The 115343-nt window shown below is 62.1% G+C and carries 100 protein-coding genes, 1 tRNA gene and 1 pseudogene (2 of these 102 only partly in view); 72 read left to right on the top strand and 30 right to left on the bottom strand.

Annotated elements, in window-relative coordinates; all coding sequences use genetic code 11:
- Together proP and FNZ07_RS25680 are read right to left on the bottom strand one after the other, a co-directional pair.
- Positions 1–1179: the 5' portion of a glycine betaine/L-proline transporter ProP gene (gene proP / locus FNZ07_RS25685; RefSeq protein ID WP_091014425.1), read on the bottom strand. 285 nt of this gene lie to the left of the window's left edge; only the first 1179 of its 1464 coding nucleotides appear in the window; the start codon lies at positions 1177–1179; its stop codon lies beyond the left edge, outside the window.
- Positions 1180–1681: 502 nt separating this feature from the next.
- On the bottom strand, positions 1682–2002 hold the full coding sequence (locus FNZ07_RS25680; RefSeq protein WP_091014422.1) for a DUF962 domain-containing protein: 321 nt from the start codon (positions 2000–2002) through the stop codon (positions 1682–1684).
- Positions 2003–2134: 132 nt separating this feature from the next.
- Between FNZ07_RS25680 and FNZ07_RS25675 the strand changes: the two genes are divergently transcribed.
- On the top strand, positions 2135–2839 hold the full coding sequence (locus FNZ07_RS25675) for a Crp/Fnr family transcriptional regulator (protein WP_245811524.1): 705 nt from the start codon (positions 2135–2137) through the stop codon (positions 2837–2839).
- Between the two features lie 61 nt (positions 2840–2900).
- On the opposite strand, the gene FNZ07_RS25670 is transcribed toward FNZ07_RS25675, so the two are convergent.
- The 5 genes from FNZ07_RS25670 to FNZ07_RS25650 form a co-directional block, all read right to left on the bottom strand.
- Positions 2901–3965, bottom strand: a complete 1065-nt coding sequence (locus FNZ07_RS25670) for a lipase secretion chaperone (RefSeq protein WP_091014420.1) — start codon at positions 3963–3965, stop codon at positions 2901–2903.
- 2 nt (positions 3966–3967) lie between these two features.
- Positions 3968–5059, bottom strand: coding sequence for a triacylglycerol lipase (locus FNZ07_RS25665; RefSeq protein ID WP_091014418.1), 1092 nt, complete (start codon positions 5057–5059; stop codon positions 3968–3970).
- Positions 5060–5146: 87 nt separating this feature from the next.
- Positions 5147–6595 (bottom strand): coniferyl aldehyde dehydrogenase, encoded by a 1449-nt coding sequence (locus tag FNZ07_RS25660; protein ID WP_211367936.1) that lies wholly within the window; start codon positions 6593–6595, stop codon positions 5147–5149.
- A 30-nt stretch (positions 6596–6625) separates the two neighbouring features.
- Positions 6626–8551, bottom strand: a complete 1926-nt coding sequence (locus tag FNZ07_RS25655; RefSeq protein ID WP_091014416.1) for an acyl-CoA synthetase — start codon at positions 8549–8551, stop codon at positions 6626–6628.
- Positions 8552–8617: 66 nt separating this feature from the next.
- Complete coding sequence (locus FNZ07_RS25650; RefSeq protein WP_091014414.1) at positions 8618–10207, bottom strand: GMC family oxidoreductase; 1590 nt, start codon at positions 10205–10207, stop codon at positions 8618–8620.
- Positions 10208–10463: 256 nt separating this feature from the next.
- Here FNZ07_RS25650 and FNZ07_RS25645 point away from each other — a divergent pair, with 256 nt between their 5' ends.
- Positions 10464–11192, top strand: a complete 729-nt coding sequence (locus FNZ07_RS25645) for a TetR/AcrR family transcriptional regulator (protein WP_170275837.1) — start codon at positions 10464–10466, stop codon at positions 11190–11192.
- 27 nt (positions 11193–11219) lie between these two features.
- Here FNZ07_RS25645 and FNZ07_RS25640 read toward each other — a convergent pair whose 3' ends face one another.
- The gene (locus FNZ07_RS25640; RefSeq protein WP_091014410.1) at positions 11220–11498 is read right to left on the bottom strand and encodes an oxidative damage protection protein; all 279 of its coding nucleotides are present in this window, start codon (positions 11496–11498) and stop codon (positions 11220–11222) included.
- A 61-nt stretch (positions 11499–11559) separates the two neighbouring features.
- Positions 11560–12939: an amino-acid N-acetyltransferase gene (argA, locus tag FNZ07_RS25635; protein WP_091014407.1), complete on the bottom strand. Its 1380-nt coding sequence runs from the start codon at positions 12937–12939 to the stop codon at positions 11560–11562.
- A gap of 23 nt (positions 12940–12962) precedes the next feature.
- On the opposite strand from argA, the gene hrpA reads away from it, so the two are divergent.
- The 5 genes from hrpA (at position 12963) to FNZ07_RS25610 (ending at position 21135) form a co-directional block, all read left to right on the top strand.
- Positions 12963–17147 (top strand): ATP-dependent RNA helicase HrpA, encoded by a 4185-nt coding sequence (gene hrpA, locus FNZ07_RS25630; protein ID WP_091014404.1) that lies wholly within the window; start codon positions 12963–12965, stop codon positions 17145–17147.
- A gap of 96 nt (positions 17148–17243) precedes the next feature.
- On the top strand, positions 17244–18257 hold the full coding sequence (locus tag FNZ07_RS25625; RefSeq protein WP_091014402.1) for a YVTN family beta-propeller repeat protein: 1014 nt from the start codon (positions 17244–17246) through the stop codon (positions 18255–18257).
- Positions 18258–18310: 53 nt separating this feature from the next.
- Positions 18311–19309 (top strand): sterol desaturase family protein, encoded by a 999-nt coding sequence (locus tag FNZ07_RS25620; RefSeq protein ID WP_091014400.1) that lies wholly within the window; start codon positions 18311–18313, stop codon positions 19307–19309.
- Positions 19310–19444: 135 nt separating this feature from the next.
- Positions 19445–20272 (top strand): EI24 domain-containing protein, encoded by an 828-nt coding sequence (locus tag FNZ07_RS25615; RefSeq protein ID WP_091014398.1) that lies wholly within the window; start codon positions 19445–19447, stop codon positions 20270–20272.
- 20 nt (positions 20273–20292) lie between these two features.
- The gene (locus tag FNZ07_RS25610) at positions 20293–21135 is read left to right on the top strand and encodes a competence/damage-inducible protein A (RefSeq protein WP_091014396.1); all 843 of its coding nucleotides are present in this window, start codon (positions 20293–20295) and stop codon (positions 21133–21135) included.
- 140 nt (positions 21136–21275) lie between these two features.
- Here the strand turns inward: FNZ07_RS25610 and FNZ07_RS25605 are convergent, their stop codons facing one another.
- On the bottom strand, positions 21276–21740 hold the full coding sequence (locus FNZ07_RS25605) for a rhodanese-like domain-containing protein (protein ID WP_091014393.1): 465 nt from the start codon (positions 21738–21740) through the stop codon (positions 21276–21278).
- Positions 21741–22216: 476 nt separating this feature from the next.
- Between FNZ07_RS25605 and glnA the strand changes: the two genes are divergently transcribed.
- The 3 genes from glnA to ntrC all read left to right on the top strand — a co-directional run bounded on the left by glnA (position 22217) and on the right by ntrC (position 26509).
- Positions 22217–23632 (top strand): type I glutamate--ammonia ligase, encoded by a 1416-nt coding sequence (gene glnA / locus FNZ07_RS25600; protein ID WP_091014389.1) that lies wholly within the window; start codon positions 22217–22219, stop codon positions 23630–23632.
- A gap of 173 nt (positions 23633–23805) precedes the next feature.
- Positions 23806–24948 (top strand): nitrogen regulation protein NR(II), encoded by a 1143-nt coding sequence (gene glnL / locus FNZ07_RS25595; RefSeq protein WP_091014387.1) that lies wholly within the window; start codon positions 23806–23808, stop codon positions 24946–24948.
- 34 nt (positions 24949–24982) lie between these two features.
- Positions 24983–26509 (top strand): nitrogen regulation protein NR(I), encoded by a 1527-nt coding sequence (ntrC, locus tag FNZ07_RS25590; RefSeq protein ID WP_091014384.1) that lies wholly within the window; start codon positions 24983–24985, stop codon positions 26507–26509.
- Positions 26510–26603: 94 nt separating this feature from the next.
- On the opposite strand, the gene xth is transcribed toward ntrC, so the two are convergent.
- Entirely contained in the window at positions 26604–27380 is a 777-nt protein-coding gene (xth, locus tag FNZ07_RS25585; protein WP_091014381.1) for an exodeoxyribonuclease III, read from the bottom strand.
- A gap of 245 nt (positions 27381–27625) precedes the next feature.
- Here xth and FNZ07_RS25580 point away from each other — a divergent pair, with 245 nt between their 5' ends.
- From FNZ07_RS25580 to FNZ07_RS25545, 8 genes are all read left to right on the top strand, one after another.
- A complete protein-coding gene (locus FNZ07_RS25580; RefSeq protein WP_091014378.1) occupies positions 27626–27871 on the top strand; it encodes a type II toxin-antitoxin system Phd/YefM family antitoxin in 246 nt (81 codons plus the stop codon).
- On the top strand, positions 27861–28142 hold the full coding sequence (locus FNZ07_RS25575) for a type II toxin-antitoxin system RelE family toxin (protein ID WP_091014375.1): 282 nt from the start codon (positions 27861–27863) through the stop codon (positions 28140–28142). Before FNZ07_RS25580 ends, FNZ07_RS25575 begins: the two co-directional genes overlap by 11 nt.
- 153 nt (positions 28143–28295) lie before the next feature.
- Positions 28296–28372 (top strand) — tRNA-Met (locus FNZ07_RS25570).
- Between the two features lie 587 nt (positions 28373–28959).
- Positions 28960–30516, top strand: coding sequence for an NAD(P)-binding domain-containing protein (locus tag FNZ07_RS25565; RefSeq protein WP_091014372.1), 1557 nt, complete (start codon positions 28960–28962; stop codon positions 30514–30516).
- A gap of 18 nt (positions 30517–30534) precedes the next feature.
- A complete protein-coding gene (locus FNZ07_RS25560) occupies positions 30535–31614 on the top strand; it encodes an alpha-hydroxy acid oxidase (RefSeq protein WP_091014369.1) in 1080 nt (359 codons plus the stop codon).
- Positions 31599–32975, top strand: coding sequence for a cytochrome P450 (locus FNZ07_RS25555; RefSeq protein WP_091014366.1), 1377 nt, complete (start codon positions 31599–31601; stop codon positions 32973–32975). Before FNZ07_RS25560 ends, FNZ07_RS25555 begins: the two co-directional genes overlap by 16 nt.
- Positions 32976–33026: 51 nt before the next feature.
- On the top strand, positions 33027–34226 hold the full coding sequence (locus FNZ07_RS25550) for a cation:proton antiporter (protein WP_091014362.1): 1200 nt from the start codon (positions 33027–33029) through the stop codon (positions 34224–34226).
- 26 nt (positions 34227–34252) lie between these two features.
- Positions 34253–35077, top strand: a complete 825-nt coding sequence (locus FNZ07_RS25545) for an iron-containing redox enzyme family protein (protein ID WP_091014359.1) — start codon at positions 34253–34255, stop codon at positions 35075–35077.
- Between the two features lie 27 nt (positions 35078–35104).
- Here the strand turns inward: FNZ07_RS25545 and FNZ07_RS25540 are convergent, their stop codons facing one another.
- Positions 35105–35809: an aspartate/glutamate racemase family protein gene (locus FNZ07_RS25540; RefSeq protein WP_091014355.1), complete on the bottom strand. Its 705-nt coding sequence runs from the start codon at positions 35807–35809 to the stop codon at positions 35105–35107.
- 305 nt (positions 35810–36114) lie between these two features.
- Here FNZ07_RS25540 and FNZ07_RS25535 point away from each other — a divergent pair, with 305 nt between their 5' ends.
- The 14 genes from FNZ07_RS25535 to FNZ07_RS25470 all read left to right on the top strand — a co-directional run bounded on the left by FNZ07_RS25535 (position 36115) and on the right by FNZ07_RS25470 (position 52040).
- On the top strand, positions 36115–37026 hold the full coding sequence (locus FNZ07_RS25535) for a nitrilase family protein (protein WP_091014352.1): 912 nt from the start codon (positions 36115–36117) through the stop codon (positions 37024–37026).
- A 39-nt stretch (positions 37027–37065) separates the two neighbouring features.
- Positions 37066–38232: a substrate-binding protein gene (locus tag FNZ07_RS25530; RefSeq protein WP_091014350.1), complete on the top strand. Its 1167-nt coding sequence runs from the start codon at positions 37066–37068 to the stop codon at positions 38230–38232.
- A gap of 75 nt (positions 38233–38307) precedes the next feature.
- Positions 38308–39141 (top strand): branched-chain amino acid ABC transporter permease, encoded by an 834-nt coding sequence (locus FNZ07_RS25525; protein ID WP_091014347.1) that lies wholly within the window; start codon positions 38308–38310, stop codon positions 39139–39141.
- The gene (locus FNZ07_RS25520; protein ID WP_091014344.1) at positions 39134–40996 is read left to right on the top strand and encodes an ABC transporter permease subunit; all 1863 of its coding nucleotides are present in this window, start codon (positions 39134–39136) and stop codon (positions 40994–40996) included. Before FNZ07_RS25525 ends, FNZ07_RS25520 begins: the two co-directional genes overlap by 8 nt.
- The gene (locus tag FNZ07_RS25515; protein ID WP_091014341.1) at positions 40993–41700 is read left to right on the top strand and encodes a branched-chain amino acid ABC transporter ATP-binding protein; all 708 of its coding nucleotides are present in this window, start codon (positions 40993–40995) and stop codon (positions 41698–41700) included. Before FNZ07_RS25520 ends, FNZ07_RS25515 begins: the two co-directional genes overlap by 4 nt.
- A 31-nt stretch (positions 41701–41731) precedes the next feature.
- On the top strand, positions 41732–43033 hold the full coding sequence (locus FNZ07_RS25510) for an amidase (RefSeq protein ID WP_091014336.1): 1302 nt from the start codon (positions 41732–41734) through the stop codon (positions 43031–43033).
- 32 nt (positions 43034–43065) lie between these two features.
- On the top strand, positions 43066–44241 hold the full coding sequence (locus FNZ07_RS25505) for a transporter substrate-binding domain-containing protein (protein WP_091014333.1): 1176 nt from the start codon (positions 43066–43068) through the stop codon (positions 44239–44241).
- Positions 44238–44858 carry an ANTAR domain-containing response regulator gene (locus FNZ07_RS25500; protein WP_091014329.1) on the top strand — a complete coding sequence of 207 codons (621 nt, stop codon included), beginning with the start codon at positions 44238–44240 and terminating at the stop codon, positions 44856–44858. Before FNZ07_RS25505 ends, FNZ07_RS25500 begins: the two co-directional genes overlap by 4 nt.
- Before the next feature lie 70 nt (positions 44859–44928).
- Positions 44929–45435 carry a GNAT family N-acetyltransferase gene (locus tag FNZ07_RS25495; RefSeq protein ID WP_091014327.1) on the top strand — a complete coding sequence of 169 codons (507 nt, stop codon included), beginning with the start codon at positions 44929–44931 and terminating at the stop codon, positions 45433–45435.
- A 178-nt stretch (positions 45436–45613) separates the two neighbouring features.
- Positions 45614–46057 (top strand): hypothetical protein, encoded by a 444-nt coding sequence (locus tag FNZ07_RS25490; RefSeq protein ID WP_091014324.1) that lies wholly within the window; start codon positions 45614–45616, stop codon positions 46055–46057.
- 314 nt (positions 46058–46371) lie between these two features.
- Positions 46372–46653, top strand: coding sequence for a hypothetical protein (locus FNZ07_RS25485; protein WP_091014321.1), 282 nt, complete (start codon positions 46372–46374; stop codon positions 46651–46653).
- A 290-nt stretch (positions 46654–46943) separates the two neighbouring features.
- Positions 46944–49448 (top strand): FG-GAP-like repeat-containing protein, encoded by a 2505-nt coding sequence (locus tag FNZ07_RS25480; protein WP_170275836.1) that lies wholly within the window; start codon positions 46944–46946, stop codon positions 49446–49448.
- Between the two features lie 33 nt (positions 49449–49481).
- The gene (gene dinB / locus FNZ07_RS25475) at positions 49482–50687 is read left to right on the top strand and encodes a DNA polymerase IV (RefSeq protein ID WP_170275835.1); all 1206 of its coding nucleotides are present in this window, start codon (positions 49482–49484) and stop codon (positions 50685–50687) included.
- Positions 50688–50741: 54 nt separating this feature from the next.
- On the top strand, positions 50742–52040 hold the full coding sequence (locus tag FNZ07_RS25470; protein ID WP_091014315.1) for an amidohydrolase family protein: 1299 nt from the start codon (positions 50742–50744) through the stop codon (positions 52038–52040).
- A gap of 103 nt (positions 52041–52143) precedes the next feature.
- Here FNZ07_RS25470 and FNZ07_RS25465 read toward each other — a convergent pair whose 3' ends face one another.
- The gene (locus FNZ07_RS25465; RefSeq protein WP_091014312.1) at positions 52144–54246 is read right to left on the bottom strand and encodes a M3 family metallopeptidase; all 2103 of its coding nucleotides are present in this window, start codon (positions 54244–54246) and stop codon (positions 52144–52146) included.
- A gap of 476 nt (positions 54247–54722) precedes the next feature.
- Here FNZ07_RS25465 and FNZ07_RS25460 point away from each other — a divergent pair, with 476 nt between their 5' ends.
- Positions 54723–55856 (top strand): acyltransferase family protein, encoded by a 1134-nt coding sequence (locus tag FNZ07_RS25460; protein ID WP_091014774.1) that lies wholly within the window; start codon positions 54723–54725, stop codon positions 55854–55856.
- Positions 55857–55887: 31 nt separating this feature from the next.
- Here FNZ07_RS25460 and folD read toward each other — a convergent pair whose 3' ends face one another.
- The 3 genes from folD to fixL form a co-directional block, all read right to left on the bottom strand.
- A complete protein-coding gene (gene folD, locus FNZ07_RS25455; protein ID WP_091014308.1) occupies positions 55888–56745 on the bottom strand; it encodes a bifunctional methylenetetrahydrofolate dehydrogenase/methenyltetrahydrofolate cyclohydrolase FolD in 858 nt (285 codons plus the stop codon).
- A gap of 290 nt (positions 56746–57035) precedes the next feature.
- On the bottom strand, positions 57036–57680 hold the full coding sequence (gene fixJ, locus FNZ07_RS25450; protein WP_091014303.1) for an oxygen response regulator transcription factor FixJ: 645 nt from the start codon (positions 57678–57680) through the stop codon (positions 57036–57038).
- Positions 57677–60190 carry an oxygen sensor histidine kinase FixL gene (gene fixL, locus FNZ07_RS25445; RefSeq protein ID WP_091014300.1) on the bottom strand — a complete coding sequence of 838 codons (2514 nt, stop codon included), beginning with the start codon at positions 60188–60190 and terminating at the stop codon, positions 57677–57679. Before fixL ends, fixJ begins: the two co-directional genes overlap by 4 nt.
- Positions 60191–60468: 278 nt before the next feature.
- Between fixL and aceE the strand changes: the two genes are divergently transcribed.
- The 3 genes from aceE to lpdA all read left to right on the top strand — a co-directional run bounded on the left by aceE (position 60469) and on the right by lpdA (position 66798).
- Positions 60469–63162 carry a pyruvate dehydrogenase (acetyl-transferring), homodimeric type gene (gene aceE / locus FNZ07_RS25435; protein WP_091014297.1) on the top strand — a complete coding sequence of 898 codons (2694 nt, stop codon included), beginning with the start codon at positions 60469–60471 and terminating at the stop codon, positions 63160–63162.
- Positions 63163–63236: 74 nt separating this feature from the next.
- Positions 63237–64880: a dihydrolipoyllysine-residue acetyltransferase gene (aceF, locus tag FNZ07_RS25430; RefSeq protein ID WP_091014293.1), complete on the top strand. Its 1644-nt coding sequence runs from the start codon at positions 63237–63239 to the stop codon at positions 64878–64880.
- 127 nt (positions 64881–65007) lie between these two features.
- Complete coding sequence (gene lpdA, locus FNZ07_RS25425) at positions 65008–66798, top strand: dihydrolipoyl dehydrogenase (protein WP_091014290.1); 1791 nt, start codon at positions 65008–65010, stop codon at positions 66796–66798.
- Positions 66799–66970: 172 nt separating this feature from the next.
- On the opposite strand, the gene FNZ07_RS25420 is transcribed toward lpdA, so the two are convergent.
- A complete protein-coding gene (locus FNZ07_RS25420) occupies positions 66971–67543 on the bottom strand; it encodes a phasin family protein (RefSeq protein WP_091014287.1) in 573 nt (190 codons plus the stop codon).
- Positions 67544–68289: 746 nt separating this feature from the next.
- Here FNZ07_RS25420 and pbpG point away from each other — a divergent pair.
- Complete coding sequence (gene pbpG, locus FNZ07_RS25415) at positions 68290–69489, top strand: D-alanyl-D-alanine endopeptidase (protein ID WP_143098099.1); 1200 nt, start codon at positions 68290–68292, stop codon at positions 69487–69489.
- Positions 69490–69594: 105 nt separating this feature from the next.
- Here the strand turns inward: pbpG and FNZ07_RS25410 are convergent, their stop codons facing one another.
- Positions 69595–70416: an IclR family transcriptional regulator gene (locus tag FNZ07_RS25410; RefSeq protein ID WP_091014281.1), complete on the bottom strand. Its 822-nt coding sequence runs from the start codon at positions 70414–70416 to the stop codon at positions 69595–69597.
- Between the two features lie 189 nt (positions 70417–70605).
- Here FNZ07_RS25410 and FNZ07_RS25405 point away from each other — a divergent pair, with 189 nt between their 5' ends.
- Entirely contained in the window at positions 70606–71328 is a 723-nt protein-coding gene (locus FNZ07_RS25405; RefSeq protein WP_091014276.1) for a (Fe-S)-binding protein, read from the top strand.
- Between the two features lie 56 nt (positions 71329–71384).
- Entirely contained in the window at positions 71385–72797 is a 1413-nt protein-coding gene (locus tag FNZ07_RS25400) for a lactate utilization protein B (protein WP_091014270.1), read from the top strand.
- 16 nt (positions 72798–72813) lie between these two features.
- Here the strand turns inward: FNZ07_RS25400 and FNZ07_RS25395 are convergent, their stop codons facing one another.
- Positions 72814–73341 (bottom strand): hypothetical protein, encoded by a 528-nt coding sequence (locus tag FNZ07_RS25395; protein ID WP_091014267.1) that lies wholly within the window; start codon positions 73339–73341, stop codon positions 72814–72816.
- A gap of 263 nt (positions 73342–73604) precedes the next feature.
- Between FNZ07_RS25395 and FNZ07_RS25390 the strand changes: the two genes are divergently transcribed.
- The 10 genes and pseudogenes from FNZ07_RS25390 (at position 73605) to iscX (ending at position 80598) form a co-directional block, all read left to right on the top strand.
- Entirely contained in the window at positions 73605–73841 is a 237-nt protein-coding gene (locus FNZ07_RS25390) for a hypothetical protein (RefSeq protein ID WP_091014772.1), read from the top strand.
- A 131-nt stretch (positions 73842–73972) separates the two neighbouring features.
- Positions 73973–74472 (top strand): annotated as a pseudogene (locus tag FNZ07_RS25385) (low molecular weight protein-tyrosine-phosphatase).
- Positions 74473–74596: 124 nt separating this feature from the next.
- Entirely contained in the window at positions 74597–75127 is a 531-nt protein-coding gene (gene iscR, locus FNZ07_RS25380; protein ID WP_091014260.1) for a Fe-S cluster assembly transcriptional regulator IscR, read from the top strand.
- A 61-nt stretch (positions 75128–75188) separates the two neighbouring features.
- Positions 75189–76412, top strand: a complete 1224-nt coding sequence (locus tag FNZ07_RS25375; protein ID WP_091014257.1) for an IscS subfamily cysteine desulfurase — start codon at positions 75189–75191, stop codon at positions 76410–76412.
- A gap of 50 nt (positions 76413–76462) precedes the next feature.
- Positions 76463–76879 (top strand): Fe-S cluster assembly scaffold IscU, encoded by a 417-nt coding sequence (gene iscU, locus FNZ07_RS25370; RefSeq protein WP_091014254.1) that lies wholly within the window; start codon positions 76463–76465, stop codon positions 76877–76879.
- Between the two features lie 101 nt (positions 76880–76980).
- The gene (iscA, locus tag FNZ07_RS25365; protein ID WP_091014251.1) at positions 76981–77304 is read left to right on the top strand and encodes an iron-sulfur cluster assembly protein IscA; all 324 of its coding nucleotides are present in this window, start codon (positions 76981–76983) and stop codon (positions 77302–77304) included.
- 116 nt (positions 77305–77420) lie between these two features.
- Positions 77421–77948, top strand: a complete 528-nt coding sequence (gene hscB, locus FNZ07_RS25360; protein ID WP_091014248.1) for a Fe-S protein assembly co-chaperone HscB — start codon at positions 77421–77423, stop codon at positions 77946–77948.
- A gap of 73 nt (positions 77949–78021) precedes the next feature.
- The gene (gene hscA, locus FNZ07_RS25355) at positions 78022–79893 is read left to right on the top strand and encodes a Fe-S protein assembly chaperone HscA (RefSeq protein ID WP_091014244.1); all 1872 of its coding nucleotides are present in this window, start codon (positions 78022–78024) and stop codon (positions 79891–79893) included.
- Between the two features lie 150 nt (positions 79894–80043).
- Complete coding sequence (fdx, locus tag FNZ07_RS25350; RefSeq protein WP_091014239.1) at positions 80044–80385, top strand: ISC system 2Fe-2S type ferredoxin; 342 nt, start codon at positions 80044–80046, stop codon at positions 80383–80385.
- A 15-nt stretch (positions 80386–80400) separates the two neighbouring features.
- A complete protein-coding gene (iscX, locus tag FNZ07_RS25345) occupies positions 80401–80598 on the top strand; it encodes a Fe-S cluster assembly protein IscX (RefSeq protein ID WP_091014236.1) in 198 nt (65 codons plus the stop codon).
- A 74-nt stretch (positions 80599–80672) separates the two neighbouring features.
- On the opposite strand, the gene FNZ07_RS25340 is transcribed toward iscX, so the two are convergent.
- The 7 genes from FNZ07_RS25340 to FNZ07_RS25310 all read right to left on the bottom strand — a co-directional run bounded on the left by FNZ07_RS25340 (position 80673) and on the right by FNZ07_RS25310 (position 88301).
- Positions 80673–81053, bottom strand: coding sequence for a type II toxin-antitoxin system VapC family toxin (locus FNZ07_RS25340; protein WP_091014232.1), 381 nt, complete (start codon positions 81051–81053; stop codon positions 80673–80675).
- Entirely contained in the window at positions 81050–81256 is a 207-nt protein-coding gene (locus FNZ07_RS25335; RefSeq protein WP_091014770.1) for a DUF2191 domain-containing protein, read from the bottom strand. Before FNZ07_RS25335 ends, FNZ07_RS25340 begins: the two co-directional genes overlap by 4 nt.
- Positions 81257–81514: 258 nt before the next feature.
- Complete coding sequence (locus tag FNZ07_RS25330) at positions 81515–82201, bottom strand: glycine zipper 2TM domain-containing protein (RefSeq protein ID WP_091014229.1); 687 nt, start codon at positions 82199–82201, stop codon at positions 81515–81517.
- A 306-nt stretch (positions 82202–82507) separates the two neighbouring features.
- Positions 82508–84034 (bottom strand): lysine--tRNA ligase, encoded by a 1527-nt coding sequence (gene lysS / locus FNZ07_RS25325; protein ID WP_091014225.1) that lies wholly within the window; start codon positions 84032–84034, stop codon positions 82508–82510.
- A 149-nt stretch (positions 84035–84183) separates the two neighbouring features.
- Positions 84184–85288 (bottom strand): peptide chain release factor 2 gene (gene prfB / locus FNZ07_RS25320; protein ID WP_143098098.1). Its coding sequence is split into 2 segments (ribosomal slippage): positions 84184–85206 and positions 85208–85288, totalling 1104 coding nucleotides; the frame shifts between segments, so codons are not numbered across the junction.
- Positions 85289–85447: 159 nt separating this feature from the next.
- Entirely contained in the window at positions 85448–87154 is a 1707-nt protein-coding gene (gene recJ, locus FNZ07_RS25315; RefSeq protein WP_091014220.1) for a single-stranded-DNA-specific exonuclease RecJ, read from the bottom strand.
- 28 nt (positions 87155–87182) lie between these two features.
- Positions 87183–88301, bottom strand: a complete 1119-nt coding sequence (locus FNZ07_RS25310; RefSeq protein WP_091014217.1) for a regulator — start codon at positions 88299–88301, stop codon at positions 87183–87185.
- 289 nt (positions 88302–88590) lie between these two features.
- Here FNZ07_RS25310 and FNZ07_RS25305 point away from each other — a divergent pair, with 289 nt between their 5' ends.
- From FNZ07_RS25305 to ftsB, 9 genes are all read left to right on the top strand, one after another.
- Positions 88591–89844: a lipoprotein-releasing ABC transporter permease subunit gene (locus tag FNZ07_RS25305; protein WP_091014215.1), complete on the top strand. Its 1254-nt coding sequence runs from the start codon at positions 88591–88593 to the stop codon at positions 89842–89844.
- Positions 89837–90583 (top strand): lipoprotein-releasing ABC transporter ATP-binding protein LolD, encoded by a 747-nt coding sequence (lolD, locus tag FNZ07_RS25300; RefSeq protein WP_091014212.1) that lies wholly within the window; start codon positions 89837–89839, stop codon positions 90581–90583. The genes FNZ07_RS25305 and lolD overlap by 8 nt, the downstream gene beginning before the upstream one ends.
- Before the next feature lie 20 nt (positions 90584–90603).
- Positions 90604–91392: a TatD family hydrolase gene (locus tag FNZ07_RS25295; RefSeq protein WP_091014209.1), complete on the top strand. Its 789-nt coding sequence runs from the start codon at positions 90604–90606 to the stop codon at positions 91390–91392.
- 143 nt (positions 91393–91535) lie between these two features.
- Positions 91536–94061, top strand: coding sequence for a DNA internalization-related competence protein ComEC/Rec2 (locus tag FNZ07_RS25290; protein ID WP_091014205.1), 2526 nt, complete (start codon positions 91536–91538; stop codon positions 94059–94061).
- 71 nt (positions 94062–94132) lie between these two features.
- A complete protein-coding gene (locus FNZ07_RS25285; protein ID WP_091014201.1) occupies positions 94133–94936 on the top strand; it encodes an alpha/beta fold hydrolase in 804 nt (267 codons plus the stop codon).
- 98 nt (positions 94937–95034) lie between these two features.
- A complete protein-coding gene (locus FNZ07_RS25280) occupies positions 95035–96708 on the top strand; it encodes a CTP synthase (RefSeq protein ID WP_091014198.1) in 1674 nt (557 codons plus the stop codon).
- On the top strand, positions 96705–97559 hold the full coding sequence (kdsA, locus tag FNZ07_RS25275) for a 3-deoxy-8-phosphooctulonate synthase (protein ID WP_091014194.1): 855 nt from the start codon (positions 96705–96707) through the stop codon (positions 97557–97559). Before FNZ07_RS25280 ends, kdsA begins: the two co-directional genes overlap by 4 nt.
- A 42-nt stretch (positions 97560–97601) precedes the next feature.
- Positions 97602–98885, top strand: a complete 1284-nt coding sequence (gene eno / locus FNZ07_RS25270) for a phosphopyruvate hydratase (protein ID WP_091014191.1) — start codon at positions 97602–97604, stop codon at positions 98883–98885.
- A gap of 89 nt (positions 98886–98974) precedes the next feature.
- Positions 98975–99418 carry a cell division protein FtsB gene (ftsB, locus tag FNZ07_RS25265; RefSeq protein WP_091014188.1) on the top strand — a complete coding sequence of 148 codons (444 nt, stop codon included), beginning with the start codon at positions 98975–98977 and terminating at the stop codon, positions 99416–99418.
- Positions 99419–99529: 111 nt separating this feature from the next.
- Here ftsB and FNZ07_RS25260 read toward each other — a convergent pair whose 3' ends face one another.
- From FNZ07_RS25260 to FNZ07_RS25250, 3 genes are all read right to left on the bottom strand, one after another.
- Positions 99530–99913, bottom strand: a complete 384-nt coding sequence (locus tag FNZ07_RS25260; RefSeq protein WP_091014185.1) for a hypothetical protein — start codon at positions 99911–99913, stop codon at positions 99530–99532.
- 132 nt (positions 99914–100045) lie between these two features.
- Entirely contained in the window at positions 100046–100996 is a 951-nt protein-coding gene (gene hslO, locus FNZ07_RS25255) for an Hsp33 family molecular chaperone HslO (RefSeq protein ID WP_091014182.1), read from the bottom strand.
- 65 nt (positions 100997–101061) lie between these two features.
- Positions 101062–101586: a gamma carbonic anhydrase family protein gene (locus FNZ07_RS25250; protein WP_091014179.1), complete on the bottom strand. Its 525-nt coding sequence runs from the start codon at positions 101584–101586 to the stop codon at positions 101062–101064.
- Between the two features lie 214 nt (positions 101587–101800).
- On the opposite strand from FNZ07_RS25250, the gene FNZ07_RS25245 reads away from it, so the two are divergent.
- The 10 genes from FNZ07_RS25245 to FNZ07_RS25200 all read left to right on the top strand — a co-directional run bounded on the left by FNZ07_RS25245 (position 101801) and on the right by FNZ07_RS25200 (position 110921).
- Positions 101801–102658 carry a ferritin-like domain-containing protein gene (locus tag FNZ07_RS25245; RefSeq protein WP_091014176.1) on the top strand — a complete coding sequence of 286 codons (858 nt, stop codon included), beginning with the start codon at positions 101801–101803 and terminating at the stop codon, positions 102656–102658.
- 79 nt (positions 102659–102737) lie between these two features.
- Positions 102738–103622, top strand: coding sequence for an alpha/beta fold hydrolase (locus FNZ07_RS25240; RefSeq protein ID WP_091014172.1), 885 nt, complete (start codon positions 102738–102740; stop codon positions 103620–103622).
- A 140-nt stretch (positions 103623–103762) separates the two neighbouring features.
- Positions 103763–104593 (top strand): 3',5'-nucleoside bisphosphate phosphatase, encoded by an 831-nt coding sequence (locus tag FNZ07_RS25235; RefSeq protein WP_091014169.1) that lies wholly within the window; start codon positions 103763–103765, stop codon positions 104591–104593.
- Positions 104594–104675: 82 nt separating this feature from the next.
- On the top strand, positions 104676–105311 hold the full coding sequence (locus FNZ07_RS25230; RefSeq protein WP_091014166.1) for an L-threonylcarbamoyladenylate synthase: 636 nt from the start codon (positions 104676–104678) through the stop codon (positions 105309–105311).
- A 106-nt stretch (positions 105312–105417) separates the two neighbouring features.
- Complete coding sequence (locus FNZ07_RS25225; protein WP_091014162.1) at positions 105418–106083, top strand: site-2 protease family protein; 666 nt, start codon at positions 105418–105420, stop codon at positions 106081–106083.
- 4 nt (positions 106084–106087) lie between these two features.
- A complete protein-coding gene (locus tag FNZ07_RS25220) occupies positions 106088–107290 on the top strand; it encodes a tryptophan--tRNA ligase (protein ID WP_091014160.1) in 1203 nt (400 codons plus the stop codon).
- A gap of 34 nt (positions 107291–107324) precedes the next feature.
- Entirely contained in the window at positions 107325–107924 is a 600-nt protein-coding gene (locus FNZ07_RS25215; protein ID WP_091014156.1) for a class I SAM-dependent methyltransferase, read from the top strand.
- A 42-nt stretch (positions 107925–107966) separates the two neighbouring features.
- Entirely contained in the window at positions 107967–108878 is a 912-nt protein-coding gene (gene dapA / locus FNZ07_RS25210; RefSeq protein WP_091014151.1) for a 4-hydroxy-tetrahydrodipicolinate synthase, read from the top strand.
- A gap of 122 nt (positions 108879–109000) precedes the next feature.
- Positions 109001–110140: an outer membrane protein assembly factor BamC gene (bamC, locus tag FNZ07_RS25205; RefSeq protein WP_091014148.1), complete on the top strand. Its 1140-nt coding sequence runs from the start codon at positions 109001–109003 to the stop codon at positions 110138–110140.
- A 7-nt stretch (positions 110141–110147) separates the two neighbouring features.
- Positions 110148–110921, top strand: a complete 774-nt coding sequence (locus FNZ07_RS25200; RefSeq protein ID WP_091014145.1) for an MBL fold metallo-hydrolase — start codon at positions 110148–110150, stop codon at positions 110919–110921.
- 103 nt (positions 110922–111024) lie between these two features.
- Here FNZ07_RS25200 and FNZ07_RS25195 read toward each other — a convergent pair whose 3' ends face one another.
- Positions 111025–111720 carry a Bax inhibitor-1/YccA family protein gene (locus tag FNZ07_RS25195; RefSeq protein ID WP_091014142.1) on the bottom strand — a complete coding sequence of 232 codons (696 nt, stop codon included), beginning with the start codon at positions 111718–111720 and terminating at the stop codon, positions 111025–111027.
- 275 nt (positions 111721–111995) lie between these two features.
- Here FNZ07_RS25195 and ndk point away from each other — a divergent pair, with 275 nt between their 5' ends.
- The 4 genes from ndk to ispG form a co-directional block, all read left to right on the top strand.
- A complete protein-coding gene (gene ndk / locus FNZ07_RS25190; RefSeq protein ID WP_091014139.1) occupies positions 111996–112421 on the top strand; it encodes a nucleoside-diphosphate kinase in 426 nt (141 codons plus the stop codon).
- A 113-nt stretch (positions 112422–112534) separates the two neighbouring features.
- Positions 112535–113683, top strand: a complete 1149-nt coding sequence (rlmN, locus tag FNZ07_RS25185; RefSeq protein ID WP_091014135.1) for a 23S rRNA (adenine(2503)-C(2))-methyltransferase RlmN — start codon at positions 112535–112537, stop codon at positions 113681–113683.
- Between the two features lie 185 nt (positions 113684–113868).
- Positions 113869–114978 carry a helix-turn-helix domain-containing protein gene (locus tag FNZ07_RS25180; RefSeq protein ID WP_091014132.1) on the top strand — a complete coding sequence of 370 codons (1110 nt, stop codon included), beginning with the start codon at positions 113869–113871 and terminating at the stop codon, positions 114976–114978.
- Positions 114979–115081: 103 nt separating this feature from the next.
- Positions 115082–115343, top strand: partial view of a flavodoxin-dependent (E)-4-hydroxy-3-methylbut-2-enyl-diphosphate synthase gene (gene ispG, locus FNZ07_RS25175; protein WP_091014124.1) — the 5' end (the start) only. The gene runs 1040 nt beyond the window's last position; the window shows 262 of its 1302 coding nt (coding positions 1–262); the start codon lies at positions 115082–115084; its stop codon lies beyond the right edge, outside the window.

Raw genomic sequence — 115343 nt, 5'->3', positions numbered from 1 at the left:
GATAGCGAGCGCGCCGTAGCGGATTCTGGTCGGGAACAGGGCCGGTAGTGCGGACGGCATCACGCCGGTGAAGCACGACAGCAGTGTGCCGAGCATCAGCAGACCGCCGAATACGGACAACGTGTCGCCGGTGCGGATCAGCAGCAGGGCAGGGATCGACAGCATAAAGAGGCCTACACAGCCGGACAGCAGAACAGGTTTGCGGCCGAAGCGGTCGGACAGGTGCCCGGCGTACAGTGTCATCGGCATCATCAGCAGCATGACGAGCAGTACGAGAAAGAGGCCGTGCGTTTCATCGAAATGCAACGTCGCCGACAGATAGCTCGGCAGATACGACAACGCCATGTAGTCGGTCACGTTGAAGATCAGCACGAGACCGACGCACAGCAGCAGCGGCTTCCATTGTTGTGCGAGCAACTGACGCAGCGTTTGTTGCGGCCGTGTGTGCTCCTGGTTTTCCTCTGCCTGCTTTTTGAACGCAGGCGTTTCTTCGAGCTTCAGGCGGATGTACAAACCGACCAGGCCGAGCGGACCCGCGATCATGAACGGCACCCGCCAGCCCCACGACAATAGCGCTTCATGCGAGAGCGTCGCCGTGAGCAGCGCGACCGTGCCTGCGCCGAGCACATAGCCGATCAACGTGCCGAACTCGAGGAAACTGCCCATGAAGCCGCGCCGTTTATCTGTCGAGAACTCGGCGATGAACGTGGCGGCACCGCCATACTCGCCGCCGGTCGAGAAACCCTGCACGAGCCGCGCGACGAGCAGCAACACCGGCGCAAGAATGCCGATCGATGCATACGACGGAATCAAACCGATTGCGAACGTGCCGCACGCCATCATGATCATCGTCATCGCGAGTACGCGTTGCCGGCCGATGCGGTCACCGAGCGGCCCGAACACCATGCCGCCGAGCGGTCGCACGAGGAAGGCGGCGGCGAACGTGCCGAAGGTTGCGATCAGCTGTGCGGATGGACTGCTGGACGGGAAGAAGACCTGGCCGAGCGTCACGGCGATGTAGCTGTACACGCCGAAGTCGAACCATTCCATCGCATTGCCGAGCGCCATTGCGCCGACTGCGCGCTTGAGCAGCGATTGATCGACGACGGTGATGTCATCGAGCGTGAGGCGCTCGTCTTGCTTGTGATGGCGCCAGAAGCCGTTGCTGGATGCGGTCAAGATTGAAACTCCCTTTCCAATGGCAGTGGACCGACGCGTGCGCCGGGCCACGGTTGCTGGGGGAGTGCAGTTTCGCGAGCAGACGATGGCGGGAAGCTACGTAAGCCACACGAAGTCGACGGAAAACGCCGACGCCTTCGCATCGCACAGTTCGTCGCGAAAGTGCACTCGTCTGAGGTGCTGACAGGGTTGCATCTGCGTGGCCTGGAAGGGGGGCAGATGCAGGAAGACGCGGGCAGAACCTGCTTGCGTCGCCGTAAGGCTGGAAACGAAAAAGGCCGTAAGCCTTCTTGTATGAAAACAGCTCAACTCGTTGCGGACTGCGCTACCCGAGGACTAACCTGCGAATGAACGCGTGCGGTGAATTGAGCGCGAATGAAGGTGAATTGCTGTTGGAACGGTGCACATGTTAACACGATGCAAGACGATCGTGCAAACGCGGGAAGCGGCGGGACGGCTGCGATGAGACCGCAAACCCTTGTCCCGCGGGGGATTCAGCGAATCAACGCCCGGCCGTGGAACGCGTAAGCGGTCGGCCGAGCAGGATGTCCCTGTACATCACCCAGTCGCCAAGCAGACTGTAGAAAGGATGATTGAACGTGGCGGGCCGGTTCTTTTCGAAGAAGAAATGGCCGACCCACGCGAACCCATAGCCGACCACGGGAATCAGCCAGAGCCAGCGGAATTGTCCGGTGATGATCGCGAACGCGGCGATACACAACACCAGCGTGCTGCCGATGAAATGAAGGCGTCGGCAGGTCAGGTTTTGATGCTCGCTCAGATAGAACGGATAGAACTCGCGGAAGCTATTGAATTTCGCCATACTTTCCTCCAGATTTTCCGGTCGTTTTAACTACCAGTGTCGATGAGTGCCAGCTTAAACACAATCGCTGCGCAGAACTGCAAGAAAGCTTGCAATCTAACCTGACATATCCGCAGAAGGAGGGCCGCTCCGGTGCAGCCGATCGATCAGAATTCCCCTGTGCCGATGCCCGTCGATCCCTGGTTTGTATCGCTCGACCCTGACGATCGACAAGCGCTTCTCGCAAAGACGGCGATACACTCCGTTGAGGCAGGAGAATTCCTCTTCCGGCAGGGCGATTCGCCTGATGGCTTTTACGGAATTGTCAGCGGTTTTGTTAAGGTCTCGGTTCTTCGCGAAGATGGAAAAGAGGCGATTCTCACCGTACTTGAACCGGGCAACTGGTTCGGTGAAGTATCGGCGATCGATGGCAAACCTCGGTCACACGACATGGTTGCCGTAGGGCGCGTCGAACTTCGTTATCTGACGAAGGAGCACTTCGATCGACTGTTGCATCGAAACAGTTTCTGCCGCGCGATTGCACTGCTTCAGGCGCGGCACATACGCGCGGTCTACTCCTTCCTTGAGGACGCTACGCTGCGCTCGACGCGAGCGAGGGTTGCCCGGCGCCTCGAATGGCTGGCGCACGGCGACACGACCATGGCTTCGGATTCGCGGCGAGGAATTACCGTGAGTCAGGAGGTGCTGGCGATGATGCTCGGCATTACGCGCCAGACACTGGCGCTCGAACTGAAGTCCATCGAGGCGTCCGGCGCTATTGCAATGAGCTACCGGCATATCACCATCGTTTCCATCGAGCAGTTGCGTCGCATTGGAAACGATAGCGTCGTACGCTAGGAATATGGCTTGCGCTGGCTAGCTGATAAAAGATTACTTCGTTTCGGATCACGCAACGGTACTAGTTCTTGACTACATCGCTATCCAGTGCGGCAGCTCGACGAGCATCGCTATCTTGCGGGAACGACTGCTGCCTGAGCTGAGCAAGCTGCGCATCCCGATCCTGCGGCAAAAGACCTTCAGCCAGAATCCGATCGCGCTGCTTCGCATAGGTCGCATAGGTCGTATTCCATGCCTGATCCGCCTGCGCTGTTTGCGCGACACGTTGTGCGACTGCTGGTCCGAGCGTTTGTGCAATCTGAGCCTGCATCTCTTGAGGCGATAACTGCTGCTTCTCGATCTGACTCAACGAGTCCATGTGTTGTTGCTGGAGTTTGAGTTTTTGGAGCGCTATCTGCTGGTCGGCCGGCAGTGTCTGATCGAGTGCGGCAAGCTGGCGCGTTTTGTCCGCATCGCTTAGCCTGGGATCGGTACTGATGCGCAGCCTGGCCAGATCAAAGCGTTGCTGTTGCTCGTCGTCTCCGAAGAAAACCGTCGCCCATTCGCCAAGATGCTGATCGGCGAGTTGGGTGCGCTGGTCCAGCGCGAGCTGGATCGCATCCAGGTCGAGATTCGTGACGAGAGGCACGGACGGTTGAGCTTGCGGTGCGTGCTGGATCTGGTCCAATGACGTCAGATACGCGCGGTACCGTCCCCACAGTTGTTCGGCCTCGCGTTGACCGGGCCGGTTCTCCAGCTGGACGGCGATCTGTGCATTGACCAGATGATCGAGCGCAGTCGGCGAAATTTCGTTCTGGGTAGTCAGGAAGTAATCGTAGAAGTCGCGCACACGCTTCGTTTTTCGCAAGCTTCCGCGATCATCGATGGGGAGCCGCGGTACGGTCGTTCCCTGAAGCGAAGCAGGCAGTTGAGGGCCGATGGTCGACGCATCGCTAATCGTCGCGAGCGAAAACGGTGAGGCGCCTGTCTTTGCCGGTGCGCGCGAACTGTCCGGTCCGACCGTCTCGACTTGACGTGAATGGAAGCCGTAGATCAGGGCGCCGCACAACGCGGCGGCCCCGATTACCCAGGTGGTCGCGGTGCGCCGGCTATTGACCGGCGACGTGCTGGATGACGGAGCGCCCATCGTCAGACGCCGGCGTTCTTCAGGCGGTTGGCGTGATCCCGGAAGACCGCGATGGGATCTTCAGCGTTACCGCCGCGAATTCCCAGGAGCTGGTTGATTTCGTCGAAATGATTCCAGTGATAGCGGGTGCTGAGTACCTTGCCGAACATTGAACTGCATACCGACACCAGGCCGTCGTTCATCCCGGCATTGCGATTGATCATGACGGTGCCAGTGGCTTGCAGAAGTGGTGTCGATATATCGAGTACCTCTGCAGGGTCCAGCAGCGTCACGCTGGTATCTTTGGTCAATGTGGTGCCGAACAGGTTGACCGTGGGCTGAATGGCGCTGCCGGCCCACGAATACAACAGATGCTTATTGCCATCCACGGTTTCCGTTTCGGCTCCACTCTTGCAACTGCCTGCGGGGCCGATCCCCGCTGTCGGGAAGCTCTTGTTGAATGCTTCGGTGCCATAGGTCGTCACCTGGGCAAATACGGGGCCTGCATCCTCAATTAACGTGTGATTGCTATTGGCGACATAGCCCAGCAGACTGGCGAGGCTCGTGATGATGGGCTCGGACAATCCCGTTGGATCTTTTTTGAACACCTCTTCCACGAAATCAAAAAATTCGGAGCCATGATGAGGAGTGGCGACCGTCGTCACGGATGCGACCAGTGCAGGGGCGACCGACGCCACATAGCGAGCTGTATAACCGCCCTGGCTATGACCGATCAGGTTGACTTTCTCGGCGCCCGTCAGGGCTAGTACGTTTTTGACATACGCCAGCAGTTGTTCACCACGGCCGTTCGGCCCCGTGTCGACCTGAAAGCTCGACAGATCGGCGACGTAGACGGTCGCGCCGTCGCGCTCGAGCGCAGCCTTGATTCCGTACCAGTAATCGATCACGCCGAAGAACTTGTCCGTGCCTGTCAGCCCATGTACGAGCACGATCGGATATTTCGTCTGCGTGTAGCCTCCACCGGAATCCGGAGCGGCAGCAGTTGTCGACCCGCCCGATCCTGGCACCGAGCCGGACAAGCCAGCATGAGCGGCGCTTCCGACCACGAGTGCGATCGCACTCGCGATGATTTTTGCAGAAACCGATTTGATCACTTTTGTCTCCGTTCGTTATCGTGGTGCGAGATGCGAAGAATCACTTACCCTAAGGTGCGCGGCTTTCCATTGTCGAAGACTGCTTCCTTATCCCTTCAGCTTGACCAGCAGATTCATCAGCTTCATCGTGCGCGAAGTATAGGGCGGCTGGAACATCATCTGTATCGACGAGAATCGCGCCTGGTAAAACACGGGCCGCAACTTCGAGAACGTGATGAACCCTTCGTGGCCGTGGTAATGCCCCATCCCGCTTGCGCCCACCCCACCGAACGGCATGTCGTGCTGGGCCACATGCAGAATGCCTTCATTGACCGACACGCCGCCGGACATCACCCGATCGATGTACAGATCCTGGACCTGCTTGTCGTGCGAGAACGGATAGATCGCCAGAGGCCGATCGCGTCCCGTGATGTAGCGGATCACTTCTTCGTGATCGCGATACGTCTTGATCGGCAGGATCGGACCAAAGATCTCGCGCTGCATCAGCACCATGTCGTCGGTGGGGTTCAGCACGATGTGCGGGGGAAACTTGCGCAGTTTGCTATCGGGTGTCTGGCCGGCCGCGAGATTGATGAGCGTCGCGCCCTTCGCTTTGGCGTCGTCGAGTGTGTCCTTGAGGCGCTGGAACGAACGCTCGTCGATGATCGACGTGTAGTCGCCGCCATTGATGTCGGGATAGCGCTCGCTCAACAACTGCTTTGCCGCGGCGACGAAGGCGTCGACCTGCGTTTCCGGCAGAAACAGATAATCGATGTTCGTACAGATCTGGCCGGCGTTAAGCAGCTTGAGCCACATCACGCGTTTCGCCGCGGTTTCGATCGGGTAATCCTCAGCGACGATGGCCGGCGATTTCCCGCCGAGTTCGAGCGTGACCGGCGTCAGATTGCGCGCCGCATTGGCCATCACGGAGCGGCCGGTTTGTCCCGAGCCGGTGAACAGCAGATGATCGAACGGCAACGAACTGAATGCCGGTCCGCGTCCGCCGGCATCTTCGAAGAACGTCAGCTTGTCGGGCGAAAAGTATTTCGGGCTGGTTGCCGCGAGCAGACGCGCGAGATGCGCCGAATTCTCCGACATCTTGACCATCGCGCGATTGCCGGCTGCGAAGATCGACGTCAGCGGTGCAAACGACAGATTGAGCGGGAAATTCCACGGCACGATGACGCCGATCACACCAAGCGGCTGCGGGATGACGCGGTTTTTCGCGAGCGGATACAACGTCGCATCTAACCGGCGCTTCGACGGTTTCATCCAGCGCTTCAGATGTTTGATCGCATCGCGAATGCCTTCGAGCACGACGAAGAATTCGCTGAACAGGGTCTCGAATTCGGAGCGGTTGCCGTAGTCGAGATTGATCGCTTCGATAAACGCAGCGCGATTTTCTTTGAGCATGCGCGCAAGCGATTTCAGGTCGGCCACGCGTTGCGCATACGGCGGATTGGGCTCGGCCAGATAGGCGGCACGTTGTCGCGCGAAGCATTGTTCGAATTCGACCGGAATCGCTATGCCAGGCATATCGCGTTCATTCATGTTCATTGTTTTCTCCCTTCGGAAACGCTGTCGCGTTCAATCGCCTCTAGCGAGGGTTGGTGTAACTGCAATTTCGAACGGCACGGTGAACTGTCCGAGGATGTCGCGTGCAGCGGCTTCATCGGACGCGTTGAACAACATTGCCCGGAGCACGTCGCCACGGGTTCTGTTTTCGAGCATGGTGAGTTCGAATGGGATGCCGGCTTGACGCAGGGCCGCCGCCAACGTTTCCGCGATCTCGCGCCGCTTGAGCGCCGGTTTGAAGATCTTGCCGACCGCGGTCAACGGCATGATGTCGATGATGCGAACCTGCTTCGGCAGTGCCGCGCGTTCGCCGATCTGGCTGGCGGCGAATTCGGTGAGTTCGGCTTCTGTTACCGTCGCGCCCGGTTTGAGTTGCACGTAGACCACCGGTAGCTCGCCAGCATACGCGTCCGGGCGCGCTACCGCGGCGGCGAATTGCACATCGGGATGGCGTAGCAGTGGACCTTCGATCGCAGCCGGATCGATGTTATGGCCACCGCGGATAATCAGTTCTTTCTTGCGTCCGGCGAGCCAGAAATAACCGTCGGCATCTTGTCGACCCAGATCGCCGGTATTGAGCCAGCGGCGCCTGTCGCCGAGATCGAGCCAGATGTCGCGATTGTGTTCTTCGGCGAGATAACCGGCAAATACGTTCGGTCCCGAGACTGCGAGCACACCGGTTTCGTCGACGGCGCAGTCGCGCAGATAGTGACCGTCGGCATCGAGTACGACGGCCTTCATCGACTGCGCCGGCAGGCACAGGCCGATCGAGCCAATGCGGCGTTCGCCATCTGCCGGATTCAGGCTGCTCACAGCCGAGGTTTCGGTCAGTCCGTAGCCTTCGAGAATCTTGATGCCCGACGCGGTTTCGAACCGGCGAAACACTTCAGTCGGCATTGAAGCCGCACCGCAGATGCCGTACTCAAGCGAACCCAGATCGTGCTTGCCGGTGGGCACCTGCAGGAGCGCCGCGTAAACGGTCGGTACGGCCATGAAGAAATTCACGCGATGTCGCTCGACGATCTCCCAGAAGCGGGGGATCACGCCTTCGCCGCGATAGCCTTGCGGCGTACCGAGGATCACCTGCGCGCCGACCGAGAACGGGAACAGGCCGGTACAACTCCCTGCGTTCACATGAAACAGCGGCAAGCCGCAGAAGATGCTTTTGCCGGGTTTGAGTCCGGGCAGCGTCTGCATGAGCATCCACGTGTTCGCGATCTCATTGCCGTGTCGACGCTTCGCGATTTTAGGCAGGCCGGTGGTGCCGCCGGTACAGAACAGCGACGCGACGTCGCTAGCTTCGATGATGCGTTCGCTGAGCAGACGATCGGCAGGTTGCTGATCGAGCGTCGCGTTGAAATCGTGTACGTCCACATGCGGGGCCAGGCCTTTGCGCAGTTCGGCGTAATCGAACGGCTGCTTTGCAGCGGGCACGCGATCGGTGAGATCGACCAGCATCACATGGCGCAGCGAATCGATCCCGGCCAGCGCAGGCTTCAGTTTTGGCCACAAATCGCTGCCGAGTGTCGGCGCGAGCGTGACCAGTACCGTCGCCCGCATGGCCGTCAGCAGCGAGACGATCGAAGCCGGTTCCAGTAGCGGATTGATCGCAGCCGCGATTCCAGCTGTTTCGGCGCCCCAGATCGTGAAGTGCGTTTCCGGGAGATTGGGCAGCAGGAAACAGACGACATCGTCCTTGCGCACACCGAGCGCATGGAAGCTATTGGCCGCCTGCGTGATCCGGCGCAGCAGGGCAGCGTAGTCCCACGTTTCCGGATTTTCGTGCATGTCGGCGCGCAGGAAAAACGACAACGCAGGAGCAGCCGGATCGATTGCCGCGCCGCGCTGGATCATCTCGTACGTGCTAACAGGTAGATTCGCGGGTGGCCATTGCGTCTCGCCGGTATGGCTGTGCTGCGAGGGTGCGACGTCCTTCATGTTCGGTTTCCTTGCTTCATGAGCCTGTCGCCGGACCACGCAGGTGGGCGATGAGGCACACACGTCCTAGCGATGTTCTTCGGCCAGCCATTCCGCTGCACGCTCGCCAATCATGATGGTCGGCGCATTGGTGTTGCCACTGACAATCTGCGGCATGATCGAAGCATCGGCAATGCGCAGCGCTTCGAGACCACGCACGCGCAACTGCGGATCAACCACGCTGGCCGCATCATTCCCCATGCGGCAACTACCGACGGGGTGATAAACGGTATCCGCACGTTCGCGAATCTGTGCACGCAACTCTTCGTCGCTGCGGGCTGCCGGGTAGAGGTCTTTCGGCTTAAAGGCGGCGAGCGTTGGAGCCTGCATGATCCTGCTCATCAGGCGCGCGCCTCTTACCATCGTCTCGAGGTCATCCGGATTCGACAGAAAGCCTGGATCGATCAATGGAGCGGCATGAATATCGGCGCTCGCAAGCTTGACGCTGCCGCGGCTTTTCGGCCGCAACTGACAGACGTGCCCCGTGATGCCGGTACCCAGATGCAACTTGCGCGCATGATCGTCGACGATCGCGATGAGGAAATGCATCTGAACGTCCGGGCGCGACAGCGACGGATCGCTTTTGAAGAAGCCGCCGGCTTCGGCGATATTGCTCGCGATCATGCCGCGATGCTCGCGGCGATAACGGCGAATTTCCTTCATCGTGCGCAACGGTTCGCTTGCGCACACACCCAGTAGCTCCGGGTTGCGCACACGATGACAGGTCACCACATCGAGGTGATCGTGCAGATTGGCGCCCACCTGCGCGGCATCGTGCAGGACCGGAATGCCGTGTGCCGCGAGATGTTCGCCCGGGCCGACACCGGAGCACATCAGCAGTTGCGGCGTGCCAAAGGCGCCGCTCGCGAGTACGACTTCGGCACGCGCACGCAAACTGCGGCGTGCCCCGTTCTGTTCTACCTCGACCCCGACACAACGCTTTCCTTCGAAGAGGAGCCGCATTGCCTGCGTGTGAGTCAGTACTTCCAGGTTCGGCAACGACGCGCTGTACAGATACGCGCGTGCGGCGTTCCAGCGTTCGCCGCTCTTGATCGTGCGCTGGTACATGCCGGCGCCTTCCTGGTCAGCGCCGTTGAAATCGGTGTTGTGCGGCAAACCGGCTTCGCGTGCCGCTTCGATGAACGCGAGCGAAAACGGATTGGGGTCGGGCGTATCGCTGACATGCAGCGGGCCGCCGCTGCCGTGCCACTCATCGTCGCCACGTGTGTTGTCTTCGGCGCGCCTGAAATAAGGCAGAACCTCGTTCCAGCTCCAGCCGGTGCAGCCTTGCCCGGCCCAGTCGTCGTAGTCGTCGTGCTGACCGCGGATGTACACCATCGCATTGATGGAGCTCGAGCCGCCGATGACGCGGCCGCGCGGTTGATAGCCACGACGGCCATTCAGGCCCGGTTGCGGCACGGTCTCATAGGCGTAATTGCGCGCATTGCGGCGTGGTCCGACGAGCGCAACAGCCGTCGGAACACGAATCAGAAAGCTGTTGTCGTCGGGCCCCGCTTCGAGCAGCGCAATGCGCGCCTGCGGGCGCAGGCGCGCCAGGCGTCCTGCGACTGCGCAGCCGCCCGAGCCGCCACCGACAACGATGAAATCGTATTCCAAGGATGCTCCTCTAGATATCTCGTGTCCCGAGATGTGCTTCGGCGCCACGCAACCGCGCCCTGGTGCGGCCTTTTCGTGCGTTTTAACGTAACAGCCTTGTTATTATTGACGGCAATCGTAACAGTGGTGTTTCGATTGAACAAGAATTTTGCAGTTGCCTAGGGGAAGACACTGAGTCGCCCGGCCACATGCCGCATAACATAACGCGGATGTTATGATTTGCGCCGTGTATTTGTTTGCTGAGGCGATGACCCCGATGTCGACTTCTCCACCCGATGCGGTGCGCCGCGCCAGGACAACGAAAAAGGCTGAACCCAAAGCACGCAGGCCAGGACGTCCGTCCGCAAGTGAGCCTTCAGGGCAGGAACTGCGTGAACTGGTAATCGATGCGGCGCGAAGCGTCTACGCCGAGCATGGCTTTCATCGCAGTTCCGTCGAACAGTTGCTGGTGGCCGCGAAGATTTCGCGCCCAACGTTCTACCGGTTGTTCGACGATAAACGTGAGGTGTTCGACGAACTGATTGCGAGACTCAAGGCGGGGTTGGCGGAATCGGTGACGCAGGCCATGGCGAGAGCCAGCTCGCTGCATGAACTGGTCGAGTACGGGCTCGATGCTTTCTTCGAGTGGCAGAGCGAAGACGCAGCGGTAATAGGCGCGCTATACCGCGAGATACACGATCTGAATTCGCCGGCTAGCGCGCATCGCGATCGCACGGTTGCCTACCTGAACGAAGCGTTCACGAAGCGAGCCGAAGCGCTGGGATATCCGAAAGTCGATCCACTGCTATACGACGCGTTGCTTCATGTCACCGAGTATGTCGCTGCGATGTCTTTCATGAACAACCCGACATCGAAAGCGCAGATTCGCAGAAGTCGTCAGGTTGCATCGAGGATCATGCTGGCGGCGCTGCTGTCCGGGGTGGACGATCGCCAGATTCCGCCGCTTCCTCTAGTCGGTGCGAAGAGGAAGCCGGCGGGGCGGTGAGCCGCGGCGCGGCCACCGCGATACGGCTTATTCGCTTTGCGACGGCGGCACGAACCCCGATGCCTGATCGGCACCTTCGCCGAAGAAGAACTTTTCGGTCTGCTTCATCAGATACTGGCGCGCGCGCGGATCGGCCATGTTCAGGCGGTTTTCGTTGATCAGCATGGTCTGCTGCTTGAGCCATGCCTGCCACGCTTCCTTCGAGATGCCCTCGTAAATCCGCTTGCCGAGTTCGCCCGGTAGCGGCGGGAAATCGAGGCCTTCGGCTTCCTTGCCGAGCTTCGCGCATTGAACCATACGAGCCATGCTGTGCTTCTCCTGTAATCGATGTGGGGTGGCAGTCGCGCCTGTGCCGCGTGTGCGGCGCTCAGAGCTGCTTCATCAGCACGAGTGACTTGCGCTGCCAGTTATATAGACGGCGGCGATCTTCGGGCAGGTCATCGACCGTTGCCTTCACAAAGCCGCGTTTGAGGAACCAGTGTTCGGTGCGGGTCGTCAGTACGAAGATGCGCGTGAGGCCGCGGGCCCGCGCGCGCTGTTCGATGCGCTTGAGCAGCCGCTCGCCGTCGCCGGAACCTTGCGCTTCCGGCGCGACCGTGAGGCACGCCATTTCGCCGATACGCTCCTGCGGGTACGGATAGAGCGCCGCGCAACCGAACAGTACCGCATCGTGCTCGATCACCGAGAAGTGGTCGATGTCGCGTTCGATCTGGTGGCGATCGCGCCGCACGAGCGTGCCGTCGGTTTCGAGCGGCTCGATCAGCGTCAGCAGGCCGCCGACGTCGTCCGGTGTCGCTTCGCGCAGGCTTTCCAGATTCTCGTACGAGATCATCGTGCCGACGCCGTCGTGCAGGAACAGTTCGAGCAGCAGGCTGCCGTCGAGTGCGTACGGAATGATGTGCGCCCGTGCAACGCCACCGCGACACGCGCGGATCGAGTGCTTCAGATAGAAGCCCGCGTCACCGGTGACTTCGCCGCTTTCATGCAGTTTGAAAGCGTCGTCGAGCGACAGTTCGCGGATCAGCTCGCTCTGGTCGTCCATCAGACCGGGCGTTTCGGTGAGAAACACGATCTTGTCGGCGCGCAGCGCGATGGCGGCGGCGGACGCGACGTCTTCCATCGACAGATTGAACGCCTCGCCGGTCGGCGAGAAACCAAGCGGCGAGAGCAGCACGAGCTTGCGGCTTGCCAGCGAATGGCGGATCGAATCCGCATCGATCTTACGCACGACACCGGTGTGCGCGAAATCGACGCCGTCGAGAATCCCGACCGGCCGAGCGGTGACGAAGTTGCCGGACACGACGCTGATGTGCGCGTGCGCCATCGGCGTGTTCGGCAAGCCCTGGCTAATCGCCGCTTCGATGTCGAGGCGCACTTCGCCGGCGGCTTCTTTCGCGGATTCGAGCGCGCGGGCATCGGTGATGCGCATGCCGTGCGAGAACTCGGATTCGACGCCGTGCAGGCTCATCTGCTCTTCGACCTGCGGGCGCGAGCCGTGTACCAGCACGATCTGGATGCCCATCGCCTGCAGCAGCGCGATGTCGGAGACGAGCGCACTGAGCAGGCCCTCGTGCACTACTTCGCCGCCGAACCCGACGACAAACGTCTTGTTCCGGAACTCGTGAATATAGGGGGCGACCGAACGCATCCAGTCGACAAATTGCGCATGCGGCAAGTCGGATTCCTGGGCCTGGGAGGCCGCCGGAATGCTCTCGGGCGCGGGGACGAGGTCGGGTTGAGAATTCATGCCCGGGATTATAATGCGCCCCCATGTCGAATGTATCCAAAAGTCCCGCTTCGCCGGATGCGAAAAATGCGTCGGGTGCCGGGCAAGACAAGCCGGCGCAGCCCCGCCCCGACACGGCGCCCGCGCGGCGCCCGCAGCAGCACGCGCCGAAGCCGCCGCGCCGTGGGCCATCTGGAGCGCCGGGAGCGTCTGGCCAGCCTGCTGAGTCTGGTAAATCCGCCGGCAGCAACAACCGTCCCGCTCCGCGCGCGCCGCGCATCGTCGAGCCGAACCCGATCCCACCGATCACCTTCCCCGAAGCGCTGCCGGTCTCCGGTCGACGCGACGAAATCGCGCGTGCGATTGCCGGGAATCAGGTCGTGATCGTCAGTGGCGAGACCGGTTCGGGCAAGACGACCCAGCTACCGAAGATCTGTCTCACGCTCGGCCGTGGCCTTGGCGCCGGCGGCTCCGGTCTGATCGGGCACACGCAGCCGCGGCGTATCGCGGCCTCCGCGACCGGTCGCCGGATCGCCGAGGAACTCGGCACGCCGTTTGGCGAAGTGGTCGGCTACAAGGTGCGTTTCACCGACAATCTCGCGCCGGGCGCGTCGGTCAAGCTGATGACCGACGGTATCCTGCTGGCCGAGACGCAAACCGATCCGCTGCTGCGCGCCTACGACACGCTGATCATCGACGAAGCGCACGAGCGCAGCCTGAACATCGATTTTCTGCTCGGCTATCTGAAGGAAATCCTGCCGAAGCGGCCCGATCTGAAGCTGATCGTCACGTCCGCGACGATCGACGCGGACCGTTTTGCGCGGCACTTCGGCAGCGAGGAGCGGCCGGCGCCGGTGATCGAAGTGAGCGGCCGGCTCTATCCGGTCGAGGTGCGCTACCGGCCGGTCGCCGAAGACAGCCCCGCGGTGAAGGCTGCCGAAGGCACGGCCGGCCGCGAGCGGGCACGCAGCGGGGCGGGCCGCGACCGCGATCTGATGGAAGCGATCGTCGATGCGGTCGACGAACTGTGCCGCGAAGGCCCGGGCGACGTGCTCGTGTTCCTGCCCGGCGAGCGCGAGATTCGCGACGCCGCGGAAGCGTTGCGCAAGCATCATCCGCCGCATACGGAAATTCTGCCGCTGTTCGCGCGGTTGTCGGCGGCGGAGCAGGAACGCGTGTTCCGCACCTCGAACGCGCGGCGTATCGTGCTCGCGACCAACGTCGCCGAAACCTCGCTGACGGTGCCGGGCATCCGCTACGTGGTCGATACGGGGCTGGCGCGCGTCAAGCGCTATTCGTACCGCAACAAGGTCGAGCAGTTGCAGGTCGAGTCGATCTCGCAGGCTGCGGCCAACCAGCGCGCAGGCCGCTGCGGCCGCGTGGCCGACGGCATCTGTATCCGTCTTTACGAAGAGAGCGATTTCCAGGGGCGGGTGCGCTTCACCGATCCGGAAATCCTGCGCTCGTCGCTGGCAGCGGTGATTCTGCGGATGAAGTCGCTGCATCTGACTGGAATCGAAACCTTCCCGTTTATCGAGCCACCGCCGGGCCGGGCGATCGCCGATGGTTACCAACTGCTGAACGAACTCGGTGCCGTCGACGACGACAACGCGCTGACGCCGCTCGGTCGCGAGCTGGGGCGCTTGCCGCTCGATCCGCGGGTCGGCCGGATGATCCTCGCCGCGCGCGACCAGCAGGCGTTGCGCGAGGTGTTGATCATCGCGAGTGCGCTGTCGGTGCAGGACCCGCGCGACCGGCCGATCGAAGCGCAGGAGCAGGCCGATCAGGCGCATCGGCGCTTCGCCGACGAGCGTTCGGAATTCCTGCAGTGGCTGAAAATCTGGGCGTGGTTCGAAGAAGCGATCGAGCACAAGAAGTCGAACCGGCAGCTTGCTGACGCGTGCCGGGCGAATTTCCTGTCGCATCTGCGTTTGCGCGAATGGCGCGATGTGCACTCGCAACTGCTGACGGTGGTGCGCGAACACGGCTGGCGTCTGAACGAAACCGAAGCGACCTTCGAGCAGATCCATCTCGCGCTGCTCACGGGCCTGCTCGGCAACATCGGCCTGAAAGCCGACGACGAACCGCACTACCTCGGCGCGCGCGGCATCAAGTTCTTCCTCTGGCCGGGTTCGGCGCTGGTGAAGAAAGCCGGGCGCTGGGTGATCGCGGCCGAACTCGTCGAGACGAGCCGGCTGTACGCACGCTGCATCGCGAAGATCGAGCCGGAGTGGATTGAGCGGGTCGGCGCGCATCTATTGAGGAAATCGCTCTCCGAGCCGCACTGGGAAAAGCGCGCAGCCCAGGTGTCGGCGTTCGAGCGGGCGGTGCTGTATGGCCTGACGGTGTATCACCGGCGGCGTGTGAGCTTCGGCAAACAGGACCCGGCGCGGGCGCGCGAGCTGTTTATCCGCGGCGCGCTGGTCGAAGGCGAATTCGACACGAAGCTTGCGTTCTTTGCGCACAACCGCAAGCTGTTCGCCGATATCGAGCAGCTCGAACACAAGTCGCGTCGCCAGGACGTGCTGGTCGACGACGAACTGATCTTCGGCTTCTACGATCAGGCGATTCCGCAGGGCATGCATACCGGTGCCGCGTTTGAGCGCTGGTATCGCGACGAAGTAAAGAAGAGCGGGCAGCCGGAAGATCGCTTGCGGCTGCTGTATCTGTCGCGCGACGACCTGATGCGGCACGAAGCCGCCGGCGTCACCACCGATCTGTTCCCGAAGCGGATGACGATGTCGGGCGTCGAGATGACGCTGTCGTATCACTTCGAGCCGGGCACACCGCGCGATGGTGTAACGCTCGCGTTGCCGCTGTATGCGCTGAACCAGGTCGATGCGCGGCGCTGCGAGTGGCTCGTGCCGGGCATGGTCAAGGAAAAGACCCAGTTGCTGCTGAAGTCGCTGCCGCAGAAGCTGCGCCGTCATTGCGTGCCGCTGCCGGAATACGCGGCGGGTTTTGTCGAGCGCACCGGCGGTCCGCGTTTTGGCGCGGGCGGTCTGCTCGAAACGTTGATCGCAGATATTCGCGAACAGACGCAGGTCGCCGTCCGGCAAGCGGATTTCAAGCTCGAAACGCTGGCGGCGCACCTGTTCATGAATTTCAAGGTCGTCGACGAGCACGGACGACAGCTTGCGATGGGGCGCAATCTTGCGCAGTTGCGCGCTGAACTCGGTGGTCAGGCGCAGCAGCATTTTCAGCAGATTGCGGCGGGGGCTGCGGGGGCGGCGCTTGCCGATGTGGCGGGTGGTGGTGCCAGTGTTGCTGCGAGTACGCGCGGTGCCGCAGCCGGAGCGGTACCGGCGACGCGTGGCAAACCCGCGTCCGCGGCGCCGCAAACCGGGCGACAAGAAGGCACGGCCTCTGGCACGGCGCTCTACGAAAACCTCACCACATGGAGTTTCGGCAAGCTGCCCGAACTGCTCGAAATTCGTCGCGGTGGGCAGACGCTGTTCGGCTATCCGGCGCTTGTCGATCGCGGCACGCATTGTGACGTCGAGGTATTCGATTCGCCCGATGAAGCCGCGCGCATTCATCGCGCGGGTCTGCGGCGGCTCTTTGCGCTGCAGTTGCGCGAACCGATCCGCTACCTGGAGAAGAACCTGCCGGGATTGCGCGAGATGGCGATGCAGTTCATGCCGCGCGGTTCCCAGGAAGAATTGCGCGATCAACTGATCGATGTCGCGCTCGATCGAGCGTGCCTGCAAGAGCCGCTACCCGACGACGACGCGAGTTTTCACGCGCGCCACGACGAAGGCAAAGGGCGCCTCACGTTGCTCGCTCAGGAGATTGCACGGCTGGTCGGACTGATTCTCGGCGACTACGCGGCGGCCGCGAAGAAACTCGTGCAGGCGAAGTCGTTTGGCGCGGCGTACGCGGATCTCAACAGCCAGCTCGATACGCTGATCGGCAAGCGCTTTGTCATCGATACGCCGTATCAGCAGCTCACGCATTTTCCGCGCTATCTGAAGGGCATCGCGCTGCGCATCGACAAGCTGAAAGCCGATTCGGCGCGCGACGCGCGGCAAGCGGCGGAATTCCAGCCGCTGTTGCAGCACTATCAGCGCGCGCTCGCGCAGCGCGGCGGTGTCGCCGATCCGCGTCTTGCGGAGTTTCGCTGGTTGCTCGAAGAACTGCGCATTTCGCTGTTCGCGCAGGAACTGCGTACGCCGATGCCGGTATCGGTGAAGCGGCTCGTCAAGGTGTGGGAATCGATGCAGCGTTGAGCGTAGCGGGGTTTGCGGCAAATTGCAGCAAACCCCGGCAACCGCGCTCTCTCGCAAACGTTCTACAATGATGACTGTTCTTCGAAGTCATTCTTCATGTCCATATTCTCTCTTCGCCGTTTGACCGGTACGTTCGCAGCGGGCGCGGCGATCGTCGCTGCAGCAGGCCTGTTTTCCCCGTTAGTTCACGCCAATAACGTGATCGTGCTCAATTCCGGCGAAGCCACGCTGAGCCTGATCGACGAGGCCACGCGTCAGGTGGTGTCCACCGTGCCGACCGGCAAGGAACCGCACCACCTGATGGCGACGCCCGACAACGCGTCGCTGATCGTCGCGAATTCGGTGTCCAACAACCTGTTGTTCGTCGATCCGAAAACCGGCAAGCCGCAACGCTGGATCGAAAACATCGAAGATCCCTATCAGATCGGTTTTTCACCCGACCGTAAATGGCTCGTTACGACGGGGCTGCGGCTCGATCGCCTCGACATCTATCATTTCGACGGGCGCGACCCGACGCTCGCGAAGCGTCTGCCGCTCGCGGTGATGCCAAGCCACATGGCGTTCACGAGCGACAGCAAAACGGTGTTCGTGACGTTGCAAGTCTCGGGCGAACTGGCCGCGATCGATCTGCCGACGCAGACCATCAAATGGAAAATGAAGCTCGGCAAGGTCCCCGCCGGCCTGTGGCTGACCCCCGGCGAAAAGTACCTGCTGGTCGGCATGACCGGCGCCGATTACGTCGCGGTGGTGGACTGGAAAAACCAGACGATCGTCAAGACGATTCCGACCGGCAAGGGCGCGCATAACTTCCGCTCGCTCGCGGACGGTCGGCACGTCGCGGTATCGAACCGCGTGGCGAGTACGATCAGCATCATCGACGAAGAGTCGTTGACCAATGTCGGCGACATCACCGGCCTGATGCCGGGGCCGGACGACATGGAACTCACCGCGGATAAACGCTATTTGTGGGTGACGTTCCGCTTCGCGAAGCACGTCGGCATCATCGACCTGAGCACGCGCAAGCTGATCCAGACCATCGCGGTGGGCCGCTCGCCGCACGGCATTTATTTCTACGACCGCGCGCCGGTCACGGCGCCCAACGGCGCTTGATGCAGGCACGGGCAAGCATGAACCGGCACGATCGGTAAGGCACGACAGGCACCATGTTCCCACTGATCTTCTCCGCACTCGACAGCCTCGTTTCGACGGTGCAGACCACGCTGTACGTCGATATCGTGCAGCCGCTGCTGTTTCGCTTCGATCTGATGGGCTACGACGAAGACACCTACGACAGCCTGTACTGGGTGATCGTCGGGGTGTTCGAGGTGCTGGCGATGTACGCGGTACTGCGGCCGCTCGAAGCGCTGCGTCCGGTCGAGAAATGGGAAAACCGCAAGGCGGTGCGCGTCGACGTGCTCTATACGTGGATCGCGAAGCTCGGCATCCTGAACCTGTTTTTCTTCTTCGCCTTGCAACCGCTGTTCGACCACGTGCAGGGCTGGCTGCGCCTGCATAACATCGCGAACTTCGAGATCGACAACCTGTGGCCCGGTGTCACGACGCAACCGCTCGTGACATTCGTGATCTATCTGCTCGTGCTCGATTTCGCCGGCTACTGGTATCACCGCGGGCAACATCGTGTCGGCATCTGGTGGGAACTGCACGCGGTGCATCACAGCCAGCGCCAGATGTCGCTATGGACCGACGACCGTAACCATCTGCTCGACGACCTGATGCAGGCGTGTTTCTTTGCGGTAATCGCGCTGGTAATCGGCGTTCCGCCGGCGCAGTTCGTCGTCCTCGTTGCTATCACCAACCTTGCTCAAAGCGTCCAGCACGCGAATATTCGTCTGTACTTCGGCCGGTTTGGCGAACGGTTGCTGGTCAGCCCGACGTTCCATCGCCGGCATCATGCGATCGGCTATGGGCACGAAGGCCTGAAGTACGGCTGCAACTTCGGCGTGCTGTTTCCGTGGTGGGACATGCTGTTTCGCAGCGTCTCGTGGAGCCGCGAGATGGAGCCGACGGGGATTCGCGATCAGCTCGACGGCCGGCGCTATGGCGATGGTTTCTGGGCGCAGCACGGGCTTGCCTTCGTGCGGATCGGCAAGCGGCTCACCGCGAAACGGCGCGGGTCCGGCAAGGATGCCGCGGCGGTTTGAGCCAGCGTATGCTGCCGCGCTCGCACGGCTTGCGTCGCCGTGCGGTTTACCGGCTGCGCAGCGAGTGGTTTATCCTGTCCCCTTGACACCTTCATTCAGTTCTTTTCACCGCTTCAATCACCGGCACCGGCTCGCATGAATGATCTGTTGCGCTCGTTCGGGCGCGCGCTGACCAGTGCGCTCCACCCGCGCATGCTCTGGATGACCTTTGTGCCGTTTGCGGCGGCAACGGTCGTGTGGGGCGTGATTCTCTGGTTCTTCTGGCAGACGCTGACCGGCGTTGCGCGCACATGGCTCGATAGCTGGTCGTTCACGACGACGCTGTACGGGCTTTTCAACTGGCTCGGGTTTTCGTCGCTGCATGCGGTGATCGCACCGTTCCTCGTCATCGCGCTCGCCATCCCGCTGATCGTCGTCTCCGTGCTTCTGCTGATCGCCACGCTGTCGATGCCGGCGGTGATCCGGCATCTGTCGCAGCGGCAGTTCGCGAACCTCGAGATGCGGCGCGGCGGCACATGGTACGGCAGCCTCGCGCATTCGCTGTTCACCACGCTGATCTGCCTCGTGCTGCTCGTGGTGACGCTGCCGCTCTGGCTCGTGCCGCCGTTCTTCGCGCTGATTCCGCCGTTGCTGTGGGGCTGGCTCACCTACCGCGTGATGACTTACGATGCGCTTGCGCTGCACGCAAGTGCGGACGAACGACGTGCGCTGATCCGGCGCTACCGGTTACCGTTGCTGCTGATCGGCGTCGCGAGCGGCTTGCTCGGCTCGCTGCCTACCTTGCTGTGGGCATCGTCGGTCTGGTTGATTGTGCTGTTTCCGGTGGTGACCGCAGTGACCATCTGGATCTATGCGTTCATCCTCGTGTTTTCCGCGCTCTGGTTCGGCTACTACTGCCTGCGCGCGCTGCAACGGATGCGCGCCGAAGAGCAGGGCGCCCGCACGACGGCGACCCCTTACTGACTTCTTATCGAGAGGCGGCCATGGCATTTGGCGTCATCATCATCGGCGATGAAATCCTGTCGGGTAGACGTACCGACAAGCATCTGCCGAAGGTCATCGAACTATTGAGCGCACGCGGACTGTCGCTCGAATGGGCCGACTATATCGGCGACGATCCGCAACGTATCGTCGATACGCTGCGTCGTACGTTTGCTTCCGGCGATATCGTGTTTTCGACCGGCGGTATCGGTGCGACGCCCGACGATCACACGCGCCAGTGCGCGGCAACCGCGCTCGGTGTGCCGCTCGAACTGCATCCGGAAGCTTCGGTGCTGATTCAGGAGCGGATTCGCGAGATGCATCCGGCGAACTCCCCGACGCCACTCGATCTCGACTCGCCGGACAACCGGCATCGCCTGAACATGGGCACGTTCCCGCGCGGCGCGTCGATCATTCCGAACGGCTACAACAAGATTCCGGGCTTCTCGGTCGGCGATCATCACTTCGTGCCGGGCTTTCCAGTGATGGCGTGGCCGATGATCGAATGGGTACTGGATACGAAGTACGCGCATCTGCATCACGCGATGCCGCATGCGGAGAAGTCGCTGCTGGTGTTCGAGATGCCCGAGTCGACGCTGACGCCGCTAATGGAGAAGATCGAGCGTGATTTTCCCGGCGTGCGGGTGTTCAGCTTGCCGAGCGTGGGCGATGCGGAGCGCGGTGGCGTCTACGCACGCCGACATATCGATCTGGGCGTGAAGGGCGAACCTGAAGCGGTGGCTGCGGCGTTCGTGAAGCTGCGCGAAGGCGTGCATCAACTCGGCGGCGACATCATTGAGCCGGCGGTGGCCGAGGCGCCGTCTTCGGCAGGCAAGCCGCGCTAGTCAACGTAACGACCGATGCGCTGCGCGGTCGAGCGGCCGGCTGGCCGGCGCCCGCATCATCGGCCTGTCACATCCGGCGCCGAGCATGAGGTGTGAACGCGGCTAAGCAGCCGCGTGTTTCGCCGACACAGTTCAGCGCGTCAAGCGCCGATCCACGGCAAGCCGCGAAAGCACCATCCCGCCACTGTCTTGCGATGCCCCTGGCCATCCTTGTCGCCCTCAAATCCTTCCAGCAGATCGAATGCACGCGTGAAGCCGGCCTCGGTCGCGGCGATCGCGGCGAGCTTCGAGCGCGCCGCGCTACGGCACAGCAGCAGGACGGGGGTATCGGGAGAGGCGACGAGGCGCAGTTGCTCGAGGAATTCCGGATTCGGCACGCCGCCTGGGTAGCGGGTCCATTCGACATGGGCGTACTGACCGTCGCCGATCACCGGGCGGCCGACCCAGTCGAGTTCGGCGCGTGTGCGCACATCGACGAGCCGGGCGCTGGTGTCGAGTTGAAGAAGCTCGAAGGCTTCGGCCGGGGACACGGCGCCCGCATACGGCAACTGGTTCTCGGTACGGCGCCTGTCGGCCTGGGCGTACAGCTGTTCGAGCGTGCTCATGACGGCAAATCTCCTTCGGACCAAAGGAGCATTCTAGCTCGCGGAAGGTTGCGGCATCAGTGGGTCGTCGGGTCGTGAAAACGCGGCTCGTTGTTTTGTCGTGGCGCCGAAGACGTTGCGGGGAAGCGGTCAGGTAAATGCGTTAAAGTGGTGCATATTTTCAGAAATGCACTAATGTGGTGTTCAATAGTGGCGCGCGCTTTGGGGATGCACCGCGATAGTGCTTCTTCGCTATCGTCGCCGCGATGGCACGCTGCACGGAGCCCTGCCGGTTCCCCGCAAACGCGCGTCGGCAAACGCGCTGCGCCGCTTTGGCGCATGTGTGGCATGGAAGCTGCTTTATTGGTGCCGATCGATTCAATCATGGGCCGTAACCTTGATTCGCTGCTGTCAGGATCAGGTGGACGTACCGGGATGGGTCAGCTAGATTTGGGCGGCGGCTCGATCCGCCGAATTCGTTAATCAGGAGATAGGTTATGAGTAAATCCGTGGCCGACGTCATGCAAATCGTCAAAGACGAAGACGTCAAGTTTGTCGACTTCCGTTTCACCGACACGCGCGGCAAAGAGCAACACGTTTCGGTGCCGGTGTCGGCATTCGACGAAGACAAATTCGAAAGTGGCCATGCGTTTGACGGTTCTTCGATTGCCGGCTGGAAGGGCATCGAGGCTTCGGACATGCTGCTGGTGCCGGACGCCGACACCGCGTTCATCGACCCGTTCTACGAAGAATCGACGCTCGTGCTGACCTGCGACGTCGTCGAACCGGCAGACGGCAAGGGCTACGAACGCGATCCGCGCTCGCTCGCGAAGCGCGCCGAAGCCTACCTGAAGAGCTCGGGTCTCGGCGACACCGCGTACTTCGGTCCGGAACCCGAATTCTTCATTTTCGACTCGGTCCAGTGGAACACGGACATGTCGGGCAGCTTCGTGAAGATCGGTTCGGAAGAAGCGCCGTGGTCGTCGGCGAAAGAATTCGAAGGCGGCAACACGGGTCACCGTCCGGGCGTGAAGGGCGGCTACTTCCCGGTCGCACCGGTCGATTCGTTCCAGGACATCCGCTCGGAAATGTGTCTGCTGCTCGAGCAGATCGGCATTCCGGTCGAAGTGCACCACCACGAAGTGGCGGGTCAAGGCCAGAACGAAATCGGCACCAAGTTCTCGACACTCGTGCAGCGCGCCGACTGGACGCAGCAACTGAAGTACATCGTCCATAACGTCGCGCACACGTATGGCAAGACGGCGACGTTCATGCCGAAGCCGATCGTCGGCGACAACGGTTCGGGCATGCACGTGCACCAGTCGGTGTGGAAGGACGGCCAGAACCTGTTCGCAGGCAACGGCTACGCCGGCCTGTCGGAATTCGCGCTGTTCTACATCGGCGGCATCATCAAGCATGCTCGCGCGCTGAACGCAATCACGAACCCGACGACCAACTCGTACAAGCGTCTCGTGCCGCACTTCGAAGCACCGGTGAAGCTCGCCTACTCGGCGCGCAACCGTTCGGCATCGATCCGCATTCCGCACGTGTCGAGCCCGAAGGGTCGCCGTATCGAAACGCGCTTCCCGGATCCGATGGCGAATCCGTACCTGTGCTTCTCGGCGCTGCTGATGGCCGGTCTGGACGGCGTGCAGAACAAGATTCACCCGGGCGAAGCCGCCGACAAGAACCTGTACGACCTGCCGCCGGAAGAGGATGCAAAGATCCCGACCGTGTGTGCCGGCCTCGATCAGGCGCTCGAAGCGCTCGACAAGGATCGCGAGTTCCTGACGCGCGGCGGAGTGTTTACCGACGCGATGATCGATGCGTACCTGGGTCTGAAGGAAGCCGAACTGCAACGCGTGCGTATGACCACGCACCCGGTCGAGTTCGAACTGTACTACTCGCTGTAAGCGGCGATGGCGCTTCGCCTGCTACGCAAGCGAAGCGCGCGCCCGACGCTCGCGATCGGTGACGAAGGGACGGCGGCGCCGTCCCTTTTTTGTTGCGCTCAAGCGAGCTGTATTGCTTCATGCAGTTGCTTCACCTAAGTCACTACACTGCTTCATACCGGCCAGACTGAACGATGGTTCTGAAGAATCTGATCAAGGCGAGAAAGGGACATGCGGAGGCGCTGTCCGACGACCCGCAACTCGTCGACTCCGGCCTGCTGACGGGTTTCGAAGCGTTGCCGACCGTCGTGCTCGTGCTCGAGAAGCGCACGCTGCGGGTGGCGTTTGCGAATCCGTCCGCGGAAGCGATGCTCGAACTGTCGCGGCGTCAGCTCAGGCAGATGGCGTGGCCCGATATTTTCACGAACGCCGACGAACTCGTCGCGACGATCGCATCGATCGCGGCGCAACGTTTTCATGCGACGCATCTCGACGCGGTGCTCGAACGCACCGCACACGAGCCGCTGCATGTGCATGCGATAGTCGGCTTCCTCGAGAGCGCACCTGACTACGTGCTGCTCGAACTGTTCGAAAACGAGCGCCATATGCGCTCGGATCGCGAAGAGCGCATTCACGATCTGACCGCGGTCAACAAGCAGTTGATCCGCAATCTTGCCCACGAAATCAAGAATCCGCTCGGTGGGATTCGCGGGGCGGCGCAGTTGCTCGAATTCGAACTCGGCGCGCGCGAGCGCGACGAACTGCGCGAATACACGCAGGTGATCATCAAGGAATCGGACCGGCTGCAGACGCTCGTAGACCGTCTGCTGGAGCCGCACCGTCATCCGCATGTGGTTGGCGACGTGAACATTCACGAAGTGTGCGAGCGTGTGCGCGCGGTGATCATGGCCGAGTTTCCACGCGGCCTCACGATCGAGCGCGACTACGACGTGAGCGTGCCGGACCTGCGCGGCGACAAGGAACAACTGATCCAGGCGCTGCTGAACATCGTACGTAACGCAGCGGAAGCGCTGCGTGAACGGATTTCGCAAGGCGATGCGCGTATCGAGTTGCGCACGCGTATCGCGCGCAAGGTGACCGTTGCAAAACGCCTGTGCAAGCTGGCACTGGACTTGCATATCATCGACAACGGCCCAGGCATTCCGAATGAGATTCGCGACCGTATCTTCTACCCACTCGTTTCCGGGCGCGAAGACGGCAGCGGTCTTGGTCTCACACTGGCGCAGACCTTCGTGCAACAGCACGATGGACTGATCGAAGTGGAGAGCCGCCCGGGGCACACCGAGTTTCAGATTTTGCTGCCGCTCGACTGCTAGAACCAACGCCTCTCAAGACTTCTGACCGACCTATATGAAGCCGATCTGGATAGTAGACGACGATCAATCGATACGCTGGGTGCTCGAAAAAGCACTCGCCCGCGAGAACTTCGCGACGCGTAGTTTTGCCAACGTCCGCGAAGCCGCGGGTGCGCTCGATCACGATAGCCCACAGGTGCTGGTCTCCGATATCCGCATGCCTGGCGGCTCGGGGCTTGAACTGCTGCAGACCGTGCGCGACAAGGTGCCGGGTCTGCCCGTCATCATCATGACCGCGTTCTCCGATCTCGACAGTGCGGTTGCCGCGTTTCAGGGCGGGGCGTTCGAGTATCTGGCCAAACCGTTCGATGTCGACAAGGCGGTCGAACTGATTCGCCGCGCCGTCGACGAGAGCATGCGCGGCGAGCAGACATGGGATGAGCGCGTCGCCGATGCACCCGAGATGCTCGGCCAGGCACCGGCGATGCAGGACATGTTTCGCGCGATCGGCCGCTTGTCGCACTCGGCGGCGACTGTGTTGATCACCGGCGAATCGGGCAGCGGCAAGGAACTCGTCGCGCGCGCGTTGCATCGTCATAGCCCGCGCGCGAACGGACCGTTCATCGCGCTGAATACCGCGGCGATTCCGAAGGATCTGCTCGAGTCGGAACTGTTCGGTCATGAGCGCGGCGCGTTCACCGGTGCCCAGGCGATGCGCCAGGGCCGCTTCGAACAGGCGGAAAACGGCACGCTGTTTCTCGATGAAATCGGCGACATGCCGTTCGATCTGCAGACGCGCCTGTTGCGCGTGCTGTCCGACGGGCAGTTCTATCGTGTCGGTGGACATAACCCGCTGCGCGCGAATGTGCGCGTGATCGCGGCTACGCACCAGAATCTGGAATCGCGCGTGCGTCAGGGGCTGTTTCGCGAGGATCTGTATCACCGGCTCAATGTGATCCGTTTGCGTCTGCCGGCGCTGCGCGAACGCAATGAAGATATTCCGTTGCTCACGCGACATTTTCTGCAGAAGAGCGCGCGCGATCTCGGTGTCGAACCGAAGCGTGTCTCCGACGAAGCTTTGGCTTACCTCACATCGCTGACGTTTCCGGGCAATGTGCGGCAGCTCGAGAATCTCGCGAACTGGCTGACCGTGATGGCGCCCGCGCAGACGATCGAGATCAAGGATCTGCCACCCGATCTCGTGCCGGGGCATGCGGGCAGTATCGAGAGCAGTGGGTTGATCGGCGGGGATGCGACGGGTGGTGTTGCGGGCGGTATAGGGTCGCCCGCCATCTCGACGAACGGCTCGGGCGGTGTGCCGCTGATGGGCGGAGTGGCAGGGACCGTATCCGCGACGACGCCGGTTAGCGTGTGGGAAAACGGCTTGCGCACTGAAGTGGCGAGAATGCTGCGCGAGAATTCCGCCGACGTGATGGATGAACTGTCGCGCCGGTTCGAAGCGGCAGTGATTCGCGAAGCACTCGATTTCACGCGCGGTCGTAAGGTCGAAGCGGCGGAACGGCTCGGTATCGGTCGCAATACGATTACGCGCAAGATTCAGGAACTGCATCTCGAGCCGTGATGTTTGCGGTGGCGTGCGCGTGCACTGTGTGTGCACGTCGCTCGCTCATGCAGACGCGGCGCGGGCCGCAATGGACCCGTAGCGGCTTCTGCTTCTAGTCGATCTGCGCGACTACCGGCGTGTGATCGGACGGCTGGTCCCACTTGCGCGGCGTCTTGTCGATGTCGCAGAACGTGCAGGCCGCGGCGAGCGGCTTCGACAGCAGGATGTGATCGATGCGTAGCCCCGCATTGCGGCGGAACGCGAGCATCCGGTAATCCCACCACGAGAATGCCTTGTCGGGCTGGTCGAACAGACGAAACGCATCGACGAGTCCGAGTTCGATGAGCCCCACGAATGCGGCGCGCTCTTCGGGCGAGACCAGATTCTGTCCTTCCCATGCTTGCGGATCGTGCACGTCGCGATCGTCGGGGGCGATGTTGTAGTCGCCGAGCAGCGCGAGCTTCGGATACTGCGCGAGTTCCTGAACGAGCCACGTGTGCAGTGCTGCGAGCCAGCTCAGCTTGTACGCAAACTTCTCCGTGCCCGGCGCCTGACCATTCGGAAAATACGCGGAGATCACACGCGCGCCTTCGATGGTCGCGGCGATCACGCGTTGCTGCGGGTCTTCGAAACCAGGAATATTGCGCACGACGCTCACGTCGTCCACGTTCAAACCGTCGCGCACGAGAATGGCCACACCGTTGTAGGTCTTCTGTCCCGCGAACCAGCTTCGATAGCCCTTTGCTTCGAACTCCGCGCGCGGAAATTTCTCGTCGGGCATCTTGAGTTCCTGCAGGCACAGGACGTCGGTCTGGCTCGTTTCGAGCCAGTCGAGCACGTGTTGCTGGCGGACTTTTAGGGAGTTGACGTTCCAGGTGGCGATTTTCATGAATAACTCACATCCTTGCGGGGCAAGGGTTTAAGGGGGATTCCCTGTCGTCTCAGGCTTGGACTGCCCGTCTGGCTGGTCATTCTCGGGCCGGGAGAAACCGGGTAGGCCGATGGTCACGCATCTTATCGCGCGAGACACATGACTGCGAGGGTTGCAGCGGTTTGCCGTCGAGCGAGCCCTGATTGAGAAGATCACTTAAAAGGCCTACAATAGGTCTTTTAGATGATCTCTTGGGAAGCGCCATGGAAGCCATTCTTGCAGATCAATCGGTTGGGATTTCCGAGCTGAAGGCGAACCCGACCGCCGTCGTGGAACAGGCGCACGGCCAACCGGTTGCGCTGCTGAATCGAAACAAACCGATCGCCTATATCGTGCCTGCCGCGCGCTGGGAAAAACTGCTCGACATGCTCGACGACATCCAGCTCGCCCAGATCGTGAAGGAGCGTGAGAGCGAGCCGCGGGTCAAGGTGGACATCAATGCCGTATGAACTCGATTTCGCCGAAAGTGCAGCGAGGGAATGGGGGAAGCTGGATTCGACGGTCAAGAGGCAGTTCGCCAAAAAGCCGACGGAGCGCCTTGAGAATCCGCATGTTCCATCTTCTCGTCTGCACGACATGAAGGACTGCTACAAGATCAAGCTTCGTGCAAGCGGATATCGTCTAGTCTACCGGGTCGAGGATCGAACGGTTACGGTGTTCGTCATCGCCGTTGGCAAGCGGGAGAAGAACAGGGTGTATGTCGACGCGCAAGACAGATAGCATTGGCGAGCGCTGCGTTCGGATCAAAGTTGTCCGGCTCTTTTACTTGCCGCTTTTTTTGAGGCATCCGTACGCTGCAAGGTCGAGCACCAAAATAATTGCCAGATTCGTTTGACGCATGCCACATGCGTCAGTACAATTCGCTTCCTCTGACGCGGGGTGGAGCAGTCTGGCAGCTCGTCGGGCTCATAACCCGAAGGTCACAGGTTCAAATCCTGTCCCCGCAACCAAATTGACAAGCGAACCGCCGGCGACGATCAACAGTCGTTGTGCGGTGCTTTCATACCCGGTGCAGATTCCGTTGCTTAAGGCAACGATCTGAGTAACACCGAAGAGTCGCGCGACGTTTTTTGCTTGCGTGTCTCACACCTCCTTATGTTCTCCCTGCAGATCCAGTATTGCGCCCGTCGAAGCACCGGTCGCTAACCACCCACAATTCAATATTTGAAAAATCACGCATCACCGACTGATGTCGCCGGCGCGCAAGCACGTCTCGAACAATTCTCTTACACTGACTTTTTTATCTTTTCGTCTCGGCCGTTTTTGTCTACTGTTCGTATCGAGACACAGCCACAAACGTGAGTTCAATGTTGGTCCGTCAATCTAGGCGGACCAGGCGACTCGCGATCAAGCCTCACATGCAACAAGCATCATAGCTACGCCAGTCAACCAAAGATTCGATAAGTACCCGTTGCTGCTACTAAAACAACCTTCTCGGGGTGTGCAGTTAGCGGCACTTTGCCGGCAGCTCGCAGCACAGGCGAGCTACCAGAGGCAGAGGCGCCATCGATGAACGTCAACGATTGGGCGGGCATGCATGGACTATCTGATCATCGGAGCGGGACCGGCCGGACTTCAGCTTGGCTATTTTCTCGAGCGGGCGGGCAGGGACTACCAGATTCTGGAAGCCGGCGCGCAACCCGGAACTTTCTTCACGCAATATCCGCGGCACGGGCAGTTGATCTCGATCAACAAGGTGCACACCGGGACCACCGATCCCGAACTGAATCTCCGGATGGACTGGAATTCCCTGCTGTCCGACAATCCCGATCTGCTCTTCACCCGTTACTCGCCACGCTATTTCCCACCATCGAAAGACATGGTGCGGTATCTTGCCGACTTTGCGACGACCTTTTCGCTGCGTATCCAGTACAACACGCGCGTCACTCGCATCAGTCGCGAGGGCGATTTTGTTGTTACCGACGAGCAGGGCCACGAGTACCGCGCGAAACGCCTGATCGTGGCGACGGGTGTATCTGAAGCCAACGTCACCAATATTCCAGGTATCGAGACTGTCGAGCAGTACGCCGACGTCTCAGTCGATCCCGCCGATTTCGTCGATCAGCGCGTATTGATCATCGGCAAGGGCAACTCCGCTTTCGAAACAGCCGACAACCTGATGGAAACCGCTGCGGTGATTCATGTGGCCGGTCCAAGCCCGGTGCGTTTCGCGTGGCGCACGCACTACGTGGGACATCTGCGGGCGGTGAACAACAATCTGCTCGACACGTATCAGCTGAAATCGCAGAACGCCATACTCGACGGCAACGTCGTGCGCATCGACAGGCGTGACGACGGTGGGTATCGGGTGATCTTCAGTTTCTCGCGCGCCGGCGAGGTGAAGAAGGATCTGCCTTACGACCGCGTGATTGCTTGCACTGGCTTTCGTTTCGGCTCTTCCATTTTCGACGACAGTTGCCGGCCCGAGCTGGTCATCAAGGACCGCTTCCCGGCACAGACCGCCGAATGGGAGTCGACCAATATTCCCGACCTTTATTTCGCCGGCACCTTGATGCAGGTGCGCGACTTCAAAAAGTCGACGGGCGGCTTCATCCACGGGTTCCGCTATGCCGTGCGGGCGCTGCATCATATGCTCGAGCGCAAATATCACGACGTCGAATGGCCGCACCGCGAACTGTCGCAAGATCCCCGTCAACTGATGGAAGCGGTGATCGCGCGGGTGAATCGCACGTCGGCGCTGTGGCAGCAATTCGGTGTGATCGGCGATGTGATCACCGTGCAACCGGGTGGTGGCACACGGTATTACGAAGAGCTATCCGTCGACTATCTGCATCAGAGCGATCTCGCCGCTGCCGACTGCTATTTCGCGATCACGCTTGAATACGGTCCCGACCACGACAAGGTGGATCCTTTCGACATCACGGTCGGGCGGATTACGCAAAACACCGTTGAGCGCTCGCACGAAGGTCAATACCTGCATCCGGTCGTGCGTCGTTATCGTCGCGGCGAACTGGTCGCCACTCACCACGTGACCGAGAACCTCGAAAACGACTGGATTGCGCCGATGCATCGCGATCCGCTCGAGGCGTTCTTCGCACGCGAGCTGGGTCCGGCTGCCGAGATGGCCGCCTGAGCGCGAGGATACCTGGCGATGGAGTCGCTGACATTGCGCGAGCTCGAGGCCGAGGCGAATCGACGCCTCGAGCCTGCGGTTGCCGATTACTTTTCCGGTGGCGCCGGCGACGAGCTGACCGTCCATGCAAACGAGAGCGCGTATGCGCGGATCGGTCTCGTCCCACGCGTGCTGTGTGGCGCGGGCGACCCGGACCTGTCCACCGCGTTGTTCGGTCAGCGCATCTCGATGCCGGTGCTGATTGCGCCTACGGCGTTCCACCGGTTGGCGCATCCCGACGGCGAATGCGCGACGGCACGGGCCGCGCATACCGCGGACACGATTCTGATCGCATCGATGGCGTCGACCGAGGCCATCGAGAGCGTCGCAGCTGCGGGCAACGGCAAGCTGTGGTTTCAGCTCTACTTGCAGCCCGACCGGAAGTTTACGGAGTCGCTGGTGCGACGCGTCGAAGCAGCCGGTTGCACCGCGCTCGCAGTCACCGTCGATTCACCGGTGTTCGGCAGACGCGAACGCGACATCCGCAACGGTTTCACCGATCTGCCCGCAGGCATGTATTGCGAGAACCTGCGCGATGCGGATAGCGCACCTGGCGCTCCAGTGCGCAACATTGCGTTTTCTACTGCGCTGTCGTGGAAGGATGTCGAGTGGCTGCGCTCGATCACACAGTTGAAGATTCTGCTCAAGGGCGTGGCTCATCCCGCCGATGCGCAAATGGCGCTCGCATGCGGCGTCGATGGTTTGATCGTCTCTAACCACGGCGGTCGTCAGCTCGACACGATCCCCGCAACGATCGAACTGCTGCCGGACATCGTCGACGCCGTGGGTGGGGCAGTCCCGGTGCTGGTAGACGGCGGTATCCGGCGCGGCGCCGACGTCGTCAAGGCACTCGCTTTAGGGGCGACGGCGGTCGCAATCGGGCGGCCGATACTCTGGGGCTTAGCCATCGACGGCGCCGATGGAGTTGCCACCGTACTGCACATGCTGCGCGCCGAAGTAGAGCGCACGCTCGCGCTATGCGGCTGTCATTCGCCAAAAGAACTCAACCGGGATTTCCTGCGCTTCGAGCGCCGGGAGGAAGCATGGCAGCGGCACTAGGCATCGTGTTGGGTTTCGCAGTGTTCGCCAGTATTCCGTGGTGGCTTCCACAGCGTGTGCTCGCGCTGAGGGCGCGTATCTTTGTACGCATCAACGGCGAAGAAGGTATCGCCGTTCCCGGACCGACGGTCAGCGCCGCGCAGTTCATGCAGGTCTATTCGCATCCGGCCGCCAACGGCCGCAGCAAGGGCGCGGGCTTGTCCGATCTGTTCTGGTACTGGCTCTCGCCGGGACCGGAGATTCATCAGGAGCATCTCGAAGCGGGCGCGCGCTACGACGAAGTCGCGCGAGCAACGCGGCAGTTTCTGGCGCTGCCGAAGGTCAATGCCGAAGAACTCGCGGCGCGTTGCGCCGAACGTGCCTATGCCGACCTGTCGGGCAAAAACATGGTGCTGGTGCGCTTGCGCAATCTGATGATGTCGGTGTGGGCCGACTTCTATTACCAGTTGGTGTTCGGCGAACCTTGTACGCCGACAGCGCGCAAGCTGATCGTCGACAACGCCGACGACGTCGTCACCGCGCTCAAATGCTGCGGTCTGCGTCACATGAAAAAACGCGAGCGACTGACGGCTTTCCTGATCGAGAAAATCAAAGCCGGCAAGTTGACGAATCCGCTTCCCGACGGACTCTCCATCGACGAACAGGCGTTGTACCTGCAAGGCGTCTTCTTCAATACGGCCATCGTGCAGATGTCCGAGGCGATGACCCACCTGATCCTCGCGATCGCCCAGCACCAGGAAGTCCAGCAGGCACTGGTCGATAACGATCACGACAATCACTACCTCGATCAGGTGATCGCCGAGACGTTGCGCGCGTTTCCGCTGTTCGGCATCGCTCACAGAATCGCCACCGCCGATATCGCCGTCGACGATCACACGACGATTTCGCAAGGCTCGGTACTGTGCTTCAACTACAGCGACTATCAGCGCACCGGATTCGACGATCCCGAACGCTTCGATCCGACGCGATGGAATGGCCTGTCGAAGCGGGACGCGACTTACATCCCGTTCGGTGTAACGGCGAACCGGCCGTGTCCGGCCCAGGCCGTGGCGATGGTAACGATGCGCGCCGCTGGCCGCGAATTGCTCAAGCGCTTCGCGTGCTATTCGTCGGCCTCTCACACCCGTTCAATTCCGCATCGCGGTCCTTGCCTGCTCGTCGCGAGAGGCGGCGCGGAACATCCGCGCGTGCGTTCCGGCGTGCTGGCGTTCATGGCGCTACGCGATCGCTGGGAAGACGTGTGGCGCAGTCTGCTGCAACTCGTGCTGGGCACCTGGATGGTCTGGCACGCGCGACGACTGCGTCTGTGTCAGCGGCATTTCGAGGCGGCGCGTTGTCCTGTGCACGCCGATACGCGTTGAGTACTCGAAGCGAAGCATAAAGACGTCCCACCCTTAAACGGTGCCAGTCTCATGAACGACTCAGACGTGTTCCTTCTCGCGATGCTGATGATCTTCGCGATTCCCTATCTGGTCTGGCGGATCGTCAGGACCGACTCGTACGCGCCACTGGTGGTCGTGCAGATCATCGCAGGCATTCTGTTGGGGCCGGGCGTGCTGGGCGCCGTTTTCCCCGGCTACTACAGCCTCGTTTTCAGCCCGCATGTGATTGCGGCGCTGAACGGCATCGCGTGGTGGGCAGTGATGATTTTCGTCTGGATCGCCGGTATCGAGCTTGATCTGAAGCAGGTGTGGAAGCACCGCCTCGACACCAGCGTTACCGCGTCGCTGGCGCTCGGGATGCCGTTTCTGCTGGGCTGCATTGCCGCGGCCGCGATGCTGAAGCTCGGTGTCTGGAGCGGTGTGGCAGGCAAGTCATGGCAGGCCACCTTCGGCATCGGCATGGCCTGCGCGGTGACAGCGTTGCCGATCCTCGTGCTGTTTCTCGACCGGCTGGAAATACTGCGCTCGCCGTTCGGCCAGCGCGTGCTGCGCTATGCGAGTTTCGACGACGTCGCGATCTGGGGCGTGCTCGCGCTGATCCTGCTGGACTGGAATCGCGCGGGACGGCAACTGGTTTTCCTCATCGGCTACGCGGTTGCAGCCTACGCGATACGCAAGCTGATGGCGCGATTGCCCGAGCGCGACCGCTGGTACGTCGGACTGGTCTGGCTGGCAGCGAGTGGCCTCGCTGCCGACTGGTCCGGCCTGCATTTCATGGTCGGCGCGTTTCTCGCGGGGGCGATCCTCGATTCCGACTGGTTCGACAGAAAGCAGATGGATCTCTTTCGAGACGGCGTGCTGCTATCCATCATGCCGGTGTTCTTTCTGAGCACGGGTCTGCGAACGAGCTGGAACATGCATGGCGGTGCGGTGCTGATCCTTGCCGCGGTCCTGCTGCTTGCCTCGGTGGTCGGCAAACTGCTCGGCGTGCAACTTGCCGGCAAGATCCTGAAATGGCCGCGTGGCGACGCTTACCGGATTGGCTGGCTGCTGCAGACGAAGGCGCTGATCATGATCATCTTCGTCAATATCCTGCTCGATAAAGGCATCATCGATCATCCGACGTTCACCGCGCTCCTGCTGATGGCTGTCGCCAGCACGATGCTCACGATGCCGATGCTGGCGGCGAAGCGGGCCGGGTCGGTGGTCGACGCTGTAGAGGCGGGTTAGAAATCCTCAGAACGGAGCGCTACACCATGACTACCGATTTCGATCCAGCACTGCTGCAACGTTGTGCCGAGGGTATGACCGACGGTCGGCTCGCGGATGCGGACATGCAGTCGCTGCGTCACTGGTGGAAGCCGCAACGCGAGCGGGCCGCGGAACTCGTCGAATTGTTTGCGGGCCTTCCGATCGAAGCATGGTCTGACGCGATCCTCTCGCATCGCTCGCACCGTCACCCCTGGTACGACTGGCTGGCGACGAAAGTGACCTTGCGCGAGTTCGCGACGTTCATGCTGGAGAATCGCTACTTCCCTTCGTTTTTACTGCTGGTTGAGCGCGTGATGCAGGCTCAGGTCTGCGATGTGGCGCGTGATGCGTTACAGCGCAATATCGACGATGAAAGGCTGCCGGTGCCGCACGCGGATCTGATGCGGCGCCTGATGCTCGCGCTTAAGGCAAAGGCAGGCGATGGGCTTGTGCTCGACAGCTACCCGAGCCTCGCCGACCGCACGCTGATCCTTCACTACGGCTACTACTGCGACCCGTGGTGTCTGGTCGGCGCGCTCTTCATGATCGAAACGATGGCGCTGCACCGGATGCAGAAGATGAACGAGGGTCTGCGCCGACTGGGTCTGAACGAACACGAACTCGAGTTCGTCAGCATCCATCTGACCTGCGATGAACATCACGCGCGTGAGTGGAGCGAATGTGTGATTCAGCCGTCGGTCGAACTGCAACCGCAACGGCGCCTGGCTATCGCGGAGGGCATCGCGGTTGCGCTCGAAACGATGGATCGCTATCTGGACGATCTGGTGACACGGGCTGCTTCGCGGCGCGCTGCGGCGACAACCGTCTAGGCGGGGTCATTTGCGATTTGCAGCGCGTCACAACGTGTCTTCGGATATCGCCCAGTCGACCGCCGCCTGCGCATGCAGCGCGGTTGTATCGAACACCGGCAGCGCGGAATCTTCAGGCTTGATCAGCAGTGTTATCTCCGTGCAACCGAGTATCACTGCCTGCGCGCCACGCGCCGCAAGATATTCGATCACGCGTTGATACGTAGCCCGCGAATGCGCATCGATCGTGCCGTGGCACAGTTCGTCGTAGATGATGCGATGCACGTCCGCGCGGCCTTGTTCATCGGGGATCACGGTATCGAGACCATAGCGTTCGCGCAGTCTGCCCACGTAGAAGGTCTGTTCCATCGTATAGCGCGTGCCGAGCAGACCCACACGTTCGATGCCCGCGCGACGTAGCGCCGCACCGGTTGGATCGGCGATGTGCAGGAACGGCACATGGATCGTCTGTTCGATCGATTCGCACACGCGATGCATCGTGTTCGTCGCGAGCATCACGATGTCGGCGCCACCCTGTTCGAGTTGCCGTGCGGCATCGGCCATCTGTCGACCGAGCGAGTCCCAGTCATCGGCGCGCTGGTCGGCCTCGATCGTCGCGAAATCGACGGTCACCATCAGGCTGCGTGCGTTGTGGTGACCGCCCAGTCGCGCTTTCGCGTAGCGGTTCAGCAGCCGGTAATACTCGGCCGACGATTCCCAGCTCATTCCACCGATCACGCCGATTGTTTTCATCTGTCGATTCGCTCGTCAGTCGTGTATCGGCGGAGTATAAGACCCGCCGCGCCGTGCACGGCGGTACAGATTCTGCGCCGGACGCCAGTACGCGCTTGCCGGAGAGTCGCTCCCGCAGGTATTTGCTCCTGATGCCGTTGAATTTCTTGACATCGTGAATTTGGCTTCATAAATTCGGCTCGACTGAATCGTCATTTTTTCTGGCGGTTCCACGGCAACGATGCCGTGCTACACATGAAAGGCTATGCAGCCCCCGAACTTGCGTCCAACGCTGGTTCGGGGGCTTTTTGCTTTTGGGAGAAGAAATGATGGCGTTGCAGTACAACCCCGCAGAACGCGGCGTCGAAGGCCTGGTCGTCGCATGTGTTCAGATGGAACCTCAGGTCGGCAGGAAGCACGACAACGTGGCGCAATGCGTCCGGTACATCGAAGTCGCTGCGAATCACGGTGCGTCCCTGGTGGTGTTGCCGGAGCTGGCCAATAGTGGCTATGTGTTCACCGATCGCGCCGAGGCATTCGCGCTGGCCGAACCCCTGCCAGAGGGGGAAACCGCGCAATTGCTTGCTGAGACGGCGCAACGTCTCGGTGTCCATATCGTCAGTGGAATCGCCGAGCGGGCAGGCAATCAACTCTACAACTCTGCAATCCTGACCGGCCCGGCGGGTCACGTCGGCGTCTATCGCAAGCTGCATCTCTGGAATAACGAACGCCTCTTCTTCGAGCCGGGCGACCTGGGTGTTCCAGTCTTCGACACACCGTTGGGACGAATCGCCATCGCAATCTGCTACGACGGCTGGTTTCCCGAAACATACCGGCTTGCTGCCATGCAAGGTGCGGACATTGTTTGCGTGCCGACCAACTGGGTCCCGATGCCGGCACAACCGGACGATCGTCCCGCCATGGCCACGACGCTCACGATGGCGGCCGCGCACAGCAACGGCGTAGCGATCGCATGCGCAAGCCGCATCGGCGTGGAGCGTGGTCAGCCGTTCATTGGCCAGAGCCTGATTGTGGGGGGAGACGGATGGCCTGTCGCGGGCCCGGCCAGTGTCGATCGAGAAGAAATCCTGTATGCCGCAATCGATCTTGCGCGAACCCGTTCGGAACGCACGCTGAACGCTTTCAATCACGTGTTGCAGGATCGGCGTGCGGACGTGTACGACCCCATGCTGGGCACGGGTTGGCCGGCCTCATGCGTGCGAGGCATGCCTGTATGAAACGCAAGAATTTTATTCGACCACTGTGAGGAAAAATCCATGACTCCGTTCAACAGCCTCATCCCTGGGGCCACCGTAGCGCTCGTCGCTGCCTGCATGTGCACGAGCGCGCTCGCTGCCGATCCGATCAGGATCGGCGTAGCAGTGGGACTCTCAGGTGCAAACAGTGTGGTCGCTCCAGCCGTCGTGCAGTCGTCGCAACTCGCTGTCGACGAAATCAACGCTTCGGGTGGGATCATGGGCCGGCAGGTGCAGCTCGACATCACCGACGACGCATCCGGTGCAGTCGGCGCGCAGAAAGCGTATGACACGCTTGTGTTCCAGAAGAACGTCGACGCGATCATATCCATGGAAACGAGCGCCGCGCGCAACGCAGCGCTGCCGATCGTGGCGCGCGGCAAGAAGCCGTTCGTGTACACGTCGTTTTATGAGGGCCGTTCGTGCAGTCCGTGGATGTACGTCAACGGCTGGGTACCTGAGCAGCAGGTCGCGCCGGTGGTCGATTACTTCGCGAAAAGCAAAGGCGCCAGGACCTTCTATCTGGTCGGCAACGACTACGTTTTCGGCCGCGGTATGCTGGGATTCACCCGAAAATACATCGAAGCGCACGGCGGCAAGGTAGTTGGCGAAGAGTACTTGCCGATCGATGGTACCGACTGGACGCCGATTCTTTCCAAGATCCGTTCGGCGCATCCCGATGCGCTGATCAGTGCGACAGCCGGCGGTGCGCCTAACGTGTCGCTCGCCAAACAGCTGAGAGGCTCCGGCATGACGTTGCCCTATGGCAACCTGGCGATCGACGAAGGCACCGCGAAGAGCATGGGTGACGTCGCCGCGGGCATGTACATGTCGGGTTCCTATCTGACGGGTATCGATACGCCGGGCAACAGGAAATTTCTCGCGGCCATGGACAAAAAATTCGGCAAGGATCTGAAGACGCCGAACGAGTTGTCCGAGCCCCAGTACGAAGCCTTCTTCCTGTACAAGGCGGCGGTCGAAAAGGCGGGCTCCACCGATGCCGACAAGGTGATCAAGGCGCTGGGCGAGGTGTCGTTTGACGGACCGCGCGGACCGGTGAGCATGAACAGAAGCCGGCATACATCTCTTGCCATGCGTCTCGGCCAGATTCAGCCGGACGGTTCGGTCAGTATCCTGCAGACCTTCCCGAACGTGGATCCGGGTGCCCAGTGCCCGAACATCAAGTAGACGCAACTGGACACACAACATCCGCCGGATGCGTATCGACCGGTGGCGTACAGGCGGATGGGACTGGAGAAGAAAATGGTTCTGGCACTCGACATTCTCACCACGGCGGCGGTGCTGTTCATCGTGACCGCAGGTTTGATGGTGATTTTCGGCGTGATGAAAATCGTCAATTTCGCGCATGGGGCACTGTTGACGATAGGTGCATACGCGAGCTTCGTCGTGACGCAGCTCAAGCTGAATCCGTGGCTCGGCCTGCCACTCGCGATCGTAGTGGGTATCGTCGCGGGCATGCTTGTCGAGCAGGTGATCGTGCGTCCGCTCTACAAGCGTCCGCTCGACGCGATCCTCGCCACCTGGGGGTTGGGTATCGTGATTGGACAACTGATCGTCATGGCCTTCGGTCGCGAGGTGCAGTTCGTGGAGGCGCCGCTCAAAGGAGCCTTCACCATCGCGGGCACCGATTACTCAGCCTATCGTTTGCTGCTGATTCCGGTCGCGCTCGGTCTGTGCGGCCTCATGACCTTGCTCCTCACCGGAACGCGCTTCGGCATCAAGACGCGCGCGGTGATCATGAATGAGGATCTGGCGCGAGGTCTTGGCATTCATTCGGGCCGCATCCGTTTCATCACCTTCAGTCTGGGTGCAGCGCTCGGCTCTCTTGCCGGCACGCTCATTACGCCGCTGTCGAGCGTCGACCCCGACATGGGACTGCCGTGGCTGGTGAGCGCGTTCATGCTGGTCATGGTGTCAGGTCACTCGATGCCCGGCCTGCTGGCGACGTGCCTCATATTCGGCGCTTGCCAGGTGCTGGTCAGCACGTTTGTGAGTCCAGTGCTGGGCGGGTTGACCATTGCCGTGCTGGCCGCGCTTACGCTGCGCATTCGTCCCAAGGGGTTCTCTCATGGCTAGAGTCGACGCATCGCCTGATCGAACCGGTGGTCCAACTGCGCACGGCGATGGGCAGGCGCGCAACCGGCGAACCGTGCACCGACGCGGTCTGCTGCTGGCCGGTAGTCTGGCAGTCGTGCTGCTGGCCGTGGGTCCGCTTGTTTTTGGCCCGTACCTGCTCAACGTTCTCATTCAGGCTTTTTTCTTTTCGATCGTGGCCGTGACCGTAGATATCCTGTGGGGATACACCGGATATCTTACGTTCGGGCAATCAGCGTTTTTTGGTCTCGGTGCCTATGCCGCCGGGCTCGTCTTTACGCACGGTGGCTTCTCGGTGGGTTACGTGATGCTGGCGCTTGGGGTGTCGATCGCCGCGACCGCTGCCGTGGCGGCGTTGCTCGGCTGGTTGTCGTTCTATCGCGGCGCGTCGCCGTTTTTTGCCACCGTGATGTCGCTTGTATTGCCAATCGTTCTCAGCCAGGCGCTGCTCTCCGGCGGCGCGTGGACCGGCTCGAGTTCGGGACTCACCGGCTACGAGACCTTCGACCTTTCGCTGCAGGCCTGGTACTGGCTCGCCAGTGCGGCGCTACTGGCCGTCGCCACGATTGCGTGGCTATTCGTGCGTAGCGACGGCGGCCGTGTGCTGGCTGCAATTCGCGACAACGAATCACGCTGCTCGTACCTCGGGATCAATACGTCGCTCGTAAAGATTGTCCTGCTGGTTGCAACCGCAGTCATCGCCGGTCTCGCGGGATTCGGCTACGGATCGTTCAGCGGCGTGGTCGCGCCTGAGCTGACCGGCTTTGTCCTCGGCACGCAACTGATCATATGGGTCGCCCTCGGCGGCAGGGGAACGTTGTGGGGGCCGGTGATCGGCGCGCTTCTGATCAATGTCGGGACCGCCTATCTCAGCGGCAGCATGCCATTCGCGTGGCAACTGATTCTGGGCACCGCGTTTGTGGCCGTGATCGTATTGTTGCCGCAAGGTCTGGCGCCGCTGTTGCTAAAGCCGTTGCGCCATCTTGCGCATAACGGCGCCGAACCGGACCTGGTAGCGCGTGCCGCTCGCGCGGTTCATCAGCAGGCGCTGTCAGCGCCCGCGCTGCAGATGAGTGGCGTTGCCAGACATTTCGGTAGCCTGAAAGTGCTGCAAGGCATCGACCTGGATGCCGATGGAGGTGAACTGGTTGGCCTCATCGGCCCGAATGGCGCCGGCAAAACGACGCTCATGCGCTGCATGAGCGACGGCGCAGAACGCTCCGCCGGCACGGTTGTGTTATGTGGCAACGATATCCGGCAATTGCCGCCAGACCGATGCGTGCACTTCGGGTTGGGGCGCAAATTCCAGAACGCAAATATCTTCGAGACGCTGACCGTTGCGCAGTGCCTGAGAATCGCGGGCACCATCATCGAGCGGCCATCGCTCCTGCGGCGCTCCGCTACGCTGGCGCTGCCGCCCTATGCGCTCGAGGTGCTTCGTATGACTCATCTCGATCAGAGACTGGGTGCCGTGGCGAAGGATCTGTCGCATGGGCAACAGCAGGCGCTGGAACTGGCGATGGTGCTTGCACTTGAGCCACGTATCGTATTGCTCGACGAGCCCACGGCAGGTTTGACCAAAACGGAGCGCACGCAAATCGGCAATGTGCTTGCCGCATTGGCTCACCAGTATCAGCTTTGCTGTCTGCTGGTGGAACATGACCTCGATTTCGTTGCCGGGATTGCCACACGTATCGTCGTCCTGCATCAGGGGCGTATCGTGATGCAAGGCAACTTCGACGAGGTAGTCAATTCGGAGCTGGTCGGAACGATCTATGCGGGGACCGCGCAAAGCGCTGCGGCGGGCTCAAACGTCCGGCAGCAGGAGGCCACATGAATCAGATCGCGCTGGAGTTGCAGGACGTGACGAGCGGATACAAGGCTTCGGTCGTACTGCGCAAGCTGTCGATGACTGTTGCCGACGGCGAGGCCGTCGCGCTGCTCGGCAAGAACGGCATGGGTAAGACGACGGTGCTCAGGACGATCATGGGCTATCTGCCGAAGAACGCCGGCGCCATCCATATGCGAGGGCGGGATATCACACGCATGGCGCCTCACCAGATCGCGCGAGAAGGTATTGCTTACGCGCCTCAGGAACATGCGCTGTTTCAGGATCTCACCATCCGCGACAATCTGCGTCTTGGGCTCGAGAGGGCATCGACGTTCGACGAACGATTTGCCGGGATCGAGACGGTGTTCCCGGTATTCGCAAGTCGACTGAAGCAACTGGCAGGCACGCTTTCCGGCGGCGAGCAGAAGATGCTGCTGGTGGCACGCGCGCTCATGATGCGTCCTGCCATTATTCTGCTCGACGAGATTACGGAGGGGTTGCAGCCGTCCGTGATCGATCGTCTCGCCGATGCGCTGTTATGGGAGCGCGGCCGCCACGGCACCATGTTGCTGCTGGTAGAGCAGAATGTTCCCTTTGCGCTGAAGGTTGCCGATCGCTACGCGGTTCTCAAACAAGGTGAGATCGTCGAGCACGGCGACGCGAAAGATGAAGCGGCACTGGCATCGATCTTCGAGCACTTGCGCGTTTGATATCTGGAACAACCACGACGACAGGCGATACATGATGAACGCAAACTCACTTTATCGACCCCGCTCGGGACTGGACCTGCTCAGGCAAACTGCCAATGGGTCCCGCGGACGCGATCGAACCCTCCTCGAGTCGTTTGCACGCATCGAGGAGGTCGAGCAGGAGGTGAGGGCCATGGCGGCCATGGCGCACCGCGAGTCGATGTTGACCGCGGCTGCGCAGGCAACGGGTCCGCTTGCCGGGATACCTGTCGCGGTGAAGGATATTTTCGACACGAGCGGTCTGGTCACGAGCTACGGCTCGCCAGTTTACGAAAACCATCAGCCGAAGTCCGATGCCGCGATTGTCACGCTATTGAGGCGGAACGGCGCCATTGTCATCGGTAAGTCCGTTACCAGCGAGTTCGCGTACATGGCGCCGCCGGCGACGCGTAATCCGTGCGATCTGCGGCGCACCCCCGGCGGATCGTCATCCGGATCGGCCGCGGCCGTGGCAGCCGGTATTGTGCCCTTCGCGATCGGATCGCAGACCGGAGGCTCGACCATCCGGCCCGCGTCGTTCTGCGGCATCGCTGGCTACAAGCCCACACTCGGCATGTTGCCGACCGTCGGCATGAAGTGCTTCTCGTGGTCGCTGGATACGGTCGGTCTGTTTGGTGCCGGTGTGCGTGACGTGGCTTACCTCGCACAGGTCCTGTCGGGCCGGCAACTCGCACCGGGGGATGTGACCGCTAACCCGGTGTTCGGCGTGCCGGACAGCTATCCATGGACCGCACCGTCGGCGAATGCGAGCGGCGTGCTCGACATGGCGGTGCGTGCCATCGAGCAAGCGGGCGGTCGCGTGCAGCGTGTGCGCTTCGCGCCCTGGATGGCAGACCTGGTCGCTGCGCACGATACGATCCAGAGCTATGAGGCGTATCAGACGTTGGGGTTCGAGTACGATCATCATCGTGCCGGTCTATCGCCGCTGCTCGCCGGTTTTCTCGAGCGTGCCGGGCGAGTCGATACGGGAACTTACGTTCAGGCGTGTGTGCTGGCGGAACAGGCGAAGGCGAGGCTGAGCGAGCTGTTCGACGGCATCACGGGTTTGCTGACGCCGAGTGCACCCGACGAAGCGCCCGATGGTTTCGCGTCGACGGGCGACCCCGCATTCAATCGCAACTGGACGTTGCTTGGCTGCCCGTGCGTGAACGTGCCCGGATTGGGAGGCACACGAGGCGGTCCGATCGGTGTGCAGGTGATCTGCCGCCCTTGGGACGACACCCGATGCCTCGACGCCGCTGCATTCGCCGAGCAGGCGATCGCTGCTGCGGTCGGACGTTTCCCGGCGACCTGAGGAGCGACGAGTCGATGCAAGGAGGAGACGAAATGGAGGCAAGCTCGCGACAGTCCGCCAACGTGACGCATGAGGAAGACCGATGGCGCATCGGCGTGTTGTACTCGCGCACGGGGATGGCCTCGGCGACTGGATCGGAGCATTTTTTCGGCACAGTGCTCGCCATCGAGGAAGTGAACGCGGCCGGCGGCGTGGGCGGGCGCCTGTTCGATCCCGTTGTTTATGACCCGAAGAGCGATCCCGACGAATACCGTCGGCTCGCGACGCGCATGTTGCAGGACGACGACGTAACCGTGATTTTCGGTTGTTCGACTTCGTCGAGCCGAAAAGCGGTTTTGCCGGTGATCGAACGCACCAACGCATTACTCTGGTATTGCTCGATCTATGAAGGGTTTGAGTATTCGCCGAACGTCATCTACACCGGTGCGGTGCCGAACCAGAACAGCATGCAGCTGGCCGCCTATCTGCTGCGCAATCACGGCCGTCGTTTTTTTCTGGTTGGCGCAGACTATATCTATCCGCGAGAATCGAACCGGATCATGCGCGACATGGTCGAGCAGCATGGTGGCGAAATCGTGGAAGAGCTCTATCTGCCGAGCGATGCGGATCCAGCTGCGTTGGAAGACGTGGTGCGGCAAATCAAGAGCGTCGAGCCCGACGTAGTGTTCTCCACGTTGATCGGGCGCGGTGCGCGTGCGTTTTATCGGTTATATCGCGAGCATGGTATCGATCCCGTACAGATTCCGATCGCAAGCTTGACAATGACGGAAGGCGAAACGCGGATGATTGGGCCTGAACTGTGCGGCAGTCACATCATCTCGGCGAGTTACGTCAACACGCTGAACCTCGCGAGTAATCAGCGGTTTCTGAAATTGTGGCATGCGCGATTTGGCGAGCAACCGGCCAGCATGTGGTCGGAGATGGCGTATAACCAGATGCATCTCTTCGCGCTGGCGTTGGCCCGTAGCGGAAGTCTCGATACCGCAAAGCTGGTGGAGGCGGTGTACGCAGTCGAATTCGATTCGCCCGAGGGGGTGCTGAAAATCGACCCGGAGAACAATCACGCCATCCTGACGCCACGTATTGCCGTGTGCCGGCAAGACGGCTCGTTCGACGTAGTCTGGGAGGGGCGAGGTCCGATCAAACCCGATCCCTATCTGACATCCTACGGATTCGCGGAATTCTGGCTCGACGGAGAATCGGTATGAGCACGGGGGCCCGTCGGCTCTTCGACGATCTGCGCACGTTGCGCGTCCTCGTGATTCACCCACCGGGCGATGACCGCGTTGTTCTGGAGGAGCAGTTGCGTCGCATCGGTTGCCCGGTGCGCGTGCTCTGGCCGTTTCCGTCGCAACTTCCGGCCGATGTCGACGTGATTTTCTTTCTTGTCGGTCCGGAGACCCGCAGTGCGGGAAACTGGTGTGCGGCCGATACTGAAGCAACCTTGATCGCGTTGTCCGACTACGAAAATCCAACCGCGCTAAAAATGCTGGTGGATTCGCAGGCGCACGGAGTCATCACGAAGCCCTACCGTTCCACTGGCATTCTGAGCACCCTGGTGCTCGCTCGCGCGTCCTCGGGCTATCAACAGCGATTGCACAGCAAGGTCGCGAAGCTTGAGGAGGCGATCAAGGCGCGACGCCATATCGAGAAGGCCATCCGCATCCTCATGGAGGCACACCAGCTCAGCGAACATGCAGCGTACGAGCACATTCGCTCAAGGGCAACAAGTCTCCGCGTCACGGTGGGCGAGATTGCCACACTGGTGATCGATGCACATGAGGCAATGGAAAAGCTCGGTCTTGCCAGGGGATCAAAAATCTAACGACGGGTTGGGTCTACGTAAGGGCGCATTGCTAACATTCGCTCCTGCGTGGTTATCAAAGGGATTAGCGATGACGCAAAGAATCATCCGCAGGGCAGGGGAAGGGGACGTGCCGGCTCTGACGCAAATCCGCAATGATGCACACGCGAAGAAGGTGGCCTGTCGCGACTATGCGTGGGGTAAGGAAGGAGACGGATTTTCCGAGAGGTGGGTGCGAAACAATGTCTCTCAAAAGGAGGTGTACGTCGTCGAGCTGGATGGCATTCCGGTCGGAACCTTTTCGCTCGATCTGGAGGATGAGAGGCACTGGGGACCTCAGCAGCCGATCGCCGGCTATGTGCATGGGCTGTGTGTGCGAAGCGGTTTTAACGGACGCGGAATCGGCAGCTTCATGCTTGATTGGTGCGCTAATACGGTGAGCAGCTTGAGCCGACACCTCGTCCGACTCGACTGCGCCGTCCACAACGCAAAACTGTGCGCCTATTACGAATCGCTTGGTTTTATCCGCGTGGGACTTTACCCGGAGTCGGAACCGGGCGGCTATGTCTGGTCGCTGTACGAAAAATCGACCCGCTAGCTTTCGATCAGCTGACCATAAAAATCGAAATTACCGACGTGGTAATTCATGGCGTATAGAATGAATTCGCAGACCGTTCGCCCGCCATGTAATTCTGCGAATCGGCAATCTGTTCGACGAAGCTGCAATACGGTCTGAGCCTGCACTCTATCAAGGATCACTGGAAGAGGAGCACACCATGTTTGGTATCGGCAAGAAAATCCAGGATGCAATAACGAAGGCGCAAACAGACCCCGTAGGCGCAATCGAGGATCACAAGAAGACGCTGAACTCCGGATTAACTGGTTTCATGACAAAGACTTTTATGGGTAAAGGATTTGTCGACAAAATGACCGGCGTCATGGACGTGGGACAGAATGCGCTAGCGGGACAACAGGAGCGACTACAACTGATTCAAACCGGCCTGGACGGTACTGCGGATATCCTTTCCGTGCAGGACACCGGGGCAACAGTGAACAATAGTCCCATCGTCCTGATTCATATGACGGTCAGCCCCGCAAGCGGCACACCCTACGACGTCAACATCCAGACGATGGTCTCCCGTATTGCCGTGCCACGCGCCGGCGATAAGGTAAAGATCAAATATGCCGCTGATAATCCCGAGAAGGTAGCCATCGTATAGGGACTTGCCTGGATCGGCAGCGCTTCGGGCTCGCAGTCAACTCAACCATAGGTGTCCGCCTCAAGAGCGGGTGGGCACCTATGCGCTTCTCTCGCATTGGTAGTAAGCCCAAAAATTGAAATTCATCCTTGCGAATAACGCGCTTAATTATTGGCGGTTGCGCTCCTAAACTGGTGTGGCGTGCTATGGGCTCGATTTCGCACCGAACGGTTGCGAGTTTGATTACCAAAAGCCAGGCGTATAACGAGCGCCATGAAGCAATATCAATGGCTCGTTTGCGTCGAAATTCCAGTCCAATCTAGGAGGAACGGGTTATGAACAAGACAACCAGCACACTAATCGCGGCCGTCGCCGCACTCGCGCTGTCGGGCGGTGCTTATGCACAGAACAACACGCTGGCGAGGCCGAGCGTCGTGTCGCCGGCTGCTGCTGCCAATACGACGAGCAGTGGTTACGGCACGTCGGGCGTCGCAAAGTCGGACAGCGGGACGAGCTCGCAGAACGCGAGCCTACCGAATAGCTCGACGTCCCTCACCAACATTCCCGGGAGCCACAACACACTGGCGACCCCGGGCGTAGCGTCGCCGGCCCAATAACAGGCATTGAGGTTGGCAACCCGGCGCAAGCGAGCGCTTCAATCAGGTTGCCATCCGTTGTAAGAAAGGCTGCTGTGAACTGAGCCCCAGGAGTTGGATATCAATCCGGCTCTTGGGTTTTTCATTGTGTGTAATCCGGCAAGCGTCTCGTAACGTATTGAAAGCACAAAGAAATTAAATTTCCCACCTCTCAATTGACACGTGTCCCGGCCTAACATCATGGATATCGTGAATTCGAGGAGTGCGCGGAAATGGTTAGCAAGCGGTATTTTCGTGCAAGAGCGTTTCGAATGGTTTTGTGTTCCCTCGCCGCTGTGGCGATTGCCTTGGGACAGAGTTCAAATGCATTGGCTCGAGCGGAATCCGTCACTGTCTATCCGGGGCCCCCAGGTATTTCCGCATCGCCGCAATACGCGGTACAGATCATTCAGAACGGTCACCCGCACGACTCGTTTGTATATCAGACGCAGAATCCGGGATTCACGAATGGCCAACTGAATGGTCAACCCACCTCTTCCACGGAAGAGCAATCGACTGCATGGACGAGTTTCTCGTCTGGCGATCCGGTCACCGTCTCCATCACAAACCGGAAGCCCTTTACCGCCGCTCGCGTCCTTCCGAGCCATGAGCGAATCCCGGTCACAGTCGAGGGGTCGACGGTTCGCTTTACCGTCAGTCACCCAGGGCAGTACGCAGTGGATTTCTGTACGTCCGGCTCGACCTGCACGGAGTCGAATGTCGATCTGAGTAACCCGCTTCTTATTTTCGCCAACCCGCCTGAAGCGAACGTGCCGCAATCGAGTAAGGCCGGTGTCCATTATTTCGGACCCGGTGTACATGATCTTGGCACGACTCCCTACGTGATCCGATCCGACGAGGTGGTCTACCTGGCGGGCGGTGCCTACGTCAAAGGATTCTTCCAGGTTGCAGATGGCGCATCCAACTGGGCGATTCGCGGTAGAGGCATCGTCTCGGGGGAAAACGTTCAGAAGAGCGAGTGCGATCCGAACTGCGTGCCGATGATCTCGGCTCCCAACGAAACCTTAGGACACATCGAGGGCGTTACGTTGATCCAGTCCCCGCTCTATAACATAGCGCTCGGCGGCTATAACAAGACCTTTAGCGATGGCAAGGACAATACCGCCACGCGCAACGTTATCGACAACGTCAAGATCATCGGGTGGCACGGCAACACCGATGGCGTTGCGGCCGCCTACGGCTCGGACGATCATGGAAGTGTCCTGCGCAATAGCTTTTTTAAAGTAGGCGACAGCGCCATTCACCTGAATTCTTCGAACCTGCTCGTCACCGGCTGCACGATCTGGCAACTACGCACGTCGGCTCCATTCGAGATCTCCGATACGATGGGCGGCAACCTCAACATCGACGTGCATGACGTAGTCGTCAGGAATTCGGATGTGATCCGCACCGAAACTGCTGCCGAGAGCATGGAGGGGGCGGTTTTCTCGGCTCACCAGGGCGGCAAGGGAACGCTCCGGCACTATCTGTTCGATGATTTGCGCGTGGAGAACGCCAGCTTCCGGCTCTTCAGTCTGGCCGTGCGGCCGAGCCCCTGGTCGAAAAAGAACGGCGATCTCGCGGGAATCGACGATCTGCTATTCAGAAACATTCAGGTAGCGGACGCGCAAAAACTCCCGAACCTGTTGCAGAGTTACGACCCGCACCATCAGCTTTCACATCTGCGCTTTGAGAGTGTTGTCGTTGCCGGCACGGCGCTTCCCGAGTATCCCACCGTGACCTTCAGTGCCAATCGCACGATGAGTCTGAATGGAAACGTCACCTACGATCCGTTGTGGAGAAATACGCAGAATCCAACGGATTTTCTGACACAGATCGTTGATCCGACTGCTGCTCCCTCACTCCAATATAAATCCGTGACGCTGCACCAACCGCAACTGACAGCGGAGTTTAAGGAGGAGGCCATCGGGGATTTCTATGGCGACGGCTACGCTAGCGTACTGTTCTCCCGCGATGGAGCGTTGGGAATCTGGAAAGATCCCGCGCATCCTCTGGAGTTGCCTTTAGGGGGAGGTTATTACCCCATTGGGTACACGTTGAAAGCGGGCGACCGGGTCGTTGGGGTCGGCGATTTCAACGACGACGGGCGCTCCGACATTCTCATCTGGAACTTCACGACGCAAACGGGAACGGTATTGCTGATGGATGGCCAGCGAATTCTCGGCGTTCAAGCGGTTCGCCCGGGCACGCCATCGGACTGGAATACCGCATGGGTCGGCGACTTCGATCAAAACGGCTATTCGGACATCCTGCTGCGCAATTCCGAAGGCGATGTGGAGATCCTCAGTTTCGGCAGCGGCGACACCACACCGCGGAGCGCAGACTTCAAATCGTCTGTGCTCTTCGCGAATTCGACGAGCTATTACGACGAGCACTGGCCTCATGTCTCCAGTACTTTCGATTCCAGTTGGGTCATCGCCGGTGTCGGCGATTCGCGGGGACTGGGTTACGCGAATATTGTCTGGTACAAGCCCACAACCGGCGATCTTGGCATGACGGTTTTCTCGCCCGACTTTCAGAACGAGCACTCCGGTCGCATCGAACTTGGGCAGATTTTCCTGCGACGTCAGTTGCCGGCAACTGGTCAGGCCATCGTCGCGGGGGATTTCGACGCAGATGGAGCAGTCGACGTTCTGCTAGAGCGCTCTGCCACCGACTTGAGCTCCATCGTGTACACGAGTCTATGGCTGACCAATGAGTTTACTCAGGGCAGGGGAGGAATCTCAGTCGGCACAGACTGGATGCTGCTGAGGTAGCGGGCCGTTCTTGCCGATCTTGTAAATATCACTGTGTTTTTGTACAGTATCGGCATCTTGAACCCACTCGATTCTCCCTCGGTCCCGGCTGCACCTTCGCTTGTCCGCAAGATCATCCATTGCGACTGCGACTGTTTCTACGCGTCGGTTGAAATGCGTGACGATCCGTCGTTGCGCGGCCGGCCGCTGGCAGTGGGCGGGCGACCGGAACATCGCGGCGTGGTCGCTACCTGCAACTACGAGGCGCGCCGCTTCGGCATCCATTCGGCGATGTCGTCGGCACTCGCCATGCGCAAATGCCCGGATCTGTTGATCCTGCCGTCGGCGATGGAGAAATACCGCATCGCCTCGCGGCAGATCATGGCGATCTATCGCGACTACACCAACGACGTCGAGCCGCTGTCGCTCGACGAAGCCTATCTCGACGTGACTCACACTACGCGTTGCAAGGGCAGTGCGACGTTGATGGCGAGCGAGATCCGCCAGCGCGTGCGCGATACGGTCGGCGTGACGGTATCGGCCGGCGTCGCACCCAACAAGTTCGTCGCGAAGATCGCGTCGGACTGGAACAAGCCCGATGGCCTTCATGTCGTGCGTCCGCACGAAGTCGATGCGTTCGTCGCCGCGCTGCCGGTGCGCAAGATTTTCGGCGTCGGCAAGGTGACGGCGGCGAAGCTCGAAAAGCTCGGGCTCGTCACCTGCGCGGATGTCCGCGCCTGGTCGCTGATCGATCTGCATCTACGCTTCGGCGTGTTCGGCAAGCGTCTGTACGATCTGTCGCGCGGCATCGATACACGGCCGGTGCGCGCCGATCAGGAGCGCAAGTCGGTGAGTGTCGAGACGACCTATGTCACCGACCTCACGACGCTCGATGAATGCGCGGACGAAGTGCGGCGTCTGACTGCGCTGCTCGATGAACGGATCGAACGCGCGCAGGCCGGGCCGGCGGTGCGCAAGCTGTTCGTGAAGATTCGCTTTGCCGACTTTCAGCGCACAACCGTGGAATGCGTCGGCGATGCGACGCATGTGCCGACACTGCTCGCGTTGCTCGAAAAGGGCTTCGCTCGTCGCAACCTGGCGGTGCGATTGCTTGGTGTTGGCGTACGCCTCGAAGAGGAAGACGCTGCGCAGCCTGGGCAGTTCACGCTGTTCGACGATGATGTGGCACACGATGCGGAGCCCGAGGTGCTCGATCATGCCGATGAGCACGATGACGGTGACTCCGGTGCATCCATGTGACCCACGCGGTTTCTGGTGCCGATAGAATCGCAGACAGACAATGTGGAGAGACCTATGGATCTGATCATCCGTCGTGCTGTACTGCCGCGCGGAACGGTGCCGCATCAAGCGCAGCAGGGCCCGGTCGACATTGGCATCGAAGCCGGCCGCATCGTCGCCGTCGAGCCGCATCTCGCCGCCATCGCCGCCGAAGAAATCGACGCGGCCGGTTCGCTCGTCACGCCACCGTTCGTCGACCCGCATTTCCATATGGATGCGACGCTCTCATACGGTCTGCCGCGCGTGAACGCGTCGGGTACGCTGCTCGAAGGCATCGCGCTGTGGGGCGAACTCAAACCGCAGCTCACGCAGGACGCGTTGATTGAACGTGCGCTCCAGTACTGCGACTGGGCGGTCGCGCGCGGGCTGCTGGCGATCCGTAGCCACGTCGATATCAGCGACGGGCGGCTGCTGGCTGTCGAAGCGCTGCTCGAAGTAAAGCGCCGCGTCGCACCCTATCTCGACCTGCAACTGGTCGCATTTCCGCAAGACGGCCTGCTACGCAACCCCGAGGCGTTCGACAACCTGAAGCGCGCGATTGCGCTTGGTGTCGACGTCGTGGGCGGCATCCCGCACTTCGAACGCACGATGGCCGACGGCGCGCAGTCGGTGCGCATGTTGTGCGAATACGCAGCGGAGCAGGGGCTGCGCGTCGACATGCATTGCGACGAATCCGACGATCCGTTATCGCGCCACATCGAAACGCTCGCGGCCGAGACACACAGGCTTGGGTTGCATGGACGCGTCGCGGGCTCGCATCTGACGTCGATGCATTCGATGGACAACTACTACGTCAGCAAGCTGCTGCCATTGATGCGCGAGGCCGGCGTCGCGGCGATCGCCAATCCATTGATCAACATCACGCTGCAAGGCCGCTCGGATACGTATCCGAAGCGGCGCGGCATGACGCGCGTACCGGAGCTCATGGCTGCGGGCATCACGGTCGCGTTCGGCCACGATTGCGTGATGGACCCGTGGTACAGCCTCGGTTCCGGCGACATGCTCGAAGTGGCGCACATGGGGTTGCACGTCGCGCAGATGACGGGTGTCGATGCGATGCACGCGTGTTTCGACGCGGTGACGGTTAACGCGGCGCGCATCCTCGGACTGGAGGGCTATGGCATCGCGCCCGGCTGCGAAGCGAATTGCGTCGTGCTCGATGCTCGCGATCCCGTCGAAGCCATTCGTTTGCGCGCGGCGCGGCTGGCGGTCGTGCGCCGCGGCAAGATAGTGAGCCGTGCGCCCGCGGCCCGCGCGACGCTAAGCCTCGAAGGACGTCCGGCGGAAGTGGATTTCCGCCTGCATCGCGGATAAAAAAACCGGCGCCTGCGTGAAGCAGGGCACCGGCTCATGATCAATCAGGCTACGTGGCACAGCGAGGCCCGGTTCAGGCTTCGCTGCACAAAGCAACGCGCATTCAATGCGCCGCGTCAGGCGCCATCCCGTTGTGCCGCAGCAGCGCATCGATATCCGGCTCGCGGCCGCGGAATGCCTTGAACGATTCCATCGCGGGCCGGCTGCCGCCCACTTCGAGAATCTCCTTGCGATAGCGCGTACCGGTCGCCACGTCGAGCACGCTGCCGTTCGACGCGTGCGCGGCTTCCTCGAACGCCGCATACGCATCGGCGGACAGCACTTCGGCCCACTTGTAGCTGTAGTAGCCCGCCGCATAGCCGCCCGCGAAGATGTGGCTGAACGTGTTGGGCCAGCGCGAGAACGACGCCTGCGGGATCACGTGGAAGCGCTCGTTGATTTCGCGTGCGAGATCGTTTGCGCTCGTCGGTCCAGCCGGATTGAAGTCAGTATGCAGGCGCATGTCGAACATCGAGAACACGATCTGGCGCGCCGTGCCAAGTCCGCTCTGGAAGTTCTTCGCGGCGAGCATCTTGTCGAACAGGTCGCGCGGCAACGGTTTCGCCGTGTCGACATGCGAGGTCATGTCGGACAGCACGTCCCATTCCCAGCAGAAGTTCTCCATGAACTGCGACGGTAATTCAACCGCATCCCACTCGACACCATTGATACCCGATACGCCCAGTTCGTCGACGCGCGTCAGCATGTGATGCAGACCGTGGCCGGTTTCATGGAACAGCGTGATCACTTCGTCGTGCGTGAAGCAAGCCGGCTTGCCGCCGACCGGTGCCGAGAAGTTGCAGGTCAGGTACGCGACCGGCGTTTGCACTCCGCCGTGCGCGAGCTTGTGACGTGCGCGCGCATCGTCCATCCACGCGCCGCCGCGTTTGCCTTCGCGTGCATAGAGGTCGAGATAGAACTGTGCGACGAGGCCGCCGTCCTGGTTCTCGACGCGGAAGAAACGCACGTCCGGATGCCACACAGTCGCGTCGTCGGGCCGGATGCGCACGTCGAACAGCGTCTCGATCACCTTGAAGAGCCCCCTGAACACGGCATCTTCAGGGAAGTACTGCTTGACCTCGTTCTCCGAGAACGCGTAGCGCTGCTGGCGCAGACGCTCGGACGCGAAGGTCATGTCCCACGGTTGCAGGTCGCTCAGGCCCAGTTCGCTGGCGGCGAATTCGCGCAGCTCTTTCCAGTCCTGTTCGGCGTGCGGCCGTGCGCGCGTGGCGAGGTCTTCGAGGAACGCCATCACCTGTTCCGGCGACTCGGCCATCTTCGGTGCCAGCGACACTTCGGCGAAGTTCCGGTAGCCGAGCATGTGCGCTTCTTCGGCGCGCAGCGTCAATTGCTCGGCGAGGTTCGCGGTGTTGTCCCACTCGGACTTGCCGCCGCCGTACGCCGCGCCGAGTTCCGATGCGCGCGTCACGTACGCGCGGTACATCGCCTCGCGCATTGCGCGGTTTTCGGAGTACTGCATCACGGGGAAGTAGGACGGAAAGTGCAGCGTAAATTTCCAGCCTTCCTTGCCGTCGCGCTCGGCGGCTTCGCGCGCTGCGGCGACCACGTCTTCGGGCAGGCCGGCGAGTTCGGTTTCGTTCGTGACGACGTAGGCGTACGCGTTGGTCGCGTCGAGCACATGATCCGAAAACGCCTTCGATAGCGCGGCCTGGCGCTCCTGCAACTCGGCGAAATGCGGCTTCTGGTCTTCGGGCAATTCGGCTCCCGACAGGCGGAAATCGCGCAACGCGTTATCGAGAATTTTCCGGCGCTCGCCGGTCAGCGTCGGGAAATCGCCGCTCGCCGCGATCGCCTTGTATTTTTCGTAAAGCGCGAGATTCTGCCCGACGCTCGACCAGAACTCGGTCACGCGTTGCAGGTTCTCGCCGTAGGCGGCGCGCAGTTCGGGCGTGTCGGCGACCGCGTTCAGATGGCCGACGACGCCCCATGCACGCGAAAGCGGCTCGGTAGCGTGTTCGACGGGCTCGACGATATCGACCCATGAGGCGGGCGTCACGGGCGCGCTGGCGCGCTCGACGGCAGCGCTGGCATTGGCAAGCAGCACGTCGAGCGCGGGTGTCACATGTTCGGGTCGGATTTCGCCGAAACGCGGCAGATCGGAGAAGTCAAGGAGCGGATTGGCGGATGTCGATTGAGTTTGGGACATGGTGCTTCCTGTCTGACGCGGGAAAAAGGACAAGCGAAATAGGTGAAGCGGGTACTGCAGGGTGGAGCAAGCGGTGCGACGGGTGCGACGGTAATCGGTGCAACAAGCGGTGCTAAGGCCGCGCCGCAGGAGCCGACGGGCGACCAGCCCACGCACGGAAGCGGCCTACGCGCGCCCACAACCAACAGTATGGGGGCGCCGCGCCGCGATTCCAGTCCGCCTGCGGAACAAATTACCAGAACTTTGGCCGGGCAGTCCTGTGGCGGCGATATCCGGACCCGCCTGGCCACCCTTACCGGGCCTTCCGCCGCTGGCGCGAGAAACCGCTGCATCGACGCAATTGTGGGTGAGCGCACCGTCGCGGTAGCGCATTTGACGCATTGTGGCCGCATCGTTCGCCCGGTACCGCGAGGTTCGCCGGCCTGCCTGTCCAGCCACTGCGCATCAGCAATCAACCTTCGACATTCGCCATCGCGATGAATCTGCTTTCGCATTCGCTGTCGCGCAACGGGAATAATTTCGATCTCGTGCGCCTGTGTGCCGCCATTGCCGTGGTGTATTCCCATTCGTTCCTGATCCAGTCCCGAGATGGCACGCACGACCCGATCGCGGCATCGCTTGGATTCGACGGCGCAGGCAGTTTCGGTGTCTACGCATTCTTCCTGTTGAGCGGGATGCTCGTCACGACGAGCTTCGTACGGCAGCGCTCGGCGCTGCGCTTCGTCGTGTTGCGGATCGCGCGGATCTGGCCCGCGGTCGCAGCCGGCTCGCTGTTTGCGGTGTTTGCAATCGGGCCGCTATTCACGGCGCTACCGCTGTCCACGTACTTTCATCTGCACGCGACGTGGGCGAATCTCGACAACTTCTCGACGCTCGTTCTGAAACGCGGCTGGGTGCTGCCGGGCGTGTTCGAGCACAACCGCTTCGGCCCCGATGTGTGCGCGCCGCTCTGGACGTTACCGCTCGAAGTGCGCTGCTACGCGATCGTGCTGGTAACCGGCGTAGCAGGGCTGCTGTCGACGAATCGCGGCATCGTCATCGCGGCGCTGCTCGGTCTCGTCGTGTTCGGTCTGCACGTGCATCTCGATCCGTTGCAGATCGGCCTGCGTGATTTCACCGAAAAGCCTGGCGGCTATTCGTTCTGGCCGGAACCGTTTTTCATGCTTGGCATGTTGCTGGTTGGGTTGCGCGAGCGCGTTCGTATCGACGGGATCGCAGCACTCGGACTGATCGGCGTCTTTCTTGTTTTCCACGACACGGCTGCGGCACAGTCGCTGTTCTATCTGGCGTTCGTGTATGCGGTGCTATGGGTCGGCACGACGCCGTTGCTGCGTCGCTGGGTGCCACGACATGACTATTCGTACGGGATCTATCTGTATGGATTCGCGATCCAGCAATGTGTCGCGGCGGTTGCGCCGCAACTGGATCATGTGGCCGCGCTGGCGGTTGCCGCACCACTGATCGTCATCTGCGCGATGTTGTCGTGGCACGGTGTGGAGCGGCCGGCGCTTGCATGGTGCCGACGGCACGTTGCGCGGCAGGGGACGAGGGTGAACGGCGCAGGCGGCACGCACAACGCAATCGCGTCGCGCGATACCGCACTGAACTGATATGTCGCGGAGCGCTCGTGCGTGAGCTAACTTATGCCTGAACCGCGGCGCGTTCGGCGGCCTCGATCGTATTGACGAGCAGCATCGTGATCGTCATCGGACCGACGCCGCCCGGCACCGGCGTGATATAGCCGGCCACTTCCTTCACGCCAGCGAAATCGACGTCGCCGCACAGCTTGCCGGCGTCGTCGCGATTCATGCCCACGTCGATGACTGTCGCACCGGGCTTCACCATCTCGGCGGTCAGGACGTTGCGCTTGCCGACTGCTGCGACGACCACGTCTGCGGTGCGTGTGTGCGCGGCGAGATCGCGGGTCTTGCTATGGCAGATCGTGACCGTCGCACCCGCTTCGAGCAGCAACATCGCCATCGGCTTGCCGACGATGTTCGAGCGTCCGATCACCACCGCATTCGCACCGCTCAGCGCAATGCCATGCGCTTCGAACATCTTCATCACGCCATACGGCGTACATGGGCGAAACAGCGGCTTGCCGGTCATCAGTGCGCCGGCGTTTGCAACGTGAAAGCCGTCGACATCCTTCTCCGGCGCAATCGCCTCGATGACCTTGTGGCTGTCGATATGCGGCGGCAGCGGCAACTGCACGAGAATGCCGTGGATCTTCGGATCGTGGTTCAACGCATCGATACGCGCGAGCAGATCGGCTTCGGAGAGCGTCGCGGGATAGCGGTCATAGGAGGAAAACAGGCCGTTGTCCTCGCACGCCTTGATCTTGTTGCGCACATACACTTCGCTGGCCGGATTGTCGCCGACCAGCACGACGGCGAGCCCCGCTTGGTGACCGCGGGCGGTGAGGGCGGCGGCGCGCGTGGCGACATCGGCGCGCAGGGTCTTGGAAAGGGCGTTGCCGTCGATCAAAGTGGCTGTCATGGTCGGGTCAGATTGGGCTTCGGAATGCACGGCAGGGTGAACATCATGGCGCGCTTACGCATGAACCGGTCGGATCGTGCCAAGCACACAGCGCAGAAATTGCGTCGAAACGGTGCCCGCGCGAAGAGCGCCATTATACCGATGTGTGTCGACGGGAATGGGCGGTGGCGCTGCGTATGCGCGTGTGTCGATAGCGGGATCGACAGGATCCGCGCGACCGATGCGCACAAAAAACAAGGCCGGACCTCATCGGTCCGGCCTGTGCCGGTCAGCCGTGCAACGCAGCAGCGTTACTGCGCCGGCTGCGGCTTGTTCGACAGCGCGAGTCGCAGCAGATCGGCGACCGTGTTGACGTTGAGCTTTTCCATGATGTTCGCGCGATGCGCTTCGACGGTCTTGATGCTGATGCCGAGGTCGTCGGCGATCTGCTTGTTCAGCCGTCCCGCGATGATCCGTTCGAGCACCTGGTGCTCGCGCGCCGTCAGCTTGCCGAGTCGCTCGGCGGCTGCGCGCTGCTGCTGGACGCTGGTGCTTTCGCTACGCGCCTTGTCGAGCATGCGCTCGACGAGCTTACGCAGTTCGGCTTCGTCGAACGGTTTTTCGATGAAGTCCATCGCGCCTTTTTTCATCGTCGAGACGGCCATCGGCACATCGCCGTGGCCGGTCACGAAGATGATCGGCAGCGACGCGTTGTCGGCGATCAGCCGTTCCTGCAACTCGAGGCCGCTCATGCCGGACATCCGCACGTCGAGGATCAGACACGCGATCTGCCCTGGATGCTGTGCGGGTTGCCATGCATCGAGGAACTGTTCCGCGCTGGAGAAGCATTGCACGCGGTAACCGTTCGCCTCCAGCAGCCAGCGCAGCGAATCTCGCACGGCCTCGTCGTCGTCGACAACAAAGACGGTTTCCTGTGTGGTGACTGGGGTATTCATGGCTCTCCCGTAACGGTTTGTGGTGTCGGCGCCTCGTACCCGCGACTGCTCGGGCCGTCCGGCTCCCCAATGGGCAGACTGCAGTGAAAGGTCGCGCCCGTGATGTGGCCGTCAGACTCGACGTTGTTCACCACCCACAGACGGCCGCGATGCGATTCAATGATCGAACGGCAAATATTGAGCCCCATGCCCATGCCGTCCGACTTCGTGCTGTAGAACGGTTCGAACAGACGCTCAGCCATCGCTTCGTCGACGCCCGGACCCTGATCGACGACGCTGATGCAGACAAAACCGCTTTCGAGCCGCACGACGATGCGGATGACCGGGTCCACGGCATTGGGCCGTGCGTCGTGCATGGCTTCGGCGGCGTTTTTCAGCAGGTTGACCAGCACCTGCTCGATTAGCACCGGGTCGACATAGATGACCGGCAAGCGCGAACGCAGGTCGCTGACAATACGAATACGACGCTTGCGGGCTTCGATTTCGGCAAGGCCGACTGCGTCCGCGACGATGTCCGCGACACGGGTGGCCTGGCGTTTCGGTTCGCTGCGTTTCACGAATTCGCGGATCCGTTTGATGATCATGCCGGCCCGCACGGCCTGCTGGGCGGTTTTTTCGAGCACGGGCAGCAGGTTGTCGGGAGTTGTCCGACCAGATTTAACCAGTGCGACGGTTCCTGAGCAATAGTTATTGATGGCGGCGAGCGGCTGGTTCAGCTCGTGCGCAAGCGACGACGCCATTTCGCCCATCGTCATCAGGCGGCTCGTGAACTGCAGTTTTTCGTCCTGCTGGCGCGCGAGTTCCTGCGCCTGCTTGCGGGTCGTGATGTCGGTGGCGATCTGCATCTGCGCGAGATGGCCGTCCACCCACTGGATGTACTGGCGCCGCACTTCGAACCATTTCTGGGCGCTCTGTACGTAGATTTCCTGCGCGTCCGCGGTGCTTTCGGTCAACGCGGCGGCGGGCAGACCGGCGTAGGCATCGACCATATCGATCGAATCCGACGACGCTTCGCCGCTGTCGAAGCCGCCGCCCGACAGCTCCAGATGGCCGTCCGGACGGATGCCGAACAGGTGCCGGTAGTAGCGGTTGGCGAACAGCAGCTCGGCTTCGTCGGCGGCCAGCACGGACACGGCGGCATCGAGACTTTCGAGCACGGTGGTGAAGCGTTCGTGAGCGGCGGCGAGTTCTTCGCGGGCGCGTTTTGGCTCGGTGATGTCGGTCATCGACGACATCCAGCCGGTCTGCCGGCCCGAGCTGTCGATCAGCGGCGACACATACAGGCGCGCGTGGAAGAACGACCCGTCCTTGCGCCGCACCCGCAACTCGAAGCCCGACGAAGGTGCCTTGCCGCGTAGCGTCATGTCGAGCTGGCGCTGCATTTCCGGGTACGCGTCGCGCGGCCAGTAGGGGAACGGTGCGTTCTTGCCGACCAGATCGGTTTCGTCCCAGCCGGTCATCCGGCAGAACGCGGGGTTCACGTGCGTGATACGGCCGTGCATGTCGAGCACGCGCATGCCGATCAACACCGAATTTTCCATCGCACGGCGAAAGAACGCTTCCGCATACAGCGCCTGCTGCGCCTCGAAGCGCTGGCGCGTGTGTTTCCACAAGCTCCACAGGCTCCACAGCACGAAGCACGACAGCCCCGCGACCAGCCACACGAGCGTGTTGTTCGTGAAGTTGGTCATCTGCGGGAACGAATACACGCGTACCGATACGCCCTGGCCAGGCGGATCGAGCGGCAGGTCGTAGTAGACGTCGCGCGGCAGACGTGGGCGCGACGAGGTCGTGGCGAGCTCGCGGTTGTTGACGTCGATGATCGAGATCTTGTACTTCGCGGACAGCTCGGGCGGGATGTCGTGCTTCAGGATGCCTTCAATCGAAAACACCGCGGCGATCGTGCCGAGGAATTCGCGGTCGCGATAGACCGGCGTCTGCAGCGTCAGATAGCCGTTGCCGACGTCGTCATACATGAGCGGCGAATAAACCTGGCGGCGCGAGTTGCGCGCATCGGCGAACGCGGCCTTGACGGCCTCGTCCATCTGCGTGTCGTTGGGGCGGGCGAGCCGCTGGCCGAAGAGCGGCAGCGCGGTGTTCGGCCAGCGCGGCTGCTGCTGGCTCGTGTACCAGTTCATGTAGAGGATCTCGGGATGCCCCTGCATGATGTCGGTGGTGGATACCTGGAACGAATGCGGATCGGCGTGGCCGGCGACCAGGTCGCGCGACAGCGCCTGGATCTGTTCCTGTGCGCCGGTCATCGACAGGCGGATCTGCTGCTGGGCCCACGCCACATTGCGATAGAGCGTGTCCTCCTGTTGCTGCTGTTCGCGCCGGTTCAGGCTCCACAGAATCAGACTCATGACGATCAGAAACACCAGGATCGACAGGAGCGGCGTCAGCAAATAGGAGTTCGACCACCACGGTCCGTGGTGCCAGCGGGACGGCGACGAGTCCGCCGGCGAACCGGACGGCCGCGCCGAGCGTGCGAAAAGCCGTTCGGTCAACATTGCGGCATTGTAGCTCAGCGGGTCGGGCGCAAATGCTGCAAAAAAACGCTGAAAGTCCTCTTGATCGGAGCAGACTACCCGACGTATCGATCAGGGAGCAGTCAATTCAAGGTGCGCCGCAACAATTTTCCGCATTGTGAGAATGCGTCTCGTAATTTGAAAATTTTGTTGCGCGGACATCGGGCGACTCATTACAATCGGCGCAAAGCTAGCTGCCGCGGGTGAGGCGTGTCCGCGTCGTCTGTCCGAAGAGCATTCCTTTAATTCAGGAGACAAGCATGTCCGCTGTACCCGACGAAGTCATGAAATATGTCGCCGCCGAGAAAGACGACGATCCACAGGAAACCGGCGAATGGCTTGAAGCGCTAAATGGCGTGATTTCCGCGATCGGACCCGACCGCGCGCACTACCTGATCGAAAAACAGATCGAATTCGCCCGTGTACACGGCGAACACCTGCCGTTCTCGGCAAACACCCCCTACATCAATACGATTCCCGTCGCGCGTCAGGCGAACATTCCCGGCGACCAGGACATCGAACACCGCATCCGTTCGTACACGCGCTGGAATGCCATCGCGATGGTGCTGCGGGCGGGCAAGGACACGAACGTCGGCGGCCATATCGCATCGTTCGCATCGGCTGCAACGCTCTATGACGTCGGCTTCAATCACTTCTGGCATGCGCCTTCGCCCGAGCATGGCGGCGACCTCGTGTTCGTGCAGGGCCATTCGTCGCCGGGTGTGTACTCGCGCGCGTTCCTGCTCGGCCGTCTGACAGAGGGCCAGCTCGATAACTTCCGTCAGGAAGTGGGCGGCGAGGGCATCTCGTCGTATCCGCATCCGTGGCTGATGCCGGACTTCTGGCAGTTCCCGACCGTGTCGATGGGCCTCGGCCCGATCATGGCCATCTATCAGGCGCGCTTCATGAAGTACCTGCAGGCGCGCGGCATTGCGAAGACCGAAGGCCGCAAGGTATGGGCGTTCCTTGGCGACGGTGAAACGGATGAGCCGGAATCGCTCGGTGCGATCGGCATGGCCGGCCGCGAGCGGCTCGACAACCTCGTGTTCGTGATCAACTGCAACCTGCAGCGCCTGGATGGTCCGGTGCGCGGCAACGGCAAGATCATCCAGGAACTGGAAAGCGAATTCCGCGGTGCCGGCTGGAACGTGATCAAGGTCGTGTGGGGTAGCCGCTGGGATGCGCTGTTCGTGCGCGATCGTTCGGGTGCGCTGATGCGCCGGATGATGGACGTCGTCGACGGCGAGTATCAGACGTACAAGTCGGAGTCGGGCGCGTTCGTGCGCGAGCATTTCTTCAATACGCCGGAACTGAAGGCGCTGGTCGCCGACTGGTCCGACGACGACATCTGGAATCTGAACCGCGGCGGTCACGACCCGCACAAGATCTACGCGGCGTTCCAGGAAGCGTCGAATTCGCAAGGCCAGCCGACCGTCATTCTCGCGAAGACGATCAAGGGCTACGGCATGGGCGAAGCTGGCCAGGCGATGAACATCACCCACCAGCAGAAGAAGCTGCACGTCGACCAGCTGAAGAAATTCCGCGATCAGTTCCGTCTGCCGATCTCCGACGAAGACCTCGTCAACGTGCCGTATCTCAAGTTCGAAGAAGGCTCGAAGGAACTTGAGTACATGCGCGCGCGGCGCCAGGAACTGGGTGGCTATCTGCCGGCCCGCCGCCAGAAGGCCGAGTCGCTGCCGGTGCCGGCACTCGACGTGTTCGAGCCGCTGCTGAAGGGCACCGGCGAAGGCCGCGAGATCTCGACGACGATGGCGTTCGTGCGGATTCTCAACATCCTGCTGAAGGACAAGGCGCTCGGCAAACGCATCGTGCCGATCGTGCCGGATGAGTCGCGCACGTTCGGGATGGAAGGCCTCTTCCGTCAGATCGGTATCTGGAATCAGGACGGCCAGAAGTACGTGCCGGAAGATTCCGACCAGCTGATGTTCTATCGTGAATCGGAAACCGGCCAGATCCTGCAGGAAGGGATCAACGAAGCCGGCGGTATGTCGGACTGGATCGCGGCCGCGACGTCGTATTCGACGCACGGCGAGATCATGATCCCGTTCTACATCTTCTATTCGATGTTCGGCTTCCAGCGCATCGGCGATCTGGCGTGGGCCGCAGGCGACATGCGTTCGCGCGGCTTCCTGCTGGGTGGTACCGCTGGCCGCACGACGCTGAACGGCGAAGGGCTGCAGCACGAAGACGGCCACTCGCTGTTGTGGGCGGCATCGGTACCGAACTGCATCAGCTACGACCCGACCTTCGGTTTCGAACTCGCGGTGATCATGCAGGACGGTCTGCGCCGGATGGTGCAGGACCAGGAGGACGTGTACTACTACATCACGGTGATGAACGAGAACTACGAGCACCCGGCGATCCCGCAGGGCGAGCACGTGGCCGCGGACATCATCAAGGGTATGTACGCGTTCCGCAAGGCCGATGATTCGAAGGCGCCGCGCGTGCAACTGATGGGCGCGGGCACGATCTTCAACGAAGTCATCGCCGCCGCCGACCTGCTGAAGAACGACTGGGGCGTCGCTGCGGACTTGTGGAGCGTGCCGAGCTTCACGGAACTCGCGCGCGAAGGCCACGAAGTGCAGCGCTGGAACCTGCTGCACCCGAGCGAAGAAAAGAAGGTGTCGCACGTCGAGAAGCTGCTCAAGGGCGCGCAAGGTCCGGTCATCGCATCGACCGACTATGTGCGTGCACTGACCGAGCAGATTCGCGCGTTCGTGCCGCAACGCTTCGTCGTGCTGGGCACCGATGGCTACGGCCGCTCGGACACGCGCGAAAAGCTGCGTCACTTCTTCGAAGTCGATCGTTACTGGGTCACCGTCGCCGCGCTGAACGCGTTGGCCGACGAAGGTACGATTGAGCGCAAGGTCGTTGCCGATGCGCTCAAGAAGTACAACCTTGATCCCGCCAAACCCAACCCGATGACCGTTTAAGGCATCACCCCCCGCGTGCATCGCGCGTGCCTCCCCGCATGGGAGAGGCGCGCGCGGCCCAGGAGACACCCACAATGAGTCAAGCGATCGAAGTGAAGGTGCCGGACATCGGCGATTACAAGGACATTCCTGTGATCGAGGTGCTGGTGAAGGCGGGTGATGCCGTCGAGAAAGAGCAGTCGCTCGTCACGCTGGAATCCGACAAGGCGACGATGGATGTACCGAGCCCGGCGTCGGGTACGGTGAAGGAAGTGAAGGTCAAGCTCGGCGATACCGTGTCGGAAGGCACGTTGATCGTCGTGCTCGATGGGGCGGAAGCTGCAGCCGCGAAGCCTGCGCAGGTGAATGGCGCGGCGGCTGCTCCGGCGCCTGCTGCCGGCGCTGCTGCTCCTGCCGCAGCGCCGGCAGCACCGGCCGCAAGCGGTGGCGGCGTTCAGGAAGTGAAGGTGCCCGATATCGGCGATTACAAGGATGTGCCGGTGATCGAAGTGGCCGTGAAAGTCGGCGATCGCGTCGAGAAGGAACAATCGCTCGTCACACTGGAATCCGACAAGGCGACCATGGACGTGCCGAGTCCGGCCGCTGGCATCGTTAAGGAAATCAAGGTAAAGGTGGGCGACTCGGTGTCGGAAGGCTCCGTGATCGTGTTGCTCGAAGGCGAGGGCGCGGCGGCAGCACCGGCGGCGCCCGCAGCAGCTCCGGCACCTGCAGCCGCGGCACCGGCTGCGGCCGCACCGTCGGCACCGTCGGCGCTCGCTCAGGCACCGTCGATTCCCGCCAGCGAAGGCGGCGCGCGCGCAAGTCACGCATCGCCTTCGGTACGCAAGTTCGCCCGCGAACTCGGCGTCGATGTATCGCGTGTGCAGGGCACGGGCCCGAAAGGCCGCATCACGCAGGACGACATCACCGCCTTCGTGAAGGGCGTGATGACCGGTCAGCGCGCGGCACCGGCTGCGGGCGCACCGGCCGCAGCGGGCGGAGGCGAGTTGAACCTGCTGCCGTGGCCGAAGGTCGACTTCACGAAGTTCGGTCCGATCGATCCGAAGCCGTTGTCGCGTATCAAGAAGATCTCGGGTGCGAACCTGCATCGCAACTGGGTGATGATTCCGCACGTCACGAACAACGACGAAGCGGATATCACCGAGCTCGAAGCGCTGCGCGTGCAACTGAACAAGGAACACGAAAAAGCCGGCGTGAAGTTCACGATGCTGGCGTTCGTGATCAAGGCGTGCGTATCGGCGCTGAAGAAATTCCCGACCTTCAATGCGAGCCTCGACGGCGACAACCTCGTCTTCAAGCAGTACTACAACATCGGTTTTGCCGCCGATACGCCGAACGGCCTGATGGTCCCGGTGATCCGCGATGCGGACAAGAAGGGGCTCGTCGACGTCGCGAAGGAAATGGCCGATCTGTCGAAGGCCGCGCGCGAAGGCAAGTTGAAGCCGGACCAGATGCAAGGCGGCTGCTTCTCGATTTCATCGCTGGGCGGGATCGGCGGGACGACTTTCACGCCGATCATCAACGCGCCTGAAGTCGCGATTCTCGGTCTGTCGCGTGGCGCGATGAAGCCGGTGTGGGACGGCAAGCAGTTCGTGCCGCGCCTCACGCTGCCGTTGTCGCTGTCGTACGATCATCGCGTGATCGACGGTGCGGAAGCTGCGCGGTTCAATGCGTATCTGGCGTCTATTCTTGCCGATTTCCGGCGTGTGATTCTTTGATTGTCGATTGAAGGCCAGTACGACCGGAGCGCCGCTAGCGGTGTGCTCCGGTCGCGCTTCGCGCAGCGTGCGCAGGCGCTAGACCCACCGGCCCGATCGATCGCGATCAACAGGAGAAGGGGACACTATGAGTCTCGTCGAAGTGAAAGTACCGGATATCGGTGACTTCAAGGATGTCGATGTCATCGAGGTCAACGTCAAGCCCGGCGACGTCATCGAGAAAGAGCAGTCGCTGCTGACGCTCGAATCGGACAAGGCGTCGATGGAAGTGCCGAGCGATACCGCTGGCACCGTGAAGGAAGTGCGCATCAAGCCGGGCGACAAGGTGTCGCAAGGTACGGTGATCGCGATGGTGGAAACGTCGGCGGCATCGGCGGCACCAGTTGCAGCGCCGGCGAAGGCGCCGCAAGCGGCCGCGGCGAAGCCGGCTGCGGCGAGCGCAGCACAACCCGCCGCACCGAAAGCAGCCGCGCCCGCACCGCAAGCAGGCAGCTTTTCAGGCACCGCCGACGTCGAATGCGACATGCTCGTACTCGGCGCGGGCCCTGGCGGTTACTCGGCAGCATTCCGCTCGGCCGATCTCGGCATGAAGACCGTACTCGTCGAACGTTATTCGACACTCGGCGGCGTGTGCCTGAACGTGGGCTGTATTCCATCGAAGGCACTGCTGCACACCGCACTCGTCATCGACGAAGCGGCGGCACTCGGCTCGCACGGCATCACGTTCGGCAAGCCGCAGATCGATCTCGACAAGCTGCGCGACTTCAAGTCGGGCGTCGTCAAGAAGCTGACCGGCGGTCTCGCCGGCATGGCGAAAGCGCGCAAGGTCGAAGTGGTGACGGGCGTCGGCACGTTCGTCGATCCGCACCATATCGAAGTCGTCGCCGAAGGCGGCAAGAAGGTCGTCAAGTTCAAGCAGGCGATCATCGCGGCCGGTTCGCAGGCGGTAAAGCTGCCGTTCATTCCGGAAGATCCGCGCGTCGTCGATTCGACCGGCGCACTCGAACTGCGGCAGATTCCGCAGCGCATGCTGGTGATCGGCGGCGGCATCATCGGCCTGGAAATGGCTACGGTGTATGCCACGCTCGGCTCGCAGATCGACGTCGTCGAAATGCTCGACGGTTTGATGGCCGGCGCGGATCGCGATCTCGTGAAGGTCTGGGAAAAGTACAACAGCAAGCGTTTTGCCAACGTGATGCTGAAGACGAAAACCACGGCCGCTGAAGCGAAAGCGGACGGCATCTACGTATCGTTCGAAGGCGAGAAGGCTCCGGCCGAACCGCAGCGCTACGACCTCGTGCTGGTCGCCGTGGGGCGCAGCCCGAACGGCAAGAAGATCGGTGCCGACAAGGCCGGTGTTGCAGTAACCGACCGCGGTTTCATCGACGTCGACAAGCAGATGCGCACGAACGTTCCGCACATCTTTGCGATCGGCGATATCGTCGGACAGCCGATGCTTGCGCACAAGGCAGTGCACGAAGGACACGTCGCGGCCGAAGCGGCGCACGGCGAGAAAGCCTACTTCGACGCACTGCAGATTCCGTCGGTGGCCTACACCGATCCGGAAGTGGCGTGGGCCGGCAAGACCGAAGAGCAGTGCAAGGCCGAAGGAATCAAGTACGGCAAGGCAGTGTTCCCGTGGGCCGCATCGGGTCGCGCAATCGCGAATGGCCGCGATGAAGGTTTCACGAAGCTGATCTTCGATGAAGAGACGCATCGTGTGATCGGCGGTGGCATTGTCGGTTTGAATGCCGGCGACCTGATCAGCGAAGTTTGCCTTGCAGTCGAGATGGGCGCGGATGCCACGGATATCGGCAAGACCATCCACCCGCATCCGACGCTCGGTGAATCGGTTGGCATGGCCGCTGAACTGTATGAAGGTGTCTGTACCGATCTGCCGCCGCAAAAGAAGAAGTAACGCGACGGCGTGCAACGCGTTAGTGCCGTAAGCCCGAACCTCGACAGGTAAGGGCGCTAAAAGCGGCATAAAAAACGACGTAAAAAAACCGGCGCACCCCGCAAAGGGTGCGCCGGTTTTTTACTGCTGCGAGAGGACTTGCACTGCGCGGTTTAACGCGCAGCCATAAAACTTAGGCAGTCTTCTTTGCCGAACGCGAAGCTTGAGCAGCAGCTTGCGAGGTGGCCTTCTGTGCGGCAGCGGCTGCTGCGTTGAAGTTGCTTTCAGCGAGTTCGACGGCTTGCTTCGTTGCCTTGTGAACCGTTTCGTACGTCGTGTTAGCGGCGGTGATAGCTGACTTGATCACGGCGACAGCGGTTTCCGAACCGGCCGGTGCGTTCTTCGCGACGTTGTCGACGAGTGCTTGCACCTTGCGGTTTTGCTCTTCGTATTGCGCTTCAGCAACGCGGGCGAATTCAGCTTGCGTAGCCGATGCGATCTCATACAGATGACGGCCATACGACAGAACCTTCTCAGCGACCGGCTGTGCCAGGCTGGCTTGCAGCGCGAGCAGTTCCTGAGCGTCCTTCACCGACAGCGCGCGCTGCGCGTTTTCCTGGCTTTCTGCCAGCGTCGACTTCACGACTTGCAGGTTCAGTTCGACCAGCTTTTCAACGCCTTCGAATGCTTTCGACGTCAGGCCGAACAGCGCTTCGAGGTTGGCTTTCTGGGCAGCGGCGAATTGCTCGGGGGTCAGCAGACTCATGTTTGATGCTCCTGGATTACGGCCGTCGGGCGCAGACCGTGTGGGGTTTAACGACAAGAACTGGATAATTGCGGCACACATTTGGGTCATGCACCGCCTGGCGCAGGGTTTGTGCATCGCAACAATGGTTCCCATTTTAGGACGGCCGCAATGGAAGTCAAGTACTTTTTGTGCGTCGCACAATATCGAGAATTTGCCGATAAAACAATGCGTTATGCGGCTTGCATTGGAGATTGATGATGCGGCTGGAAGCCGCGTCTGCACTGGGGTAGTGCGAATACTGACAGGTCTTGATGGCTACTTTATGGTGCGTTGCCGGCGAATATTCGACAAACGGCATAAAATCCCCGCTCGACGTAAACCGACGACTGTCATGGAACGTTAACTTGCACGCGTAGTCGAACGCGCGTTGTGCTGTTTTACAGCAGTCATTTAACACGCGATGGCGCTGTGTCAGGCCGCAAAGGCATGCTGGACAAGGGGATTGAGGAACTGATCCGATGCCTGACCGTGTTTCCCCCGATCAAGTGTTTGCCGGAACGGTCGTTAAGCCGGACGCCGGCATCGGTGCCCAGACCGGACCGGTCCGGGCGATCGTTTTTTTCGATTGAACAAGGAACTTGTTTGCTTTTCTCAATCAAACCTTACACCTAGGTTTAACGAGAACGGATAAGTACTTAATATTGCTAATTTTTCGCGGTTTTACTACACTTGCGAAAACTCCTGCCGCTCCATCCAGAACACCAATGAAAACCAACCTGTTTTCGTCGCTCAAAGTGATCCACGGCGCGGCCCTCAGCATGGCGCTGTCGGTGGCTGCCTCGGCGGTCATCGCCGCGGCGTTCGCTGCGCCTGCCGACGCGTTTGCCGCGTCGACCGCGACTCAGGCTACATCTCCCAAAGCATCCAAAACCGCCAAGGCGACCCGCAAGGTGGCGCCCGTTGCCGGCAAGGCTACTAACGGTAAGGTTGCCGCGCGTTCGTCCAAAGCCGCCATGAAGACGGCGGCCGCCAAGGCCGATGACGACGCGCCGCGCGTCGTCGCGAAGAAGCGTCGCGTGTCCTATACGATGAACGGCCGCCACCACGGCGTGGTGCGTCGCGTCGCATTCGAGCCGCGTCCGCCTACCGTCGGCCAGGCATTCGGTCTGCACGACACGCCCGATGCGCTCGCGCTGCGCTCCAGCGTGGCCTACGTCGTGGACCAGAACACTGCTGAGCCGCTGTTCGACAAGAATTCGCACGCCGTTGTGCCGATCGCCTCGATCACCAAGCTGATGACGTCGATGGTCGTGCTCGATTCGAAAGCGTCGATGACCGAGCAGATCGAAGTCACCGACGAAGACCGCGACTACGAGAAGAACACCGGTTCGCGCCTGTCCGTCGGCTCGGTGCTGTCGCGCGAAGATATGCTGCACATCGCACTGATGGCGTCGGAGAATCGCGCGGCAGCGGCGTTGTCGCGTTACTACCCGGGCGGCCGCCCGGGCTTCATCGCCGCGATGAATGCGAAGGCGAAAGCACTCGGTATGACCGACACGCATTTCGAAAACTCGACGGGTCTGACCAGTCAGAACGTATCGAGCGCGCGCGATCTCGTGAAGATGGTCAACGCGGCCTATCAATATCCGATGATCCGCGAGTTCTCCACCGATCGCAGCTACGATGTGTTCACGGGCCGGCGCACGCTTGCGTATCGCAGCACGAACGCGCTGGTGCGTAATCCGACGTGGGATATCGGTCTGCAGAAAACCGGCTTCATCAACGAAGCAGGCGAGTGCCTCGTGATGCAGGCGAACATCCATGGCCGTCCGATGATCATGGTGCTGCTCGATTCGTCGGGCAAGTACTCGCGCTTCGCGGACGCGGTGCGTCTGCGCACGTGGCTCGACAACGGTGGTGAAGCGCGGATTACCAGCGCGGATGCCGGCGGTACGGGTACCTGAAAATCTGCAATCGATACGGCCCGAGCTGGCCGTTAGACCTGCTTCATGCAAAAGAGCCTCGCAATTGCGAGGCTCTTTTTCGTTTCGCCGCTTGCGTTAAACGAATTAGGCGGGATGCTGCGCGTGACCGTGCAGGTTGTGCGTCTTTTGCGCTGCATCGATGTGATAGCCAAGCGATTCCGAAATCACAAACGCCGTCTTGCTGACCTGACCGAGCCACGAATCCTGCAGACGATCCGCAGGGGCCGACAGCGAGAGTCCCGCAACCAGCTTGCCGGTATCGTCGTAGATACCCGCGGCGATGCAGCGCACGCCCAGTTCCAGTTCTTCGTTATCGCGTGCGTACAGATGCTGGCGCACGTGTGTCAGTTCGCGTTCGAGTTTGGTGAGGTCGGTGATGCTGTTCTGCGTGTGGCCCGACAGACCGGTGCGAGTCGCATAGGCGCGTACGCGCGTGGCTTCATCTGCGGCGAGGAACAGCTTGCCAACCGATGTCAGATGCAACGGCGCGCGTCCGCCAATCGCGCGCACCACCTGCATGCCCGAGCGTTCCGAGTAAGCGCGCTCGATATACACGATCTCGTCGCCCTGGCGTACCGACAGGTTGACTGTTTGCCCGGTCAGCCGATGCAGCTCGCGCATCGGCATCAACGCCGCATCGCGCACCGACAAACGCGCCTTCACCAGATTGCCGAGTTCGAGAAGCCGCATGCCCAGCCGATAGGTGCCCGGGTCCGAGCGGTCGACCAGCCGGCACGTGACCATATCGTTGAGGATGCGGTGCGCCGTGGAAGGATGCAGCTCGGTGCGCAGCGCAAGTTCTTTCAGGCTGACCGGGTCGCTGTGCGCCGCGAGGGCATCCAGCAGGCGCATCATGCGCTCGATCACCTGGATCGAAGTCTTGGGATCCGGGTTCGTTTCGCTCATGGGGAATAATCAGTTGACGCGTCAAACAGCGGAAATTGATTGTATCTCGTATGGTGAAAAAAGCGAACGCCATCCGAGGCGGCATTCGAATCTGCGCGGTTCCTCCGGCGCGTATGTCCGCCGTGCGTGTCGCGTATCATCGCGTATCAAACAACGCATAATCGGTAACGTTCCCCCGAAGGAGGCCCCATGCGAGTCGGATTGTTCGTCACTTGCCTGATCGACCTGATGCGCCCGGAAATCGGCTTCTCGACGATCAAGCTGATCGAACGCGCCGGCTTCGAGGTGATCGTGCCACCCGCACAGACCTGCTGCGGGCAACCGGCTTACAACTCCGGCGAGCGCCGCATCGCGCGCGATCTCGCTGAGAAAGCGGTGCGCGAGTTCGAACAGTTCGACTATCTCGTGGTCCCGTCCGGATCGTGCGGCGGCATGATCCGCGCGCATTACGGCGATCTGTTCCGCGACGATCCCGAGTTGATGAACCGCTATAACCGGCTGCGACCGAAGGTGTTCGAGCTGACCGATTTCCTCATCAATGTCGCGAAGATCGAACTGACGGACGTCGGTTTCGAGGGGGCAGTGACGTATCACGACTCGTGTTCGGGCTTGCGCGAACTGGGCGTCAAGACACAGCCGCGCGCATTGCTCGCGCAGGCCGGCGTACCCGTTACGGAGATGAAGGGCTGCGAGCACTGCTGCGGGTTCGGCGGCACGTTTGCGGTGAAGTATGGCGACATCTCCACGGCGATCGTCGACGAGAAATGCGCGAACATCAGCGCGAGCGGTGTGGGGGCGGTGGTGCTGGGCGATCTCGGCTGCATGCTGAATATCGAGGGCCGTCTGCGTCGCACCGGCGACACGACGACGCGCGTGCTGCATATCGCCCAGGTACTCGCTGGCGACACCTGATCGTCGCGCGGCTGCACTCGCATCTTTACGTCTTCCACGATTTCTTCAGGGCCGCCATGCAAGTTCAATCGATGCAGTTCAAGGCGCGCGCAGGCCAGAAGCTCGCCGATCAGCGTCTGCAGCAGAACCTCACGAAGCTGTCGACCAAGTTCGTTTCCGCGCGTGCCGAAGCGATCACCGCGATCGATTTCGCGGCCACCCGCGACGCGCTGAAAGCGCGCCGCGACCGCGCGCTGGAGAACCTCGACGTCTGGCTCGAAACCTTCGAGCGCGAAGCAAGCCGCCGCGGCGTCACGGTGCTGTTCTCGGAAACGACCCAGCAGGCAGCGCAGATCGTCGCCGACATCGCGCGCCGGCATGACGTGAAGAAGGTCATCAAGACGAAGTCGATGGTGTCGGAGGAAATGCGGCTGAATGCGGTGCTCGGTGAAATGGGCGTGCAATCCATCGAGACCGATCTTGGCGAATACATTCTGCAGATCAACGACAACGAGCCGCCGAGCCACATCATTGCGCCGGTCGTGCACAAGGATAAGGACGAGATCGCCGATCTGTTCGCGAAGACGCATCAGCGGCCGCGACTCACGGAAATCCCTGCGATGACGCGCGAAGCACGCGAGGTGCTGCGCCCGCATTTCATGACCGCCGACATGGGTGTGACGGGCGGCAACTTCGTGATCGCGGAGACGGGGTCGGTGGCGATCGTCACCAACGAAGGCAATGAGGGCATGTGCACGGTGATGCCGCGCGTGCACGTCGCGATTACGGGCATCGAGAAGGTCCTGCCGACGCTCGAAGATCTCGCCACGGCCATGCGGCTGCTGCCGCGCTCGGCGACCGGCCAGGCAACGTCGAACTATTTCTCGCTACTCACAGGCCCGCGTGGACCCGACGATCAGGATGGGCCCGAACATATGTATGTCGTGCTTGTCGATGGCGGGCGGACGGGGCTGATCGGCGGCGACTTTCAGGAGATGCTGCGCTGTATTCGCTGCGGCGCGTGCATGAATCACTGCCCGGTGTATCAGAAGGTCGGTGGCCATGCTTACGGATGGGTCTATCCGGGGCCAATGGGGTCGGTGCTGACGCCGAGCTATGTCGGTATCGACAATGCGCTCGACCTGCCGCAGGCCGCGACGCTATGCGGCGAATGCAACAGCGTCTGCCCGGTGGGGATTCCGCTCTCCGATCTGCTGCGCAAGTTGCGCGAGAAACAGGTGGAGCGGCGGTTGCGCCCGTGGCGTGAGCGGGTCGGGCTCGCCGTGTGGGGATATCTCGTGCTACATCCCGATGCATACGCGCTGCTCACGAAACTTGCTGTGCGCGTGCTCGAGAAAATGGGCGGGCAGAAGCGCGCGATCGCCCGGTTGCCACTAGGCGGCGGCTGGACCAATACACGCGATATGCCGGCGCCGGTCGGACGGACGTTCCGCGAGCTATATAAGGCGCAGCGCAGCCATATCGGTTGAGCGCTGCGGGGTGCGATCAGTGCTGCCTGCCCAGCGGCGTCCACTGATTGTTCCCATTGCCTCCATTGCCGCCGCCACAGTTGTTACCGTAATTGCCGCAGGCGCTGCCGCTGTTTCCGCGGCCGCCATTTCCTCTGCCGTTGCCGGCTTGTGGCGGTGGGTTGTTCGGGCGCCCGTTGCCGGGATTGCCGTGCCATCCACCGCCTTGCGGATTGCCTTGCGGCTGCCCGCCGCGTTGTCCGCCTCCGTCGGGTCTGTGCCAGCCGCCGTCGTCGGGACGTCGCCGGTCGTTGCCGTTCCAGTAGGGCCGGTCGCCATAACCGCGCCCACCGTAGTACGACGGTCCTGAATAGCCGCCACCGCCGTAGCCCAGATACACATTCGATTGCACCGGTACGCCGCCGTACGGTGCACCGTCGCCATAACCCGGATTGCCATAGTCGCCATACACGGGTGAGCCGTCCGGGTAGGCGGCGCATCCACCCAGCAGCGCGGCAAGTGCGAGGCCGGCAAGGGGAGCGAGACGTTTCAGGTGAAAGGGCATCGATGCAGTCCGGAAGAGAAGGTCTGTCCTGATTTTCCACTGACAACCTCATTACGTCTGTATGACTTTGTAAGTTTTCTCTCGACCGCGATCCCGCTCCCGCTCCCGATCGCGAAGGGCGTTGCCGCCGGAGCGTCACTGTTCGTGCGGACGCAACACTGTATTCTGGTTACACGGGTTTTTCCGGATTGCCTCTCCGTTTATGATTTAACTGAGGCGCAGTGGGTCACGAACTCCTGGCGTCGACCGAAGAGAAGAGCATCATGAGAAAGACAATATCGATGTACTGGCCACTGGCCATCGTTGTACCGCTCGCCACGGCGGCCGTGCTTCATGTGTGTAGCGAAGTGGGATCGCGCACATCGCAGGCGCCGCTCGCGGCCAATCAACTAACTGCCGAACTGGCACGCACCGTATCGTTCGGGCTCGTCGACGACGATGCAGGCACGCCCCTGAAACCGATGCGCGCAGTGGCAATGCCGCTGCCTGCTTCTTCCTGATAGTACAGACGTGTCCGGTGCGGGCAGCACCGGGCACGTCTGTGTGGACCTTTGTATAATCGCGGCACTTATTTTTAGCTGTATTTCACCTCTGCGGCGTAGCCGCACAAAGACCATCCAATAGCCGCCCGATGAAAACAATCGCCATCTGCTTTGTCTGTCTCGGGAACATCTGCCGTTCCCCGACCGCCGAGGGCGTGATGCGGCATCAACTCATCGAAGCGAAGCTTGGCGAGCGCATCCACGTCGATTCGGCGGGTACGGGCGACTGGCATGTCGACGAAGCCCCGACGAGCGCGCGCAACGTGCGGCCAGCCAGCGCGGCTACGACCTGTCGGTTCTGCGGGGCCGGCAGATCGATGTGGCGGACTTCGAGCGGTTCGATCTGCTGATCGCGATGGACGACGCCAATGTGAGCGCGCTGCGCAAGCTCTGCCCGCCCGCGCAACGCGACAAGATCCGCCTGCTGATGGAGTTCGTGCCGGAAACGGACCGCCGCTGGGCGGGGGCACGTGAGGTCACCGACCCCTATTTCGGCGGCGCGGCCGGTTTCGAGCAGGTGCTCGATCAGTGCGAAGCGGCGTGCCGCGGGCTGGTGGCGGCATTGCGGCCGCAGTTGCTCCGGACATAGTTCAACTGGTTCAAAACGGGTTTTGTTAAGTAATGACCCAATTCGCGATAGGGATACTTGACTAAAACGCTCATGTATTTATACTTGACGAAAATTGTCGAGAATTGCGGACTCCCACACCATTATGAGACTCACCACGAAAGGCCGTTTCGCCGTCACGGCGATGATAGACCTGGCACTGCGCCAGGAGCAGGGCCCGGTGACGCTTGCGGGTATCAGCCAGCGCCAGCACATCTCCCTGTCCTACCTTGAGCAGCTGTTCGGCAAGTTGCGCCGTCATGAGATCGTCGAGTCGGTGCGCGGGCCCGGAGGCGGGTACAATCTCGCCCGCCGCGCGGAGAACGTGACGGTTGCGGACATCATCATTGCCGTCGACGAGCCGCTCGATGCGACCCAATGCGGCGGCAAGGGCACCTGCGAAGGTACGAAGCAGCACGACGGCCACTGCATGACGCATGAGCTGTGGTCGACGCTGAACCAGAAGATGGTCGAGTACCTCGATTCGGTGTCGCTGAAAGATCTGGTCGACCAGCAGCGTTCGCGTGAAAGCGCGCCTGCTGTGCTGCGCGACAGGCGCAGCGAGGCGCCCGCGACCGAAACGGTGCGCGCGGTGCCCAAAGGACCGAATTCTGTTTTCAATATGGCCGGTTCCTGAGGACGCCATAGAGCGAACCCGGAATGCAGAGTCCAGAACAAATATGTCCCCGGAGCAACTGATGAATAACGATATCCCCCATCTGCCCATCTATATGGACTACAGCGCGACGACCCCGGTCGACCCGCGCGTGGTGGACAAGATGATTCCGTATCTGCGCGAGCAGTTCGGCAACCCCGCTTCACGCAGCCATTCGTACGGATGGGATGCGGAGCGTGCCGTCGAGGAAGCGCGCGAAAACGTCGCAGCGCTCGTCAACGCCGATCCGCGCGAGATCATCTGGACCTCGGGCGCGACGGAATCGGACAACCTCGCTATCAAGGGTGCGGCGCACTTCTACAAGAGCAAGGGCAAGCACATCATCACGGTGAAGACCGAGCACAAGGCCGTGCTCGATACCTGCCGCGAACTCGAGCGCGAAGGCTTCGAGGTCACCTATCTCGACGTGAAGGACGACGGTCTGATCGATCTCGACGTGTTCAAGGCCGCGCTGCGCCCGGACACGATCCTGGTGTCGGTGATGTCGGTGAACAACGAGATCGGTGTGATTCAGGATATCGCGTCGATTGGCGAAATCTGCCGCGAAAAAGGCATTATTTTCCACGTCGATGCTGCTCAGGCGACCGGCAAGATCGAGATCGATCTGCAGAAGCTGAAGGTCGACCTGATGTCGTTCTCGGCACACAAGACGTATGGTCCGAAGGGCATCGGTGCGCTGTACGTGCGTCGCAAGCCGCGTGTGCGGATCGAGGCGCAGATGCACGGCGGCGGCCACGAGCGCGGCATGCGCTCCGGTACGCTCGCGACGCATCAGATCGTCGGTATGGGCGAAGCGTTCCGTATTGCGCGTGAAGAGATGGCGACCGAAAACGAACGCATCCGCATGCTGCGCGACCGCTTGCTGCGCGGCCTGTCGGAGATGGAAGAGGTCTACGTGAACGGCGAGATGGACAAGCGCGTTCCGCACAACCTGAATATCAGCTTCAATTTTGTCGAAGGCGAGTCGTTGATCATGGCGGTCAAGGACGTTGCGGTGTCGTCGGGTTCGGCGTGCACGTCTGCTTCGCTGGAGCCGTCGTATGTGTTGCGCGCGCTCGGCCGCAACGACGAGCTGGCGCACAGCTCGATCCGCTTCACAGTGGGCCGCTTTACGACCGAGCAGGACGTCGACTATGTGATCAACCTGCTGAAGTCGAAGATTGCGAAATTGCGCGACCTGTCGCCGCTGTGGGAAATGCACAAGGACGGCATCGATATTTCGACGATCCAGTGGGCCGCGCACTGACGCGCTACGCAGGATCGAATGCAGGTTGAAACGAATCAAGGAGTGTAATCATGGCTTATAGCGACAAGGTTCTGGACCATTACGAAAACCCGCGCAACGTTGGTTCGTTTGCGAAAGACGACGATGCAGTCGGCACCGGCATGGTCGGCGCGCCGGCGTGCGGCGACGTGATGAAGCTGCAAATCCGCGTCGGCGCGGACGGCGTGATCGAAGACGCGAAGTTCAAGACGTACGGCTGCGGTTCGGCGATCGCTTCGAGCTCGCTCGTCACCGAATGGGTGAAGGGCAAGACGCTGGATCAGGCGATGTCGATCAAGAACACGCAGATCGCGGAAGAGCTCGCGCTGCCGCCGGTGAAGATCCACTGCTCGATCCTCGCGGAAGACGCGATCAAGGCAGCCGTTGCGGATTACCGCCAGCGTCACGGCGGCGAAGCCGAAGCAACAGGCGACAAGCAGGCGGCGTAAGCGCGCGGTCTGAAGGCCGATACGGGTTGGCAGGGCTGTGGCACGTGTGACCGGGTCTCGTATCCGGCGTCACGATGCGAAGTGGAGCAATGAGAAACGCTATGGCAATTACGTTGACGGAAAAGGCAGCACAGCACGTGCAGAAGTACCTGGTACGCCGCGGCAAGGGCGTCGGGTTGCGGCTCGGCGTGCGTACGACCGGGTGCTCGGGGCTTGCGTACAAGCTCGAGTACGTGGATGAGCTCGCGCCTGAAGACGAAGTGTTCGAGTGCAACGGCGTGAAGATCATTGTCGATCCGAAGAGCCTTGCCTATATCGACGGCACGGAACTCGACTTCGCGCGCGAAGGGCTGAACGAGGGCTTCAAGTTCAATAACCCGAACGTGAAGGACGAGTGCGGCTGCGGCGAATCGTTCCGCGTATAAGTCCGCGGGGCGCGGCAAAAAGGCGGCGTGGGCCGCCTTTTTAATTTGCCCGCTTCCTCGCTACACAGTCCGCTTCCTCCGCTCACTCCAAACCGAACCACGCGACGACGTACACGATGGCCTCGCTGAACGACAGCCACTTCGATCTCTTCAATCTGCCGGCACGCTATACGCTCGACATGCGCACGCTCGACGATGCGTACCGTACCGTGCAGGCGCAGGTGCACCCCGACCGTTTCGCCGCTGCCGGCGATGCGCAAAAGCGCATCGCGATGCAGTGGGCGACGCGCACGAACGAGGCGTATCAGACGCTGCGCGATCCGTTGCGGCGCGCGACTTATCTGCTGACGCTGCGCGGTATCGATGTCGGTGCCGAGAACAATACGGCGATGGAGCCGGCGTTCCTGATGCAGCAGATGGAGTGGCGCGAAGGCATCGAAGATGCAGCGGGTGCGAAGAATGTCGACGCGCTCGACGCCTTGCTTGCCGAACTGCGCGAAGAAGAGAACGTGCGCTTCACGAAGCTCGCGGCGCTGCTCGACAGTGGTGCCGATCAGGCGGCGAGCGAAGCGGTGCGGCAACTGATGTTCATCGAGCGCGTCGCGGCGGAGATCGACACGCAGATCGAGCGGCTCGAAGCCTGACCCGACACTCGGCGCCCCCAAACAGCAACGCGATTCACGCGGGTGAATCGAACGATTCCGAAGAAGATCACAGATGGCCTTACTGCAAATCTCCGAACCCGGCATGGCGCCGGCACCGCATCAGCGGCGCCTCGCAGTCGGCATCGACCTCGGTACCACGAATTCGCTGGTGGCGGCCGTACGTAGCGGCGTGCCCGACGTGCTGCCCGACGAGGACGGCCATGCGCTGTTGCCGTCGGTGGTGCGCTACCTGGAGAAGGGCGGGCGGCGTATCGGCCGCGTTGCGAAGGCCGAAGCCGCCATCGACCCGCGCAACACGATTGTCTCGGTCAAGCGCTTCATGGGGCGCGGCAAGCACGAAGTGGAAGGCGCGGAGAACGCGCCGTACGATTTCGTCGACGCGCCGGGCATGGTGCAGATCCGCACAATCGACGGCGTGAAGAGCCCGGTCGAAGTGTCGGCGGAAATTCTCGCAACGTTGCGCCAGCGCGCCGAAGACACGCTCGGCGACGAACTCGTCGGTGCGGTGATCACGGTACCGGCATATTTCGACGAAGCGCAGCGCCAGGCAACCAAGGATGCTGCGCGCCTCGCGGGTCTCAATGTCCTGCGCCTGCTCAATGAGCCGACCGCGGCCGCGATTGCCTATGGGCTCGACAACGGTTCGGAAGGGCTCTACGCGGTATACGACCTGGGCGGCGGCACGTTCGACCTGTCCATCCTGAAGCTGACCAAGGGTGTGTTCGAAGTGCTGGCCGCCGGCGGCGACTCGGCACTCGGCGGCGACGATTTCGACCAGGCGCTGTATCGCTACGCACTCGAGCAGGCCGATATCGCGCCCGACACGCTCACGCCGGAAGACGTACGCGGACTACTCGACAGGATGCGCGAGACGAAGGAAGCGCTGACCGATACGCCGTATCTAACGCTTTCGGTGCCGCTGTCGAGCGGCGCGCAACTCGATCTGGCGATCAATGAAGGAACCTTCGAAACCATCACGCGCGCGCTCGTACAGCGCACGCTCGGCCCAACGAAGAAGGCGCTGCGCGATGCGAAGGTAACGACGGCGGAGATCAAGGGTGTGGTGCTGGTCGGCGGCGCGACGCGGATGCCGGTGATCCGCCGCGCGGTTGAAGCCTTTTTCGGCCAGCCACCGCTGATCAACCTCGATCCCGACCGCGTCGTGGCGCTCGGCGCAGCAATCCAGGCCGATTTGCTGGCGGGCAACCGCGGCGCGGACGGCGACGACTGGCTGCTGCTCGACGTGATTCCGCTGTCGCTCGGCGTCGAGACGATGGGCGGATTGACCGAGAAAATCATTCCGCGTAACTCGACGATTCCTGTAGCGCGTGCACAGGACTTCACGACGTTCAAGGACGGCCAGACGGCGATGGCGATCCACGTCGTGCAGGGCGAGCGCGAACTCGTGTCCGACTGTCGCTCGCTCGCGCGTTTCGAACTGCGTGGCATTCCGCCGATGGCCGCGGGCGCCGCGCGGATTCGTGTGACGTATCAGGTCGATGCGGATGGGCTGCTGTCGGTGTTTGCCCGCGAGCAGTTGTCGGGTGTCGAGGCATCGGTGGTCGTGAAGCCGTCGTACGGTCTTGCTGATGACGATGTCGCCCGGATGCTCGAAGACAGCTTCAAGACCGCCGAAGTCGACATGCGCGCGCGGGCGTTGCGCGAGGCGCAGGTCGAGGCGCAGCGCCTGCTCGAAGCAACCGATGCGGCACTGGCTGCCGACGGCGAGCTACTCGACGACACCGAACGCGCCGAACTCGACACGCATCTGGCTGCATTGCGCGCGGTAGCGCAGGGCGACGACACCGACGTCATCGAACACGCGACCCGCACGCTCGCCGAAGCCACCGACGAATTCGCCGCCCGCCGCATGAACAAAGGCATTCGCCGCGCGCTCGCGGGGCGCAAGCTCGACGAGATCTAGGCGCAAGTAGCGGTTGCCGGATGGCGCAAGCAAGCCGGTCCGGCGCATCACAATCACAGCCGCGCGCTGCAACGAGAACGTCGCGCGCTGCCAGTAAAATGACGCGGAGCCGGTTGCGGCGGCCGCGCCTCACGGATAAACGGAATACGTATGCCTCAAATCGTTGTGCTGCCTCACATCGAACTATGCCCCGAGGGCGCGGTGATCGATGCTGTGCCGGGCAAGAGCATCTGCGACAATCTGCTGGATAATGGTATCGAGATCGAACACGCGTGCGAGAAATCGTGCGCCTGCACGACGTGCCACGTGATCGTTCGCGAAGGGTTCAATACGCTGACGCCTTCGGAAGAAGACGAAGACGATCTGCTCGACAAGGCGTGGGGGCTCGAGCCCGAATCGCGCCTGTCGTGCCAGGCGCTCGTGCCGGAAGGCGAAGATCTCGTGGTGGAGATTCCGCGGTACTCGATCAACCATGCGAAGGAAAATCACTAACAGGAGCGAGCAGCCATGAAGTGGACCGACACGCAAGAGATCGCAATGGCGTTGACCGACAAGCACCAGGATATCGATCCGCAGCAGGTGCGCTTCACCGATCTGCACCGCTGGGTGATGGAGCTGGAAGGCTTCGACGACGATCCTAACCGCTCGAACGAGAAGATTCTCGAAGCGATTCAGGCGGCGTGGATCGAAGACGCCGACTATTGAGTAGAGTACGCGAGCCGCGCAGTCTGTCTGCGCGGTGCAACCAACTTTGGCCCTCTCGGCCCTTCAGAAAAACTTCAGTGCACACGCGGCACGTAGCACACATCGAACCGTTCGGTCAGCCGTCTGAGACGCTGGTCCAGCGTCCAGAATCGCGTGTCCGGCGTCAATAGCGTCGACGCCAGCAAGGTGCAGTCCACCGCGCCACATCCCAGTCCATATAAACGCTCACGCTCGATCAGGCCCGCCACCTCGGCGTGTGTGGCCAGTCGCGTCTGGCGTAGCAGGGCGATATCGCTGAGTACCTGTGCGCGCGGCTCCGGCGGTGTGCCGCAGGTCAGTTCGAGGACAACCAGGGGGTGCGTGACGCAAACATCAACTCGCAAAAGCTGCTGCAGCTCGGCGTTGGAGCGCCGGAAATGATCCACCCAGACCGAGGTATCGATCAGGACGTTCATCGGGACGTCCCATCCGGACGCCGCCGCGCAATCTCGGCCATCTCGGGTGCGTGGCCACCGAGCGCGGCGAGGCGCTTGCCAGCCTGGATCCGGACGAACGTCTCCAGGGCTTCGCGGAAGAGATCCGCTGCGCTGATTCCCGGTTCAGCGAGTTCGAGGGCACGCGTGTAGAGCAGGTCGTCGACGGTGACGGTAGTTCGCACGATCACTCCAAGTGATGACGATGAGCATCAATTTTAGCATCAAATTGATCGACAAAGGGCAGACAAGAAGCCATGCGGTGTGTTCTGGAATGACGGACAGGCCGCAGCCAGCTATCCCGGCGGGTCGGCCAGCAGGTATATCGGGGGTAGGGGATTTTCGGCGATCTGGATTTACATCCCCCGAAAGGGGATCGCCTTGTTGCTTGTGGGCAGCGTAGATAAAGCGGGCGGCGGCGCATGCCGCCGCCAGCAACAAACCTAGTTCATTGCGACGAGCGTGCCGTGCTCGATCTGCACGCGTTCGCCTTGCTGGAACGGCGGCGCGTCGTGGTACGTGAAGTAGCGCGCCTTGCCGCTTTCCATCCGCACCCGCACCGAATACGCGGTCGTGCTGCGCAGATGGCGCTCTACCGTGTTGCCGGCCAGACCGCCGCCAAGCACCCCAAGGACTGTCATCGCCGTACGGCCGCCGCCACGGCCGAACTGGTTGCCGACCAGACCGCCTGCAACGGCACCACCAACCGCGCCAATGCCGGTTCCGTGGCCTTCCTGACGGACCGCCGAGATCGCTTCAACGGTGCCGCAGCTCGAACAGTAAGCGGGCTGGGCGGGCTGCTGTTGCGCGTACTGCTGCTGCCCAGACTGCGGGGCTTGCTGCGCAGCGTACTGCTGCTGTTGCGGCGGCGCTTGCACCTGCTGCTGCGGTTGTTGCTGCGCGTACATCGCCGGATTGGCTGGCTGAGCAGAATTGACAACCGGCTGCTGCGCAACCTGAGCCGCCTGCGTCTGAGTATTCTGCGCATCGTTGCTCGATGCCGTCGGGAAGAGCCCGGTCACCGCGGCCGTCGCAGCGAGGCTGGCAACGAGAACGGCACCCGCCGCAGTCGCGACGAGCGGATGCATGCGGCGTTTTTCGGTGGGCTGGATAGTGTTCATAGGGTCCATGAGTGGCCTCCGTCTCAAGCAGAGTCGATTGTTACGACGATCAGTGTCCGACACAGGCGTTCTGGACGGGTTTCAATTTGTAACCAATTCCTGGGTGCGTACTGCACGGAAAATGCGGCGAAACAGCCGGCAGTAGATAGAGCCTTGAATTTCCAGCGATTCCGAACCTCGGTGCAGGCCCATTTGCGCAACTTGTGCAGCGGTATCGCGCGGCATTTACCGATAGTTACAAAGCGTCATCAAAAGAAAGAAGGGCCGCCGGTGTGAACCGGCCGCCCTCGTCATGCATTCAGCAAGAATGCTGCGTCAGTCTTCGCGGCGCAGATGCGGGAACAGGATCACGTCGCGGATGCTCGGGCTGTCGGTGAGCATCATCACCAGACGGTCGATGCCGATGCCGCAGCCACCGGCCGGCGGCATCCCGTATTCGAGCGCGCGGATGTAGTCGGCGTCGTAGTACATCGCTTCTTCGTCGCCGGCTTCTTTCTGGTCCGCCTGCTTCTTGAAGCGTGCCGCCTGATCTTCCGGATCGTTGAGCTCCGAGAAGCCGTTGGCGATTTCACGCCCGGTGATGAACAGCTCGAAGCGTTCGGTGATGCCGTCGAACTTGTCCGACGCGCGCGCGAGCGGCGACACCTCGAGCGGATAGTCGACGATGAAGGTCGGCTCCCACAACTGGGCTTCGGCGGTCTCTTCAAACAGCGCCAGTTGCAGCGCGCCGACGCGCGCATTGAGGAACTGCGGCTGCGATGCATCGACACCGAACTTCTTCAGTTCGGTGCGCAGGAACGCGTCGTCGGTGAGTTGCGCATCGGTGTACTGCGGCGCGAACTTCTGGATGGCCTGGTTGATCGTCAGACGATGGAACGGCTTCGACAGATCGAGTTCGCGACCCTGGTAGCTGATGGTCGCGCTGCCGAGTGCATCGACGGCGGCCTGGCGGATCAGTTGCTCGGTGAAGTCCATGATCCACGTGTAATCGGTGTACGCCGCGTAGAACTCGATCATCGTGAATTCCGGATTGTGGCGCACCGAGACGCCCTCGTTACGGAAATTCCGGTTGATCTCGAACACACGCTCGAAGCCGCCCACCACGAGCCGCTTCAGGTACAGCTCCGGTGCGATACGCAGGAACATCTGCATGTCGAGCGCGTTGTGATGCGTGACGAACGGCTTGGCGGTTGCGCCGCCGGGGATCGGATGCAGCATCGGCGTCTCGACTTCCATGAAGTCGGCGTCGGCCATGAACTTGCGGATCGACGACATCGCCTTCGTGCGCGCGACGAAGGTCTTGCGCGTTTCGGGCGTGACGATCAGGTCGACGTAGCGCTGGCGGTACTTCATCTCCTGATCGGCGAGGCCGTGGAACTTGTCCGGCAGTGGACGCAGCGACTTTGTCAGCAGGCGCAGTTCGGTGCAGCGCACCGACAGTTCGCCCTTGTTGGTGCGAAACAGCACGCCGCGCGCGGCGACGATATCGCCGAGGTCCCACTTCTTGAACGCGTCGTAGGTTTCCTGGCCGACGTCAGCCGGTGTGATGAAGAACTGGATCTGGCCCGAGCCGTCGCGCACGGTGGCGAAGCTGGCCTTGCCCATCACGCGCTTGAGCATCATGCGGCCGGCAAGCGCGACTTCGAGCGGCTTCGCTTCGAGCGCCTCTTTGTCGGTCTCGGCGTACTGCGTCTGCAGATCGTCGGCGTGATGTGTGGGGCGGAAATCGTTAGGGTAGGCGACGCCCTGTTCACGCAGTTCGCGCAGTTTCTCGCGACGCTCGGCGATGATCTTGTTTTCGTCCGGTTCGGGCGCGGCGTTCGGCTGATTCGGTTCGGTCATGATGGTTCGGTAGTCGGGAAGGTCCCGCAACGACAGGGTAGTGCGTCAACAGGCGCGGACTCGGGGCAGCGGCGGTGCCGGACATCTGCCGGCGAGGATCACGATACAGGCAACACCGCGTGCAACGTGATTCCCGCCGTGCAGGTGCATCAAACGCCCTGTTTCAGGCTGGCGCTGATGAACGGATCGAGGTCGCCGTCGAGCACGCTCTTCGTATTGCTGATTTCGACGTTGGTGCGCAGATCTTTAATACGGCTGTTGTCGAGCACGTACGAACGGATCTGATGGCCCCAGCCCACATCGGTCTTGCTCGATTCGAGCTTGTCCTGCTCGGTCTGACGTTTGCGTATTTCGGCTTCGTACAGACGCGATTTCAACATCGCCATCGCTTCGGCGCGGTTGCGGTGCTGCGAGCGGTCGTTCTGGCATTGCACGACGATGCCCGACGGAAGGTGCGTGATCCGCACGGCCGAGTCGGTCTTGTTGATGTGCTGTCCGCCCGCGCCCGAAGCGCGGTAGGTGTCGATGCGCAGATCGGCCGGATTGATGTCGACCTCGATCGAATCGTCGATTTCCGGGTAGACGAACACCGACGAGAACGACGTGTGCCGGCCACCCGACGAATCGAACGGCGATTTGCGCACGAGCCGGTGAATACCGGTTTCCGTGCGCAGGAAGCCATACGCGTATTCGCCTTCGATCTTGATCGTCGCATTCTTGATGCCAGCGACGTCGCCTTCCGACTCTTCGAGCACTTCGGCCTTGAAGCCCTTGCGTTCGCAGTAGCGCAGATACTGGCGCAGCAGCATGGCGGCCCAGTCGCAGGCTTCGGTGCCGCCAGCGCCGGCCTGGATGTCGAGAAACGCGTTGTTCGGATCGGCCGGGTTCGAGAACATCCGGCGGAATTCCATGTCGGCGACACGTTGTTCGAGTGCGGCTGCGTCGGTTTCGCAGGCGACGAGCGTGTCCTCGTCGTTTTCCTCGCGCGCCATGTCGAACAGGTCCTGCGCGTCGCGCAGATCGCCGTCGAGCGCGGTCAGCGTGTGCACCACGCCTTCGAGCAGTTTCTTTTCCTTACCGAGCCCCTGGGCATGCTTCGAGTCGTTCCAGACGTCGGGGTCTTCGAGTTCCTTGTTGACTTCGGCTAGACGCGCGGCTTTGGCGTCGTAGTCAAAGATACCCCCGTAGCTCGCCGGCGCGCTGGCGCAGGTCCGCGAGGGAGCTTTCGATTGAATTCTGGCGTTCCGCTTCCATGTCGGTCTTCTTGCTTTCCGCTGCTGTAAAAGGGGGAAATTATAGCGCATCGGGGGGGCGCAGCCGTCCCGGCGAGGCTGTCTGTTGCGGGGTTTGGCGGTTTTCTCGCGGTTTTTATCGTGCGCTATGTGCCGTAATCACTACAGCACGTAGCGCAGGTCAGCCCGCTGCGTGCTCGACGATCAGTTGCACCCGCGACACGCCGTTCCACATATCGCTGGTCAGACGGTACGCGAGCGTCGTGCGGGCCGGCAACGATTCGGTGTGGTTGAACCAGATCGCATTGAAGCGTTGGCGGCCGCGCAGCAACTGCAGTTTCAGATGCTTGTCCTTGACGAGCGCCTGCGACGCGATCTCGAACTCGCCCGAAAACACCGGCGCCGGAAAGCCCTGGCCCCATACGGCCGCGTCGAGCAGCGCGACGAATTGCGGTGTGAAATACGCATCTTCCAGATCGCCGTCGGTTTCGACGATCCGCGCGAGCGCGTCTTCGCTGAGCCATTCGCGACCGATCGCTTCGAAAGCAGCCGAAAAACGCGGCACGTCGGCGGCCGCGATCGTCATGCCAGCCGCCATCGCATGGCCGCCGAACTTCACAATCAGCCCCGGCTCGCGCTTCGAGATCAGATCGACTGCGTCGCGCAGGTGGAAGCCCGGAATCGAGCGGCCGGAGCCTTTGACGAGCGTACCGCTCTCGTCGGCGGGCGCGAACGTGAACGACGGCCGGTGAAATTTCTCTTTCAACCGACCCGCGACGATCCCGATCACGCCCTGGTGCCAGCCCGGGTTGAACAGCGTGATCGTCGCCGCGCCCGCCGGGTCGACCGTCGAAAGATCCGCGAGCGCCTGCTGCTGCATGCCGGCCTCGATTTCGCGCCGCTCACGGTTCATCCCGTCGAGCTGTTGGGCGAGCTCCCAGGCACGGCCGATATCGTCGGTGGTCAGGCATTCGATGCCAAGCGACATGTCCGACAGCCGGCCGGCCGCATTGAGCCGCGGACCGAGCGCGAAGCCGAGATCGAAACCGGAGGCACTGCGCGCGTCGCGCGCGGCCGCGCGAAACAGCGCGGCGATGCCCGGTTGCATGCGGCCTTTACGGATACGCTGCAACCCCTGCGCGACGAGTACGCGGTTGTTGCCGTCGAGCTTCACGACGTCCGCGACGGTGCCGAGCGCGACGAGATCGAGCAGACCGTCCAGCCGCGGTTCGGGCTGCGCTTCGTCAAATGCGCCGCGCTTGCGCAGTTCGGCGCGCAACGCGAGCAGCACGTAGAACATCACTCCGACGCCGGCGATGCACTTGCTCGGGAACGTGCAGCCCGGCTGGTTCGGGTTGACGATCGCGCGCGCGGCGGGCAGCGTGTCGCCGGGCAAGTGGTGATCGGTGACGAGCACGTCGATGCCGAGCGCGTTGGCCGCCTCGACGCCGTCTACACTCGCGATGCCGTTATCGACAGTAATCAACAGATCGGGTTTGCCGGCCGGTCGCGCGGCGGCGAGCGCGACGATTTCCGGCGTGAGGCCGTAGCCGTATTCGAAGCGGTTGGGTACCAGGTAGTCGATCTGCGCGCCGAACATGCGTAGACCACGCACCGCGACCGCGCAGGCGGTCGCGCCGTCGCAGTCATAGTCGGCGACGACCAGCATACGGCGCTGGTTTTGTAGCGTGTCGGCGAGCAGCACGGCTGCCTCTTCACAGCCGCGCAACGCAGCGGGCGGCACCAGCCGCGCGAGGCCCGTTTCGAGTTCGTCGGGCTGGCAGACGCCGCGCGCCGCATAGAGCCGCGCGAGCACCGGATGCAGGCCGTGGCGGGTCAGTACTTCAGCGTCGGCGGGAGAGCAGGTGCGCGTAACGATTCGAGTCATGCAGTGAGGCCGTGAGACAGTCGGAACTTCATTCGATGAAAAGCGACGCGAACATGCGCCGCCGCCAGAATTTGCGCAGATCGCCGCGGCGCACGGCGAGCGTCACCGAACCGGTATCGCCGCAGAGCGTCATGCCAAGCTCATGCAACTGGCCGCTTTCCAGCGCGGCGAGCGCGGGCGCGAACCAGTCGCGCTCGAGCGCGGCGAAACCGTCGTTCCAGCGCGCCCAGTCCTGCTCGATGTACGGTGCCGAGAGCGGGTCGAGTTCGACGAGCGTCGCACCCGGTGCCGCGTCTGCGCCATGTTGCGCGCCTGCCTTGAGTGCTTCCAGCGAAACCGGCGCGGCGTCCACCGCGACGTGGGCCGTGAGCGCGAGCCCACGGGTTGCCGCGGCATTGGACAGAACCTGTGCGAACGGGCTTGTCACCGGTTGCGCCATGCCTTGCGCATGAAACCAGATCGAATTGACGGCGGGCAGCCCGCGCGCTTCGCGGGCCTCGTTGACCGGATGTTCGAACCACGCCATCTGGACTTCGTTCTGCAATTTCATCCATGCACGCGAGCGCGCGCCGGTATGCGCTTCGTGCGGCAGCCAGATTTCGATGTTGCGACCGCTTGCGCGCAGCGGCGACGCACCGGCCAGCGTGCCGAAACCATCGCCCGATAGATACCAGCGCAGTGGGTTCGGTGCTTCGATGCGCACACCGAGTTCTTCGATCAGCGGTCGCGCAACGGCGAGCAATGCGGCGGCTTCGTCGTCGGTGAGGTCGAGCGAGGCGGGGTCGATCAGGACGAGGTGGTCGTGCGCGATCCGTACATGGACCGGTTGCACACAGGCCCACGTTGCGTTGCCCGGATCGCCGCCGTCGGCGCGCAGCATGTAAGGGGCGAGCGGGGCTTCGTCGGCGGCGGTTGCGTTGCCGGGGACTGCGCCGAATTGCTGCGCGACCCAGCGCTCGTGCGGCAGCGTGCGCTGAAAGTCTTCCCCGATGACCCGTTCGACCTCGCTCGCCCGCGCGACCAGCCGGTCTATCGCTGGATGGGCCGGGTGGCTGGAGCCGGACAGGGCGGTGGAAGCGTCGGCGGCCGCAGGCAGCGTGAAAGGCAGGAGGAGATGAAGACGGTCAACATGCATGATGCTGCGCATTGTATGGCAAACTTCGCGGTTGATCGGTGGTAACGGTGGTTGTCGCTGCTCCGGTGCGCCCGCAAGGAAGCCCGCACGACGACTGGGGCGGTTTTCGAGGAACCATCGGGGGCTTGCGCTAACCCAAGCGTCAAGGTGTTCAGGTGGTACGAACCCCGACGAGAGAAACCGTCTACCCGAAGTTCCGGAAGCGCACGACAGGCCCCCGGCTCGGTACACGGATAACATAAGCAGCAGAGGGCCGCGGCCGGATCGCAGATGGGCCGCAGAACAGCAGACAAGGATTCGCTTGAAATTTCCCTACGAATGGCAGATTGGCTGGCGCTATACCCGCGCCGGCAAACGCACGACCGGTAACGGCTTCATCTCGTTCATCGCGCTCGTATCGATGTCGGGTATCGCACTCGGCGTGGCGGCGCTGATCGTCGTGCTGTCGGTGATGAACGGCTTCCAGAAAGAGGTGCGCGACCGGATGCTGTCGGTGCTTGCGCACGTCGAGATCTTTTCGCCGACCGGCTCGATGCCGGACTGGCAGCTCACCGCGAAAGAAGCGCGGCTCAATCATGAGGTGATCGGTGCCGCGCCGTACGTCGATGCGCAGGCACTGCTCACGCGCTCGGATGCGGTCAGCGGGGTCGCACTGCGCGGTGTCGAGCCGTCGCTCGAGCCGCAGGTCTCGGATATCGGCAAGGACATGAAGCAGGGCACACTCGATTCACTGACGCCGGGCGACTTCGGCATCGTGCTCGGTGCCGACCTTGCGTCGAACCTCGGTGTCCGCAAGGGCGACAAGATCACACTCGTCGCGCCCGAGGGCACGATAACGCCCGCCGGCATGCTGCCGCGCCTGAAACAGTTCACAGTTGTCGGTGTGTTCGAATCGGGGCACTACGAGTACGACAGCACGCTCGCGTTGATCAACATCCAGGATGCGCAGGCTCTGTTCCGATTGCCGGCACCAACCGGCGTGCGATTGCGATTGAAGGACATGCAGCGTGCGCCGGAAGTCGCGCATCAACTGGCGCGCACGCTATCGGGCGATCTATATATTCGCGACTGGACCCAGCAGAACAAGACATGGTTCTCCGCGGTGCAGATCGAGAAACGCATGATGTTCGTCATCCTCACACTGATCATTGCGGTCGCTGCGTTCAACCTGGTGTCGTCGCTGGTAATGACCGTGACGAACAAGCAGGCTGACATCGCGATCCTGCGTACGCTCGGTGCGCAGCCACGCTCGATCATGAAGATCTTCGTCGTGCAGGGCGTGACGATCGGTTTCATTGGGACCGCAACGGGCGTGGCGCTTGGCTGTCTGATCGCGTGGAGTATTCCGTGGCTCGTGCCGATGATCGAGCATCTGCTCGGCGTTCAGTTCCTGCCGCCGTCGGTGTACTTCATCAGCGAGTTGCCGTCGGACCTGGTCGCAAGCGATGTCATCCGTATCGGTGTGATCGCATTCGTGATGTCGTCGCTCGCGACGCTGTACCCGAGCTGGCGCGGTGCGAAAGTGCGCCCCGCAGAGGCGCTCCGCTATGAATAACAAACAACGTTCCGTGATCGATACGATGTCCGGCGATGCCGCGAATTATCCCTACGTGCTCGAAGCAACGGGCATCTCGAAGTCGTTCGTGCAGGGCGGCCTGAACGTGCAGGTGCTCAATAACACCGAGCTCAGCGTGCGGCGCGGCGAGAAGCTCGCGATCGTCGGTGCGTCGGGTTCCGGCAAGAGCACGCTGCTGCATGTGCTCGGCGGTCTAGACGACCCGAGCGCCGGTCACGTCTCGGTGATGGGTCGACCGTTCACGAAGCTGACCGAGCGTGAGCGCAACGACCTGCGTAATCGCGCACTCGGCTTCGTGTATCAGTTCCACCACCTGCTGCCGGAATTCACCGCGCTCGACAACGTCGCGATGCCGCTGCGCATCCGCCGTCTGACCACCGAGGTGGCACGCCGCGAGGCGCTGGAGATGCTCGATCGCGTCGGTCTCGCGAACCGGGCCAAGCATCGGCCGGGCGAACTGTCGGGCGGTGAACGTCAGCGCGTTGCAATGGCTCGGGCGCTGGTCACGAAACCGGCCTGCGTGCTTGCCGACGAACCGACCGGCAACCTCGACGGCGGCACCGCGGACACGGTCTTCAACCTGATGCTCGAACTCTCGAACACGCTCAACACGAGCTTCGTGATCGTCACGCACGACCCCGATCTCGCGGGGCGCTGCGACCGCATCATGCGTCTGCGCGATGGCGTGCTGCACGAGGAGCCCGTCGTTTCTGCCTGACTTTCCGGAGCCGGCCGCGCATGTGGATCGATACGCATTGCCATCTCGATGCATCTGAATTCGACGCGGACCGCGATGCGGTCGCCGCGGCGGCGCACGATGCGGGCGTGGCGCGGATCGTGATTCCCGGTGTGATGCGCGAGAACTTTGCGACGGTGCGCGCGCTTGCGCATCGAGTGGCGGGCGGTGCGTACGCGCTCGGTATCCATCCGCTCTTCACGCCGCGCGCGCAGGAGGCGGACCTCGATGTGCTGCGGATGGAAATCGAAGCGAGTCTCGACGATCCGCTCTTTATCGGCCTCGGTGAAATCGGCCTCGACTATTTCGTGCCGGGCCTCGACGATGCGCGCCAGCAGTTCTTCTACGACGAACAACTGAAGCTGGCCCGCGAATTCGCTCTGCCGGCCATTTGCCATGTGCGTAAATCGCAGGACCAGGTGTTGAAAGGGCTGCGCCGGCACGGTATTCATCGCGGCATCGCGCATGCGTTCAACGGCAGTTTCCAGCAGGCACAAGCCTATATCGATCAGGGCATTCATCTCGGTTTTGGCGGCAATGTGACGTTCGAACGTGCGTTGCAGATCCGCCGCCTCGCCGAACAGTTGCCGCTCGATGCACTCGTCGTCGAGACCGACGCACCCGATATCTCTCCAGCGTGGCTCTACAAGCAACGCAACACACCCGATCAGATCCCCCGCATCGGCGCGAGTCTCGCGCAACTGCGCGGCCTCAGCGAAGACGAGCTTGCACTAGGCACAACGGCTAACGCGCATGCCGCGTTGCCCCGGCTCGCACTTTCCTCAGCATAATCGGCGGTAGCTGTTCACCTGCGTACGCGGTTTGCGATGCAGTCTCGCGGTGCAGACCGCGTCGATTGCGCTCGCTTGCGTGAAGCGCGAGTGCTCGAATCCAGGACCCAGGTGCCACAGCCAGTGATCGGGGAGGAGGGCGAGTGCGGGCTGTGTGGTGCGGTTTTGTGTTGGGTGTGATCGGTTTGCAGCAACAGGCTGCGCTCCCTTCGATGATGGGCTGGTGTGTGCTCGCGCTCGCATGGCTGCTGGGCGTCGCAGTTGCGGTTAAAGCGTGGACGATCGTGCGTCGCCGCGCTCGCGTGTCTGTTGATGCACGTCGGTGGGCCCACGCGGGGTGGGGCGCGTTGATTTTTGCCGCCGCGTGCAGCGGCTTCGGCTATGCGGCGTGGCGTGCCGAACTGCGTCTGGCGGTCGCGTTACCGGCTGCATGGGAAAGTCGCGATATCGAGGTGAGCGGCTACGTGGTGGGGCTGCCTTCGCGCGACAAGATCGCTTCGCGGTTTCTGTTCGAAGTCGAATCCGCGAGCGCGCCGATTGTCAGGTTTCCGAAGACGATCCAACTGGTGTGGGTCGCGCGCGATACACCGCCGCCGGTACTCGAGCCTGGTTCGCGCTGGCGTTTGCCGGTGCGTCTCAAGCGGTCACACAGCACTGCGAATTTCGGCGTGCGCGATGGCGAGGCGACACTACTCGCCCGCAACGTTCGCGCGACCGGTTACGTCAGCGTGCCGGAGCATGCGTTGCTGCTCGCCGGAAACGCATCGGGCATCGGCGTGACCATCAACCGCTGGCGGGCCGCGATACGCGCACGCATCGATGTCGTGCTCGCGGACGCGCCGCATCGCGGCATTGTCATTGCGCTGGCAATCGGCGCACAGGACGCGGTCAGTACCGCCGACTGGGCCTCGATGCGCAACACCGGCACCAACCACCTGATCGCAATCTCGGGCCTGCATATCGGCCTCGTGGCGGGCTTTGCCGCATGGTTCGCGGGCAGCTTGTGGCGGCGCTCGGCATTCGTCGGCCGGTACTGGCCGTTGCGCGTGCCGGCGCAGAAGATCGCGGCACTGGGCGGCGCGTTGTTCGCCGTGTTTCATGCGGCGCTGGCGGGATTCAACGTACCGGCGCAGCGCGCGCTATGGATGCTGGCGATCGCCGCGCTGGCGTTCGTCGGCGGACGCAGGCTGGCGTCGTCGGTGGTGTTCGCGTGGGCGCTCGGACTCGTACTGCTGACCGACCCGTGGGCGGTGTTGTCGCCAGGATTCTGGCTGTCGTTCTGCGCGGTCGCGGCAATCCTGTTCGCGGTGTCCGGGCCACGGCGCCGCGTGCGGCTACCGCACGACCCCGATGCGGCACCGGTGCACCCGCTGCGCCGGGCATGGCAACGCTGTTCGAACGCGTTTGCCCGATATGTGCACGACAGCACGCACATACAGCTCGCGGTAACGATCGCTCTCGCGCCGCTCACGCTCTACTGGTTCTCGCAGATTCCACTGATCGGTCCCGTTGCAAACGCCTTCGCGATCCCGTGGATGAGCCTGCTCGTCACGCCCGTGGTGCTGGCGGGCGCGGTACTGCCCATGCCGCTCGATGCATGGGCGTTCCAGGTCGCGGATGGGTTGCTGCGCATTCAATCGGTCGTGCTGCACTGGCTCGCCACGCCCACGTGGGCGGTCTGGCATCTGCCGCGACCGGGCCCATGGGCACTCGTGTGCGCGACGGCGGGCGTTGCCTGGTGTCTCGCGCCGCGTGGCTGGCCGTTGCGCTGGGCAGGTCCGATCGCGTGGCTGCCGTTACTGTTGCCGCCGCCGTCCGGTCCGCCGCACGGTGCATTCCGGTTGACCGCGCTCGACATCGGCCAGGGTAATTCGGTGCTCGTCGAGACCGCCCATCACGCTCTGCTGTTCGATGCGGGGCCCGGGCCGGAATCGACGCATGCCGGCGAGCGTGTCGTCGTGCCGTTTTTGCAGGCGCAGGGCGTCACGGCGCTCGATGCGCTCATGGTCAGCCATGAGGATTCCGATCATGCGGGCGGCGCACCGGCGGTGCTCGACGGCGTCGAGGTCCGGCAACTGCTCGCGTCGCTGCCGCAGCGACATGCGTTGTGGGCGCAGGCGCGCAAGGTCGGCGCCGAGCGTGTGCAGTGTGCAGCAGGGCAGCGCTGGCAATGGGACGGTGTCGATTTCACAATCCTGTGGCCCGATGAGCGGCGGTTGCGGGCGAATCCGAACGATCAGTGCTGTGTGCTGCGCATCCGTACCGCCGGGCGCACTGGGCACGCTGGCCACGGCTATGCGGCCAACCCGACGCCTGCGCTCACGGCACTGCTTGCCGCCGATATCGAGGCTCCCATCGAACGCACGCTGCTCGCCCGCGATCCCGACGCGCTGCGCGCCCAGGTGTTGCTGGTACCGCATCACGGTAGCCGGACCTCGTCGACCGAGCCGTTCCTCGACACGATCGATCCGCTGATCGCCATATTTCAGGTAGGCTATCGCAACCGTTTTCGCCATCCGCATCCGGGTGTGTTTGCGCGTTACGAGGCACGCCACATCGAGCTCACGCGCAGCGATACGGACGGCGCGGTGCGAATCGAGGCGTCCGGTACGACGCTGTCGCTCGAACGGTATCGGGACACGCATCGGCGGTACTGGATGGACCGGTGAAGCCGCCACGGTGCTTTGTCACACAAAGCCGGATACATCGGGATCGGGATTCATCACGGAGACCCCCGCAGTTGAAAGACATCATCCATTTCTCGCACGCGAACGGCTTTCCGGCGTCGACCTATCGAACCATCTTCGCCGAACTCGCGGACGACTATGACTTGCGCTTCATCGAGCGGATCGGCCACGACGCGCGCTTCCCGGTGACGCGCGACTGGCCGCATCTGGTCGAGCAACTGCTGGACGATATCGACCGGTCGTACGAACGGCCGGTCTGGCTGGTCGGGCATTCGCTGGGCGGCTATCTGTCGTTGATGGCGGCGCTCAGAAAACCGCAGTGGGTGAAGGGCGTCGTGATGCTCGATTCACCGGTCGTCGCCGGTTGGCGCAGCAGTATCCTGAAAGTGTCGCAGTGGACCGGGCTCGACGACCGTCTGTCGCCGGCCGCCGCGACGCGTGCGCGCCGCACCCATTGGGCGAGCCGCGAAGAGGCATGGCGGCACTTCCACTCGAAGCCCGCATTTGCCCGCTGGGACGAACGCGTGCTGTCCGACTATATCGACTTCGGCATCCCGCAGAGTTCGCCCGACGGTTCGCGCTCTCTGGCCTTCGACCGGCGCACCGAATATCTGATTTACAGGACGCTGCCGCATACGCTCGGTTCGCGGCTCGCGCGGGGCGCGCCGGTGCCGGTCGGGTTTATCGCCGGGACGCATTCGAAGGAGATTCGCCAGGCAGGGCTCGACGCGACGCGCCGGGCAACCGGCGGCCATCTCGAATGGATCGAAGGCAGCCATCTGTATCCGATGGAAAAGCCGCTTGAAACGGCGCGTGCTCTTCAGCGGATGCTGCACGAACTCGATCGACGGGCGTAACGAATCTGCGGCGCACCGATCTCCCCCGATGCGCCGCAGATTGCTGGGTTGGACCCCTGCTTTACGGTATAATCCGTTTTTCCCGCGAGCATCCAGCGATGACCAAATATGTTTTCGTCACCGGCGGCGTAGTTTCTTCCCTCGGCAAGGGTATTGCCGCCGCTTCCCTCGCCGCGATCCTCGAATCGCGCGGTCTCAAAGTCACCCTCCTCAAGCTCGATCCGTACATCAATGTCGACCCCGGCACGATGAGCCCGTTTCAGCACGGCGAAGTGTTCGTGACGGAAGACGGCGCGGAGACCGATCTCGACCTTGGCCACTACGAGCGCTTCATCAGTACGAAGATGCGCAAGGCCAATAACTTCACCACGGGCCAGATCTACGAATCGGTGATCCGCAAGGAACGCCGCGGCGATTATCTGGGCAAGACCGTTCAGGTTATTCCGCACATCACGAACGAAATCCAGGCGTTCATCGAGCGCGGCGCCGCTTCCGCGACATGCGGCGAGCCGGATGTCGCGATCGTGGAAGTCGGCGGCACGGTGGGCGATATCGAATCGCTGCCGTTCCTCGAAGCGGCGCGCCAGATGAGCCTGCGCATGGGCCGCAACAGCGCGTGCTTTGTGCACCTGACGCTGGTGCCGTTCATCGCCACCGCCGGCGAACTGAAGACCAAGCCTACGCAGCACAGCGTGCAGAAGCTGCGCGAAATCGGTATCTATCCGAACGTGCTGCTGTGCCGCGCCGACCGCCCGATTCCCGACGACGAACGCGCGAAGATCTCGCTGTTCTCGAACGTGCATGAAGAGGCGGTGATTTCCGTGTGGGACGTCGACAGCATCTACAAGATTCCGCAGATGCTGCATGACCAGGGCCTCGACACGATCGTCTGCGACGAACTCAAGATCACGCCGAAGCCGGCCGACCTGTCGCTGTGGGCGTCGCTCGTCAACAAGCTCGAACACCCGCAACACGAAGTGACGATCGGCATGGTCGGCAAGTATGTCGATCTGACCGAGTCGTACAAGTCGCTGATCGAAGCGCTGCGCCATGCGTCGATCCACACGTCGACGAAGGTCAACATCCAGTACATCGACTCGGAAGAGATCGACGAGAATGGCATCGACGGCCTCAAGCATCTCGACGCCGTGCTCGTGCCGGGCGGCTTCGGCCGGCGCGGTACCGAAGGCAAGATCAAGGCGATCCGCTATGCGCGCGAAGCGAAGGTGCCGTACCTCGGCATCTGCCTCGGTATGCAGCTCGCAGTGATCGAGTTCGCCCGCGACGTAGTCAACCTCGCCGATGCGAACAGCACCGAATTCGATCCGGCCACGCCGAACCGCGTCGTCGCGTTGATCACCGAGTGGTACGACCGCGAAGGCAAGGTCGAGAAGCGCACTGAAGAATCGGATCTCGGCGGCACGATGCGGCTTGGTTCGCAGCGTTGCCCGATCAAGCCCGGCACGATGGCCGAAGAGATCTACGGCAAGGATGTGAACGAGCGCCATCGTCACCGTTATGAAGTCAATAACCGTTTCGTGCCCCAGCTCGAAGCAGGCGGCCTTATCATCAGCGCCCGTACACCGAGCGAGGATCTGCCGGAAATGATGGAACTGCCGCGCGACATGCATCCGTGGTTCGTCGGTGTGCAGTTCCACCCGGAATTCACGTCCACGCCGCGCGACGGCCATCCGCTCTTCAAGTCGTTCGTCGAAGCGGCGCTTGCGCACCAGCAGTCGCTCACGGCGAATGAAGTCGGAGAGAAAGCATGAAACTGTGCGGATTCGAAGCCGGTCTCGACAAGCCGTTCTTCCTGATCGCGGGCACCTGTGTCGTCGAATCCGAGCAGATGACGATCGACACCGCCGGCAAGCTCAAGGAAATCTGCGCGAAGCTCGGCGTGCCGTTCATCTACAAATCGTCGTACGACAAGGCCAATCGCAGCAGCGGCAAGTCGTTCCGCGGTCTGGGTATGGACGAGGGATTGCGTATCCTCTCCGAGGTGAAACGCCAGCTCGATCTGCCGGTGCTGACCGATGTGCACAGCGAACATGAAATCGAAGCGGTCGCGGCGGTGGTCGACGTGCTGCAGACGCCGGCGTTCCTGTGCCGGCAAACCGATTTCATCCACGCGTGCGCGCGCTCGGGCAAGCCGGTCAATATCAAGAAGGGGCAGTTTCTCGCACCGCACGACATGAAGAACGTGATCGACAAGGCGCGTGAGGCCGCGCGCGAAGCCGGTCTGTCGGAAGACCGCTTCATGGCTTGCGAACGCGGCGTGTCGTTCGGTTATAACAACCTCGTGTCGGACATGCGGTCGCTCGCGATCATGCGCGAAACCGGCGCACCGGTCGTGTTCGACGCGACGCACTCGGTTCAGTTGCCGGGAGGGCAGGGCACAAGCTCGGGCGGTCAGCGCGAATTCGTGCCGGTACTCGCACGCGCGGCGGTGGCCACCGGTATCGCCGGGATTTTTATGGAAACGCATCCGAATCCGGCGCAGGCGAAATCCGATGGGCCGAATGCGGTGCCGCTGCATCGTATGGCCGACCTGCTCGAAACGCTGCTCACGCTCGATCAGGCCGTGAAGCGGGCGCCGTTCCTCGAGAACGATTTCAACTGATTCGTCACCGTAAAGCATCCACCGTCATTTCTTGAGGAAACCATGAGTGCTATCGTAGATATCATCGGCCGCGAGATTCTCGATTCGCGAGGCAATCCCACCGTCGAATGCGACGTGCTGCTCGAGTCGGGCACGATGGGCCGCGCAGCGGTTCCGTCGGGCGCTTCGACCGGCTCGCGCGAAGCGATCGAGCTGCGCGACGGCGAAACCGGCCGCTACGGCGGCAAGGGCGTGCTGAAAGCGGTCGAGCATATCAACACCGAAATCTCCGAAGCGATCATGGGGCTCGACGCCTCCGAACAGGCGTTCCTCGACAAGACGCTGCTCGAACTCGATGGCACCGACAACAAGGCGCGCCTCGGTGCGAACGCGATGCTGGCGGTATCGATGGCCGTCGCGAAGGCCGCTGCCGAAGAAGCCGGCCTGCCGCTGTACCGCTACTTCGGCGGGTCGGGCGCGATGCAACTGCCGGTGCCGATGATGAACATCGTCAACGGTGGCGCGCACGCCAACAACAGCCTGGACATCCAGGAATTCATGATCGTGCCGGTCAGCCAGCCGAGCTTCCGCGAAGCACTGCGCTGCGGCGCCGAAGTGTTCCACGCGCTGAAGAAGATTCTCGCGGACCGCGGCATGAGCACGGCTGTCGGCGACGAAGGCGGTTTCGCGCCGAACTTCGGCAGCAATGACGAATGCCTGTCCACCATCCTGCAAGCCATCGAGAAAGCCGGTTATCGTGCCGGTGAAGACGTGCTGCTCGCACTCGACTGTGCAGCGAGCGAGTTCTACCACGACGGCAAGTACCAGCTGGCGGGCGAAGGGCTGCAACTGTCGTCGGCGGAATTCACCGACTACCTCGCCACGCTGGCCGACAAGTTCCCGATCGTATCGATCGAAGACGGCATGCACGAAGGCGACTGGGCTGGCTGGAAGCTGCTTACCGACAAGCTCGGCAAGAAGATCCAACTGGTCGGCGACGACCTGTTCGTGACGAACACGCGCATCCTGAAGGAAGGCATCGATAAGGGCATCGCGAACTCGATCCTGATCAAGATCAACCAGATCGGCACGCTGACCGAGACGTTCGCAGCGATCGAAATGGCGAAGCGCGCCGGCTACACGGCCGTGATCTCGCACCGCTCCGGCGAAACCGAAGATTCGACGATCGCCGATATCGCGGTCGGCCTCAACGCCGGGCAGATCAAGACCGGCTCGCTATCGCGCAGCGACCGCATCTCGAAGTACAACCAGTTGCTGCGCATCGAGGAAGATCTCGGCGATATCGCGAGCTATCCCGGCAAGTCGGCGTTCTACAATCTGCGCTAAGCATTGCAGCCGCCATCCTTCGTTTCAGTTTCAGCCCGCCGCCCTGCGTATAGCGCAGGGCGGCGCGTATTATCTGCGCTCTCTTTTTCATGCGGCTCGTCACTGTCGTTCTGATCGTCTTGCTGGCGCTGATCCAGTTCCCGCTCTGGTGGGGACACGGCGGCTGGCTGCGCGTGCACGAACTGCAGCAGCAGCTTGACGGACAGCAGAAGAAGAATGCGGATGCGAAGCTGCGCAACGAGCGGATTGAAGGTGAAGTGCAGGATCTGCAGAGCGGTACTGCAGCCGTCGAGGAGCGTGCGCGCTACGAGATGGGCATGGTGAAGGACAGCGAAGTGTTCGTGCAGTTCGTGTCGCCGAGCGCGGCGGCGAATGCCGGTGCGAGCACGGCGGTCGCGAACACGTCGACGCGCGGGGTGATGTCGGCGGCTCCGGTACGCGTGGTGCCGAACCCGGAATCGCGCGCGAAGCCGGACCGCAAGCATGCGGGCAAGAAGGGCGAGAAGGAGAAGGGGGCGGTGGCCCAGCGTTGATGCCGGTTGTGCTGCTATCCGGCGAATTGCGGAAGTGTTGACGAGATCTGTGAAAAAGGCGCGATAGAGATATCGCGCCTTTTTGTTGTTGGCCGGTTCTGAGCGTGGCTGTTACCAGCCCCATCCCCAGCCAGGCGCATAGCCGTAGCCGATTCCGCCGCCCCAGCCACGGCCCCATCCGCCGTAGTAGCCACCGGAGATCGCAACCGGCGGGCTGTAATACTGTGCCCATGCCTGAGCGGCGGCTTCGGCGGCGATCGCCTGGTTTTGCTCGGCCATCACCTGATGGTCGATCGCATCGTAGCGCTGGCGTTCCTGTTCGGTCAGCGGACGTGTGCCGTCGGGTACGCCCGACTGGCTGGCGGGCAGCCGGCTGTAGATCGGCGCCGGGCCGGGCGGCTCCAGCGCGCAGCCGGCCAGCGCGATGCTACCGGCAACCACTGAAAGTGCGATCGCGATACGGCCGCGATGGAACAGGGGGAAAGGGGTTTTCATTTCGATCTCCATCGGTCGACACCTGTGCAGTCCGGCGTGTACCCGTGAATCAACGCAACTACGCGCAACAGCAATTGAGCAGCCCACGATACAACGACGCAGACTGCTCACACAAGCCGGAGAGGACGGACGTTAATGCCGTTGCCCGGCCGCCGGCGTCAACCCTTCTGAGAGCCCGTTAGCAAGAAAAAGTTGCGCGACGTCGACCGGGTCGAACTCGTAGCGCTGATTGCAGAACTCGCAGTGAATCTCGACGTGACCGCGCTCTTCGAGCACGCTGTCGACTTCCTCGCGGCCGAGCATCTTCAGCATCGCACCGACCCGCTCACGCGAGCAGCTGCATTCGAAGCGCGCGGTAGCCGGCTCGAAGTGCTGCACGTTTTCCTGCCAGAACAGACGCCGGAACACTGTCTCGGGCTCTTCCTTCAGCAGTTCTTCGCGCGACAGCGTACCGCCGAGCGTGCACACACGCTCCCACGTGTCGGTGTCCAGCTCGCCCGGATGCGGCACGATGCCGCCGTCGCCGGGCAGCTTCTGCAGCAGCATGCCGACTGCGCGCTCGGTATTGGCGGCGAGCCACAGACGCGTGTCGAGCTGCTCCGAGTGATGCATGTAATGCTCGAGCACCTCGGCCATCGACTTCAGCGGTCCATCCAGGCCCGACAACGGCACGATGCCCTGATACGGCTGTTGACCTGGCATCTTGTCGTGCGGATCGAGCGTGATCACGCAGCGGCCGTGGCCACCGGCGTTAAGGAGTTCGATCAGGGTAGTGTCGTCACCGATGGTGGCCGCGACGTCGCCGGAGAACTTGGCTGTGGCACGCATCGACAGATCCGAGCCGCACTGGACGACCAGCATCTTCACTGGCCCATCGCCGAAAATCTGCATGATCAGCGTACCGTTGAACTTCAGGTTCGCGGACAGCAGCGCGCAGGCGGCCATCATTTCGCCGAGGATGGTTCGCACGGGCGCCGGGTAATCGCGGCGCGTCAGCACTTCCTGCCAGGTATTGCGCAGCGAAACGATTTCGCCGCGCACGGGCGCCGCGCTGAAGATGAACTTTTGCAACTGATCCTTCACAACTTTTCCTTAGGTTTATGGCGCGGCGTGTTGCCGGGCCTGCGCATCGCGCGACCGGCTATCGATCAGCCGATGCGCACCAACTGCGCCTTGAAATATTCGCGGCGTTCCACATAGTTCGCCGCGTTGCGCCGCATGCCGGCGATGTCCGCTTCCGTCAGTTCGCGCACGACCTTGGCAGGCGCGCCCAGAATCAGCGAATTGTCCGGAAACACCTTGCCTTCGGTTACGACCGCTCCGGCTCCGACCAGACAGTTGCGGCCGATTACCGCTCCATTCAAGACCACCGCCTGAATTCCGACCAGGGCGCCTTCCTTGATCGTGCAGCCGTGCAGCATCGCCTGATGGCCGATCGTCACGTTGGCTTCGATTGTCAGCGGGTAGCCGGGGTCGGTGTGCAGCACGGCGCCTTCCTGGATGTTGCTGCCGGCGCCGACCGAAATCGGCTCGTTATCGCCGCGAATCGCCGCGCCGAACCAGATACTGGCGTTTTCTTCCACCGATACCTTGCCGATAATCGTCGCCGTGTCCGCGACGAACACGCTTTCGTGAATGGTCGGGGCTGCTGTGCCGAGCTTGTAGATTGCCACGGTGTCTCCAGTGTCGTGCGTCACGCCGAATCGGCGCCGCGTACGTTCGCAGCGCGCCGGGGCGCTGCATCATGGTCGAATCGCGTATTGTAAACGGTTGTGTATGGAGGCTGGGTGACGTGGGGCGGCGGGTACATTTGCCGCCTCGCCACGCGGCCCGCTTCGCGACTTTTCTGCCATTTCTTCAACTGATCCACTTATCCGCTCATCCAGCATGGTTGCCGCCGCTTCGCCCGCTTTTTCCGCCCCGTCCGAACCGGTTTGCGCACGTACCGCCGCGCTGGCCGCGTTGTGCGAGCGCGATCCAGCACGCAAGGCAGAGACAACACGCCTGTTGCAGGCCGAGGTTCGTAGCGGGGCCGCGGTGTGCCGCTCCGCTGCAACGTTCGTCGAGCCGCAGGACCTGCCGGGACGTCCCGCACGGCCCGAGCTGGTCGAGCCGCGCCAGCTCGGCAGGCGCAGCATGCAGTCGCCAGAAGGGCGGGCCGTGCTGCTGCATGCGCTCGCGCATATCGAGTTCAACGCGATCAACCTGGCACTCGACGCCGTATGGCGCTTTGCCGGAATGCCCACAGCGTTCTACGTCGACTGGCTTAAAGTCGCGGCAGAGGAAGCGCATCACTTTTCGCTGCTCGTCGCGCGGCTCGCCGAATTCGGCCATGCATACGGCGATTTTCCCGCGCACGACGGTCTGTGGGACATGTGCGACCGGACGCGCGACGACGTGCTCGCGCGCATGGCGCTCGTGCCGCGGACACTCGAAGCACGCGGACTCGATGCGTCGCCGCCGATCCGCGCGCGTTTGAAGCAGGCGGGCGACGATGCATCGGCGGCGATTCTCGACGTAATCCTGCGCGACGAGATCGGCCACGTGCTGATCGGTAACCGCTGGTTCCGCCATCTGTGCGACGCGCGCGCTCTCGATCCCCATACGACCTACACGCTGCTCGCCGAGCAGTACAAGGCACCGAAACTGCGCGGGCCGTTCAATTTCGCCGCGCGCCGCGACGCCGGCTTCGACGAAGCCGAACTGGCAGCGCTTGCCGGTCTCGATAGTCCGGCTGCGGACTGAACATTCCTTCCACGCTCCGACAGCCGCCGGACGCAGACGCCGATATAATCGAACGACCATTCTTTTTTGCGGGTCGCTCATGAATACCTCCCAGTCCGATTTCGTTTCCGTCCACGGTGTGCGGCTGCATGTGCGCCGCTGGGGGAATCCGGAGGCGCCCGCACTGTTCATGCTGCACGGCTGGATGGATGTCGCGGCGTCGTTCCAGTTCGTGGTCGACGCGCTGGGCGGCGACTGGCAGGTGATCGCCCCGGACGCGCGCGGTTTCGGGCTATCCGACTGGCCGGTCGCAGCGCGCGGCGCCGGACACTACTGGTTCCAGGAGTACCTGTCCGATCTCGATGCACTGCTCGACCACTACGCACCGACCGGCGAGGTTAATCTGGTCGGTCACAGCATGGGCGCGAACGTCGTTTGCCTGTATGCGGGGATCAGACCGGAGCGCGTGCGGCGTGTGGTCGACCTCGAAGGCTTCGGGCTGGCGCCTTCGTTTGCTGCGCAAGCGCCGCGGCGCCTGCGCAGCTGGCTCGACGAAATGCGCGAACCGCCGAGCCTGAAGCATTACGCGTCGCTGGACGCGGTCGCGGCACGGCTCATCAAGACCAACGAGCGCCTGAGCGCGCACCGCGCCCGGTTTCTCGCCGAACACTGGTCGCGTCCGGACGGCGAGGGCGGCTATGAGCTGCTGGCCGATCCGGCGCACAAGATGCGCGGCCCGATGCTGTACCGGCTCGACGAAGTCATGGCGGTGTGGGCCAAGGTGCAGGCGAAGGTGCTGCATGTCGAAGCGGCCGCGTCGCCGACACTCGCCATGATCGCCGGCGAGATTCCACTCGACGAATTCAAGGCCCGCTTCCGCGCGTTTCCGAACTGGCGCGAAAAGATCATCGACGATGCGGGCCATATGGTCCATCACGATCAGCCGGAGCAGGTTGCGGCGCTGATCGAGGCGTTCTGCACGTAGCATCGTCGTGCGATGTCACGCGGCTGACTTTTTGCGCATAAGGAAACCCGCGCGGCGCAGGCCATGCGGGTTTCCGGAGATTGGCCTGCGTTCGCTTACTGCATTGCAGTAAAATAGCGGCTGAACCTCCACAGAACAGAATGAACGCCGATCTCCATTGCCATTCCACCGTTTCCGACGGCCACTTCGCGCCCGCCGACGTCGCGCGGCGCGCGCACGCGTGCGGCGTGACGCTATGGGCGCTGACGGACCACGACGAAGTGGGCGGTCAGCCGGAGGCGCGCGCGACTGCCGAGGCGCTCGGCATGCGCTATCTGGGCGGTGTCGAGATTTCGGTAACGTGGGCGTCGCGGACCGTGCATATCGTCGGTTTGCATGTCGACTCTGCGTGTAGCGCGCTGGTCGACGGTCTGGCCCGCACGCGTAACGGTCGTGCCGCGCGTGGCGAGGCGATCGGCGAACAACTGGCCACGCTGGGCGTGCCGGGTGCGTATGAAGGCGCGTTGAAGTACGTGTCGAATCCAGACATGATGTCGCGCACCCACTTCGCGCGTTTCATGGTGGACGCGGGCTACGCGCAATCGACGCAGGACGCGTTTACCCGCTACCTCGGCGATGGCAAGCCGGGCTACGTCGCGCATCGCTGGGCGAAGCTCGCCGACGCGGTCAAATGGATTCACGCCGCCGGCGGCGAAGCGGTCATCGCTCATCCGGGCCGGTACGAATACACGCCGCTTGAGTTCGATGCGCTGTTCGGCGAATTCATCGATCTCGGCGGCAAGGCTATCGAAGTCGTGACCGGCAGCCACACGCCGGATCAGTATCGCGAGTATGCAGACGTTGCGCGCCGCTTCGGTTTCGAAGCCTCGCGCGGCTCCGATTTTCACGCACCTGGCGAAGGCCGCGTCGAGCTGGGCAGCTTGCCGCCGCTTCCGTCCGATCTCAAGCCTGTCTGGGAACGCTGGCTGTGATGCCGCGCGGTGCCGCAACGGCACGCGCCGCGCATCTGCCGATGCAAGCCGGCGCATCATCCAATTTCCTTAGCTGATCGCCATGTCGCAATTTTTTCGGGTTCATCCGGATAATCCGCAGTCGCGCCTGGTCAAGCAGGCGGTGCAGATCATCAACGATGGTGGCGTCGTTGCGCTGCCTACGGATTCCAGCTATGCGCTCGCATGCCATCTCGACGACAAGCAGGCGGTCGAACGCCTGCGGCGTATCCGCGGGCTCGACGAACGTCAGTTGCTGTCGCTGCTGGTGCGCGATCTGTCCGAGCTTGCCAATTTCGCGATGGTGGACAACCGTCAGTACCGGTTGATCAAGTCGGTGACGCCGGGGCCGTACGTGTTCGTGCTCGAGGCGACCAAAGAGGTGCCGCGGCGGTTGTCTCATCCGTCGCGCAAGACGATCGGGCTGCGGGTGCCCGATCATGCGATCACGCTTGCGATCCTCGAGGAGCTTGGTCAGCCGCTGCTGGGCACGACGCTGATCATGCCGGGTGAAACCGAGCCGCTCAACGATCCCGACGAGATCCGCGCGCGGCTCGAAAAGCAGCTCGATCTGGTGATCGATGGCGGTGCGTGTCCGCGCGAACCATCGACGATCATCGATCTAACTGGCGAAGAGCCGGTGCTGGTGCGGGCGGGGCGCGGCAGTCTCGCACCGTTCGGGCTAGGCCAGGCCGCATGAGCAGGCTGCATGAGCAAACAACATGAGCGGCGCGTTGGGACGACCTGAACGCACCGTAAAAGAAGGCAGACGGACGCGCGTAATCGCGTTGTTACAATAGCGAGCTATGGATTCCTCCCTGATACAAACTATCGCCGTCTACGCGTTGCCCGTGATCTTCGCGATCACGTTGCACGAAGCGGCACACGGTTACGTCGCGCGAATGCTCGGCGACAACACCGCCTACGTGCTGGGCCGCGTGTCGTTCAATCCGATGCGGCACATCGATCCGCTCGGCACGATCGTGATTCCGCTGGTGCTGTACTTCGCGACGAGCGGCGCGTTCATGTTCGGCTATGCGAAGCCGGTCCCGGTCGCGTTCGGCAATCTGCGCAATCCGCGCTGGGGCAGCTTGTGGGTCGCGCTTGCCGGACCCGGCTGCAATTTCGTTCAGGCGCTTGTGTGGGGCGTGGTCGGTGTGGTGCTTGCCGTGGCGGGTGTCGACGAACCGTTCTTCACACGGATGGCAGCCGCCGGTGTCGGCGTGAATCTCGTGCTCGGCGTGCTGAACCTGTTCCCATTGCCGCCGCTCGACGGTGGCCGCGTGCTCGTCGCCTTGCTGCCGACGCGTGCGGCCATCGCGCTGTCGCGCATCGAACCGTACGGGTTCTTCATCGTGATGGCGCTGGTGATGACGGGCGCACTGACACGCTACTGGCTACGACCGCTGGTCGATCTCGGCTACGATGCGGTCACGGCCATCCTGACTCCTCTCGTTTCGCTCTTCTCATAAGACCATGTTCCCAGACCGTATCTTCTCCGGCATGCGGCCCACCGGATCGCTGCACCTCGGCCACTATCACGGCGTGCTGAAAAACTGGGTGCGGCTGCAATCCGAATACCCGTGCTTCTTCTGCGTCGTCGACTGGCATGCGCTGACGACGCACTACGAAACACCCGAGGTCATCGAAAAGAACGTCTGGGATGTGCTGACCGACTGGCTCGCTTCCGGGATCGATCCGGCGCAGGCGACGCTGTTTATCCAGAGCCGGGTGCCCGAGCACGCGGAACTGGCGCTCTTGCTCGGCATGAGCACGCCGCTCGGCTGGCTTGAACGCGTGCCGACCTACAAGGAGCAGATGGAGAAGTTGAAGGACAAGGACTTGTCCACCTACGGCTTTCTCGGCTATCCGGTGCTGATGGCGGCCGACATCCTGTTGTATCGCGCGTCGCTCGTGCCGGTTGGCGAAGACCAGGTGCCGCACGTCGAAATGACACGCGAAATCGCGCGCCGCTTCAACTACATGTACGGGCGCGAACCGGGCTTCGAAGAGAAAGCGCTCGAGGCCGCGAAGAAACTGGGCGGCAAGCGCTCGAAGCTGTATCACGAATTGCGCAACGCGTATCAGCAGGAAGGCGACGACGAGGCGCTCGAGCAGGGGCGTGCGATGCTGCAGGAATCGCAGAGCCTGTCGCTGAACGATCGCGAGCGGCTCTTCGGCTATCTGGAAGGCGCGCGCAAGATCATTCTTCCCGAGTCACAAGCTTTGCTCACCGAAGCATCGCGGATGCCGGGGCTCGACGGACAGAAAATGTCGAAGTCGTACGGCAACACGATCGGCCTGCGCGAAGACGCCGAGACGATCACGAAGAAGGTTCGCACGATGCCGACCGATCCGGCGCGCGTGCGCCGTACCGATCCGGGTGATCCTGACAAATGCCCGGTCTGGCAACTGCACCAGGCGTACACCGACGAAACGACGCACGAGTGGGTGCAGAAGGGCTGTCGTACGGCAGGCATCGGTTGCCTCGACTGCAAGCAGCCGGTGATCGACGGCATCCTGCGCGAGCAGCAGCCGATGCTGGAACGCGCGCAGAAATACATGGACGATCCGTCGCTGCTACGCGCGATTGCCGCGGATGGTTGCGACAAGGCCCGCCGCTTCGCCGTCGAGACGATGCGTGACGTGCGCGAGGCGATGGGCCTCGCGTACAACTGAGCGCGTCCGCGGCGCCGCGTTGCTGTCTGTGAGCATGAGCGATCAGCCCTTGTTCACGGCCAGTCTGGCCGAGCCGTCGAGCTGGGTCTGCAACTGGGCGCATCTGATCGCGCCGGGTGGTGCGGTGCTCGACGTTGCCTCGGGGCGCGGCCGGCACGCCCGCTGGTTCGCTGAGCGCGGCCATCCGGTGACGGCCATCGATCGCGACATCGACGCGCTGGCCACGATGCGCGACGAACCGCGCATTGCCGCGCTCGCCGCCGATCTCGAAGGCGCGCCATGGCCCCTGCGCGCGGACGCACAGTTCGCCGCCGTGATCGTGACGAACTACCTGCATCGACCGCTGTTCACGACGCTGCTCGACGCGCTCGCCCCCGGCGGCGTGTTGATTTACGAAACCTTCGCGCACGGCAACCAGACGGTCGGCAAACCGTCCCGGCCAGAATTTCTGCTGGCGCCGGGCGAGTTGCTCGAGGTCGTCCGCGGGCGGCTGCGGGTTGTCGCATTCACCGATGGTTTTCTCGCACAACCGCGTCAGGCTTATGTCCAGCGGATCTGTGCGATTTTCGAGGCACCCGGTGACAACGATACGGAAGGTGCACGACCCCCTCCGCGTTACGTTCTGGCCGGCTAATCCGCTACAATCGCGTTTTACCGATTCAATTCATGGCGTTTCATGACTAACGGCACACATAGCAACGACGGCATCCAGATTCGCGGCAGCATCCCTGCCATCATTACGCCGATGCAGGAAGACGGTAGCCTCGATCTGCCGGCGTTCCGCAAACTGATCGACTGGCACATCGAAGAGGGCACGAACGGGCTGGTCGTCGTCGGGACGAGCGGCGAATCGGCGACGCTGTCGGTCGACGAGCACGTGCTGATGATCAAGACCGCAGTCGAGCACACAGCGGGCCGGATTCCGGTGATCGCGGGCTCGGGCGGCAACTCCACGGCGGAAGCGATCGAGCTGACCGAGCACGCGAAGCGTGCCGGCGCCGATGCGACGCTGCAGGTCGTGCCTTACTACAACAAACCGACCCAGGAAGGCATCTACCGCCATTTTTCGAAAATCGCGGAAACAGTCGATCTGCCGGTCATCCTCTACAACGTACCGGGCCGCACGGTCGCGGATATGTCGAACGAGACGATCCTGCGTCTGGCCCGCGTGCCAGGCGTGGTCGGCGTGAAAGAAGCGACCGGCAATATCGACCGCGCCGCGCACCTGATCAAGTCGGCGCCCGCACATTTCGGCATCTACAGCGGCGACGATCCGACGGCGATCGCGTTGATGCTGCTGGGCGGCCACGGCAATATCTCGGTCACCGCCAACGTCGCGCCGCGCGCGATGAGCGAGCTCTGCAAGGCCGCGCTTGCCGCCGACGCAAAGACTGCCCGCGCCATTCATCTGAAGTTGTGGTCGCTGCACAAGAACCTGTTCGTCGAATCGAATCCGATTCCTGCGAAATGGGCGTTGCAGCAACTGGGTCGCATTCAGGGCGGCATCCGCCTGCCGCTTACACCGCTCGATGCGCACTACCACGAAGGCGTGCTCGCCGCGCTGCGCGAAGCGGGCTTGATGGGCTGAAGCGGGGCTGGCCCGGTTGCTCGACCGGGCTGCACCGTCACAGGCATTTCCTTAACCGACGTCGATCCCGCCACGTTCCGGCTCAGAACCAGGCACCGCGTTCCAGCTTCACGAAGGACCTCATGAAACGTTCCGCACTTTCCCTCCACGCAACCCGCATGGCGGCGCTGGCGCTCGCTCTCGGTATGCTCGCCGGCTGCGATACGCTGAACGACTGGTTCGCTACCGATCGCGTCAACTACAAGACGACGGCCAGCGCGCCGCCGCTCGCAGTCCCCAGCGATCTGACGCCGACCGGTATCGATCCGCGCTACACCGCGCCCCCGGCCGACAAGGCGTTCGGCGGCGCACCGCAGCGCGCGGTGACGGCGGCTGGCAATTCGACCGAGGGCGTACCGAACACGCAGGATCCGCTCGGCATGCACATCGAGCGTGATGGCGATCATCGCTGGCTGGTGGTGGATGGCCGCACGCCCGATCAACTGTGGCCGCTGTTGCAGGACTTCTGGAAGGACAATGGCTTCTCGCTGAAGACCGACGCGCCGGCCACCGGCATCATGGCGACCGACTGGGCCGAGAACCGTGCGAAGATTCCGGATGACTGGTTCCGCCGCACGATCGGCAGGGTGATCGATGTCGCGTATTCGTCGGGGACCCGCGACAGCTTCCGCACGCTCGTGTCACGTGATCCGAACGGTGCCACCGACATTTCGATCACGCACAGTGCACTGGAAGAAATGCTGACCGGGCAGGACAAGACGTCGTCGCGCTGGGTCGAACGGCCGCGCGATCCCGCGCTTGAGGCGGAGTTTCTCGCCCAGTTGATGCAGAAGTTCGGGCTGACCGACGCACAGTCGAAGCAACTGCTGACCGACGCACGCCTCGCCGTGGCACCCGCGCAGCTCGATACGTCGAACGGCGGTTCGACGCTCGATCTGCAGGAGCCGTTTGACAGCGCATGGCTGCGTGTCGGTCTGGCGCTCGACCGGACGAACTTCACCGTCGACAACCGCGATCGCCAGAAGGGCATTTACTACGTGCGCTACGCGGATTCGACCCAGGAACTGAAGCGCGACGGGCTGTTCGGCAAGCTGTTCTATGGCAACGAAAGCGCTAAGAAGCAGGGGCCGGAATTCATGGTCAACGTGCGTTCGCGCGGCGATCAGCTGACCCAGATTGCCGTGCTCGATGCGAATGGCCAGCTCGATACGTCAAAGGACGCGCAGAACATCGTGTCGTTGCTGCACGCGCAACTGAACTAGGCGAACCATGCGGTTCGCGAGCCTCGGCAGCGGCAGTGAAGGCAATGCGCTGCTCGTCGAAGCGCAGGATGGGGCGACGACGACGCGGGTGCTGCTCGATTGCGGTTTTTCGGCGAAGGAAGTCGAGCGGCGGCTCGCGCGCATCGGCGCGAACGTCGAGGCGCTCGACGCCATCCTGATCACGCATGAACATAGCGACCACATCGGCAGTGCGCTGACGCTGGCCCGCAAGTGGTCGATTCCGCTGTACATGAGCTGGGGCACGGCCCGCGCAGTCGGTGCCGACGATGCCGACGTCGACCTGCGGGTGCTGTGGGGCGATGAGACAGTGGCGATCGGCGATCTTGCCGTACTGCCCTACACCGTGCCGCACGATGCCCGCGAGCCGTTGCAGTTCGTGCTGTCGGACGGAGCGGGGCGGCTCGGCGTACTGACCGACGTCGGCACGTCGACGCCGCATATCAGCGAGGTGCTGAGCGGTTGCGATGCACTGGTGCTCGAGTGCAATCACGATCTCGCGATGCTGGCGGCAAGCCGCTATCCGGCGTCGCTGAAAGCGCGCATCGGCGGTGCGCATGGGCACCTCAACAACGATGCCGCTGCGGAAATCCTTGCGTCGCTGGACCGGTCCCGGCTGCGACATCTGATCGCTGCTCACTTGAGCCAGCAGAACAATCTGCCCGAGCTCGCGCAGGCCGCGATGGCTGCCGTTCTGGGAACCGCTGCTACCGAAGTGATCGTCGCGTCGCAGGGGGAAGGGTTTTCGTGGCTGAGCCTGTAGGGCGGCACACATAGTCATAAAGCACGGCTACAAAGAAAAACGCGCATGACGGTAATCGTCATGCGCGTTTCTGTTTATAGCTTGTTACTTGCCGGTTTGCGGCTTAGTTACGGTTGCCGCCGAAGATACCAAGCAGCGCCAGCAGGTTCACGAACACGTTGTACAGATCCAGGTAGATCGCCAGCGTTGCCGTGATGTAGTTCGTCTCGCCGCCGTTCACGACGCGCTGCACGTCGACCAGCATGTACGCCGAGAAGATCACGATGGCGAGCACCGAAACCGTCAGCATCAGCGCCGGCAATTGCAGAAACATGTTGGCGACCGAGGCCAGCACGATTACGAGCACGCCCATGAACAGCCACTTGCCGAGGCCCGAGAAGTCACGCTTGCTGACCGTGGCGACCGTCGCCATCGCGGCGAAGATCACACCGGTGCCACCAAACGCGAGCATGATCAGCGACGGACCGTTCGAAAAGTGGAGCACGAAGCTCAGTATGCGCGACAGCATCAGGCCCATGAAGAACGTGAAGCCGAGCAGCACGAACACGCCGACGGCGCTGTCTTTGGTGCGCTGGATCGCGAACATGAAGCCGAAAGCAATGGCGAAAAACGCCAGCATGCTCATTGCCGGGCTGGTGGCGGCGAACAGCGTGAAACCGGTCGCGACGCCCACCCACGCGCCCAGTACTGTCGGCACCATCGACAGCGCGAGCAGCCAATAGGTATTGCGCAGTACGCGGTTGCGGGTTTCGACCGTGCTGACGGTGCCGCCACGGCCGAAGTTATAAGGGGTGTTCATGGTTTCTCCTTGCGTCGAACGCAGTGGTGCGGTGGTTGTGCCAGCCACGTGGCCTTCTGGGGCCCGACCGGCTGACCCTACATCTGGAAGCTACATCCCTAAGATTAACCCTGTCTTAAGGAGTTGCAAGACCTGCCGGACGGGTAACGCAAGGCACCTGCAACTCCCCTTGGAGTCTTTCAATGCTGTAAGGGTTCAATCGCAATCATACATGGGAACATGCTACAATAGCGGATTCATTTAAATCTGTAACCTCTTAATTTTCTGGAGTTTTTATGGCGCTCGAACGCACTTTGTCGATTATCAAGCCGGACGCAGTGGCAAAGAACGTGATTGGCCAGATCTACAGCCGTTTTGAAAACGCTGGTCTGAAGGTCATCGCTGCCCGCATGGTGCATCTGTCGCGTGCCGATGCCGAGAAGTTTTACGCCGTTCATGCCGCTCGCCCGTTCTTCAAGGACCTCGTCGAGTTCATGATCTCCGGTCCGGTGATGGTGCAGGTTCTGGAAGGCGACGACGCCATCCTGAAGAATCGTCAGCTGATGGGCGCAACCGACCCGAAGAAGGCAGAAAAAGGCACGATTCGTGCTGATTTCGCCGACAGCATCGACGCAAACGCGGTTCACGGCTCGGACGCAGCCGAAACGGCACGCGACGAAGTGGCGTTCTTCTTCCCGGCAGTCAACGTTTATTCGCACTGAGCGCCGGACAAAGTAGTAAGGTAAAAGCAGCAGGAACGGGCGCGAACGGCACAGGCGTTCATGCAGCTTGCTTTGCATGAATGTAGTCTCGCACTGAAATGGCAGGATTCGATATGACGAGCACAACCGTCAACCTTCTCGATCTCGACGCCGAGGGGCTCGTCGCCTATTGCGACAGCCTCGGCGAGAAGCCGTTTCGCGCCAAGCAGTTGCAGCGCTGGATCCACCAGTACAATGCGGCGGACTTCGACGGCATGACCGATCTCGCGAAGTCCCTGCGCGAAAAGCTGAAAGGGCGCGCGACCCTCGCGATGCCCGATATCGTCAGCGACCATATCTCTGCCGACGGCACCCGCAAGTGGCTGATCGACGTCGGCAACGGCAATGCCGTCGAAACCGTTTTCATTCCTGAAGAAACCCGCGGCACGCTGTGCGTGTCGTCGCAGGCGGGCTGCGCGGTCAATTGCCGCTTCTGCTCGACCGGCAAGCAGGGTTTTTCACGCAATCTCACTACCGGCGAAATCGTTGGCCAGTTGCGCATGGCCGAGTTCGCGCTGCGCGCCGCACGCGGCACCGCGATTGGCCGCGCGGCCGGCGGTGACGGCAAGGGCGAACGGGCAGTCACCAATGTGGTGATGATGGGCATGGGCGAGCCGCTTCTGAATTACGACGCGGTTGTGCCCGCCATGCGCCTGATGCTCGACGACAACGCGTACGGCCTGTCGCGTCGGCGTGTGACGCTGTCGACCTCGGGAGTGGTCCCGATGATGGACCGGCTCGGCGCCGATCTGCCGGTCGCGCTTGCAGTATCGCTGCACGCGCCTACAGATTCACTGCGCGACATGCTGGTGCCGCTGAACAAAAAGTATCCGCTGCGCGAGTTGATGGCAGCATGCGAGCGCTATCTGAAGGTAGCGCCGCGAGATTTCATTACGTTCGAATATTGCATGCTCGATGGTGTGAACGACAGCGAGGCGCAGGCGCGCGAACTGCTGGCCGTGACGCGCAACGTGCCGTGCAAGTTCAACCTGATCCCGTTCAACCCGTTCCCGGAATCCGGGTTGTTCCGCTCGAAGTCCGAACAGATCAAGCGGTTTGCGCAGGTGCTAATGGACGCGGGTGTCGTAACCACGGTGCGCAAGACGCGCGGTGACGACATCGACGCGGCCTGTGGCCAGCTGGCCGGAGCGGTCCAGGACCGCACGCGGCTCGCCGAGCGCACCGGGAAGGCGGCGAAAGTCATCGAAGTACGGGCTGTGTAGTCCGGCAGCGTCTGCGGCAACGTCAGCAGCAACGTCGCGGCGATGCGAGAGGAAAGTTTTGCAGAAGCGATCGGAAGCGGCACACATGCCGCGCATTTTGTTATAAACGGTCTGCGATCCGGATTGGGGCGGGGTGTCCCGAAGGGTCGCACGAGTGAAAAAGAATCGACGCGAAAGGATTTGGGATGAGTGAGCCGCAGCACCCGCAGCCGCAGGACACGGAGACGAACGCAGGCCGCCCCGCACCGGCTGTGGTGCAGCCGCTTGGGTCGGGCGGACTGGATTCGCTGGCGGCGCTGGGAGCGCGATTGACGCAACTGCGCGAATCGAAAGGCTGGACGATCGACGACGTTTCGGCCCGCCTGAAAGTGGCCGTGCCGAAGCTGCGCGCGCTCGAGGCGGGCGACATCAGCCATCTCCCGGATACGACATTTGCACTCGGCGTGGTGCGCAGCTATGCGCGTATGCTCGGTGCCGATCCCGCGCCGTTCACACAGGCGCTGCGCCGCGAAAAAGGCGTGCCCGAACCGGATCTGTCGATGCCGGCTTCGTCGGGACGCGATTTGCCGCGCGGCAAGGTTTCGCTGTCGCTGGGTGGAGCGCCGCGGCGTCGTTCGTGGCTGTGGGGAATTGCCGCAATCGTCGTCGCGGTGATCGCGCTGGCCATGTGGCATACGAACAGCGGCGAGTCGTCCGCGTGGTTCGCGCGCCTGAAGGCGAGCGCGAACGGCACCGCTGCTACGGCGGGCGATGCGGCGAGCACATCCGCTACGGTCGCGCAGGGCCAGACGGCCGCAGCCGACGATACGGCGAGTACGCCGGATAGTCAGAGCAATCAGGCCAACCAGACTAATCAGGCCGCGTCCACCGATGCAGGTGCCGTCGCATCAGGAACCCCGATGCCGGCCCCGTTGCCGACTGCCGCGGCACCGGCATCGACGGTTGTTGCCCCGGTGGCGCAGGCCAGCCAGCCGGCGGTCGCCGCCGCACCGGCGAGCGTCGCTACCACGCTGACTGCCAGCTCACCCGCCGCTGCGCCTCAGGAAGGCGAAGCGATCGTCGCGATGAGCGTCAACCAGGACAGCTGGTTCAGCGTGCGCCAGAACGACGGCAAGGAATTGTTCTCCGGCCTCGTTCACGCGGGAGAAACGAAGGAAGTCACCGGCGCAGCGCCGTTCAAGATCACGGTGGGCAACAAGGCAGGGCTCGCGTCGATGACGCTCGACGGCCAGCCGGTCGATCCCGCCAAGTATTCGTCGGCCCGAGGCAATGTGGCGCGCTTTGCGTTGCCTTGATTCTGTCATGACGCGCCGCGGCGAATCGGCCAGCGGCGCTTTCCCCGGTCGGGCATTGCCAGTGTGCAGGGCAGCCTGAGCGGTTTTTTTGCGGATTTTTTCGATGCATTCCGATCCCTTGCCATCCAGCAGCCAGATTTGTTCGTCCGAGCCCGTTTTCGGCGGCCACGCGCCGCGTCGCGTGTCGCATGCGGTCGACGTGCGTTGGGGCGGTCAGCTCGTGACGATCGGCGGCGACGCGCCAGTGCGCGTGCAGTCGATGACCAACACCGATACCGCCGACGCGATCGGCACAGCGATCCAGATCAAGGAGCTGGCACAGGCCGGCTCCGAGCTCGTGCGGATCACTGTCAACACACCCGAAG

Source organism: Paraburkholderia megapolitana, from assembly GCF_007556815.1.
Lineage (GTDB): Bacteria > Pseudomonadota > Gammaproteobacteria > Burkholderiales > Burkholderiaceae > Paraburkholderia > Paraburkholderia megapolitana.
Note: the sequence above shows the minus strand (reverse complement) of the source record. Positions and strands in the feature narration are given on the sequence as shown.

What these genes read in the sequence shown, in the direction of transcription:
- dapA (WP_091014151.1), top strand. Translation starts at nt 107,967, where the DNA reads ATGACTAACGGCACACATAGCAACGACGGCATCCAGATTCGCGGCAGC.
- hscA (WP_091014244.1), top strand. Translation starts at nt 78,022, where the DNA reads ATGGCCTTACTGCAAATCTCCGAACCCGGCATGGCGCCGGCACCGCAT.
- FNZ07_RS25495 (WP_091014327.1), top strand. Translation starts at nt 44,929, where the DNA reads ATGACGCAAAGAATCATCCGCAGGGCAGGGGAAGGGGACGTGCCGGCT.
- FNZ07_RS25220 (WP_091014160.1), top strand. Translation starts at nt 106,088, where the DNA reads ATGTTCCCAGACCGTATCTTCTCCGGCATGCGGCCCACCGGATCGCTG.
- FNZ07_RS25310 (WP_091014217.1), bottom strand. Translation starts at nt 88,301, where the DNA reads ATGCGCAGCATCATGCATGTTGACCGTCTTCATCTCCTCCTGCCTTTC.
- ndk (WP_091014139.1), top strand. Translation starts at nt 111,996, where the DNA reads ATGGCGCTCGAACGCACTTTGTCGATTATCAAGCCGGACGCAGTGGCA.
- FNZ07_RS25485 (WP_091014321.1), top strand. Translation starts at nt 46,372, where the DNA reads ATGAACAAGACAACCAGCACACTAATCGCGGCCGTCGCCGCACTCGCG.
- recJ (WP_091014220.1), bottom strand. Translation starts at nt 87,154, where the DNA reads ATGACTCGAATCGTTACGCGCACCTGCTCTCCCGCCGACGCTGAAGTA.
- FNZ07_RS25215 (WP_091014156.1), top strand. Translation starts at nt 107,325, where the DNA reads ATGAGCGATCAGCCCTTGTTCACGGCCAGTCTGGCCGAGCCGTCGAGC.
- FNZ07_RS25620 (WP_091014400.1), top strand. Translation starts at nt 18,311, where the DNA reads ATGTTCCCACTGATCTTCTCCGCACTCGACAGCCTCGTTTCGACGGTG.
- pbpG (WP_143098099.1), top strand. Translation starts at nt 68,290, where the DNA reads ATGAAAACCAACCTGTTTTCGTCGCTCAAAGTGATCCACGGCGCGGCC.
- FNZ07_RS25410 (WP_091014281.1), bottom strand. Translation starts at nt 70,416, where the DNA reads ATGAGCGAAACGAACCCGGATCCCAAGACTTCGATCCAGGTGATCGAG.
- iscX (WP_091014236.1), top strand. Translation starts at nt 80,401, where the DNA reads ATGAAGTGGACCGACACGCAAGAGATCGCAATGGCGTTGACCGACAAG.
- bamC (WP_091014148.1), top strand. Translation starts at nt 109,001, where the DNA reads ATGAAACGTTCCGCACTTTCCCTCCACGCAACCCGCATGGCGGCGCTG.
- FNZ07_RS25240 (WP_091014172.1), top strand. Translation starts at nt 102,738, where the DNA reads ATGAATACCTCCCAGTCCGATTTCGTTTCCGTCCACGGTGTGCGGCTG.
- FNZ07_RS25645 (WP_170275837.1), top strand. Translation starts at nt 10,464, where the DNA reads ATGTCGACTTCTCCACCCGATGCGGTGCGCCGCGCCAGGACAACGAAA.
- aceE (WP_091014297.1), top strand. Translation starts at nt 60,469, where the DNA reads ATGTCCGCTGTACCCGACGAAGTCATGAAATATGTCGCCGCCGAGAAA.
- FNZ07_RS25480 (WP_170275836.1), top strand. Translation starts at nt 46,944, where the DNA reads ATGGTTTTGTGTTCCCTCGCCGCTGTGGCGATTGCCTTGGGACAGAGT.
- FNZ07_RS25420 (WP_091014287.1), bottom strand. Translation starts at nt 67,543, where the DNA reads ATGAGTCTGCTGACCCCCGAGCAATTCGCCGCTGCCCAGAAAGCCAAC.
- hrpA (WP_091014404.1), top strand. Translation starts at nt 12,963, where the DNA reads ATGTCGAATGTATCCAAAAGTCCCGCTTCGCCGGATGCGAAAAATGCG.
- hscB (WP_091014248.1), top strand. Translation starts at nt 77,421, where the DNA reads ATGGCCTCGCTGAACGACAGCCACTTCGATCTCTTCAATCTGCCGGCA.
- iscU (WP_091014254.1), top strand. Translation starts at nt 76,463, where the DNA reads ATGGCTTATAGCGACAAGGTTCTGGACCATTACGAAAACCCGCGCAAC.
- FNZ07_RS25655 (WP_091014416.1), bottom strand. Translation starts at nt 8,551, where the DNA reads ATGAAGGACGTCGCACCCTCGCAGCACAGCCATACCGGCGAGACGCAA.
- FNZ07_RS25280 (WP_091014198.1), top strand. Translation starts at nt 95,035, where the DNA reads ATGACCAAATATGTTTTCGTCACCGGCGGCGTAGTTTCTTCCCTCGGC.
- lpdA (WP_091014290.1), top strand. Translation starts at nt 65,008, where the DNA reads ATGAGTCTCGTCGAAGTGAAAGTACCGGATATCGGTGACTTCAAGGAT.
- FNZ07_RS25660 (WP_211367936.1), bottom strand. Translation starts at nt 6,595, where the DNA reads ATGAACATGAATGAACGCGATATGCCTGGCATAGCGATTCCGGTCGAA.
- FNZ07_RS25180 (WP_091014132.1), top strand. Translation starts at nt 113,869, where the DNA reads ATGAGTGAGCCGCAGCACCCGCAGCCGCAGGACACGGAGACGAACGCA.
- FNZ07_RS25400 (WP_091014270.1), top strand. Translation starts at nt 71,385, where the DNA reads ATGCAAGTTCAATCGATGCAGTTCAAGGCGCGCGCAGGCCAGAAGCTC.
- FNZ07_RS25545 (WP_091014359.1), top strand. Translation starts at nt 34,253, where the DNA reads ATGACTACCGATTTCGATCCAGCACTGCTGCAACGTTGTGCCGAGGGT.
- FNZ07_RS25195 (WP_091014142.1), bottom strand. Translation starts at nt 111,720, where the DNA reads ATGAACACCCCTTATAACTTCGGCCGTGGCGGCACCGTCAGCACGGTC.
- FNZ07_RS25575 (WP_091014375.1), top strand. Translation starts at nt 27,861, where the DNA reads ATGCCGTATGAACTCGATTTCGCCGAAAGTGCAGCGAGGGAATGGGGG.
- FNZ07_RS25470 (WP_091014315.1), top strand. Translation starts at nt 50,742, where the DNA reads ATGGATCTGATCATCCGTCGTGCTGTACTGCCGCGCGGAACGGTGCCG.
- glnA (WP_091014389.1), top strand. Translation starts at nt 22,217, where the DNA reads ATGAGTAAATCCGTGGCCGACGTCATGCAAATCGTCAAAGACGAAGAC.
- FNZ07_RS25395 (WP_091014267.1), bottom strand. Translation starts at nt 73,341, where the DNA reads ATGCCCTTTCACCTGAAACGTCTCGCTCCCCTTGCCGGCCTCGCACTT.
- FNZ07_RS25670 (WP_091014420.1), bottom strand. Translation starts at nt 3,965, where the DNA reads ATGGGCGCTCCGTCATCCAGCACGTCGCCGGTCAATAGCCGGCGCACC.
- FNZ07_RS25330 (WP_091014229.1), bottom strand. Translation starts at nt 82,201, where the DNA reads ATGGACCCTATGAACACTATCCAGCCCACCGAAAAACGCCGCATGCAT.
- FNZ07_RS25505 (WP_091014333.1), top strand. Translation starts at nt 43,066, where the DNA reads ATGGAGGCAAGCTCGCGACAGTCCGCCAACGTGACGCATGAGGAAGAC.
- aceF (WP_091014293.1), top strand. Translation starts at nt 63,237, where the DNA reads ATGAGTCAAGCGATCGAAGTGAAGGTGCCGGACATCGGCGATTACAAG.
- FNZ07_RS25340 (WP_091014232.1), bottom strand. Translation starts at nt 81,053, where the DNA reads ATGAACGTCCTGATCGATACCTCGGTCTGGGTGGATCATTTCCGGCGC.
- rlmN (WP_091014135.1), top strand. Translation starts at nt 112,535, where the DNA reads ATGACGAGCACAACCGTCAACCTTCTCGATCTCGACGCCGAGGGGCTC.
- FNZ07_RS25225 (WP_091014162.1), top strand. Translation starts at nt 105,418, where the DNA reads ATGGATTCCTCCCTGATACAAACTATCGCCGTCTACGCGTTGCCCGTG.
- FNZ07_RS25615 (WP_091014398.1), top strand. Translation starts at nt 19,445, where the DNA reads ATGAATGATCTGTTGCGCTCGTTCGGGCGCGCGCTGACCAGTGCGCTC.
- argA (WP_091014407.1), bottom strand. Translation starts at nt 12,939, where the DNA reads ATGAATTCTCAACCCGACCTCGTCCCCGCGCCCGAGAGCATTCCGGCG.
- FNZ07_RS25490 (WP_091014324.1), top strand. Translation starts at nt 45,614, where the DNA reads ATGTTTGGTATCGGCAAGAAAATCCAGGATGCAATAACGAAGGCGCAA.
- FNZ07_RS25460 (WP_091014774.1), top strand. Translation starts at nt 54,723, where the DNA reads ATGAATCTGCTTTCGCATTCGCTGTCGCGCAACGGGAATAATTTCGAT.
- FNZ07_RS25245 (WP_091014176.1), top strand. Translation starts at nt 101,801, where the DNA reads ATGGTTGCCGCCGCTTCGCCCGCTTTTTCCGCCCCGTCCGAACCGGTT.
- FNZ07_RS25375 (WP_091014257.1), top strand. Translation starts at nt 75,189, where the DNA reads ATGAATAACGATATCCCCCATCTGCCCATCTATATGGACTACAGCGCG.
- FNZ07_RS25465 (WP_091014312.1), bottom strand. Translation starts at nt 54,246, where the DNA reads ATGTCCCAAACTCAATCGACATCCGCCAATCCGCTCCTTGACTTCTCC.
- iscA (WP_091014251.1), top strand. Translation starts at nt 76,981, where the DNA reads ATGGCAATTACGTTGACGGAAAAGGCAGCACAGCACGTGCAGAAGTAC.
- fixL (WP_091014300.1), bottom strand. Translation starts at nt 60,190, where the DNA reads ATGTTGACCGAACGGCTTTTCGCACGCTCGGCGCGGCCGTCCGGTTCG.
- FNZ07_RS25235 (WP_091014169.1), top strand. Translation starts at nt 103,763, where the DNA reads ATGAACGCCGATCTCCATTGCCATTCCACCGTTTCCGACGGCCACTTC.
- fdx (WP_091014239.1), top strand. Translation starts at nt 80,044, where the DNA reads ATGCCTCAAATCGTTGTGCTGCCTCACATCGAACTATGCCCCGAGGGC.
- FNZ07_RS25515 (WP_091014341.1), top strand. Translation starts at nt 40,993, where the DNA reads ATGAATCAGATCGCGCTGGAGTTGCAGGACGTGACGAGCGGATACAAG.
- FNZ07_RS25500 (WP_091014329.1), top strand. Translation starts at nt 44,238, where the DNA reads ATGAGCACGGGGGCCCGTCGGCTCTTCGACGATCTGCGCACGTTGCGC.
- FNZ07_RS25565 (WP_091014372.1), top strand. Translation starts at nt 28,960, where the DNA reads ATGGACTATCTGATCATCGGAGCGGGACCGGCCGGACTTCAGCTTGGC.
- FNZ07_RS25555 (WP_091014366.1), top strand. Translation starts at nt 31,599, where the DNA reads ATGGCAGCGGCACTAGGCATCGTGTTGGGTTTCGCAGTGTTCGCCAGT.
- FNZ07_RS25535 (WP_091014352.1), top strand. Translation starts at nt 36,115, where the DNA reads ATGATGGCGTTGCAGTACAACCCCGCAGAACGCGGCGTCGAAGGCCTG.
- FNZ07_RS25605 (WP_091014393.1), bottom strand. Translation starts at nt 21,740, where the DNA reads ATGAGCACGCTCGAACAGCTGTACGCCCAGGCCGACAGGCGCCGTACC.
- glnL (WP_091014387.1), top strand. Translation starts at nt 23,806, where the DNA reads ATGGTTCTGAAGAATCTGATCAAGGCGAGAAAGGGACATGCGGAGGCG.
- FNZ07_RS25580 (WP_091014378.1), top strand. Translation starts at nt 27,626, where the DNA reads ATGGAAGCCATTCTTGCAGATCAATCGGTTGGGATTTCCGAGCTGAAG.
- xth (WP_091014381.1), bottom strand. Translation starts at nt 27,380, where the DNA reads ATGAAAATCGCCACCTGGAACGTCAACTCCCTAAAAGTCCGCCAGCAA.
- lysS (WP_091014225.1), bottom strand. Translation starts at nt 84,034, where the DNA reads ATGACCGAACCGAATCAGCCGAACGCCGCGCCCGAACCGGACGAAAAC.
- ntrC (WP_091014384.1), top strand. Translation starts at nt 24,983, where the DNA reads ATGAAGCCGATCTGGATAGTAGACGACGATCAATCGATACGCTGGGTG.
- FNZ07_RS25625 (WP_091014402.1), top strand. Translation starts at nt 17,244, where the DNA reads ATGTCCATATTCTCTCTTCGCCGTTTGACCGGTACGTTCGCAGCGGGC.
- FNZ07_RS25260 (WP_091014185.1), bottom strand. Translation starts at nt 99,913, where the DNA reads ATGAAAACCCCTTTCCCCCTGTTCCATCGCGGCCGTATCGCGATCGCA.
- FNZ07_RS25610 (WP_091014396.1), top strand. Translation starts at nt 20,293, where the DNA reads ATGGCATTTGGCGTCATCATCATCGGCGATGAAATCCTGTCGGGTAGA.
- FNZ07_RS25200 (WP_091014145.1), top strand. Translation starts at nt 110,148, where the DNA reads ATGCGGTTCGCGAGCCTCGGCAGCGGCAGTGAAGGCAATGCGCTGCTC.
- FNZ07_RS25530 (WP_091014350.1), top strand. Translation starts at nt 37,066, where the DNA reads ATGACTCCGTTCAACAGCCTCATCCCTGGGGCCACCGTAGCGCTCGTC.
- FNZ07_RS25560 (WP_091014369.1), top strand. Translation starts at nt 30,535, where the DNA reads ATGGAGTCGCTGACATTGCGCGAGCTCGAGGCCGAGGCGAATCGACGC.
- ftsB (WP_091014188.1), top strand. Translation starts at nt 98,975, where the DNA reads ATGCGGCTCGTCACTGTCGTTCTGATCGTCTTGCTGGCGCTGATCCAG.
- FNZ07_RS25640 (WP_091014410.1), bottom strand. Translation starts at nt 11,498, where the DNA reads ATGGCTCGTATGGTTCAATGCGCGAAGCTCGGCAAGGAAGCCGAAGGC.
- lolD (WP_091014212.1), top strand. Translation starts at nt 89,837, where the DNA reads ATGAATAACAAACAACGTTCCGTGATCGATACGATGTCCGGCGATGCC.
- eno (WP_091014191.1), top strand. Translation starts at nt 97,602, where the DNA reads ATGAGTGCTATCGTAGATATCATCGGCCGCGAGATTCTCGATTCGCGA.
- FNZ07_RS25230 (WP_091014166.1), top strand. Translation starts at nt 104,676, where the DNA reads ATGTCGCAATTTTTTCGGGTTCATCCGGATAATCCGCAGTCGCGCCTG.
- FNZ07_RS25510 (WP_091014336.1), top strand. Translation starts at nt 41,732, where the DNA reads ATGATGAACGCAAACTCACTTTATCGACCCCGCTCGGGACTGGACCTG.
- FNZ07_RS25540 (WP_091014355.1), bottom strand. Translation starts at nt 35,809, where the DNA reads ATGAAAACAATCGGCGTGATCGGTGGAATGAGCTGGGAATCGTCGGCC.
- FNZ07_RS25520 (WP_091014344.1), top strand. Translation starts at nt 39,134, where the DNA reads ATGGCTAGAGTCGACGCATCGCCTGATCGAACCGGTGGTCCAACTGCG.
- fixJ (WP_091014303.1), bottom strand. Translation starts at nt 57,680, where the DNA reads ATGAATACCCCAGTCACCACACAGGAAACCGTCTTTGTTGTCGACGAC.
- folD (WP_091014308.1), bottom strand. Translation starts at nt 56,745, where the DNA reads ATGACAGCCACTTTGATCGACGGCAACGCCCTTTCCAAGACCCTGCGC.
- FNZ07_RS25680 (WP_091014422.1), bottom strand. Translation starts at nt 2,002, where the DNA reads ATGGCGAAATTCAATAGCTTCCGCGAGTTCTATCCGTTCTATCTGAGC.
- FNZ07_RS25405 (WP_091014276.1), top strand. Translation starts at nt 70,606, where the DNA reads ATGCGAGTCGGATTGTTCGTCACTTGCCTGATCGACCTGATGCGCCCG.
- FNZ07_RS25390 (WP_091014772.1), top strand. Translation starts at nt 73,605, where the DNA reads ATGAGAAAGACAATATCGATGTACTGGCCACTGGCCATCGTTGTACCG.
- FNZ07_RS25550 (WP_091014362.1), top strand. Translation starts at nt 33,027, where the DNA reads ATGAACGACTCAGACGTGTTCCTTCTCGCGATGCTGATGATCTTCGCG.
- iscR (WP_091014260.1), top strand. Translation starts at nt 74,597, where the DNA reads ATGAGACTCACCACGAAAGGCCGTTTCGCCGTCACGGCGATGATAGAC.
- FNZ07_RS25295 (WP_091014209.1), top strand. Translation starts at nt 90,604, where the DNA reads ATGTGGATCGATACGCATTGCCATCTCGATGCATCTGAATTCGACGCG.
- kdsA (WP_091014194.1), top strand. Translation starts at nt 96,705, where the DNA reads ATGAAACTGTGCGGATTCGAAGCCGGTCTCGACAAGCCGTTCTTCCTG.
- FNZ07_RS25525 (WP_091014347.1), top strand. Translation starts at nt 38,308, where the DNA reads ATGGTTCTGGCACTCGACATTCTCACCACGGCGGCGGTGCTGTTCATC.